Raw genomic sequence first — 115,343 nt, 5'->3', positions numbered from 1 at the left:
CGTTGTTCCCGACGGGTTGATCGTGACCGCGGCATCCGCGGTGGGCAACTCGGCCCCCACGCTGCCGTTACCGGGCATCGAGACGAGATAGTAGCCCCTGGCCGGAATACTGCCGCTGAGGGTGCCGACGCCGCTGGCGGGGGCGACGCTCGTGGCGGCACGGTACTGGAGCGACCAGCCGCTGAGAGACACAGCGGTGTCGGTGGGGTTGTAGAGTTCCACAAATTTCTGTGCGTAGGCTGCACCGGCGCTGCCTGCCTTGAGGTAGAGCTCGTTGATGATCACCCCCGTTCCCGCGGTTGTGGCCATCGCTGGCGTTGCGGCGAGTGGGCCAGTAATAAGGCTCACGGCGAGCGCCGTTGCGAAGGCTTTTCGGGATGTTATCCACTGGGGGCGGGACATAGATCTCCTCGTGTCTGAGACAGGGTGCAACGCCAACGCTAGGGAGCGTGTCTGTCTCATCGGCTAACCCAACATTGCGCTGCGGTAAACAGACTATGAGTTCAGTCGTCGTCGCGTCGAATTGTGGGTGTCTCCTTTCCGTAACCTTCTCGTAGCGCCGATATCCACCGGGGCTTTCCGCCGGAACAGAGCTGACATTCCGGTTTTCAGTTGGGGTCGGCCGCACTCGCTGAATGTGGCAGCCCCACCGAGAACCGCTACAGGGGTGGTCGTGTGGGGGAGTCTTTTTCGCCACGGGGGTGCCATCCCACACGTAGAATAATGGTCTGCCCATCCGTGAGAGACAGGAAAACTATGCCCACACAGTCGGACCAGGCCTCTCCCACCCCGCACTCCGCGGATACGCACGATCTCATCCGCGTGCAGGGTGCCCGCGAGAACAATCTGAAGAATGTCAGCATCGAGATTCCTAAGCGCCGGTTGACGGTTTTCACGGGTGTCTCCGGCTCGGGCAAGAGTTCGCTTGTTTTTGGCACGATTGCCGCGGAGTCGCAGCGGATGATTAACGAGACCTATAGCTCCTTTGTGCAGGGTTTTATGCCCAACCTGGCCCGCCCGGATGTTGACCTGATGGAGGGTCTGACCACGGCCATCATCGTGGACCAGGAGCGGATGGGGGCCAACTCCCGCTCCACGGTGGGCACCGCTACCGATGTCAACGCGATGCTACGGATCGTGTTCAGCCGGTTGGGTGAGCCGCACATCGGATCACCGCAGGCATTCTCCTTCAACGTCGCGTCGGTCAGCGGGGCCGGCGCGGTCACGCTGGAGCGCGGTGGAAAGACGGTCAAGGAGCGCCGCAGCTTCACGATCACGGGCGGTATGTGTCCGCGATGTGAGGGGATGGGCACCGTGAACGACATCGACCTGACCCAGCTGTACGACGACTCTAAATCCCTGGCGGAGGGGGCGCTCACCATCCCGGGCTATACCGCCGACGGGTGGGGGGTGCGCATCTTTACCGGCTCTGGTTTTCTTGACGCGGATAAGCCGATCCGCGACTACAGCGAGAAGGAGCTTCACGACTTCCTCTACCGCGAGCCGATCAAGGTGAAGGTGGGGGACATCAACATGACCTATGAGGGGCTGGTACCCAAGGTTCAGAAGTCTTTCCTGGCCAAAGACCGCGAGGCGATGCAGCCCCACATCCGCGCTTTTGTGGACCGGGCCGTCACGTTCACCACCTGCCCCGAGTGTGGCGGTACCCGGCTCAACGAGGGTGCTCGGTCCTCACGCATTGGCGGTATTAACATCGCGGAGGCCTGTGCCATGCAGATCAGTGATCTGGCTGCCTGGGTCCGCGGTCTGGATGAGCCGTCCGTGGCCCCGCTGCTGGCTGCGCTCCGAGACACCCTTGACTCGTTTGTGGAGATCGGCCTGGGCTACCTATCGCTGGACCGTCCGGCGGGCACTCTCTCCGGTGGTGAGGCCCAGCGCACCAAGATGATCCGTCACCTGGGCTCCTCGCTGACCGATGTTACCTACGTCTTTGATGAGCCGACGATCGGCCTTCACCCGCACGATATCGAGCGAATGAATACGCTGCTGCTACAGCTGCGTGACAAGGGTAATACGGTGTTGGTGGTGGAGCACAAGCCGGAGATGATCGCGATTGCCGACCATGTTGTTGACCTCGGCCCCCGGGCGGGGACGGCGGGCGGTGCCATCTGCTTTGAGGGTACGGTGGCGGGGCTCCGATCCAGCGATACCCTCACGGGCCGCCACCTCGATGATCGGGCCACGCTCAAAGAAAGCGTGCGTGCCGCTACCGGGGCCCTGGAGATTCGGGGAGCGACGGCCAATAATCTGCGCGAGGTGGATGTGGACATCCCGCTCGGGGTGCTTGTTGTGGTGACCGGTGTTGCGGGCTCCGGCAAAAGCTCCCTCGTGCACGGGTCTATTCCCGCCGGTGAGGGGGTTGTGTCGATTGATCAGGGCGCGATTCGCGGTTCTCGGCGGAGCAACCCCGCAACGTACACCGGGCTGCTCGAACCGATTCGTAAGGCGTTTGCCAAGGCAAACGGTGTCAAGCCGGCTCTGTTCAGCGCTAACTCTGAGGGGGCCTGCCCCAATTGCAACGGTGCGGGTGTGATCTACACCGATCTGGGGGTGATGGCCAGCGTGGCCTCCCCCTGTGAGGTGTGTGAGGGGAAGCGGTTCCAGGCCTCCGTGCTGGAGTACCACTTTGGCGGGCGCGATATCAGTGAGGTGCTTGCCATGTCGGTGGCCGAGGCGGAGGCGTTTTTCGGCGAGGGGGAGGCCCGGATGCCAACGGCACACGCCATCCTGGCCCGCCTCGTTGACGTGGGGTTGGGCTATATCAGCCTCGGTCAGCCGCTCACCACGCTGTCTGGCGGTGAACGTCAGCGGCTCAAGCTTGCGAACCAGATGGCGGAGAAGAGCGCAATCTACGTGCTTGACGAGCCCACTACCGGTTTGCACCTGGCCGATGTGGAGAATTTGCTCGGTCTGCTGGATCGTCTTGTAGATTCCGGTAAATCAGTTATTGTCGTGGAGCACCACCAGGCGGTCATGGCGCATGCGGATTGGATTATTGACATTGGTCCGGGAGCTGGGCATGAGGGTGGTCGGGTGGTCTTCGAGGGTACTCCCGCCGACCTGGTGGCCGCACGTTCCACCCTCACGGGTGAGCACCTCGCCACCTACGTGGGGGCGTAACGGGGTGGGCCAGGTGAGCGGGCGGCGGCGAAGCCCCGAGGTGCAAGGATAGACGGGTGAGCAACAGCACCCCACTCCAGTCCCTCATCACGAGCCTCCGAGCCGACGGTGCCGATCCCGATGCCACCTTTGAGGCGTTTACAGAATGGGCGCAGTCCACCGGTATCTCTCTCTACCCGGCGCAGGAGGAGGCGCTGATGGAGATCGTGTCGGGTTCTAACGTCATCCTCTCCACGCCCACGGGCACGGGTAAATCGCTTGTTGCGATGGGTGCGCATTTCGCCGCACTCGTCACGGGGGAACGCAGCTACTACACAGCCCCCATCAAGGCGCTCGTGAGCGAGAAATTTTTTGCGCTCGTCGCCGCGTTTGGGGCGGATAACGTGGGCATGGTTACGGGCGATTCGTCCGTGAACTCGGAGGCTCCCATTATCTGCTGCACCGCCGAGATTCTCGCCAATGAGGCACTCCGCTACGGTGACGAGGCCAACGTGGGTCAGGTGGTGATGGATGAGTTTCACTACTACGCCGATCCGGATCGCGGCTGGGCCTGGCAGGTACCGCTGCTCATGATGCCGCACACGCAGTTCATCCTGATGTCGGCCACACTCGGCGATGTGACCGAATTATCCGCCGATCTTACCCGACGCACCAAGCGGCCCACGGCCGAGGTCACGGGCTCAACCCGTCCGGTTCCGCTCGCCTACGACTACGCCACCACCCCCGTGCAGGAGACCATTGAGGAGCTCATGCATGCGGATCGTGCGCCCATCTACGTGGTGCACTTCGCCCAAGCGGCCGCGGCCGAGCGGGCCCAGTCACTCACGAGCCTCAAACTCATCAGCCGTGAGCAGCGCGACGAGATCGCCGAGGCAATTGGCGAGTTTAAGTTCACGACCGGCTTCGGGAAGACGCTCTCTCGCCTCGTGCGTTCCGGGATTGGCGTACACCACGCGGGGATGCTGCCCCGGTACCGCCGCCTGGTGGAGCAGCTGGCCCAGCGCGGTTTGATGCGTGTGATCTGCGGTACGGACACGCTTGGCGTTGGGATCAACGTGCCCATCCGCACGGTGCTGCTGAGCGGTCTTACGAAGTACGACGGTGTGAAAATGCGCCAGCTGAACGCCCGTGAGTTCCACCAGATCGCTGGCCGCGCGGGTCGGGCAGGGTACGACACTGCCGGCGATGTGGTGCTCCAGGCTCCCGAGCACGAGATTGACAACCTCAAAATGATCCAGAAGGCCGGGGATGACCCGAAAAAGAAGCGGAAGATCATCCGTAAGAAGGCCCCGCAGGGTTTTGTCTCGTGGGGGGAAGCGAGCTTTGAACGGATTATTCACGCGCAACCCGAAACGCTCATGAGCACTATGACGATCACTCACTCGATGATCCTCAACGTGATTGGTCACGGTCGCGAGGCGTTTGAGCGGGTGCGCGCTCTCGTCTTTGATAACCACGAGTCGCCCACCCGGCAGTTTGAGCTGGCCCGCCGTGCGATCGCGATTTACCGCACCCTGCGCGCCGCCGGAATTGTGGAGCAGTATCGGGACGCTGACGGCGCGATGCAGTTTCGTCTCACGGTTGATCTCCAGGCCAATTTTGCCCTCAACCAGCCGCTCTCCCCGTTTGCCATTGCGGCGCTCGAACTTCTCGACGAGGAGGAGGCTACCTATCCGCTCGATGTGATCTCGGTGATTGAGTCCACGCTCGAGGACCCGCGTCCTATCATTGGCGCGCAGCAGTTCATCGCGCGCGGTGAGGCGGTCAACGCTATGAAGGCGGAGGGCATCGAATACGACGAGCGGATGGAGCTGCTCGACGCGGTCACGCACCCCCAGCCCCTCTCGGAATTGCTGGCGGCAGCCTTTGAACTGTACGCGGCCGAACGCCCCTGGGCGCGCGACTTTGAGCTGCGTCCCAAGGCGGTCGTGCGTGATATGTACGAGCGGGCTATGACCTTCACCGAGTACGTGTCGTTCTACAAGATTGCCCGCTCCGAGGGGTTGGTCTTGCGCTACCTGTCGGATGCCTACCGCGCGATCAGCCAGACCGTCCCGGACGAGAAGAAAAACGACGAGCTGCGGGACATCATTGAGTGGCTCGGTGAACTTGTGCGGCAGGTGGATTCGAGTCTGCTGGACGAGTGGGAGGAGCTTGCGCATCCCGACCCGGAGAAACACGCGGCCGACTCGGTGGCTCTGCCCCCGCCGCCGCGCAATATCCTCAGCAACCGCCGCGCGTTTCTGGTGCTTGTGCGTAACGAAATGTTCCGCCGGGTGCAGCACGCCGCTTATGACCGCTTCGCGGAACTGGGCGAGTTAGACGCCGCCAGCGGTTTTGACGCCGACGCCTGGGCGGACGCGCTTGACGAGTACTACGAGGAGTACGACACGCTGGGCAGCGGCCCCGATGCGCGCGGGCCGCAGATGCTCGTGATTGATGAGAGTGCGGCCGAGTCTGAGCGTGTCTGGCGGGTGCGTCAGATCTTTGACGACCCCGCAGGTGACCACGACTGGGGTATCCGGGCCGAGGTGGACCTGGCCGAGTCGGTCGAGGCCGGTGAGGCGGTTGTGCGGGTGACCGGCGTGGGGATGTTCTAACCAGCACGAGTTGGGTGTGCGTGTTACGTCCGGCTGCGTGTCGAGTCCGGGGCGGTGTCGGCGGCTGCGGGATGTGTGGCCCGCGCGTCCTCGACCGTCATGCCTGACACGAACGCGGCTAACCCCCTCCGCGAGGGCATTGCCCAGACGGACACGATTGTGACCACAACAAACACCCCCACGAGGAGGGTGCTGCCCGGAAACTCAAACGAGGTGAGAATCAGGTAGCCCCCGATCCCGAACCCCCAGCGCAGCGGCCGGGCGATAATCGCAGGAAGTGGTCCGGTGCGCCCCCGCAGCATCACGGCGTGTTCGCCGATTGTCGCTCCGGTGGCGAGAATAACCACGAGCTGTAACGCCGCGGGTACCGCCCCCAGCAGGAGAGTGTCAACGCGGGGGTCGAGTTGGCCGATGGGAATATCCACCACGTAGAGTTCCCAGGCCCGCCATACGATGTTGACCGCGAATCCCACCAGGGTGACCACGAGCAGATCGCAGACCATGCCGAGCAGGCGGCGTCCGGCGGTCACCGGGCGCGGATCCTCCACTCGCAGGCGCACACCGCCCCGGCGGCGCACAACCAGCATGGCCACAAGCGAGCCCAGCAGCGCACCCATCGTGTTGGTGATGAGGTCGTCCACATCGAATAGGCGGTAGGCACAGGGGAAAATCCCCCATACGCCCGTGGCCTGGGTGATCTCGATAAACAGTGAGGCAAGAAAACCGCCGACCGTGGCCACAACGACCCCGCGGTGGAACATACTGCGCAGCATAAATCCGAGGGGTATAAACAGTGCAACATTGAAGCCCAATTGCAGGATAGCGGGGTTGCGTATCAGATCGCCCAGACTGCCGTGTGGGTACGTCGCAATATCGTCGAGAGAGGCAAACGGTACGGTTTGGATGCTGGAGCAGTGATAGCCGTTCGTGCTGGGCAGGGGGAGCAGCGTGTAGGTCCAGAGAGCCAGCACGTAGATAACGAGCGCAAACCATCCGGTAAGCCACCAGAATCCGAGGACGCCGCGGCGTCGATAGCTGATCGCGATGAACGGGACGAGGAGAACGACGGCGAGCATTGATCCGAAGAGGATGGCGAGCACGCCCGGTATGATGGGGTCTGTCACCGCCCCTACACTACCCGCCTCGGTTGGGGTGCTTCCACCCGGTACTCGGGGCAGACGGGCACTCCGTTCGATGAGAGGGCGGCATGATCAGGGCACTAGCGCAGAATCCAACTGACGGAATCAATCTCTCCTACGAGGTTGACGGGCCGACGACGGCCCCCACGGTGCTTCTCCTTCACGGATCGTGCCTGAGCGCGGCGAGCTGGCGCGGCCTTGGCTATGTGCGGGCCCTGCGTGAGGTATATCGGGTCGTCGCCCTCGACCTGCGGGGGCACGGCCGGAGCGATAAACCGCACACTCCCGAGGGGTACGGTACTGACCGGTTTCTCGGTGATATTCAGGCCCTACGGGAGGCCATCGGTGGTGGCACTCTCAACATTGTGGGCTACTCGGTCGGCGCGCGCTTGGGTCTGGAACTCGCGGCCCAACAGCCCGAGTCGGTGGGCAGCCTCACCCTGCTGGGCGGCACGAGCGCCCCCCTGCGAGGTCAGGTGGGTACAGTCTTTTTCCCCGGGTATCGAGAGGCCCTGCTGGGCGGGGGGATGCCCGCGTTCATTGAGGGGTGGGAGGCGCGTCGCGGTGTGCCACTCGACGCCTCGACCCGGGCCGTTTTTCTCCGCAACGACCCGCTCGCCCTCGCCGCGTACTTCGCACGCAGTGAGGACGAGGTGGGCGTTCCAGATGCCGTGCTCACCCGCATCCACACGCCCACCCTGTGGCTGGCAGGCTCCGAGGATCACCCGCGCCTGGAACAGTCACGCCGTGCCGCCCGTGTGATGGGCGCGGAGTGCATCACGCTGCCGGGGCGAACGCACTCCTCAACCCTGTTCCCCGCTGAGCCTGTCCTTGACAGTATCCGCCCCTTTCTGGCACGGGCAATCGTTGCCGAGCCCGCGCTGCCCTATCGCGCCGCCACCCCGCGGACAAGCCCCTCGTCAACTGATACCCACAGCGCCTAGACTGCCCCCATGGGCGGAGCGGTAGAGCACGAGGCGCACAATCGACTGATTCTGGTTACGGGGGCCACCGGGTATATCGGCGGTCGCTTGGTACCCCTCCTGCTGGCCGCCGGGTACCGGGTCCGCGTCTTCGTGCGCGATCCGGTTAAACTCACCGATGTTCCCTGGGCCGAACGTGTTGAGGTCGCAACAGGCGACCTCCTCGATCGGGACTCTGTCCGCGCAGCATGCACCGATGCACACGTCGTCTATTACCTCGTGCACTCGATGGGGGCTGTCGGTCGTGCCGACAGCTTTGAGGTCACCGAGACCCGTGCTGCTCGCACCCTTGCGGCCGCTGCCCACGACCGAGGTGTGCGGCGTGTCGTTTACCTCGGTGGACTCCACCCGGAGGATGCTCGCCTCTCCAGACACCTTCGTTCCCGCGCCGCTGTGGGCGATACCCTCCGTGACGCCCCCGTTCCCGCGGTGGTGCTCCAGGCTGGTGTGGTCATCGGCTCGGGCTCCGCATCCTTCGAGATGATCCGCCACCTCACCGACGTGCTGCCCTGGATGCCCGCCCCGCGCTGGGTGAACAACCACATCCAGCCCATCGCGATCCGTGACGTGCTTTACTACCTGGTGGCCGCTGCGGCGCTACCGGGGAATCTCAACCGCACTCTCGACATTGGCGGTCTGGATGTGCTCACCTACGGTGAAATGATGAACGGCTACGCTGCCGAAGCCGGGCTCCCGCGCCGACATATCCTCGCGCTACCGGTGCTCACCCCGCGACTCGCCGCCCACTGGGTAAACCTGGTCACCCCCATTCCGCGGCGGCTCGCCATGCCCCTCGTAGAATCGCTCCAAAACGACTGTGTGATGGCCAATCACGCCATTGATGCCGTCATCCCGCCACCCGAGGAGGGGCTCACCCCCTATCGCCGTGCCGTGCGACTCGCTCTCGGTAAAATGCGTACCGGCCAGGTGGACACTAGTTGGCGCAACAGTGAAGTCTTGGGTGCCCCCAGTGATCCGCTACCGAGCGACCCAGACTGGGCCGGGTACACGGTCTACACCGATGTCAAGCAGCGCGATACCAGCGCAACCCCCGCGGATCTTTGGCGCACGATCGAAGGTATCGGCGGTGACCGTGGCTGGTACTCCTTCCCCCTTGCCTGGGCGCTGCGTGGCTGGGCTGACAAGCTGGTCGGCGGGGTGGGGCTGCGCCGCGGTCGCCGTGACCCTGATCGGCTCCAGACGGGGGACGCCCTGGACTTTTGGCGTGTCGAATACCTCGACCGGGGGCGCACCCTCCGCCTCCGCGCCGAGATGCGTGTCCCCGGTCGAGCCTGGTTAGAGATGACCGTGCAGCCGACCCCGACTGGCTCCCACTATCACCAGCGGGCCGTCTTTTTCCCACGGGGGCTGTGGGGACGTCTCTACTGGTACAGCATCCTGCCCTTCCACGGTGTGATCTTTAGCGGCATGGCCAACCGCATCACGGCCACGGCACGCGCCGAGACAATGCCTGAGTCCGCTTCTCGGTAACACCGGCCGGAGAACATCTGCGCACTTGCACATATATCGAATATATGTTCGAATAACTGCATGAGATGGGTAGAACAGAACGTCACCGCTGAAGAGACAGACGCGCTTCCCGGCCTGGCACGCCTCAATAACCTGGTCCGTTCGGTGCGTACCCCAGAGTTTGCGGGTATGGTTTTCCACGAGATCCTGGCCAAGAGCGCGCTCAACCGCGTCCCCGGCCAGTCGCGAATGCCCTTTGGGTGGACAATCAACCCCTTTCGGGGCTGCTCGCACGCCTGCGTATACTGCTTCGCCCGGCCCACCCACACCTACCTCGCCCTGGACTCCGGCCACGACTTCGATTCACAGGTGATCGTCAAAGTCAATGTGGCAGAGGTGCTCCAGCGAGAGGTTCACAAACCCACGTGGGGTCGCCATCCCGTTGCCCTCGGCACAAACACCGACCCGTATCAGAGAGCCGAGGGGCGCTACGCCCTCATGCCGGGAATCCTGGATGCGCTTGCCGGTTCGGGCACACCCCTCTCGGTCCTCACGAAGGGCACCCTTCTGCGCCGGGACCTGCCCCTGCTCGCCGACGCCGCTGAACAGGTTCCGGTAGATATCGCTATGTCGATCGCGATCTTCGACGATGGGCTTCAGCAGTCGATTGAGCCGGGTACCCCCACGACGTCCGCGCGGCTTGCTACCGTGTCCGCCGCGCGCGCGGCCGGACTCGACTGCGCTGTCTTTATGATACCGATCCTGCCCTATCTGACGGATAGTGTCGCACACCTTGATGAGGCGTTGGGCCGTATTCGTGCGGCCGGAGCCACCAGCGTGATGTATGCCGGCTTGCACCTGCGGCCCGGTGTGAAGGAGTGGTTTCTGCTCTGGCTGGAGCGGGAGCATCCCGAACTGGTGGAGCGCTATACCCGACTCTATCCGGGTACCGCTGCCTACGCGCCGAAGGAGTACCGAAACTGGCTCGCTGCCCGTATCGCGCCGCTCATCCGTAAGCACGGCCTGGAGCGCGGTGAGGAAGACCCGGCAACGGGTGGGGTCCGTTCTCGCGCCCTACGGCCGCGCGAGCTGGCTGCCGCGATCCCCAGCTTCGCTCCGACCCCGCAGCCCATGCTGTTCTAGATCGCGGGAAGATTTCATTGGTGCCCGGAGGCGTACCAGCCGCGTTTAGGCAGGCCATACCCCAGAACTTCCGCGGCGGTGGCTCGATACCAGGTGGGTGTCGATCATCCCAATTGCCTCCATCAGCGCATACATCGTGGTTGGCCCCACAAACGAGAAGCCCCGAGAACGTAGTGCCTTGGAGAGTGCTACGGACTCCTCTGACCGCGTGGGAATTTCGCTCCAGCTGGTGGGTGCAGGGGTGGTCTTGGGCTGGAATGACCACACCAGATCTACGAGGCCCTCCGCCTCTCGTAGCCGGAGCGTAGCGTTCGCGTTCGCGATCGTGGCGCGAATCTTGAGCCGGTTGCGGATAATGCCGGGGTTGCGCATCAACTCCTCGACCTGTTCCTCCGTGAACGCGGCAACCGTCTCGGGGTGAAAGTCGGAGAATACCTCCCGAAAGACGGGCCGTTTGCGCAGGATAGTGGCCCACGAGAGTCCCGCCTGGAAGCCCTCCAGGCAGATGCGCTCAAGCATTCCCTGCTCGTCTCGCACCGGCATCCCCCACTCGGTGTCGTAGTAGTCCCGGAGCATCGGGTCGGATGCGGCCCAGGCAGGTCGGGCGAGTCCGTCATCGCCCACAATTGTGTCCGTCATTGGTGGTCTTTCGTTGGGTGTTCGTGTGGCGGTTGTGGAGGGGGCAATCTAGAAGAGGCGCTCTGATGACGCTTCTTCGGGCTCCTCCAGGTTGAGCAGGAAGCGCTTGCGTTCTAACCCACCCGCGTAGCCCGTGAGGCTGCCGTTACTGCCCACCACGCGGTGGCACGGTACCACGATGCTCAGCGGGTTGCTTCCGACGGCACCACCAACCAGGCGCGCCATGGTGGGGGAGCCCAGCTCGCGTGCGATCTGACCGTAGGTCACGGTCTCCCCAAACGGGATACCGGCGAGAATAGCCCAGACGCTGCGTTGAAACTCGCTGCCGATGGGTGCCGTCGTGAGGTCAAACGTGGTGCGCAACCCGGCAAAATACTCGGCCAGTTGCCGCACCGGTTCGGCGAAGCCTCCGTCCGAGGCTAATGGCACGAGTTCACCAAACGTTGAGGTGTCCGGGTTGGTCCAGTGGTCGGGGAAGTAGATCCCCACGAGCGCATCGCCGTCCACAACGAGGGTGAGGTTTCCGATGGGTGAGGCGTATAGCGCGTGTCGAGTGGTCATCTGCTTTTCTTTCTTGTGCGCGGGAACAAGCCGGTCACTCTGTAGACGTGCGGTCGAGCCCTGGCGTGAGGTGCGCATTCTGGTCGGGGTCACGATGTTCTCCTTACGGTGTCGGCGTCACCGCGCTGTGCGTGCCGGTTACGGCACACTCCGGTGAAATGATGACGGCGCGGTGAGCGGTCGCGATGGCTTCGGTCACGGGTTCACCCGTGAAAAGCGCCAGGGCGAGTGCCGCGCTGAAGGTGTCACCAGCCCCAACGGGAGAGACGCGTTCGCCCTCGGTGAGCGGCCGTGTGGGGACGTGGGTGAGTCCGTCGGGGCCCACGAGGGTGGCTCCACGTTTGTTCTGTGTGACCACCAGGTTGGTGCGAGGGGCGTGCCGCTGCCAGGATTGTGCCCGGCGCACGGCATCTGGGTAGTCCTCGTCCGAGAGCACCACGAGGTCGAAGAGCGAGAGCAGTCGCTCGGCGCGACCCAGGGCACTCTGGTGTACGAGGCCGTCGGCATCACAGCGCCGCATATACCCCTGGGGTAACAGGACAGTGAGACAGCCGGGGGAGGTCGCCTGGATGACGGAGGCGACGTACTCGTGGGGCATGAGCGGAGTGAGTGGCGTGACAAAAAGAATATTGGCCGCTGCGATTGCGGCACGGGCCGCGGAGCTGAGCGCTCCCGGCACGTTTTCGGTCGCACCGTGGCAGTACTGCACACGACGGTCAGCTGCAACGATGTTCTCGTAGCGCAGCGAAGCGCCATCGCGCGGCGGATCCACCAGCGTGAGGCCGTCGGCGCAGTGGAGGAAGTCACGAGCGTAGGGGGCCACAATTGCGGAGTCGATGCCATCGTGACGGTGCAGGTAGTGTGAAATGTAGGCGGCGGAGGACCCCCAAGTGAGGGTGTGCTGTCCGTCGATCACATTCTCGTCAATGCAGACGTCGCCAACGATTGCGATGCGCGGAGGGGGGGTAGAAGAGCTCATGGGTAGCCCCCAGCCTAATCGGCGGATCATTATCGGGCGAGTTTCTCAGCTGAATCTCATTCTCCTCTCCGCGGTTGCGGCGAGACCGGCGGCGTTTTGGTCACGGTAGTTGTGTGGGTTCTCACCCAGTACCGCTCGAAAATCCCGGGTAAAGTGCGCCTGGTCGGCGTATCCGAGTGAGGCAGCCAGTTCGGAAAGGGCGGGTGGACGCACGTCCCGTAGCCGGTGTGCCGCCTCCCGCAACCGAAACCCCTGGATCACCCACTTGGGTGTCACTCCGATGTGCTCCCGCAGCAGCCTCTGGAGTGTGCGTGGCGAGACGTGGGCGGCTGCGGCCAGTGCCTCGACCCGCAACAGCGTGGGGTCATCTCGTACACGGTCAATGATCTGGTTCACCTGTGTCCGCTCGCGTGCCGCCTCAGCCGACCACAGGGCCGCCCGTCCGCGTAGCCAACTCTCGATCACGGCAACGCAGGCATCGTTGTTTTCGCTCCGCGCACGAATCGTCTCTGCCAGGGCGAGGCTGGCCGGGTCAGTGAGTGGAAACTGGGTATTGAGGATGCTGTGGGCGGAACTGCCGAGAAGTGCGCGTGCCGCCCCCGGCCGCAGCAGTGCGCCGATGGCCCAGCCCGTTCCGCTGAGCGCGTGGAGGCGGAGGTGGTTGACGGCACCGTGCAGACCGCAGGAATCAGCATCCACGACCAGGTTGGTTGCCGGAAATTGCAGTACACGCTGCGTAACTTCTGCTCCTCGTGGGAGTGACCACCGTGGAATCCAGAAGTGGGTGACCACCTCGGCAAGATCGGCGGCGGGCAGTACACGGTTGATCGTGACCATGGGGGCACCCTCGGACGGGTTGATCAGGCCCTTGCTACTGGGCCGCTCAGATTCGTGTCGCATTCGTTCAAGAATAGGGCCGGGAATCGGCACTAGCGTGATGCGTATGGACCCTATTATTTATGTGATCTATATCGCGGCCACTCCCGAGCGGGTCTGGCGCGCATTTGTTGACGACGTCGATGTCCGTGCCGTCTGGTGGGGGTGCGTGCTGCGCACCACGCTGCAACCCGGTACCGGGTATGAGTATGTGGGGCCGGGCGCGGATGGTGACGAGACCGTGCACGTTTGGGGAGACATCCTGGAGGCTACCCCGGGGGAGCGCCTTGTGATGACCGAGCACCCCGGGCCCAGCTACAACCCCGAGGGCGCGGAGCGCAGCAGCCGGATGGTTTTCACGATGGACGCGGTGACGAGCCACCTCACCAAGCTCACCGTGCTGAACGATCAGTGGAGTGAGGCCCATCCCGGCTACGAGGAAACCAAGGACACCTGGCCCCTCCTCATGAGCAGCATCAAGTCGTACGTCGAGACGGGGTCGGCGCTGTCTTTCGAGGAGTAGTGCCCGGCCGGGAGTATTTCGTCGGTGACATCCGGGGGTGCCCTGGCTAGGATGAAGTCGAGGTCGCGTTTTACGGCCTCAATTACGGGGGGGGATCCGGTCATGAACATTACCGACGCAGCATCTATCTCTACGATCTGGCAGCAAAACAGTTGGGTTGCCATCATCTTCTACATTGTCACGGCGATTGCACTGTGGCGCGTGTTTGAGAAGGCGGGAGAGCCCGGGTGGGCGGCCATCATCCCGCTCGTGAACGTCTACTTTCTGCTCAAGGTTGCTGGTCGCCAGTGGTGGTGGCTGCTCCTGTTGCTGATTCCAGTTGTCAATCTCATTCTGCTGATTGTGGTTGCGTTTGATATTGGACGCAACTTTGGTAAAGGCGGTGCCTACTCGTTTTTCCTGCTCTGGATGTTCCCCATCATCGGGTACCTCATCCTCGGCTTCGGTTCGGCCCGTTATCGTGGCCCCCAGGCCTCACGTTATTAGCGAGCACGAGGTCGGAACGACTTCTGTCTGCCCGCTGTCGTGACGCAACGCGGTGTCCTGGCTAGTGTTCGTGTTCGGACATCTCGATGGTGCGCGGCGCGGTGTCCACCTCGTCGGGTTTCACAATCGTGAACTGTCCCATCATTCCCAGGTCTTCATGCCAGAGCATGTGGCAGTGGTACATATAGGGCAGGTTCGGGTCGGTGTAGCTGCTCATCTTCATGATGATGACCGCGGTTGATCGGGCCGGAAGGAAGACCGTGTCTTTCCACCCGTCCAGGTAGCCTTCGGGCTGTTTTCCGTCCATCTCAATCACCTGAAAGCGGGCGTTGTGCACGTGGAAGTTGTGCGCTTGGGCGTGTGAGTTTTTCACCGTCCACACCTCGCATGCACCGGCGGCTACCACGGTGTCGATGCGACTCATATCCATGGTCTTACCGTTGATTTGGCGCCCGTTCAGTTCGAAACCTCGGGTCTCATCGGCCGCCTCCCGATCAAGTCGTGTGTAGGCGGCGAGTGCGGCAGGCACCGCCAAGCTGGGTACCACGGTGGCGGCTCCACGCAACTCCAAGATATCGAGGGTGTCGGCCCCGCCTGCCCCGTTTCCCTGCGCGATTGTCATACGTAGGTCCTGCGGGTAGGAGCGTAGTACCGCCTTTTCACCGGCTGCCACGGCCACCACGATCTCGGCGCGTTCGCCCGGAGAGAGCGGAATGCGCGTGCCGGTGAGCGGTTTCGCGAGTAGCCCATTATCGGTTGCTACCTGCTGAAACTCGCGGTCATCGGCAAAGCCAAAGTTGTAGATCCGGGCGCTCGACCCGTTGAGGATACGCAGCCGCACCGTGCTCGTCGTCACGGGGAGATACGGTGTGACGGTGCCGTTTACCAGGATAGTGTTGCCGACTAATCCGGTTACGGCGCGGTTCTTATCGATGGTGAAGGTGCCGTCCTTCTCAATCGTGCGATCCTGTACAACCAGGGGGATGTCATCCACGCCGTACTCGTGTGGTAATTGCTCACCCGCCGGGTTGTCATCGTCGATGAGGAAGAATCCAGCGAGTCCGCGTGTGACATGCGCTTCGGTCTGGCCGTGCGGATGTGGGTGGTACCAGAGTGTGGCGGCATCCTGTGTGATTGTCCAGGTGGGCGACCAGGTTGCACCCGTATCAATAAGCTGGTGTGGGCCACCGTCCATGGCGGCGGGGAGCTGCATGCCGTGCCAGTGCAGGGCGGTGGGTTCCGGGAGGGAGTTGGTGAAGGTAATGGCGACTTTCTCACCCGCGCTGGCGCGGAGGGTTGGTCCGAGAAAGTTGCCGTTGTACCCCCAGGTGGGGGTCGTTTTACCGGGGAGAAAGGTACTCGAACCGGTCTGGGCGGTGAGTGTGAACGCGCGCGTGTTGCCGGATACCGTGGCCTCTGCGAGCGGTGGGATCTGTAGAGGGTTCCTCCACGAGAGCTTACCGGCCGTCGTGAGGGGATCCCGCGTGGAAAAAGCGGTGCATCCGGTGCTGCTCAGCACCGCGGTGGAGGCGGCGGCAATCAAGAGTGTGCGGCGTGAAAGGTGGAGGGACATCCGTGAAACTCCCGTGGTGCAGGGCGGTGGTGCTTCACCACAACCGTGCACCTCGTCTGCCACGGTGTCGCGCGATTGTGCGGCGTTGTGGTGATGCCCGGTGGTGGCGACAGCCGTTGTCTCTGCGAGCCTATCGCGCTGGGAAAGGCGTTCGAAATCCGTTGTAGAGTGCGCACAAAGTGACGCAGTGGTTCTCAGGCGAGGTGCGGTGTCGTTCGAGCAGACGAGGAAGGCCCCCGGCACGGGATGCCGGGGGCCTTCTAGGCTTCGCTACTGTGAGGTTAGAAAACCTTACAGGGGGCGAATGTTCTCAGCCTGGGGTCCCTTGGGGCCACGGGCAGTCTCGAACTCAACCTTCTGGTTCTCTTCGAGCGAACGGTAACCGCTGGAAGCGATTGCCGAGTAGTGAGCGAAGACGTCGGGGGTTCCGTCGTCGGGGGCGATAAAGCCGAAGCCCTTTTCAGAGTCGAACCATTTCACGGTGCCAGTAGGCATGTGTTTTCTCTTTTCTTTATGTGATCGGCCCCGGTCTTCGGGGTCGTTCGCCGCGATATTCCGATGTTCTTAGGAGGATCGAGACCTACGTGAGGCTGTTGACCAACACCAACCGAAAGACGGTGGTAACGCGACATCACTGACCTTCGGCTCCCCGTGCCCCGCCAGGTGGCGGACGGAAGAGTGAATGCTCAGCGAGATAGTGGGGCTCTGGGGTTGATAGGCAGAAACAATTACCACTGGGGAGTGAATGCTTATACCCATCATGACTCAGAGTGATCGGTTCACGTCAGCCGTGCTTAAAAAGCGGGCGGCGTGATACGGGTGACAATAGAGATTATTTTCTGGAAACATCCCCTGTGCTGAGGGGGGAGTCCCGTTTTTGGTGGAGCCTGCTAGCGGCGTGTTATCCATGACCATGCACATTCAGTCGGGGCCGCGAGGCAAACGATCTAACTGTCCCTTAGCGTAGCACGCCGGGGGCAGAATGGAATGGATAAATTCATAATTTGCTCCATTTTTATTGAATGTGTCGATAGGTGCAGCGAACACCGGCGGCAGAGAGCGCTCCAAACCCGGTATATGCATACGTGGTCGGCACCAGGCGTCCCGTCGCCTCGGGGGGAAGGATTACGGTTGTCAGCGGCTTCCCCGTGAGAGAAACCTGGTAGTGGTCGATCAGGTCCACAAGGGGACCGTTGCGGAACTGCATCCGGTAGCGTCCGCCCGGGGCCAGGGGAACCGCTTCGCCCGGTGCCCCGGTGGTCGGTAGCGTCTCCTCTGCGGTGACCCACCCCGCATACCAAAAGTCTGCGGTGAAGCGCCGGTTCTTATCGGGTGTAAACGTTTGATTCCAGACGTACTCGGCTTTCTCCGGACGGGCATCGTAGGAGCTGAAGAATCGGCGGCGCATCTGCTCGGGTGCAATCGTTTTTTCGGTCTGGTCACGAGGGCCGCCCCACCACCGCAGTGTCAGGCTTTCAATGCGGGAGGGAACCCAATCGGGCCGTGAAGAGGCCGACTGGGCGTGTGGTGGGGTGGCAGCGGCGGGGCCATGGTCACTAATTGAGAAGGAGAGCGGTAACGGTCCAAAAACTGTGAGTGCGCCCGTGGTGTCATCATCAATGGCCACACACCGTCCGGGGATGCTATTACCGAAGTTCTCCCGCCAGATTTGCCGAAGGATGCCGCTCGCAGCGACACTTGCGGTTTCGCCAGCGGGGGTCGCGAACGAGATGCGGTGACCGTAGTGCTCGCGTCCCACTCGATCAAGTGCGCGTGAGGTGGGTGGTGCGATCACTGGCGGCGGTAACGGTTGACCATCGGGCAGTCGAAGGGGTCGCGTGCGGATAGCCCCACCCGGTTAAGGTATTGGATGACAGCGCCGTACGAACGGAGCAGCGTCGTCTCGGTATAAGGAATGTTACGGGTTGCACAGTGCTCGATGACGATTTCACGGGCAGCAGCCAGGTGCGGTCGTGGCATGCTCGGGAATAGGTGGTGTTCGATCTGGTAGTTGAGCCCACCCATAAAGGTGCTCATGCCGAAACCACTGACGTTTCGCGAAGTGAGAACCTGTCGGCTGAGAAAGTCGATTTTAACCCCCTCGGCGATGAGGGGCATTCCTTTGTGGTTGGGGGCAAATGAGGCACCCATATACAGGCCAAAAACGGCAAGCTGGACACCGATGAAGGCGAAGCCCATGCCGAGCGGAAGGAACCAGAAAATGACGGCAGCATAGGCAACCAGTCGGACTGCGATGATCGTGATCTCGCCGATGCGTCCCGTAATCTTCGGATTGGTGATGAGTTCGCGTAGCGAGACAATGTGCAAGTTGAGGCCCTCCAGAAGAAGAAGAGGGAAGAAAAGGTAGCCCTGGCGGCGGGTGAGGGCGGCCATGAACCCGGTACGGGTGGCGGCGTCCTCCTCAATGAAGGAGATCGTGTCAATCTCGATATCGGGGTCTTTGCCGATGGTGTTGGGGTTGGCGTGGTGCTTGGTGTGTTTGGTCATCCACCAGCTGTAACTGATGCCGACCATGCCTGCGGCAAGCCAGAGGCCTACGCGGTCGTTAACCGGGCCGGAGGCAAACACCTGGCGGTGTGAGATTTCATGGGTAACAAACGCAAACTGGGTCATAATGACCCCAATAGCCCCGGCAATGAGTAGCTGGAACCAGGAGTCTCCCAGCAGGATAGATCCCGCGATGGCGGCGGCCAGCGCAACGGTGAGTACGATGAGAACGCCCACGTAAAATCCCACGGTGCGCTTGAGGAGACCGGCGTCGCGTACGGTCTTCATGAGAGCGCTATAGCTGCTCGTAGCGCTGACGCCGTCCGTGCTACGAGGTCGAGTGAGTCTGATGGTTCCCGCAATGGATGGTTGAGTCATTGGTGCCCTGCTGAGTATCGGATCGACTTCCCAGCCGCGGCATGAGCAGATGCTCTGTGGAACAGATGCCCTCATTCTACGTGGTGCACCTGGAGGAGGACGGTATATATCAGAGAAGAGCCACAGCTTTGTTAAAGATCAAGTTTTTTAACAAAATGTAAATTTTTGCGGAACTCAACCCGTTAAGAGTGCTGTGAGTTGTTGTGGCCGTCTCTAATGTGGAAGACATGAGCCCATTAGAAACAGAATTTCATCGCAAGTGCAATGAAGCCCACGAGTACCTGATTCTGGTAAAAAACGCATTCCGCAACGCGGAGGCCACCATCTCCCAGTACCAGCGCGCCATCGGCGGCTTCGAGCAGGTTCGTACTGCTTACCACGCTCACACCGGCCGGGATTTCCAGCCGATCAGCACCTAATTCGCTGCACGGATACCGACCCCGTCAGTCGCTCTCCATTCTCAACCGGTCGTGGTGTCCGAGAGATGAATGGAGGGTAACTGACGGGGTCGGTTTTGTTAAAACGACTTGCTACCGGATGATTGGCAAAGTCGCCGTAATGAGCGTTCCGTCTGCGCGTCGCCTATCCTCAATATCCTGTTGGCTGGGCGCACCCGAACGGCGTGGTCCGTGTCCATCGAGCGGAATCATACGGGGCTCGCCGCTGACGATGGTGTGGGTCTCGCCGCGCACGGTGACGGTTACTGAACTGCCCTCCTCAACAGTGAAGGCAAGCGAATCTTGCCGCAGGGTGACGCGTACACGGGTGTCGTGAATAGTGAGTCGGTATGTTAGCTCCTCCCATTCCTGGGGGAGGCGGGGGTCAAAGGACACCACCCCCCTGTTGTCTCGCATCCCACCAAAGCCGGAGACGATTGCATTCCATACGCCGCCAGTTGAGGCGACGTGTACCCCGTCGGCCGTGTTCTGGTGGAGATCGGCGAGGTCAACAAAGAGGGCGTTATCGAAGTAGCTCAGGGCCAGTTCGTGGTATCCCACCTCCGCAGCAATGATTGACTGCACCACGGCTGACAGAGTTGAATCGCCCGTTGTAATCGGGTCGTAGTACTCGAAGTCCGCGAGTTTTTGCTCGGGGGTAAATTCCTCACCGTGCAGAAAGAGTGCCAGCACCACATCCGCTTGCTTGAGTACCTGGAAGCGGTAGATGACGAGCGGGTGAAAGTGCAACAGGAGTGGACGCTTCTCGTCGGGAGTGTTCTCCAGATCCCACATTTCGCGTTCAAGAAAGTGGGCATCCTGAGGGTGCATCCCGAGATGCTCATCAAGCGGGATAAACATAGCCGCAGCCGCCCGGCCCCACTCGGTGACCTCGTCCATGCTGAGGCCGAGTCGCGCGACCATCCGCTCGTGCTCATCCGGTCGGGCTGCCGCCAGGCGACCCACCGTGCTGACGGCATATTCCAGGTTGAACCTGGCCATCACATTGGTGAAGAGGTTGTCGTTGACGACGGTGGTGTATTCGTCCGGGCCGGTTACACCGTGGATATGGAAACTGTGATCGCCGCTGCGTCGCCAGAACCCCAGGTCTGCCCACATTCTCGCGGTTTCGACCACAATATCAACGGCTTCGCGGGCCAGGAAGTCCTCATCTCCCGTCGCGGCCACATACTTGGCCACGGCATAGGTAATGTCGGCGTCAATATGGTATTGGGCGGTGCCTGCCGCGTAGTAGGCCGAGGCTTCTTCGCCGTTAATCGTGCGCCACGGGAAGAGCGCGCCGCGCTCGTTGAGGTCGATTGCTCGCAGCCGGGCGGCCGGCAACATGTTGTATCGGAAGCGCAGCGCGTTGCGGGCAAATCGCGGCGTGGTGTAGGTGAGAAAGGGCAGGACATAGATCTCGGTATCCCAAAAGTAGTGACCGCTATAGCCGCTACCGGTGAGCCCCTTCGCCGGGATGCCGGAGCCCTCCGCCCGGGCTGAGGCCTGGGCCAGATGGAAGAGGTTCCAGCGCACCGCCTGTTGCACGGCGGGGTGGCCGGGTACCTCAACATCCGAGCGTGTCCAGTAGTCGTTGAGCCATTCACGCTGCTCGGCGAACTGATGGCTGATGCCCTCTGCCTCGACCCGGTCGAGGGTGCGGCGGCAACGATCAACAAGCTCCTTAGCGGGTACCCCGCTGGAGGAATGGTAGCTCACGACCTTGGTCACCGTGATGCTCTGGCCTTCCTTCGCCTGGACACGGTATACGTGTTTAGCCGTGTCCCCGTCAATCATGCTTTTCTCTTCGTACTCATTCCCAGTGTCGATGTAGTGGTCGGCAGCGCAGGCCACCGTCATCCCTGAGTTGCTCAGCTTGTAGCTGAGTACGGAGCGTTTTCCTTCTTGCCAGAATGTCTGGGGCTGAAGCACTCGTGTCGCAAATTCGTCCGCCTGGCGCGGATCGGCACCCGCGTTTGTGCCCCGAGAGTTTGGCCCATATTCGTCGTGGCCGTCCTGACGGTTGAGGATCTGGCAGGAGATGGCCACGGGGGCTTCTCCCTCCAGCATTGTCACCTCAAACGTGAGTAGGGCCAGGTGTCGCTCGGCAAAAGACACCATGCGGCTTGAGCGCACGAGCACCTTCTTGCCGGATGGCGTCTGCCAGATCAGGCTGCGAGTGAGGACTCCATCAGCAAAGTCGAGTGTGCGGTCGTAGTGCAGCATATCGGCGTCGCGTAGGTTGAGCGGTTCATCATCCACGTAGAGTCGGATGACCTTGGCATCCGGCGCGTTAATGATTGTCTGGCCCACCTGGGCAAAGCCGTAAGCCTGTTCGGCGTGCTGAATTGTCCAGGTCTCGTGGAGACCGTTGATGAAGGTGCCGTGGCTGTGGCTGTCACGGCCCTCCTCGTAGTTGCCGCGCATCCCGAGGTAGCCGTTGCCCACGGCGAAGATTGTTTCGGTGCGACCGAAATCGCCGTCATCAAAGATCTTCTCGGAGAGTTTCCACTCGTCAACGGGGTAGCGTCCGCGGTCGAGGAAGTCGTCGGGGGAGAGACTGGAGTTCTGAGGTCCGCTCACGGTGCTTCTCCTTCAATCGGGAGGTCCTGGGTGGGGATTCCGGGGTCAATCTCGGCCGCGAGGTCATCCAGGTCGCTTACCACGCGGTCGGCACCAGCCGCGGTGAGCGCCTCGGCTCCCACGCCGCGGTTGACTCCCACGACGAGGCCAAAGTGGCCGGCGTGGCCTGCTGCGACGCCAGATACAGCATCCTCAACGACCACAGCGCGTGCGGGTTCGACGAGTAGAATCTCGGCTGCCCGGAGGAACATATCTGGTGCGGGCTTACCCGCGATGCTTTCGATATCGGCGAGAGCACCGTCCACAACAGTGACAAAGCGGTCACGAAGGCCTGCTGCGGCGAGTACGATCTCGGCATTCTTCGAACTGGAGACGACCGCGAGTGGTATTTTACGCTCGGCAAGAAGATTGAGAAGGCGTACCGAACCTGGAAAAGCGGTGACGCCATCCCGCATCAGGATACTGGAAAAAACGTCGTTCTTGCGGTTGCCGAGACCGCAGACGGTATGGGCTGCAGAGGGGTCATCCGGTGACCCCCAGGGGAGCTCGATTCCGCGGGAGAGAAGGAGACTGTTCACCCCCTCGTAGCGCGGTTTGCCATCGAGGTAGACAAAGTAGTCCTCGTCGATGTAGCCCGGGGTCACATCCTGGTCGGCAAAATAGGCCTGGAAAAGAGCTCGCCAAGCCGACATATGTACGTCGGCGGTGGGTGTGAGGACGCCGTCGAGATCAAACAGGACGGCATCATATGCGGTGAGATCGGACATTCATTAACGATAAGGCTAGAAAGCTGAGAGTAGGAGCTAACGGGCCCTTTCCCTCCGAGAATTTCGTGCGAACCTTATCCCAGGGGGCCGTCGTGGACGACGAAACCGAAACGGGGGCATCGGTGACCTGTGGTGGCCACGCCCCTGTATCGTGACAACAGATGTGTTGTGACCCATTCCACACACCAACGAGAAAGCAGACGCCGATGACCACCCCAGAACCCCTTCGTATCGAATCGGCCGCGGCCCTAGCCACGCTAATCGACCACACGTTACTCAAGCCGGAGGCGACCCCAGCGGACGTTAACGTTCTGATTGCCGAGGCCCTGGAGTTGGGTGTGTTCTCGGTGTGTGTGTCACCGTCGCTGCTTCCCGTCGAGATTCCCGCTGGGAGCGGGCTGAGAGTGGCGACCGTCTGCGGGTTCCCCTCTGGTACCCACGCCGCGTCGATTAAGGCGGGTGAGGCTGCCCTGTCAGTTCAGAATGGTGCCGACGAGGTAGACATGGTGATTGACCTTGGCGAGGTGAAGGCTGGCCGCTTCGACCGTGTGGAGCAAGGTATCCGTGCCGTACGTGATGCCGTTCCCGCCCCCGCCTTAGTGAAGGTTATTATCGAGTCGGCGGCCCTCACAGATGCCGAGATTGTTGCCGCGTGTCACGCCGCAGAGTCCGCGGGTGCCGACTTCGTGAAGACCTCTACGGGTTTTCACCCGGCCGGCGGTGCCACCGTCCATGCCGTACAGCTCATGGCGGATACGGTTGGGGGGCGGCTGGGGGTTAAAGCCTCCGGGGGCATCCGATCACTGGCTCAGGCTCTCGAGATGGTTTCGGCCGGTGCCACCCGTCTCGGGTTGTCAAGCTCTGCGAGCATCCTGACCGAATGGGACACCCCTTCGGTCAGGACGGAGAGCGGTCCCATCGGATACTAGGGCGCGTTGCTAAACCCTGATTTGCCGTGGTCGGCACGAAAAACCTTAACCTGATTCAGAATTTGTTTGCGCGAGTGTTAGTTCTCGAGACATGGCGGTGTGGTGAACGATTATGGGCTGGTCTTCGACGTCGAGGCGACGTGCGACGCGAACAACAGAATTCATCGCGGTGCGATGGAGGTTATTGAGATCGGCGCTGTTCTCGTCAAGGCTAACTTTGCGCCGGTCGCAGAGTATGGGGGTTGCTTGGTGGGGATCGTGGGGAACGTACGACTTCAACCAGCTGGCCCAGGACGTGCGCCTGCACCGTTGCGTGAACCCATTGCCCATGCCGCACCGCAATCTGAAAGAAGTATTCGCTGAGACCCAAGGTGTGCGGAAGCGGCCCGGACTGGGCGAGGCCGTCAGGGTGACGGGACTCACGTTCTCCGGGTTTCAGCATCGCGGAATTGACGCCGCGAGGAACATTGCGCGAATCCTGCCGTGGACCCTTGAGGCTATCTCCCGCTGCCCCAACCAACCCCGGTTGGCGCTAGAAGGGTAGCTTTTGTCGGCCAGGGCACACTCCGGTCGCAGCCGAAACCGCCGGGCCGTGGCCGCAGCCCGCGGGAACAGCCGCCCACATCTGATCTGAGATCACATCACGCAACACTACTGAAGCCTCGCCCGCGAAACATCAGATCGGGTTGAGCAACACGCCCTAGGACGAGTACACGCTGATGTGACCAGAGCATTCCCTAATGCTCGCTCGGGCGGTAGTGTTTTTCCCTATGAATGACATTGCGATCACTCTTGTTGTTCTGGCCCTGTCGGTGGTGTTTTTTATCTGGAACAGGCTGCCTGTGGGTATCGTGGCCTTGGGCGTGTGCCTGGCTCTTTTTACCACCGGAGTGCTGAACCTTCAGCAGACTTTCGCCGGCTTCTCCGATCCTACGATTGTCCTCATTGCCTCCCTCTTTGTCGTCAGTGAGGGCCTTGATGCCAGCGGAGTGACCACCTGGGCTGGCCAGCAAATGATCCGCCGCGCCGGAAAATCACGCGGTCGTCTCTTGGTCTTTGTGATGTCCACCGTAGCTTTTCTCACGGCCCTCATTAGCGTTAATGGTGCGGTCGCGGCCCTGTTGCCCATGGTGGTCGTCATCTCGGTGCGGCTGGGCCGCTCTCCCTCACAACTCTTAATGCCGCTCGCCTTTGGTGCCCATGCCGGTTCTCTCCTGACCCTGACCGGTTCGCCGGTAAACGTCTTAATCTCGGAGGCGGCAGAGGGTGCCTCCGGTGGCCGACCGCTGGGCTTCTTCGAATTCGCCCTCGTGGGGCTACCCCTCCTGGTTGGCAGCATCATTATCGTGGTGTTGTGTGGTGAGCGGTTGCTGCCCCAGCGGTCGGCACGTTTGCTGCCGCGTGATCTGAGCGGGCACTCTCGGGCGCTCCTGGCTCAGTACCTGGATGACGATGACCTGTGGCGGCTGCGCATCCGTTCCACCTCTCCTCTGGCGGGGCAGGACGCCGTGGGACTTAACCTGTCCGACTACCCTGGCGTTTCTGTGGTCGCGGTGAAGACCCGATCAGGGCGACCTGTCCGCACTGCACAGTTAAGGGTTGACGATTACCTTGTCGTGCGTGGCGGTCCAGCCCAGTTGGAGGCGTTCGCGCGTTCGCAGCAGTTGGAACGGATCGCCGGGGCCAACGGTCTCATCACCCAAAACTACGGTGTGGCCGAGGTGATGGTGTCCCCGCGCTCGGCGTTTGTGGGTGAGACGGTTTTTCCTGGCATGGTTACCGATAGCGGGGAACTCGTAATCCTGGCTGTACAGCGGGCAGGAGAAGATCTGAGTTCGTCCGAGATCACGCTTGCCACGGGCGACACCCTGCTACTTCAGGGGAGCTGGGCGGCTCTGGCCGACAACGCCGATGATCCGAACGTTCTACTGGTTGATGAGCCCGACACCATTCGTCGTCAAACAGTGCCCCTGGGACGGTCGGCGCGGTGGTCCCTGATCATTACGGCTGCGATGATTATCCTGCTCACAACGGGTTTGTTTCCGCCCGCGGTGGTGACCCTGGTCGCAGCTATGGCCATGGTGCTGTGCCGCGTGGTCACGGTGGAGCAAGCGCATCGGTCGATCTCCTGGACCACGCTCATTCTTGTTGGTGGAATGATTCCCCTGTCGATCGCGATCAGTTCCACCGGTGCCGCAGCACTCATCGCGCACAGAGTGGTTGGTCTCATCGGCGGATACGGCCCGCATCTGATCGTGCTCGGAATTTTTGTGCTCACCGCGGTGCTGGGCCAGTTGATCAGTAACACGGCCACGGCGCTTGTGTTGATTCCCATCACCATCTCTGTGGCTTCGGAACTCTCGCTCTCGCCGATGCCGCTTCTCATGGCCGTGTGTATCGCGGCCTCGGCCTCCTTTCTCACTCCCGTGGCTACACCCGCCAACATGATGGTGATGCAGCCGGCAGGTTACCGTTTTGGTGACTACTGGAAGATGGGACTGCCGCTCCTCCTGCTATACGGTGTGGTGGCGGTGTTGCTTGTTCCCGTTATCTGGCCGTTCTAGCTAACGGGCAATGCGGATGCTGGGTTGTCGGCGATCCAGCGGCGGAGGGCGGCTCGTGAGCGCCACACACCGACGGTGCCGATGCTCCAGATGGGGTAGTAGACCAGCATCGCCGTGCGGAAGGCCTCGCGTGTGTAATCCGAGGGGGTACCGGCACCGTGAAGATCGAGGGCGACTCCGAAGAAAAAGAGCGCCGCGATTGCTGCGATGAAGCCCGCCGTGTTGATGAGCCCGGTTGCGCTGCCCAGGCGGTGTGCGGGCGTGAACTGCTGGGCAAAATCGAAACCGATGAGTGAACCGGGACCACCAACAGCGAATGTCACCATGAGTACCCCCACTAGTGCGAGTGGCGCGGACCCCGGCCAGAACAGGAGGCAGGTCCAGACGCTTGCCTGAGCGGCGACAATGCCGAGTACAATCCACGAGCGGCGCAGCGGATGCCGGACCACTAGTCGTGCCGTTGCGACACTGCAGCCCAGGCTGATCACTACGAGGAATATGTAAAGCGCCGAGGCCGTGTCACGGCTGAAGCCCTCTCCCGCGATCAGAAACGGGAATCCCCAGAGCATTGTGAAGCTCGACCCCGCAAACGGGGTGACAAAATGCGACCAGAACCCGAGCCGTGTGGCAGGGTGTCGCCAGCTCTCCGGGAGGCCTCCCAGTGCAGAGCGAAGCGAGATGGACCCGGTTGGTCCTTCGACCTCTACCGGCGCATTGCGAATAACCACGAGTCCGAGAAGGGTTCCGAACGCTGTGATCGCGGCGATGCCGAGATACGCGGTTGTCCAGCCGAAGCGGTCGAGTACGATCACGAGGGGAACAACGCTTGCAATCTGCCCCAGTTGTCCGAGCATCCCCGTTACCTGAGTGAGCATGGGGATGTGCCGGTTGGGAAACCACGCGGGAATCAGCCGGAGCACGCTGATGAAGGTCATCGCGTCGCCGGCACCCACGAGCGCCCTTGCCCCGATGGCCGCTCCCGTATCGTCCGTGAGCGCAAGGAGAATCTGTCCCACAGTCATGATACTGGCACCCGTCACGATGAGGCTGCGTGCGCCAAACCGGTCAATCAGAACGCCAACGGGCACCTGCATTCCTGCGTATACCACGAGCTGTAAAACCGCGAATCCCGACAGCGTCGCCGAGTCGATATGGAAGCGCTCGGCGGCGTTAATTCCCGTTGCAGATAGGGACGTCCGAGAGAATATCGCCACAATATAACACAGGACTGCGGCCCCCCAGATATACCAGGCACGGCGAATCGGGTTACCGCTCACCGGTCGAAGCGTCCGCGTCATGACGGGGACCGGATCGCCCGTGTTGTGTCTGCCTGACTCACCGGGGGGTGAGGGCGGAGCGAAGCGTATCGAGACCGAGTCCACCCAGGGCAAGGGCCTCGCTGTGGAACTCGCGGAGGGTACCGTGAGTGAGGTAATCGTCTCGCAACTGTTCCCAGATACGCTGGCCGATTGAGTAGGACGGTGCCTGGCCCGGCCAACCGAAGTAGCGATTGACCTCAAACCGCAACGATCCCTCGCTCTGTGTTGAGTTCTGACGCATGAAACGGATCGCATAGTCATAATCCCAGCGACCCGTACCGTCGGGTCGCTGCTTGCCCAGATGCACACCGATGTCGAGCACCACGCGGGCCGCCCGCATCCGCTGGCCGTCGAGCATCCCGAGTCGGTCGCCGGGGTCGTCAAGGTAACCCAGCTGCCCCATTAACCGCTCGGCATACAGAGCCCAACCTTCCCCGTGGCCGCTGGTCCAATTAGCGAGCCGTCGCCACTCGTTGAGGGCGGGGGAGACAACGGTCTGGGCGAGCTGAAGATGGTGGCCGGGAACGCCCTCGTGGTACACCGTTGTCAGTTCGCGCCAGGTTGTGAACTTTGTCACTCCGGGTGGAACTGACCACCACATCTGACCGGGGCGGCTGAGGTCGGCGCTCGGCGCGGTGTAGTAGATACCGCCCGTTTGGGTTGGCGCGATCATGCACTCTAGCCGACGAATGGTATCCGGAATATCGAAGTGCGCCGCCCCCAACTCGGCGACTGCCCTGTCTGATGTCGATTGCATCCACTCCCGCAGCGCCTCGGTGCCGCAGATGATGCGCGCGGGGTCGGCATCGAGAATACTGATGGCCTCGTGCACGGAGACACCAGGACGTATTTCTGTAGCGGTGTGTTTCTGCTCATCCACGATGCGTGCCAACTCAGCAAGGCCCCACTCGTAGGTTTCGTCAAGGTCAATTGTTGCACCAAGAAACCGACGAGAGGCGATGCTGTAGCGGTCTCGACCAACGGCATCTTCCACGCGACTGGCTGGTGCGACGATATCACTGAGGAAGGTGGCGAGTGCCGAGTAGGCATCCGCAGCCCGCTGGGCGGCGGTCTCAAGGTCGTGCCGTAGGGATGGCGGGACCTCGCTGCCGTCGCCCGGGTGCGCCCGAGCCGTAAGGCTCCCAAAAAATCCGCCGGGCTGTGACCACTCGCTGGCCTGCTCGCTGGCGTATTTCACCTGCCGTTGAGCCGCTGTTGCACCCCGAGCTAGCCCCCGGGTGAGGGTTTCTCGGTAGCCGTCGAGTGCCAGAGGTACACGGTTGAGACGACGGCTAATGGCGGCCCAATCCTCGATTGTCCCGGTGGGCATGAGGTCGAAGACATCACGGATGTCCTGCACCGGCGAGGCAATGTTATTTACATCGCTGAGGTGCAGCCCCGCGTCATAGGAATCCTGGATGTCATCAAATGTGCGGAGGAGCTCTCGGCGCGTTACCTCGTCTTCCTGATCGCTTACCGTCGCTTGCCGCACGAGTGCGCGGGCCGAGGCGGCATCGGATGCTGCCTGCTCACTACCACTCGGAGAATAGTTGGCATACTCGTCAGTTGCGCCGGACAGGCCAAGCTGCACGCGTAGCGCAGGATTATGGGCGACCTGGGTGGTCAGCCAACTTTCCGCCAGACGATCAAGGTGAGTGGGCAGGCGGGCTGCGGGGGTATGGGGGGTGTTCTGCGAGGGATCCGGCTCTAGCATCTCTCGACCATATCGCGTCGGCAAGCGCGCGGTAAATGGTCTGACTGTCCGGCCGTGGTGTTATAGCGGGCGAATTCGACCCGCCTGGATTCCTCCCCGCTCACCCGTAACGGCGTCATCCTTCACCGTGTGTGTTGGTCGAGCGAGCGGAAACAGTCCATCCTCTTCTCAGCTCCTTTGATCGTCTTGTTGTGGCTGTCGAGAGTTTTTCTCCCGGTCAACGGTCGTCTTTCATGCCAGTGGAGAGAACATCGCGCGTCTATGTCGGGAATGTTAACCGTGTATGACATTGTTATCTACTGTCCGGTGGAGGATCACATTGGCTCAGCAGGGGGGACAAAACTCCTGTAGCGTAGTCCCCAGCGGGGAGGGTAAATCGTCATACCCGCCGCATGGCAATCGCAATGAGATGGCAGGAATAGTTCAGTGACCCACGAGACACCCGGCAGCACAAATACGCAGTCTACGGCGGCCTTCGGCCAGGAGCTTAGTAACTTGCTTGGCGCCATGGGCAACGAGCTCAGCACGGAAGAGCAGGAGGCGATTGCCGCCCTTCCTTCCGGGTCTGCTCTGCTCATTGTTCGCCGTGGCCCCGATGCGGGCGCACGGTTTCTTCTTGATACCGACTCCACGATTGCGGGCCGTCACCCCGAGGTCTCTATTTTTCTTGATGATGTTACGGTCTCGCGTCGTCACGCCGAATTTACTCGGGCGGGCACGGCTTTCCACGTTTCCGATATGAACTCCCTGAACGGTACGTTTTGCAACGGGGTTCGCATTGATGGACCTACCGACCTGACTGACGGTGCCGAAGTCCAGGTGGGCAAGTTCAAACTGACGTTTTACGCTTCGCGCCGCGACCTGGTTCGAGACGAGGCGCACTAAGTGTCTCCCGATGCTGCTCGCGCATCGGAGGGGAATGAGCGGGCTCTCCTGGGCATTGGCCAAGTGCTGACCAAGCTGAGGCCGGACTTCCCCGATCTCACACCGTCCAAGCTTCGTTTTCTCGAGGAACAGGGTCTCGTTTTTCCCTCGCGTACTAAAGCGGGGTACCGTAAGTTTTCTGTGGCGGATGTGGACAGATTACGTTTAATTTTGACCATGCAGCGCGATCACTACCTGCCTCTCAAAGTGATCTGCTCCTACCTGATTGATTGTGACGCCGGCCGGGATGTTGTCTTTCCGGGTGGAAACGCCTCGCTTTCGCCGTCCATTCTGCCTCTGCGGCGGGTGCTCACTCGAGAAGTTCTTCTTCGCGAGGCTCAGGCGCCGCCGCTGCTTCTGAACGACGCTATCTCCGCGGGCCTCCTCCCCGCGGTGGAAGCCTACCCCGAGGATTCGCTAGCCGTGCTAACCGCCCTTGTATCGCTTCAGCGCCTGGGTATTGAGCCACGTCATTTGCGTCAGGTGCGCGTGGCCGCCGAGCGGGAAGCCGACCTGATCTCCTCTGCGCTTGCCCCGATCAGGCGGAGTGGTGACGGGGTGAGCAGGGCGCGTGCTGACGAAATGGCGACGGAGATTGTGGGGCACGTCGAGCTTGTGCGCGCTAGCCTCATGCGCACGATTCTGGGCCGTTAACGACGGCGGGTGCGGTAAACAATATCTAGATAATGTATTTGAGGGTGATTTTCTCATAGTTCCTGACGACACGCCGAAACTATTAAGCGGATGTCGTTGCCTCTGCCGCTCCTCGAAGATACCGTTGTAAACAGGCCGCTCACTCAGCGCGCTGCCAAGGCTAGGAGAGGACACGGAATGAGCGACATCACCCCCGGAGGGGCGTCTCGTTACGACAGCGGTTTTCTTTTTACCGACGGTATGCCTGAGCCGGAGGAGGGTGGTGGATATCGTGGTGCAGTGGCTGCCCGTGCTGCCGGGATCACCTATCGTCAGTTGGACTATTGGGCCCGCACTGAGTTGGTTCAGCCGACTGTTCGCACGGCATCGGGCTCGGGCACTCAGCGTCTGTACGGTTTCCGGGATATTCTCGTTTTGAAGCTGGTTAAGCGTCTGCTTGATACGGGTATCTCTCTTCAGCAGATCCGCACGGCGGTCGAGCAACTCCACGAAGCAGGAGTCCATGACCTTGCTCAGACGACGCTGATGAGTGATGGAGCCAGCGTATATCTTTGTACCTCAAACGATGAGGTCATCGATCTCGTGAGCCGAGGCCAGGGAGTGTTTGGCATTGCAGTTGGTAAGGTTTTGCGCGAGGTGGAAAATAGCCTTGTGGATTTAAATGAACATAAGGAAGATCCGCTTGACGAACTTGCTGTTCGTCGGGCCTCCCGTCGGATTTCCTAACATGTACTGAGCTCGTCGTCGTCCACACACCGTGGGCGAGGGCGATTTTTATGGAACCCGCCTATCGTCAACGAGGGCCGTCGCTGCCGTTGAGAGGATCCTTGGTGTCCGGGAGATAGCCCGCGACGAGACTAGCTGTCAGAACCCTCGTCGCTGGGCTTCTGGGGGGTGCTCGCTTTGCGGTTGCGTTCTGCTGAGCTAGCCGTTGAGCGAGTGTTAGTGCCGTTGCTGCTGTCTAAGTCGGCGGAACGCAGAACACGGTCCAGGATCTGATCGAAGTACCCGGCCATTTCCTGTGCGTTTTCACCGGGCCAAACGTGAACAGGTTTTGCTGCCCCCTGGGCCTGTTGAAGCGAGGTGCGTTCGGGTAGCTGAGGGTTGAGCACGAGGGGGCCAAACATCTCTCGCATCTCACGGATGCGGAACTGATGTTCCATCGACTGAGGCCTCGCACGGTTGACGACGATACCGAGGGGCTGTAGCCGTGGACTCAGGCCTCGGCGAATTTCCTCGATCGCACGCAGGGCGCGGTCGGCGGCGGCCACGGAGAAGAGTCCGGGCTCGGTCACGACAAGAACACGGTCGCTGGCCGCCCATGCAGTGCGAGTGAGAGCGTTGAGCGACGGGGCGCAGTCTACGAGTACAAGGTCGTACTCGGATTCGATATTGGCAAGGGCCTCTTCAAGTTTCCAAATGTCACGGATGCTCGGGTGCGGGCCGTCAAAGTTAATGGCTGCCGGGCTGCCAATGAGTACGTCAACGGTGCCGCCGTGTTGCTTGGTCCATCCGCTGGGAGCAATGGCCTCGCGTACGGTTTTCTCCCGGGGGTTTTCCAGTACATCGGCGATATTGAGCTTGTCAGTGGGGTCGATGTCCATGCCGGTTGATACGTCGGACTGCGGGTCGAGGTCAACAACGAGTGTGCGCAAACCCCGGGAAAATGCTGCGGACGCGAGGCCCAGCGTTACCGTTGTTTTGCCCACTCCACCTTTAAGGGAACTAATACTCAATACGTGCACAAGAACCAAGCGTACCTTTACAAGCTGGCCAAGTGCTAATAGCGTGCCGATCGGGGTATGCCTAAATGGGCATGATTCGCAGCCGGATAGGCATTAGATTTGCATGAAGCGGCTCAATACGATGAGGCCATGACTTCATCCCCCGCTGAACTGCAGAACTTTGTTGCAGGTTCCTTCGTTGAGGGAACCGCCACGTTCGAGAACACGAACCCTGTTGACGGTTCCCTGGTTTCCCTCATTCATGAAGCTGACAGGGGCATCGTTGACGCCGCCGTTGTTGGCGCGCGCGCCGCTCTCAACGGTCCGTGGGGCTCCTCCACCGTTGCTGAGCGGGCCGCACTGTTGAGGCGCATCGCCGATGGTATAGAGTCCCGTTTCGATGAGTTTGTCACCGCAGAGGTTGCCGATACGGGTAAGCCTTTGGCCTTGGCGGAGCAGATGGATGTCACGCGTGCTCTGGTCAACTTCCGCACATTTGCCGACATCATCTCAACGGCGGGAACCGAGTCTTTTCTGACTGACACCGCCGGGGGCGGCACAGCGCTCAACTATGCGGTGCGCAAACCGCTCGGTGTCGTGGCAATCATTGTGCCCTGGAACCTCCCCCTCCTGCTTCTGACCTGGAAGGTGGCTCCCGCTCTCGCCTGTGGCAATGCGGTTGTGGTTAAGCCCTCCGAGGATACGCCTAGCACGGCGACTCTCTTGGCTGAGGTTATTCGTGACGCGGGCGCGGCATCTGGTGTATACAATGTGGTTCACGGTTTCGGTGGTAACTCCGCGGGACAGTTTCTTACGGAACATCCCGGTATTAACGGTGTGACCTTTACGGGCGCATCCGCCACGGGATCGACCATCATGAGGACGGTTGCACCCCGGTTATTGCCTGTCTCGTTTGAACTGGGCGGTAAGAACGCTGCACTTGTCTTCGACGATTGTGACGTGGAGCGAGCGGTCGAGGGTCTCACCCGGTCGGTGTTCACAAACACGGGCCAGGTGTGTCTCTGTACTGAGCGCGTCTACATTCAGCGGGGCGTCTACAAGGAGGTTGTGGCCGGTCTGGTAGAGAAAGCCAAGGGTCTTCGCCTCGGTCGCCCGGGTGCCGAGGGTACCACTACGGGCCCGTTGATTTCGGACAAGCACCGTGTCAAGGTTCAGGGAGCCTTCGCAACGGCTCTCACCGAAGGTGCCGAGGTGCTTGTCGGGGGTGGTGTACCGGATTTGGGGGCCGATCTTGCGGGTGGGTCCTGGATAGAGCCCACGCTGTGGGCTGGACTGGACAACAGCGCGAGCGTGATGCGTGATGAGATCTTTGGCCCGGTCGCTGGCTTAGTGCCGTTTGACACGGAGGAGGAGGGCATTCATCTTGCGAACGATACGGATTACGGCTTGGCCGCATCGGTGTGGTCGAGCAATATTGATCGTGCCCACCGGGTCGCCCGCCGTATGGAGGTGGGTATTTCCTGGGTCAATACCTGGTACCTTCGGGACCTTCGTTCGCCCTTTGGCGGATCTGGTCTGTCGGGCATTGGTCGCGAGGGCGGCCAGCACTCTCTCAACTTCTACACCGAGCTGACCAATGTGTGTGTAGCCTCATGAACGAGGTATCACGAGCGGCCGACCGCCTGATGACTGCCGAGCGGATGGGGACGCCCTGCCTACCCGTGCGTGACCTGATCGGGGTGGGTAATACGCAGGCAGCTTATGAGGTGCAGCAGATCATCACCAACCACCGTATCGACGCGGGCGCTCAGGTTGTCGGACATAAGATTGGCCTCACTTCACGGGTGGTACAGACCCAGTTGGGCGTGAACGAGCCTGACTACGGGGCGCTTTTTGCCGACATGGTCTATTCGGATTGTGAGCCGATTCCGCTTGACCGGTTTATTCAGCCCAAGATTGAGGCTGAAGTGGCGTTTATCTTGGGGAGAGATCTGGAGTCGCCCACTCTCTCCATTACCGATGTGATCGCTGCGACAGACTATGTGCTACCGGCATTCGAGATTGTTGATTCACGGATCCAGAACTGGGACATTACGATTGTGGATACTGTAGCGGACAACGCCTCAAGTGGCGCTCTGGTGCTTGGCACCGTTCCTCGACCTCTCAGCGGTCTCGAGCTACCCGCGATGGGCATGGTGGTGGAGCATAGCGGCCAGCCCGTATCGACCGGCATCGGGTCTGCTTGCCTGGGGTCACCCATCATCGCGGTCGCGTGGCTGGCCCGCACTCTCGCCCGTCGCGGCACTCCGCTGTGTGCTGGCGAGGTTATCTTGTCCGGTGCTTTGGGGGCGATGGTCCCGGTAACGAGCCCCGGCGCGTATCGGGCCCGACTTGACGGTTTGGGCGACGTTACCGCAATCTTCACCGAAGGAGTATCAGCGTGAAAACTGGAGTCGCAATCATCGGGTCGGGCAATATCGGCACCGATCTGATGATAAAGATTAAGAGAATATCTGACCAGCTTGAGGTGCTTGCCCTGGTTGGCATTGAGGAGGCCTCCGAGGGCCTTGCCCGCGCCCGCCGTCTCGGGGTGGCGACGACGCATGAGGGCGTCGCGGGTCTGCTCGCCCTGCCCGAGTTCGAGCGTGTACAGGTGGTGTTTGACGCTACCAGCGCCGGTGCGCATCGGCACAACTATGCCGCGCTTCGTGCACAGAACAAGATTATGGTTGATTTGACGCCCGCCGCGATTGGACCTTACGTGGTCCCCGCCGTCAACCTTGACGCTGTTGGAGACGTCGATAACATCAATATGGTCACATGCGGTGGCCAGGCCACCGTGCCGATCGTGGCCGCAATATCCCGTGTGGCAACCGTGGCCTACGCTGAGATTGTCGCTTCAATCTCCTCGAAATCTGCTGGCCCCGGCACGCGCGCCAACATTGACGAGTTTACCGAGACAACCGCAGCAGCGTTGGAGCAGGTGGGGGGAGCCGAGAGGGCAAAAGCCATCATCGTACTCAATCCGGCCGAGCCGCCCATGGTGATGCGCGATACCGTTTTCTGCCTGGCTACCGGTGCTGGTGGGGGCCCCGTCAATCGTGATGCTGTCCGCGAGGAGGTCACCCGTATGGTGGCCGATGTACACACGTATGTGCCCGGATACATTCTTAAGCAGACTGTGCAGTTTGAAGAGATCGTTGAAGACTATGTACCGGCTCTTGGTCGCGCGTTTGCCGGAACAAAAATTTCCGTCTTTCTGGAAGTGTCCGGTGCTGGCCACTACCTGCCCGAGTACGCAGGCAATCTCGACATTATGACGTCGGCCGCCATCCGGGCAGCGGAGCGTCTGGTATCTCGCACGCTGGGAGTGAACGCATGACTGTGATCAAGCAACCGCAACTTTACGTTCAGGACGTCACCCTTCGTGACGGTATGCACGCCGTTGCCCATAAGTACACGGTGGACCAGGTGATGTCTATCGCCGCCGCGCTTGATGTCGCAGGCGTGGATGCCATTGAAGTCTCGCACGGTGATGGGCTCTCTGGGTCGAGCGTCAACTACGGCCACGGGCTGCACACCGATGAGGCCTGGATCGAGGCCGCGGCATCCGTGATCACTCGTGCCCGGCTGACCACGCTTGTCCTGCCCGGAATTGGTCGTATCTCTGACCTCGAACGCGCACAGGCGCTGGGCGTGCAGAGCGTACGGGTTGCGACCCATTGCACCGAGGCGGATGTTGCGGCGCAGCACATCGGATGGGCTCGAGACCATGGTATGGACGTTTCCGGCTTCCTGATGATGAGTCATATGGCCGAGCCCGAGCAGCTTGCTCAGCAGGCCCTGAAGATGGAGTCTTATGGGGCGAACTGCGTTTACGTGACCGACTCCGGTGGGCGTCTCACCATGGCGGGCATCGCTGAGCGGGTTCAGGCCTATCGCCGCGTGCTCAAGCCTGAGACCGAGATTGGTATTCACGCTCACGAGAATCTCTCGCTCAGCGTTGCCAACAGTGTCGTCGCGGTCGAGAACGGCGTCCGTCGCGTGGACGCTTCCCTCGCTGGTATGGGTGCAGGCGCGGGCAACTGCCCGATCGAGGCCTTTATCGCGGTCGCTAACCTGCTGGGCTGGGACCATACGTGCGACCTCTTCCGGCTGCAAGATGCTGCTGATGATCTTGTGCGCCCACTTCAGATTCGTCCTGTGCGGGTTGACCGGGAGACCCTGACGATCGGCTATGCCGGTGTGTACTCCAGCTTCCTGCTGCATGCAGAGCGTGCAGCTGCCCCCCACGGGCTCGACGTGCGCGAGGTACTGATTGAGGCCGGTCGTCGCGGCATGGTGGGCGGACAGGAAGACATGTTGGTTGACATTGCTCTCGATCTCGCCTCCGCGAAGGGGGCCGTCGCGTGACCGACCTTGACCGCATTGCTCATCTGCTTGACACCGCTGCGCGTACCGCCGAATCGGTGCCGCAGGTCAGCCTGGAGACACCCTTCACTCTCGACGAGGCCTACGATATCCAGCACCGTGTGGTTCAGTTGCGGGTTGATCGCCAGGATGTCGTCACGGGGGTGAAGCTTGGTTTTACCAACCCGGCCAAGGCTGCCCAGATGGGACTGTCGGACGTTATTGTGGGTCAGATCACAAGCGATATGGCCGTGGCAGACGGCGGCATCCTTGACCGAGAGCGCTTTATTCATGTGCGGGCCGAGCCCGAGCTTGCTTTTCGCCTGGGTGTCAACGTTAATCCCGCCGACCCCCGGTCGAGCGTCTACGATGCGGTGGATGCGGTTGCCCCCGCAATTGAGTTCATTGATTCTCGATATCGCAACTTTAAATTCACGCTTGAGGATGTTGTCGCCGACAACACCTCTGCGTCGGCTTACACAGTGGGCCAGTGGGTTCCGTTCGGTCCGCGTGCCCCCCATCTCGACATCTCGAATTGTGGGGTGACCCTGGAGTTAGACGGGCATGTCGTCGAGTCTGGCTCAACCGCGGCTATCCTGGGGAATCCGCTGCGAGCCCTCGATGCCACCAAACGGATGGCCGCAGCTTACGGGTTCGCTCTGCCCGCTGGCACGATCATTTTGGCCGGGGCGGCGACCATCGCCACCGCCGTTGGTGAGCACACGACCGTGACCGCTCGTGTGTCCAAGTTAGGCACCGTGAGTGCGCGTTTTTCAGGAGGAGAATAATTATGGCTGAGGCAGTTGTTGTTGACGGTAAAGCCATACCCCGCGGCAGATTTCCCCACATCAAGGTTGTGGGCGACCTCGTCTTTGTTTCGGGGACGAGCAGCCGTAACCCGGATAACACCATTGAGGGCGCATCTGTGGACAACTTTGGCGTGACTACCCTGGACATTAGAGCCCAGACTGCGGCCGTCATTACAAATATGCGTGAGCTTCTGGCCGTGGTCGGTGCTGAGCTCTCCGACCTCGTGCAGGTCACAACCTACCTCGTCAATATGAACGACTTTGGTGGCTACAACGAGACGTATGCCGAATTCTTTGACGAGTCCGGCCCCACCCGAACCACGGTCGCTGTACATCAGCTGCCGCACCCCCACCTGCTCATCGAGATGCAGGGCATCGCGCACCTTAAACGACCGTAGTGGTAAGGGCCCACCGGAACCGGGAACCCACCGTGCGTGAGGTCTCAACGATGAGAAAACAAGAGAGAAAGGACAGTCAACATGACGACAATCCCCCCAGTAATTAATTTCCCGAAGTGGCTTGACGAGAACCAACATCTGCTGCAGCCCCCGGTCAATAACAAGCAGATCTTCGAGATGTCGGAGGACTTCATTGTGATGATCGTTGGTGGACCCAACGTGCGTTACGACTTCCACTACGAACCCTACGAAGAATGGTTTTACCAGGTCAAGGGCAATATGCACGTCAATATCCAGACGGAGGAGGGCCTTAAGCGCATCGACATCCGCGAGGGTGAGATGTGGCTGCTTCCCGGTAACACGTCGCACTCGCCCCAGCGTCCCGAGGAGGGGTCAATCGGTATCGTTGTTGAGCGGGTACGTAAGCCCGGCACGCTGGAGAAGTTCCAGTGGTTCTGCACCAACTGTAACCACAAGGTTTACGAGGCCGAGGTTCAACTGAACAGCATTGAGGACGACATGCCTCCGCTGTTTGCCGCCTTCCACGAAGATCTTGAGGCTCGCACCTGCTCCGAGTGCGGTACCGTTCACCCCGGAAAGGGCTAACTCGTTGGGCACCGTAGACATTCACTCGCATTACGTTCCGTCCAGCTGGCCCGATCTGGGTGATGGGTTACCGCGACTTCGGGTTGATTCCGAGCGTGAAGCCATGATTATGATCGGCACAAAAGAGTTTCGTCGCGTTGAAGATAACGCCTGGAACCCTCATGTGCGGTTAGCAGACATGGATGCGGATGGTGTCTCGGTGCAGGTGGTTTCGCCGACCCCCGTTTTCTTTGCATACGAGGAAACCGGCGATGTTGCCCTTCACGTGGCGCGGATCTTCAACGACATCGCGTTGGAGATCTGCGCCGAGGGGGAGGGCCGCCTCCTTCCCTTCTGCCAGGTTCCCCTTCAGGATGCGGATAAGGCGTGTGCCGAACTTGATCGTGCGATGGCCAACGGTCATAGGGGTGTAGAAATAGGCAATCACATCGGTGACCGCGATCTGGACGATGAAGGAATCGTGACGTTTCTCCAGCACTGTGCTGATCGAAATGTGCCCGTCTTTGTCCATCCGTGGGGAATGAAGAAGACTCCTCGAAATGATCGGTGGATGGCCCAGTGGCTGTCCGGGATGCCGGAGGAGACACACTTATCCATTCTGGCGCTGATCCTCGGCGGTGTTTTTGATCGCGTGCCCGATACTCTTCGGCTCTGTTTCGCCCACGGCGGTGGTTCTTTCCCGTACTGGATGGGACGTTTTGAGAACGCCTGGCACAACCGTGCCGACCTTATTGCCACGTCGGAGCATCCGCCGAGCTACTACCTGAACCGGTTTAGCGTTGACTCGGTGGTCTTCCGCCCGGAAGCCCTCCGGTTACTTGTTGACACCCTCGGTGCCGACCGAGTGATGGTAGGCAGCGATTATCCGTATCCCTTGGGTGAGCGCCCCGTTGGCGCTGTCGTTGACAAGTCTGATTTCCTGTCGGATAGGGAGAGGGAACAGATTCTTTTCCGCAACGCGTCAACTTTTCTGGGTATCCAACCCCCCATTTAGCTGTACAAATCGGCTACCGTAGTGTCGCCGGCTCAAAGGAGAGCACTCATGACTGTCTCTGCAGTACCTGAACAAACGACGACGGGGGTGTCGAGGTTTAAATTCCTCTTTGTCCCCATTATCTGCTTCCTGACGATTGTTTTTGATGGCTACGATTTAGTAGTTTTTGGGTCCACTACCCAAAGCATCCTGGCCGATAAGGCGTGGAATTTTACCCCCGAGATGATTGGCTACACGGGTAGTTTAGCCTTGGCCGGAATGTTCATCGGCACCATGTCGATTGGTGCATTCACCGAAGTTCTGGGTCGTCGACGGATTCTGATTGTGTCGGTTTCTTGGTTCTCGGTGGGAATGTTACTGACCGCGCTCGCCCCCAACGCTGAGGTCTTTATGGCGTTGCGGTTTTTTGTCGGATTGGGGCTCGGCGCTGTGGTGCCGACATGTATTGCGATGACTGTCGAGTTCTCACCTAAAAAATATCGGCAGATTGTCAACGCGATCATGTTCAGTGGATACCCGGTTGGTGGTGTGGTGGCTTCGCTTCTCGCGATTAACCTGCTTCCGGCTCTGGACTTCCGCTGGTTGTATGCGTTTGGAGGGTTGCCCGTTATCTTGACTCTGCCCCTCATTATTTTCAAGCTACCTGAGTCGGTCTCCTATCTAGCGCAGCGTCGATCTGAGAAGGAGGCGCGTGCCGTCGCCGCTAAGTATGGGCTGGTTTATGACGATATTGTGCTGCCGTCTCTCGTGACCGTGACAACCGAAACGATTAGCGTTAATCGGGCCAGGGGGCTGACAAATTTCAGGCAGCTTTTCTCCGCGCGTTGGTTGCGGTCCACGCTACTTTTTACCTTGACGTTCTTCTGCGGCTTGCTGCTGGTTTATGGCATGAACACGTGGCTACCTCAGATTATGGCGGGGGCCGGATACAACCTAGGTGCATCGTTGACCTTCCTTCTTGTGTTCAACGTCGGTGCCGTGATTGGTGGGATTGGGGCCTCGTTTCTCGCGTCACGCTGGGGCGACAAGCGAACCGTTATGTTCTCGTTTGGTGTGGCCTTTGTGGCGATCCTGGTGCTGAGCATCATGCTGCCGCAACTCGTCTTGTACACTGCTGTCTTCTTGGCTGGCTGGGGAACGGTGGGTACTCAGACGCTCGTGACGGGTTACTGCGCCACGCACTATCCGCAGCATCTGAGCCCCTCGATGCTGGGCTGGGGGCTGGGGGTGGGTAGACTTGGCGCGATTAGCGGCCCGCTGGTCGGCGGTTATATTGCTTCGCACGCACTCGGATACCAGGTCAACTTTTATGTGTTTGCTGCTGTCGCGGCGATTGGCCTCGTTGTTGTCCTTGCTATTCCACGGAATCCTCTAAAACTTGGAAAGGTGACCACTACGTCATGATCGGTCAGGACGCCCTTCTCGACGGTCGCCTCAAACTGCGCCATATTAAAATGGTGCTCGCGATCGCCGAGAGCGGCAGTCTGGCGCGAGCCGCGGAGAGTCTGTACATCACCCAGCCGGTGGTGACGAGGGCTCTTCACGAGTTGGAAGATATTCTCGGGGTGACCCTGTTTGTGCGGGGCGCACACGGGGTCACGCCCACCGTGTACGGCGATACTTTTCTGGAGGATGCTGCTGTCATCGTTGCGCGGCTACGTGACACCGAGCGTAACCTCGCCCTGCTCGCCCAGGGGCACCTGGGCAGTATCGTTATTGGTAACCACCTCAGCGGCTCCAATTTTCTTCTTCCTCAAGCTATCTCAAGCTTTAAAAGCGAACACCCGCATGTGAACGTTATTGTTCGTGAGAATACCCCTGATGAGCTGGTCGCCGGCTTGAAAGATGGTTCCGTTGATCTCGTCGTGGGTCGCCTGAGCGGTGCCTTCCTGCAGCCCGATTTTGTGATGAAGGAACTGCACCGTGAACCGATCCGGTTGGTTGCCCGTAAGGGGCATCCGCTCGCCGAGAAGCGTGATCTGACGTTGGCCGAACTGGCCCGCTATCCTTGGATTTTCCCTCTTGAACAGACAGCCTTGCGTAAGGAGCTTGAGCAGTTTTTTGTGGGGGAGCAGGTTCCGCTACCGCGCAATATCGTTCAGTGTACCTCTCTGATCACCATGCGTAATCTGATGATTGCGGGTGAGACCATTGCGGCCCTCCCACAGCTTATTGCGAGTGAGGATGAGCAGCTTAGCCTTCTTCCGCTCCGGCTCACGGGAGTGGAGCAGAGCGTTGGGCTCATCTACAACGCGGCGCGAAAGATTGTGCCAACGGGGGAACAATTTCTGGAACACCTCCGTGTGCACGGAACCCGGGCTACCCAGATGATGGAGCCGTAGGGTGAGGAACGGGAGGGGGCACCGCGGGCAGTTCAGCTCCCAGATGTTCCGCTGATCGTGGTGGCGTCACCCAGGCGGCTGCGAGTGGAAACAGCACAACTGCGGCGAAGCTCCCGGCAAAGCCCGCAGTCGTTATGAGTGCCGCGATGGCAGTCGGCGTGGCCGTTGCCACCAGGTTCTGCACCGTATTCTGCGCGCCGAGGGCCCGCCCGGACCATGCACTGCCTGCGGCCTCGGCCACTGCTGTGAACGATAGCCCGTTGTTGCCTACCGTGATTACTGAGGCGACCAGGAGTGCGGGGATAGCAAGCGGGGAATCCGCATAGGCTGTCCAGGCAAACAGGGCCATTACGGCCGCTCCTGTGTAGGACAGCGTCCGCAGCGGGCCGAAGCGGCTGTGGACCCGATCAGACCATATCCCGACAAGCACTCGTCCGCCGGCACCCACGAGCTGCGTTACCGACAACATGCCGCCTGCGGCAACCGGGTCGATGCCCCGCGCCTCGATCAGGTAGAGGAAGGCAAAGGCGGATACCGTGAACTGGGGCACGATTAGCAGGGCGCTGGCAGCGTGGATGCGCCAGACGAGCGCGTGTCGATAGGGGGAATGGCCTGCAGAATGATCTGTGTATGCAGGCTGCGGGGGGTTTGCTATCAGCAGGTATACCAGGATACCCACCGCAGTGCACAGTCCGGCCGATAGGAGCAGGGCTTCTTGCAGACTGTGCTGCTCAGCAACGAGGGGAAGCGCAAACGCCGCAATCGCGACGCCCAGCGGTTGGGCAGTTTGTCGGATTCCCATCGCCAGCCCGCGCTCATGTGCGCTAAACCAACCCATGATGACACGCCCGGAGGCCGCATTGACCGATGCCGATGCTGCACCCGCGCAGAACAGTAGTCCGCCGAGCGCTAGGGCCGATGAGGTGAGGAGCGTAGCCCCGATGAGAAGACCACCAACGGTGAGGCCAATTGCCATGGTGAATCGTTCGCCGCGTTTATCGGCTACCCATCCCCAGGCAATGAGTGTCGCCATAAGCCCCAGATTGGGGCAGGCAGCCAGGAAAGCGGCCTGCACGAGGGATCCCCCCACGAGGTCTCGCAGCTGGGGGAGGAGGAATGGCATCCCGAACTGGAAAATGCTACTGGATGTCTGGGCAAGCAGCCCAACCGCCAGGTAGAGCCAGCGACGTGATGGGCCGGCTGCGGGGGAACTCACGGGTGTATTCCTTCACGGGGTTTGTCGCCACGGCCGGCGAGGACATATAACGATCTCATTGCCGCGGACCGCCGTTAACCACTGTACGATTCAGGGACGCCGTTTCGACCCGTTTAAGTGCAGCGCTACTATGCTTTTCTCATGCAACCCTATGCTTATTTGGCGGAGGAGTGGGGTGAGGAAAACCGCGCGGAAATCGTGGTGGTGGCGATAAAAGGCCGCCCCGTGGTAATGCTCAGCAGCTTTTTGGGTGTTTGGGCTGTCTAGGTGGCGGCCGCTGCACCCGGCCGCGACCTATCGTGGCCTAGTCTTAGAACAGGCGTTAGACGCTCACAATCGGGTGAGCCGTACAGCGAAAGGCTTCAATGTTTACAAAAATTCTTGTGGCAAACCGCGGTGAAATTGCTATTCGCGCGTTTCGGGCTGCGTATGAGCTGGGTGCCAAAACCGTGGCGGTTTTTCCTTACGAGGACCGCAATTCACTGCACCGGCTGAAGGCCGATGAGGCCTACCAGATTGGCGAGGTGGGCCATCCCGTGCGTGCCTACCTTAACGTAGATGAGATTATCCGAGTTGCTGTGGAGTCGGGGGCCGATGCGATCTATCCCGGCTACGGCTTCCTCTCGGAGAACCCGGATCTTGCTGCGGCGGCGAAGGCTCATGGCATCACCTTTATCGGCCCACCCACCATGGCGCTTGAGATGGCGGGTAATAAGGTCACCGCAAAGGAACACGCGATCGCCGCGGGTGTTCCGGTTCTGAGGTCGACGCCGCCCACACGGGACCTTGATGAGTTAGTCTCCGGTGCCGACGGTATCGGGTTCCCCGTTTTTGCTAAGGCGGTCGCGGGCGGCGGCGGTCGCGGGATGCGTCGCGTTGACCGGCCTGAAGATCTCCGTCCGGCTCTTGAAGCGGCCATGCGCGAAGCTGAAAGCGCTTTTGGCGACTCCACCATGTTTATCGAGCAGGCCGTGCTGCGTCCACGTCACATTGAGGTTCAGATTCTCGCTGATAAACAGGGCGGAACCGTGCACCTATTTGAGCGTGATTGCTCCGTGCAGCGCCGTCATCAAAAGGTTGTTGAGATCGCTCCGGCTCCCAATATCTCGGAGGAACTCCGCCAGGCCCTGTATCGCGATGCAGTGGCCTTCGCTCGTTCAATCAACTACGAAAACGCGGGCACGGTTGAATTCTTGGTTGACACCGCCGGTGAGCGTGCCGGGGAGCACGTCTTCATCGAGATGAACCCGCGGATTCAGGTGGAACATACCGTCACCGAGGAAGTGACCGATGTAGACCTGGTGCAGGCCCAGATGCGTATTGCCGCGGGGGCTACCCTGGCTGAGTTGGGACTTGAGCAGCGGGATATCCACCTGCGTGGTGCGGCACTCCAGTGTCGTATCACTACGGAGGATCCCTCGCAGGGCTTCCGCCCCGATATGGGGAAGATCACCACATACCGTTCGCCGGGCGGTGGCGGTGTGCGCCTCGACGGGGGAACCATCAATCCTGGAGCCCAGATCAGCCCACACTTCGATTCCATGCTGGCCAAGCTCACCTGCCGTGGCCGCGACTTCGGTGCAGCGGTCACCCGTGCACAGCGAGCTCTCGCCGAGTTTCGGATCCGTGGGGTGGCCACCAACATCCCATTCCTTCAGGCGGTACTTGATGATCCGCAATTCCAGGCTGGTGATGTGAGCACCGCGTTCATTGAGGAGCGGCCCGAACTGCTTGTTCTACACCGCTCGAAGGACCGCGGTACCAAGGCACTCACGTGGCTGGCCGATGTGACGGTCAACCAGCCACACGGGGCACGGCCCACAAACATCATTCCGTCGGATAAGCTACCCGCACGTGGTCTGGCTGGAGATATCCGTCCCGGCTCGCGTGATCGCCTCCGAGAGGTGGGTCCTGCCGCCTTTGCTGCCGAGTTGCGCGCGCAGACTCGGCTTGCGGTCACCGAAACTACGTTCCGGGATGCTCACCAGTCCTTGCTTGCTACTCGCGTGCGGACCAAAGACCTGTTGGCTGTTGCCCCACATGTGGCCCGGCTCACTCCGGAGCTTCTGTCGGTTGAGGCCTGGGGTGGTGCGACGTACGATGTTGCACTGCGTTTCCTCGGCGAAGACCCGTGGGTACGTCTCGCGGACCTGCGTGAGGCTCTGCCTAACGTCGCGATTCAGATGCTCCTGCGGGGGCGCAATACGGTGGGATATACCCCCTACCCCACGGAGGTGACTGACGCCTTCGTATCGGAGGCGGCGGCAACGGGCGTCGATATCTTTCGGATCTTCGACGCGCTCAATGACGTGAGCCAGATGCGGCCGGCCATTGACGCGGTGCTCAACACAGGAACTTCACTCGCTGAGGTTGCGGTTTGCTATACCGGGAATCTACTCAACCCTGCCGAGGACCTGTACACACTCGACTACTATCTCCGCTTGGCCGAGCAGATCGTGGACAGTGGTGCCCACATTCTGGCAATCAAAGATATGGCGGGTCTTCTGCGTCCTGCCGCGGCCGAGAAATTGGTGACGGCCTTTCGTGAGCGCTTTGACGTCCCCGTGCATCTGCACACTCACGATACTGCTGGCGGCCAGTTGGCTACTCTGCTTGCGGCAAGCAACGCGGGTGTTGACGCGGTTGACGTGGCGAGTGCACCAATGGCCGGTACGACCAGCCAACCCTCATTCTCATCACTGGTGGCGGCCCTCGCCGACACTGATCGAGACACGGGCATCAACCTGCAGAATGTCCTCGACCTTGAACCATACTGGGATGCTGTGCGTCAGGTGTACCGTCCCTTCGAATCGGGTCTGCCCGGCCCCACGGGTCGTGTCTATCTACACGAGATTCCCGGCGGGCAACTCTCCAACCTGCGTCAGCAGGCGATCGCGTTGGGCCTCGCCGACGACTTTGAGCTCATCGAGGACATGTACGCTGCGGCGGATCGTATCCTCGGACGCGTTCCCAAGGTCACACCATCCTCCAAGGTCGTCGGAGACCTTGCCCTGCACCTTGCAGCGGTCAAAGCCGATCCGACTGATTTTGAGGAGAACCCTCAGAACTATGATGTGCCCGACTCGGTTGTGGGCTTTATGGCGGGCGAATTGGGCGACCTGCCTGGTGGCTGGCCTGAACCCTTCCGTAGCAAGGTTCTGCGGGGGCGCACCGTCAACATTGGGGTGACGCCGGTGTCGGATGCCGACCTGGAGGTGCTTGCGGGGGAGAGTGCCGGTCGTCGGACCACTCTTAATCGCCTGCTTTTTCCCGTACCCACGGCACAGTTTGAGGCGACCCAGGAGGAGTACGGTGATCTGTCTGTTCTGGACACGAGCGACTATCTCTATGGATTGGTCCAGGGCGCCGAGCACGCCGTCGATATCGCGAGAGGTGTACGCCTTTACGTGGGTCTTGAGGCAATCGGCGACGCCGACGATAAAGGTATGCGCACCGTTATGACAACCATGAACGGCCAGTTGCGCCCGGTTTTCATCCGCGATCGTGGGGTGTCAGTGGATACCGTTGCGGCAGAGAAGGCTGATAAAACCCAGCCTGGCCATGTGGCAGCACCCTTCTCTGGTGCGGTGACGTTGAAGGTGGCCGTGGGCGATGTGCTCGAAGCGGGTCAGCCGATTGCCACGATTGAGGCTATGAAAATGGAGGCCGCCATTACCACACCGGTTGCGGGTACGGTGGAGCGTGTCATTTTTGCGGGTACTCGCCAGGTCGAAGCTGGCGACCTGCTGGCCGCGGTGGCCGTCACGCTGTAGCCCTCATGGCAGACTAAAACACATGGCAGAACGAGCAATACGCATTTTTGGTGATCCCGTCCTGAAATCGGAGTGTCGATACATTGACGTTCGGGATGCTGGCATCACCGGCCTGGTCACGGATTTGATTGATACGGTCAAGCTTCCGGGGAGGGCTGGTGTTGCCGCGAATCAAATTGGTGTAGACCTGCGCGCCTTCAGCTATAACGTTGAGGGCGAAGTCGGCTACATCCTGAATCCCGTCGTCACGGAACTGTCAGGTGAACCCGCGAAGATCGGCGAGGGGTGCCTTTCTGTGCCAGAGCTCTGGTTCCCCGTGGAGCGTTATCCGTTTGCCCGGGTTGAGGGCGTCAACTTGGCGGGCGAGAGGGTTGTCCTCGAGGGCGAGGGCCTCTTGGCCCAGGCGTTGCAGCATGAGTGCGACCACCTTGAGGGGATGCTGTATCTCGACCGGCTTGACCGGGAGAATCGTGGGATGGCCTATCGCCGTATCCGCGAGTCTGAGTGGTTTTAAGACAATGCGGTGGTTTTAAGACAATGCGGTTTTGACGCGCACCCAGCACGGGGCAGGAAAGGGCCCAGTGCTGGGTGCGCGTGCTCAATGTTCGACAGCGATGTGTCCGGTCGTCGGCTCGTGTCCGCTATACAGACCCTCGATCTCTGCTGCAAAGTTTGCGAGAATCACGTTCCGCTTGATACTCATCTTGGGTGTGAGATGACCACTGGCCTCCGTAAACTCCAGGGGGAGGATCGTGAATTTGCGAATTGACTCTGCGCGGGACACTCTGCTGTTGGCTTCGTCAATTGCTACTTGAATTTCAGCCAAAATTCGGGGGTTCCGGCAAGCCGCATCGAGGGTCATAGCGGGGTTCTCGCCCTGGTTGGCGAGCCAGGTTGGCATCATCTCGGTATCAAGTGTGATGAGCGCGGCGATGTACGGTTTTCGATCACCAACAACGACAGCCTGCCCGATGAGCGGGTGCGCCCGGAGGGGGTCCTCCAGGTAGGCCGGGGCCACATTTTTTCCACCGGCGGTCACGATGATCTCTTTTTTGCGACCCGTGATGCTGAGGTAACCCTCCGAGTCGAGACTGCCCATGTCGCCGGTTTTAAAGTAGCCGTCTTCGGTGAAAGACTCGGCCGTGGCTGCCTCGTTCTTCCAATAGCGGTCGAACACGTTCACGCCCTTGACCAGAACCTCCCCGTCGGCCGCGATGCGTACGCTTACACCGGGAAGGGGCGGACCCACCGTACCTATCTTGAAGTTTTGTGGCAGGTTGACGGTCGCGGGGGCTGTTGTTTCGGTGAGACCGTAGCCCTCCATAATCGTGAGGTCGAGGCTGCGGTAGAAGTGGCCCAGGCGGTCCCCTAGGGGGGCAGAGCCGGATACCGCGTAGCGGGTGTTGCCGCCGAGTGCCGCCCGGATTTTTGAATAAACGAGACGGTTGAACAGGGCGAAGCGTAACCGGAGGCCCAGGCTCACCGTGCCGGCGTCGAGTGCGTGGGAGTGCTCCACTGCTGTGCGGGCGGCCGCGCGGAAAATTTTCCCTTTACCGCCAGCCTCGGCCTTCTGCTCCGAAGAGTTGTACACCTTTTCAAAAACTCGGGGAACAGCGAGAAGGAACGTGGGTTTAAATGAACCCAGCGCTGGCAGCAGCTGGCTTGTATCCGCCTGATGCCCCACCCGTACTCCGGCGTGCACACTGAGCACCGAGATAAACCGAGCAAAGATATGCGCTGTGGTAATAAAGAGCAGGGTTGAGGCTCCCTCCTGGAGCATGACTTGGAGTGCTCCGGCCGCGTTACGTGAGGTCTCCACAAAGTTAGAGTGGGTGAGCACGCAGCCCTTAGGCTTGCCAGTCGAGCCCGATGTATAGATCAGGGTCGCGATATCCGACCCCACCGCTAGGGTGCGGCGGCGTTCGATTTCTTCGTCAGCTACGGTAGTCCCCGCCTCGACGAGTTTACTCAGGTCATTGAGATCCATGCGCAATAGCGTGGTGACGAGTGGTAGGTCGGCGCGCACCTCGTCGAATCGGGCGGAGTGCTCGGCCGTTTCGAGGATGATGGCCGCAGCCCCGGAGTCCTCCATGATCCAGCGGATCTGTGCGGGTGAGGAGGTTTCGTAAATCGGAACCATGACGGCACCGGCAAACCAGAGCGCGAAGTCAACGAGACTCCACTCGTACTTTGTTGTGCAGATAAAGCCGACTTTATCGCCGGGCTGAATACCGGCCGATACCAACCCCTTAGCAAGGTCAACCACCTGAGAGTGAAACTCTCGTGCAGTAACATCGCTCCATTCGTCGCCAACGGGAAGAGCAAAAATCACCCGCTCGGGGGTGTGGGTAACGCGGTTGACGAGTAGGTCGGTGGCGTTGTCATCGGGTCTGAGATTCATTACAAGAGGGGTATCTGCCTGGTTCACGGCAACTCCTTTGGTACCGAACGGTAGCCTGCCACATGCCTGAGTTACGTGCAGCACGCCTTAATATTTAGTGGTGCCCACTCTAGTTGACATTCTTCGGGGTGCATATATGTCGGTGGGAGTGGCGGAACGTTGTAGGCTGGACGCTGTTCGAGGCTGAGGAAGAATCACTGTGTTTTATTGGATCATGAAGCATCTGATCGTTGGGCCGCTCCTGAAGACGATCTTTCGCCCCTGGGTCACCGGGGCCGAAAACATTCCTAAGGAGGGCGGCGTGATTCTGGCGAGCAATCATCTCTCTGTCATCGACTCTGTTTTTCTTCCGATCATGATCGATCGCCACGTCTTTTTCTTAGCGAAGAGTGATTACTTCACGGGTCGGGGGATTAAGGGATGGCTCACGAAAAGCTTCATGCTAGCATCCGGCCAGATGCCCATTGACCGCTCTGGAGGTAAAGCCTCGGAGGCCTCTCTGAACACTGGTCTTGATCTGCTCTCTCGCGGTTTGGTGCTCGGTATTTACCCTGAGGGAACCCGCAGCCCTACGGGAAAAATGTACCGGGGCCGCACGGGGGTTGCCCGTATGATTCTCGAATCCGGTGTCCCGGTCCTTCCGGTCGCAATGGTGGACACCGAGAAGGCCATGCCTATTGGTCGTCGCCTGCCAAAAATCCGCCGGATCGGAACGGTTATTGGTGAGCCACTTGATTTCAGCCGCTTCCAGGGAATGGACGGCGACCGCTTTATTCTACGTTCGATCACCGACGAGCTCATGTATGAGTTGCAGAAGTTGAGCCGTCAAGATTATGTAGATGTTTATGCATCGACTGTCCGTGCCGCAACACCAATCAAAGCCCAGTAGGATGTTCAATCAACAATCCTCAACGACGCGTTGCCAGTGGTGCGCGTCGTTATCGTCTGAGAGAGAAGAATAGTGCCAGATCTTTCTAGTTCCCCTGATCGTACCCCTGAGGACGTACTGGCGGGTCTCGACTATTGGCGCACTCTCGTGGCGAAACAGCAACCGCAGTGGCTGAATCGGGATGGTCTGCATACCGCCTCCAGCGAGATCGCCGCGCTGCCCCCCCTTGTTTTTGCCGGTGAGGTGGATCAGCTACGGGAACGACTGGCCACCGCTGCACGAGGCGAGGCTTTTCTCCTTCAGGGCGGCGATTGCGCGGAGACGTTTGCGGGTGCGACTGCCGATCAGATCCGCAACCGGGTGAAGACCCTTCTCCAGATGGCGGTTGTGCTCACCTACGGGGCCTCCATGCCCGTGATTAAGGTGGGAAGGATGGCAGGCCAGTTCGCCAAGCCCCGTTCAAACGACACCGAGACGAGAGGTGAGGTGACGCTGCCCGCCTACCGCGGTGATATCGTCAACGGTTACGAATTTACGCCCGAATCACGTGAGGCCAATCCGGCCCGGCTGGTTCAGGGTTACCACACCGCGGCCTCGACGCTTAATCTCATTCGGGCGTTCACCCAGGGTGGTTTTGCTGATCTTCGGCAGGTACACGATTGGAACAAGGGCTTCACTTCCAACCCGGCAAATGCCCGCTACGACAAGTTGGCCAAGGAAATTGACCGCGCCGTGCGCTTCATGGTTGCCTGTGGTGCAGACTTTGCCGAGATGCGGCGTACGGAATTCTATGTCAGCCACGAGGCTCTCTTGTTTGACTACGAGCGCCCGATGACCCGCATTGACTCGCGCACAGGCGCGGCCTATAACACCTCATCGCACTTTCTGTGGATTGGTGAGCGTACCCGCGATCTTGATGGTGCCCACGTCGATTTCCTTTCCCGGGTGCGCAACCCTATCGGGGTCAAGCTGGGTCCGAGCACGGCACCCGATGACGCCTTGCGCCTGATTGACAAGCTCGACCCCCACCGCGAGCCGGGCCGTCTGACCTTCATCACCCGCATGGGTGCAGGCACGATTCGGGATGCGCTGCCGCCCCTCCTGGCCGCGGTGCGTGATAGCGGAGCCACTCCACTGTGGGTAACCGATCCAATGCACGGTAATGGCATCACCACCCCCACCGGCTACAAGACGCGTCGATTTGACGATGTCATGGACGAGCTCAAAGGGTTTTTCGAGGCGCACCGTTCCGTTGGCACGTACCCGGGCGGTATCCACGTTGAGCTCACGGGGGACGATGTCACTGAGTGCTTGGGGGGCTCTGAGAATATTGACGAGGCGACTCTCGCTACTCGCTACGAGTCGCTGTGCGACCCGCGACTCAACCATATGCAATCGCTTGAGCTTGCCTTCCAGGTGGCCGAAGAACTCACCAAGTAACCGCCCGATGTCGAGAGGGGGCGACCGTACTACGGTCCCCCCTCTCGACGTTATTCCTGCTGATACCGCTCCCTACGACCCGGCGAAGGTGAGCGTGATGGTCGTTCCTTTTTCCACCATATCTCCGGCCTGGGGGGTTGTTTCTGAGACGGTCGCAACGCCCCAGAATAGCTCAGGAACCGAGGTTTCGGCCTTAAAGCCCGCCGCAGCTATCGTGGACATTGCATCCTTGATGGACTTGCCAGTGACATCAGGAACCTCGAAGAGTTCTGGTCCTCGTGAGACCTCAAGGCCCAGTGCATCCCCCGTGTGCACCACATCTCCCACACGTGTGAGCGCAATAACGATGCCCTGTGCAACCGTGCTGCTGTATGTCTCAATGTTCTGGGTCGGGTCATAAACGAGCCCGGCATCGGCTAGTGCGGCGGCGGCACGGTCCAGGGTAAGACCGGCGACGGCGGGAATCTGGCCGGCTGATACAACAAGGTTGATTGTCTCTTGCTCGTTGAGTTGGGCACCGAGTGTGTTGCCATCGGCATCGACCGCGGCCAGTACGGTGCCACGAGGGGAATCCGGGGTAAATTTCTCCTCAGTAACCGAGCCAAAAACAAACTCTGCCTCCGTGATTGCCGTGATCGCAGCGTCTTTATCGAGCCCGACCAGTTCGGGAACGGGAAGTAGTCTTGGCCCGGTGGACTCGCAGATAATCACATCGCTATCGTGAGCGACGCGGGTGCCGGCGGCAGGTTTCATCTCTGTGACGCTGCCCACCGGAACGGTCAGACTGGGGCATTTATTGGTGGTGACGCTGAGATCGAGTGCGGCCAGTTCGCTCTGGGCGGTGCTCACCTCCTTGTTGACAACATTGGGAATCGCAATCAGGGACCCTGGACCCGCACCAAACCACCAGCCGGTCACTCCGAGCGCAAGGGCGGTGGCAAGTACAATGCCGAGAGTGAGAGCGCCCTGACGCCGACGCCGGGCTGTCGTTACACGAATACTGTCGATGCTGCTGGGCGGCTGCGGAGCGGGAGCAACCTGTGCGAGAGGCGCAGGCTCAACGGGTGGAGTGGGGTGAATCACCGTGGTGGTCGAGGTGGGGAAATCGAGGGGAGGCATCACAGTGGTAAAGGCGCTGCTGGGATTAATGCTCGCGCCCGAGCGCACATGACGTAACTCATCAAGGAGCATCTTGGCATCTGTCGGACGATGTGCGGGATCTCGCTGGGTGGCCCAACGGACGAGCCGGTCTAATTCGGGCGTTGATGTTGTGGTTACCGCACTGGGCAATGGAACGTCTTCGTTGGCGTGCTGGTACGCAATCTGCATAGGCTGCTCACCGACAAAGGGCTGCACCCCCGTAAGCATCTCGTACATGACGATGCCGAAGGCATAGATATCGCTGCGCTCGTCTGCTAATCCCTTGGTCACAAGCTCGGGGGAGAGGTAGGCGATGGTGCCAAGAAGGGCTTGCCCTGTTGTCGTGTTGGCGCTAGCGGCTCGTGCCAGGCCAAAATCGCTCAGTTTGATCCGCCCGTCATCCGCGAGCAGAATGTTCTCCGGTTTCAGATCCCGGTGCACAATCTTTTCGTTGTGAGCGGCCGCGAGCCCACTCAATACGGCTTCGCTGATTTCGAGCGTTTGATCGGCGGTGAGTGATCCCTGAGATTTCAAGAGGTCTCGGAGGGTGATGCCCGGGAGGTACTCCATCACTAGGTAGGCTAGCTCAGCATCCTCGCCCTGGTCGTAGACGTTGACAACGTTGGGGTGGGAGAGTCGGGCCGCGGAGCGAGCTTCTTGATCAAACCGCCGTTTGAAGGCGTTGTCCTCGGCCAGGTGGTCATGCATCACTTTGACGGCTACACGCCGTTCGAGCCGCTTATCGGTGGCCACATAAACAGTTGCCATGCCGCCCCGGGCGATACGCGAGCGCACGACATAACGGTCGTCGAGTATTCGACCGATCAAGGGGTCAGTGCTGGCTGTGCTCACCCCGAAAGTCTATGTAGGTTTGCTGTGCAAACGTCGCCGCGTGGCCGGTGTGCCGGTGCAATCAGCGGAAAATATTCATCCTCGCCTTGGTGCAGAGCTCCAACCGTGGCAGTCTGGTGTGTGTGACAGAAACGACACACCAAATTGACTATTTCACCATCCCCGATCTCGTAGAGCTTTTTGAGGTTGGACCGGGCCGAATTCGCCGTTTGATTGAGCAGCGGGAATTGGCGGCCGTTCGTATCGACGGAGTCCTCAAGGTGCCCGCCGTCTTTGTGCAGGGTAATGAGCCGCTTTCCGTCTTGCATGGCACCCTCTTGGTGCTGGAAGATGCTGGCTTCACCAGCGATGAAGCCGTCAACTGGCTCCTCACCGATAACGAGGTGCTGGGTACGTCGCCAATTGAAGCGCTGCGCACCGGTCGCAAGACGGAGGTGCGGCGCGTAGCTATGTCTCTGGCGTTCTAAGATCGCCCGAGAGCGACGTGTTCTCGCGAGAGAACAAGAGAGGGGTTGTGGGTGTGTAATCATCACCGCAACCTCTTCTTTCCTGACTGTGGATCTAAAAAACCCGCTGAGTCACCCGGTGAGCTAGCGCTGCCAGTTGCCGGACGGATTCCGCTCCGAGCGGTGCCGCGTGCAGCGCGCGTTGTGCACGTTCGACATTGTCCTCAATCATCTTTTCGACCGACTCATAGGCACCACTCTCCCGAATCGCGTTTTGGAGTTGGACGATCTGCGACTCGTCGAGTGTCGCGTTACCGAGTAGGTCGTCCATGGCACGCTGCTGTGCGGGGGGCATGGTGCGTCTGGCGAGGGCGATAAGAACGGTTTGCTTTCCCTCGCGCAGGTCGTCGCCGGACGGCTTTCCCGTGACGGCGCTGTCACCAAACACGCCGAGGAGATCATCGCGGAGTTGAAAAGCGACGCCGAGAGGAAGCCCGAAGGCGCTGAGGGCTGTCTCGGCGGCTGCGCTTGCGCCACCCAGTGCCGCCCCGATCAGGAGCGGGGCCTCCACGCTGTACTTTGCCGATTTGTAGACGAGTACCCGAGTAGAGCGTTCGAGTTGTTCCTCGTGTGCGGCCTCGCCCCAGACGTGCTCCTCTAGTAGGTCGAGGTACTGGCCGACACCCACGTCTGTACGCATCTGATTGAAATGGGCCCGAGCTCGTCGAGCCGCAGCGGGGTCTGATAGCTCATGGATGCCGTCGCTAAAAAGTTCGTCGCTCCAGAACTGCAGGAGGTCTCCCAGCAGGATGGCGCTGGCCCGGCCAAACTCCGCCGGGTCGCCCCGCCACCCACCATCGCGATGTAGCCGCTCGAATCGGAGGTGTGCCGCCGGTGTGCCGCGGCGGGTATCCGAGTTGTCGATTACATCATCGTGAACGAGTGCGGCGGCGTGGAAGAGTTCGAGTGCGCTGGCAACTTGCAGAATCGCGGAGTAGTTGGGCGAGTTTGCCGGGTCAACGGCTTCCGGCTCGCTCGGGTATGCAACCGCCGAGGGGAGAGAATTGGTACCTGATATCTCGGTGATTCCCTGCCAGCTCCAATAGGTGAAGAGGGCACGAAACCGTTTGCCTCCCCTGAGAAATTCCCTCGAATGTGTAATGAGTGGGGTTGCGTCGGCACTAATGTCGGCAAGAATAGTATGGCGCTTGTCAATAAAATCGTCCAAGCAAGACTGGATATGGTCGATAAAGTGAGGGCTATGAGGCACGCGTCTAGCCTAGCTCGGCTCTCGGGCTTAGACTGGTCCCAAACGATGTACAAATTATGTGAGGTGTGATGATGGCACTGTCTGAGAGGGAGCAGCGGCTCCTGGAAGAGATGGAGCGCAACCTCTACAACAGCGAGTCTGATGTGGTGAGTACTGCGGGCGCTAGTCGGGTGCGACCCAGCTATCGGTCCCTCGTCTTGGGAATCCTGCTCACCGTCGTTGGTATTATCATCCTTCTCGTCGGAGTCATGACGTCGCTCACGTGGCTGGGCGTTATCGGCTTTGCGGCCATGCTGGGCGGTGTTATTTACGCAATCTCGCCGCATAAGGGGAGCCCTCGCTCCCTCCGTGAAGAAGCCCCTGGCGCATCATCTCATGCGAGTGCGCGGGCAGCTACCCCAAAGCAATCCTTTGCTGATCGGATGTCTGATCGGTGGGAGAAGCGACAAGACGGTGGCCTGTAGAACTTATTGGTTGTAGCTATGTGGCTAGACAAATGGGTATCCCGGTGGCTATTCCTCCCATAAATTTACGTTCGCTTATCGTGCGATGCGGGTCGGTCCTGAGGGGTCCGGCCCGTTTTCTGTGTTTGGGAGTTCTCGGTAATGTGGGGGATAGCTGGAACACGATTTACAAGAATTTCGGCGATGAACCCCCTGATCACGCGATCGGGCTCTCTCGCGGCGGGCTGACGACCAAGACACGCTCGGTCGCCGACGGCACGGGGCGAGCCCTCGTGTTCATCTTCACCAGCGGTCAGGTGACGGACGCGACCATGCTGCCTGCTATGCTCAAGGAGATTCGCATCCCTGGCGTGACCTGGCACCCGCGCTAGCGCCCGGACCGCCTCCTCGTCGACAAGGGCTACCCCTCTCGGACGAGTCGTGCATGGCTGCGCGCCCACCCCGGACACCCCACGATCCCCGAATGCGATGACCAGATCGCCCACCACCGCAAACGACCCGGACGCCCCATCGACTTCGGCGGAAACCAAAGCCGCCGCTACTGCGCCCGCAACGTCGTCGAACGCTGTTTCAACAAGATCAAGCAATGGCGCAGCCTCGCAATGCGCTCAGACAAGGCCGCCCGCGACCGCCACTCCGGCCCGTGCCTCGCCGCTACCCTCGACTGGTTGGCACCGGTGCTGGCGGCACGCCCTAACTGCGGCCCTGTCGCTCGGGGAGCTCGTCGCACAGAGAGATAGTCGGGACGATCAAAGGTCGTGACAGGGTACCTGCCGGTCCCAGCGGCTGATGCTCACCCGTGCGCTCAAGAATCTCCGTGAGCCCTTGCGCCTCCCCGAAGCCAGCCTCGTAGGCAAGGATGTGCCCCCACCGGCCATCGGCCTCGATGCGGGAGCACACTCCCACCTCTGGCCTCCTCGACCAGGTCAGATGCAGGATCGAGAACCGATCTGGTGTTTCAGCGTGGCGGCACACGACATCGTCGTTGCTCAGCCTGTGCGCGATCACCTCTAGCCTCGCACCAAAGAATGGGTGATTCGGATGCAACTCGACCTCAAGCTCCTGCTGCAGAACCGTGTGGTCGTAGTCGCAGTCAAGCGTGCCCCTCACGAGCCTCACATGACACAACGCCCAATCTCAGGTCCCGGTAGAGCAACACGCCCTAGTCGCCGGGCGCTCAGTGCTTCCTCCACTTTCCTCCCTGGTCCCCACCCTAACTGCTGGGCCTCGGATTTAAGCCCTGGAAATTCAGGGATTTTCTGACGTCACTGTTGTTTCTTACGTTCTTTTTTTGGGCGCTTTTTCTTTCTGGTGGGATATAGCCTTGCTGCCCTCCACTTCGGTTTCCCTTGATAAATCAACGATTGAGGATGACTCAGAGAACATCTTCAGGTAAAAAGTCCAGTTGAGTGGTGGAAAGTGGAGTAAAGTGGGGGAAGATGGACCGGTAGTCAGACTGGCGCAAGGGGGAGGGTCTCATGTTTCTTGGCACGTTCTCTCCCAAGCTTGATGAAAAGGGCAGGGTTGTTCTGCCGGCAAAATTTCGGGAGGAATTATCTGGCGGTGTGGTAATTACTCGTGGGCAGGAACATTGCCTGTACGTATTTAGCGCTCGAGAGTTTGAGCTTATGCATGAGAAGATCCGCGAAGCCCCAATCACGAGCAAACAGGGTCGCGACTACCTTCGCGTGTTCCTTTCTGGAGCGCACGCGGAAACTCCCGATAAGCAGCACAGGGTTACGCTTCCCGGTGCTCTACGGGCCTATGCGGGCCTTGATCGGGAGCTGGTGGTGATCGGAGCCGGTAGTCGTGCCGAGATCTGGGATGCCACATCCTGGCAGTCCTACCTGGACGAACAAGAAAGCGAATTCGCCAACATTGAGGAGGAGGTGATTCCCGGCCTGTTTTAAGCACGCGGGTTTTTGCGTGCTGTCCTCTCGTTCGACCCCCAGCCATCCACCAGCCCCTGACTCCACTTCCCCGGTGTCAGGTCGTGATGGACGGGGATCCGACCAGAGGAACGGAAGCCGATAGAGATTATGACGCACAACGACATTCACGTTCCCGTCCTCCTCGAGCGTTGTATTGAATTGCTGGGACCGGCCATCTCCCATCCGGGTGCGGTCATGGTTGATGCCACACTCGGCATGGCCGGACACTCGGTGGAGCTACTTAAACGATTCCCTGCCCTGTCACTTGTGGGGCTTGATCGTGACACTGACGCGTTGCGCATTGCCGGTGAGCGGCTCGCCCCCTTTGGAGACCGAGTGCGCCTCGTGCACACGGTCTACGACGGTATCGCCGAGGCGATAGCTAGCAGCGGATTTCCGTCCGCTCACGGCATCCTCTTCGATCTGGGGGTGTCTTCCCTTCAGCTTGATGAAGCCGAGCGCGGCTTTGCCTATGCACAAGATGCCCCGTTGGACATGCGAATGGACCAGAACCAAGGCGTGCGGGCTGAGGAAATATTGGCCACGTACAACGAAGGTAACCTGCGCCGCATCTTTGAACGTTATGGGGAAGAAAAGCTGGCCGGGCGTTACGCCAGGGCCATTATCTCGGCTCGCAAGGATGCTCCGATTACCCGCTCAGGCCAGCTGGTGCAGATTTTATCGGAGGCCACCCCCGCGGCTCTCCGGCAACAACGTCACCCCGCTAAAAAAGTTTTCCAGGCTCTGCGGATTGAGGTAAATCAGGAGCTTTCGGTTCTCGAGCGGGCACTTCCGGCAGCGATTGGCTCGCTGACAGTGGGTGGACGGCTTGTTGTGATGTCCTACCACTCCCTTGAGGATCGGCTGGTCAAACACGATTTTGCGACCCGTGCGAAGTCAACCGCACCCGCGGGTCTCCCCGTCGAGCTTCCCGAACATAAGCCGGAGCTCGTGCTCCTCACCCGGGGGGCAGAGCAAGCCTCTGACGACGAACGACTAACTAATCCTCGGTCAGCATCCGTGCGACTTCGAGCAGTAGAGAAAGTGAGGAGCATCTCATGAGCAACAACACCGTTCCTCTCGGCAATGCCGACCTGTGGCCCTTCGATCCTGCTACGGGAACAACGTCACCGATCACCCCGTCACCTCGACTGTCCATCGCTCTCCGGCCCCGCACCAAGGTTCGTACTAGCATGTTTTATGCACTTATGGCTCTGGGAATGCTGGGCGTTATCCTTGCTGCACAGTTGCTGCTCAGTATTGCCCAGGCAGATGGTGCCTACCAGATTTCTTCGCTGGAGTTGCAAGAACGCGATCTTGCCCGTGAGGCCCGTGCGGTCACCCAGGACGTTGATAAGCTTTCCTCGCCCCAGCACCTTTCCGAGAACGCCAATACTCTGGGCATGGTGGTCAACGACCGGCCCGCCTACTTGCGATTGAGCGATGGAGCGATTTTGGGCACGGTTGATGCCGAAGCTTCCGCTCCCGAGCCAAACCGTGTTCCCAACTCGCTTATCGATGGTATGCCTCTTGCCGGCACTGATGCCTCGGTGGAGACTCCTCAAGCTGAGTCTTCCCCGACAGAAAAGGCGGTGCCGGAGCGGGCTACGACGTCCCAGGACACGCGCCCTGTACCGTGGGAGGGTGCGTTGCCCTCGCCGGTAACGCGCTAGACCGTGCGGGAGCATAATTTATGGAGTGGCGTCAACCGTGAGACCAAGTCGCGTGAGTCGGTTACGATCGACGCTGACAATGGTGGCTATTCTGTCCGCCGTCTGTATGTTTGTGTTTCGGCTGGTTGATATCCAGATTGTTCAAGCCCCTGAGCTAAACGCTACCTCCCTCGATAAACGCTCAGTTCCACTCGTAACCTACGGTATTCGTGGAGATATTGTTGATGAGGATGGAACGGTGATGGCGACGACGGACGTTCGCTACGACGTCCAGATGTCACCCAAAAACGTGCGCACTATTAATCGTCTGGAGCCTGGCGGTGTTCAGACAGTGAAAGTGACCCCCGCTCAGCAGTTTGCTGAGATTGGTTCGATCACCGGACAGAAGGCGGATGAGATTGAAAAGATCGTGTCTGATGCTCTCGCCGAGAACCCCAAGTCCGACTTTGCCTACGTTAAACGTTCGGTTGATCTCAAGACGTTGAAAGCTCTCAAAGAGTTGGGAATACCCTGGCTTACATTCAGCCAGAACGCTAGTCGGATTTATCCCAACGGTGCCGTTGGTGGCAATCTTGTGGGATTTGTGGGCACAGATAATGCACCACTCGCAGGGGTCGAGCTTTCGCAAAATGCGTGTCTGGCTGAGACTAACGGTAAAGAGACCTATGAGCGCGGGGCCGATGGCGTGGCCATCCCCGGGAGCACCGTTAAAGTGGAAGAGCGGGTGGACGGGGGAACCCTTCAATTGACGATTAATAAAGATTTGCAGTGGCAAACCCAGCAGATTGTGCAGCGTCAGAAAGAGGCTACTGGGGCTCAGTGGGCGGTAGCAACAGTTGCAGATACTGCGACTGGTCAATTGCGTGCAGTGGGTGAGTCAAACACGGTTGACCCCAACAACATCAAGGCATCTGCCGCCGAAGACCTCACCTCTAAAGCATTTCTCTACGGGTATGAGCCCGGTTCCACATACAAAGCGATTACAGCTGCTGCCCTTATCGACACGGGTACGGCAACTCCCCTTACGCAGGTGCTGGTCCCCGGTAGCTATGTGGCCCCCAACGGTGCCAAATTTCGTGATTCGTGGTCGCACGGTGACACCAGGTATACGCTCACCGGGATTCTTGTTGACTCATCGAACGTGGGTATTTCGCTGCTGGGGCACGGTCTTTCCGACGAGACGCGATACGATTATCTGCAAAAGTTTGGCATTGGGACGCCAACCAATGCCGGTTTGGCATCTGAAAGTTCCGGTATCCTCCATCCTTACCAGGAGTGGGACCCGCAGACAAGCTACACAACGATGTTTGGTCAGGGTGTATCGTCCACCATTGTGCAGACGACCGGGGCTTATCTTACCTTTGCCAACGGAGGCAAGCGGATGCCACTGTCGATCATCGACAATTGTACGTATCCGGACGGTACGGTGACTCCCTATGATGCGGGTGATCCGGTGCAGGTTATCTCACCCGAGTCTGCCAAGACCATGACGAGCATGCTCGAAATGCTGCCCCAGGACTCATGGCTGACGGATGTTATTGCTATCCCTGGGTATCGCATCGCCGGTAAGACGGGAACCGCCCAACAGCCGGATGGGCAGGGGGGCTATATGAGCACCTATATATACTCCTTTGCCGGATATTTTCCCGCGGATAACCCCAAGTATGTTGTCGTTTTCTCGATTGCCCATCCGGCGACTGCCGACGGTGCTCGGCAGGCCGTAATCGGATTCCGGGATGTTGCCCAAGCGACGATTAAGGCATACGCAGTACCGCCCTCAACAACCCCAGCGGAAACTTTGCCGAAGCACTATTAACACGCCCACCCGTGGTATCTGGGAAGATGGTCAGGCAACACGTGCGTGCGGTCCTGTTCATCATCAGAGGCCGCGGAACCCACTCACCTGCGCTCATCCCCGCGCAGAAAGGTATGTATCAGAAATGATCGCTTTGACACTGGCCGAATTGACCACGGCGATGGGGGGTCGGCTCGTTCTCGCTTCGTCGCCCGCATCCGCCGAGAACGTTGTGAGCGGATCAGCTCAGATTGACTCTCGACTTATCGAACCCGGCGATCTTTTTTTTGCAAAACGTGGCGAGGCGATGGACGGTCATCAATTTGCGGCTGAGGCGGCGAACCGCGGGGCATCCGTTTTGGTGGTTGAGTACGAGGTTAAGGCGAATGCGCCACAGATTGTGGTGTCCGATACCGTGACGGCCCTTGGCATGCTTGCCGCCGAGGTGGTCTCACGCGTCACATCGTTGGGGGGGCTGACAGTTGTGGGTATTACCGGTTCCAACGGTAAGACGACCACCAAGAATCTTCTACGGGAGATATTGCCATCCCTGGGTGAGACCGTGTCCCCCGAGAACTCATTTAATAATGAGGTTGGTGCCCCACTTACCATGTTGAAGATCACCGCAGAGACTTCCTTTTTGATCTCCGAAATGGGGGCGAGCGCCGAGGGCGATATTGCACGCCTGATCACCATGGCTCGTCCCCGTATCGGGGTTGTCCTTACTGTTGGCCTGGCCCATGCCGGTGGATTCGGTGGAATCGAGTCCACCTTTCGAGCAAAGTCGGAGATGGTCACGGGGCTTCCTGAGAGCGGGGTGGCCGTCCTCAACCGAGATGATCCACGGGTGGCCGACATGGCACCCCTCACGCGAGCCAGAGTTGTCTGGTTTGGCCTGTCCCCTGATGCCCACGTGCGGGCAACGGATGTTATTGCCGGTGCAGCAGGAACAACCTTTACTCTTCATACGGCCGCCGGAGAATCAGCGCCGGTCGTTTTTCGGGTGCTGGGCGAGCATCACGTGATGAATGCGCTGGCGGCGGCGGCTGTTGCGAAGGAATGTGGGGTACCTCTGGCTGATATCGTCCGCGGTCTTGAAGCCGTGACTCGGGCCGAGCGCTGGCGGATGGAGGTGATGGGCGGCCGCGACGGGATCACCGTCATTAACGATGCCTACAATGCGAGTCCAGACTCAATGATGGCCGCGTTGAAAACTCTCGCTCTGATTTCGGAGCCGGGTCAGCGCACAGTTGCCGTTCTGGGGGAGATGAGCGAATTGGGCAAGTTTTCCGGAGAAGAGCACGATCGAATAGGCTTGCAGGCGGTTCGGTTAAATATCTCTCGGATTGTGGTTGTGGGCGATGCGGCGCGTCGTATGCACATCACCGCGATTAATGAGGGGTCATGGGATGGAGAAAGCGTGTTCTTGAGCAGCCAAGATGAGGCATTTGAGTACCTTGTCAAAGAGCTGGAGCCGGGAGACACGGTTCTTGTAAAGTCATCCAATTCTGCCGGCCTACGCTTCTTGGGTGATCGTCTGGGGGCGCACTTCGCATGATTGCTCTCCTCCTGGCCGCCGCCCTCTCGATGCTCTACTCTCTTCTTCTGACTCCTATTTTCATCAAGGGATTCAATAAACTTCGGTGGGGCCAGTTCATCCGTGAGGATGGGCCCAAGTCTCATTACTCCAAGCGGGGAACACCCACAATGGGTGGAATTATTTTCCTCTCTGGTGCCGTGCTCAGCTATTTTGTTGCCAAACTCATCATGCAGGAGGCGGTGACCTCATCCGCTCTCTTAGTGATCCTGATGATGGTGGGCCTTGGCCTGGTCGGGTTTATCGATGATTTCCTCAAGACTCGTAAGCAGCAGAGCCTGGGTTTGGGCGGCTGGGCAAAGATCACCGGCCAGGTGGTTGTCGCTCTCCTCTTCACCGTGCTATCGCTACAATTTGCCAACGCACGGGGCTTGACGCCAGCCTCAACCCACATCTCACTTTTTCGCGACCTCCCCATCGACTTCATGGCCCTCGGCGTTATCGGCGGTTTGATTCTCTTTGGTATATGGATTGTGCTGCTCGTAACTGCTGCTTCCAACGCGGTGAACGTCACCGATGGTCTTGACGGTCTCGCCACGGGGGCCTCAATCCTCGCGATCGGTGCCTACATTTTTATTGGCTTTTGGCAGTTCAACCAATCCTGCGCTGACCCGGCCAATGTGGCCAATTGCTATGTTGTGCGCGATCCTCTCGACCTCGCGGTTATCGCCGCAGCGCTTGTGGGCGGACTGGTGGGATTCTTGTGGTGGAATACCAGCCCGGCGCACATTTACATGGGAGACACGGGCTCGCTGGGCATCGGTGGGGCACTTGTGGCTTTAGCAATCCTGACTCGCACCGAGCTCCTTTTGGTGCTGATCGGCGGCCTGTTTGTGATCGAGACCGGCTCGGTGATTGTCCAGCGGCTATATTTCAAGATCACCAAGGGTAAGCGCATCTTTTTGATGAGTCCGATCCATCATCACTTCGAACTCAAGGGGTGGGCCGAGGTTACTGTTGTTGTTCGGTTCTGGCTGGTGGCCGCGTTCTTCGTGATCCTCGGAATCAGCCTGTTTTATGCCGAGTGGCTGGCAGGTTAAGGCATGGGTGAGACAGAGCGTATCGAAGCTCTCTCGAGTTGGCACGATGATTGGTCCGGCCTTCGTGTGGCCGTTCTGGGTCTCGGGGTCACGGGGTTTGCTGTTGCGGACACGCTGGTCGAGTTGGGGTGCACGGTGCGTGTCATCGCAGCGGGGAGGGACAGGGACCGCGAACGACTTCTTGAGGTCATTGGCTGCCAGTTCTTTCACGACACGCGCGATGCGGTCCAGCTTACTGACCTGGCTACTTTTGCCCCGGATCTTGTCATTGTCTCTCCGGGCTATCGGCCCGATCACCCGCTGACGACCTGGGCCGAGGCGTCTGATATCCCAGTGTGGGGCGATATTCAGTTAGCGTGGCGGTTGCGGGACAAGGTTGGTGCTCCGGCCGATTGGATTACCATCACCGGGACGAACGGTAAGACCACGACGACCCAGCTCACCGCGCACATGTTGCTCGCGGGTGGTCTCCGGGTTGCTCCTGTTGGCAATATCGGTGTTCCGGTACTTGACGCTCTGCGCGACCCACAGGGGTTCGACGTGCTTGTGGTGGAGTTATCCAGCTTCCAACTCGCGCGCGTCGGCCATATTGAGCCCTATTCGAGTGTCTGCCTGAATATTGCCGCTGATCATCTGGATTGGCATGGTTCTCTCGGCCAATACATCGCCGATAAAGCACGTGTTTACGAGAATACTGTCCACGCGTGTGTGTACAATCGGGCCGACCCGGTGACGGAAAATATGGTCCGTGACGCAGATGTTCAGGAGGGCGCCCGCGCGATTAGCTTTGGCCTGGATAGTCCCCAACCGAGTGATCTGGGTATTGTTGATGGCCTCCTGTGTGACCGGGCCTTTCTTCATGAGCGACAGACGAGTGCTTTGGAGATCACAACGATCCAGCATCTCGCAACTCTCGGGCTTGCCGCGCCGCATATCATCCAGAACATTCTCGCGGCCAGCGCGCTTGCTCGCTCCCGGGGCGTTGAGCCGGCTCAGATCGCGGCGGCTCTCGATGCTTTTCGTCTTGATTCTCATCGTGTGGAGCGAATCGCTACGGTGAACGATGTCCTGTGGGTAGATGACTCGAAAGCAACAAACCCGCATGCAGCCTCGGCCTCGCTTCGTTCCTTTGAGAGCGTCGTATGGGTGGTCGGGGGGCTTCTTAAAGGCGTTGACGTTGACGATTTGGTGCGCAACCACGTGTCTCGTCTCCGTGCTGTAGTGGTGATCGGTCAGGATCGCAGCGAACTGATTGCGGCGTTCAGACGACACGCACCGGATGTGCCGCTTTTTGATGTTGAACCGGGTGAAACTGTTGACATTATGGCGGCTGTTGTGGGTCACGCAGCGTCTGTTGCCCAGCCGGGAGATACAGTTCTTCTGGCTCCAGCTGCGGCATCAATGGATCAATTCAGCAGCTACGCAGATCGGGGAGCGCGATTTGCTTCGGCGGTACGACAGCTAGTGGGAGGTGAGGCGGATGACGATTCCGCCTCCCTCTAGGCCGAGCCCGGCACGTGCAGAAGACGCTGAGTCGTCTGCCAGGGGGTTTCGCGCCCGAATCTCTCTGGGGCGTAACCTCACGGCTGAGTCCAGCACATATTTTCTGGTGCTGGGTACGACGCTCTTTTTGGTGGCAATCGGGCTCGTCATGGTGTTGTCCTCCTCGTCGATCACGTCGTTTGTGGGAGAGCAGGGATTCTTCGCGGGGTTTTGGCGTCAGGCCACATTCGCTGCCATCGGGGTGCCTCTTATGCTGGTGTTCAGCCGGTTCCCGGTGAGCTTTTGGAAGAAGTGGGCTTGGCAAGCGCTTGCGCTGGGGGCTCTTCTCCAGCTGCTTGTGTTTACGCCATTGGGGATCGAGACCTACGGAAACCGCAACTGGATTTCGATTGGTGGTGTAACCGGCCAACCTTCGGAGTTTCTCAAGCTCGCTCTCGTGGTGTGGATTGGCTACATCTTGTGGAAGAAGCGCGCACTCCTTGATCGCTCGATGCACGCCCTCATACCGGTACTCCCCGTAGCCGGTATATCTATCGGTCTTGTCCTGTTGGGCGAGGACCTGGGGACGGTGATCGTTATGAGTGTGGTCGTGATGGCCGCACTGTATTTCGCCGAGTTGCGTCTCCGTACGCTGCTGATTCCTCTTGTTCTGGGGGTTGCACTGGTTGCTGTGATGGCGATCACGAGTCCCAACCGAATGGGCCGCATCGCCGATTTCTTTGAGAAGAGTGGGAGCGATTACAGCGGACTGTCCTGGCAACCACTTCATGGCCTGTGGGCACTGGCTAATGGTGGAGTTTTTGGCGTTGGCCTGGGCAACTCAAAAGCCAAATGGTCCTGGTTGCCCGCAGCCGATAACGACTACATCTTCGCCATTATCGGCGAAGAGCTGGGTTTGATTGGGGCAATCGTTGTTATCCTGCTGTACGTGCTTCTCGCTGTGGGCCTCCTACGCGTGATGAGAAATGCACGCGATCTTTTCGGCGTCGTGACGACGGGTGCTGTCCTTGTGTGGATCGTGGGCCAAGCCTTCGTGAACATCGGTGTTGTGATCGGCATTCTGCCCGTTCTGGGTGTACCACTTCCGCTACTGTCGTCGGGTGGAACCGCTCTTATATCCTGTCTGATGGCGATTGGAGTGGTTCTGTCGATCGCACGAGACTCCACTAACAATCCCCCCGAGGACACTCCGACGGCGCGACCAAATCAGAGGACACGATGACAACATATTTGCTTGCCGGCGGTGGAACGGCCGGGCATGTCAACCCCCTTCTCGCTGTGGCTGACTACCTTCGTTCTGTGGAACCGGACTCCACGATTGTGGTTCTGGGAACGGCAGAGGGGCTGGAAGCCCGGTTAGTTCCCGCACGTGGGTATGAGCTTCTGACGATCCCTCGCCTGCCGTTTCCTCGTCGTCCCAACCGGGAAGCACTTGCCTTTTTCCCACGGTTTGCCCGCGCTGTGAGTCGGGTCACCGAGATTATCCGCGAGTACTCGGTTGACGTCGTTGTGGGTTTCGGGGGATACGCCTCGGCTCCCGCCTATCGCGCGGCAAAACGCTGTGACATTCCCCTCGTCATTCACGAGGCTAACGCTAAGCCAGGGTTGGCAAACGTGCTGGGTGCCAGACAGACCTCTTTTGTTGGGGTTGCTTTTGAGCACACTGAACTCCCACACGCCCGGTTTGTTGGTATGCCATTGCGTGTAGAGATTGAGCGGCTCGATCGAGTCGCTATTCAGCCGGAGGCTCGCGCGCACTTTGGGCTTGATGTTCGGCTGCCCACTCTTCTTGTCACCGGCGGATCGCAGGGTGCGCGGAGTATTAACGAGGCGGTTTCGGCTGCGGCCTCTGACATTCTTGCCGCGGGCTATCAGATTCTTCATGTGTGGGGGCAGCGTACTGAAATTCAGGATCCGGGGCGGGAACACTACGTTATTGTCCCATATTGTGATCGAATGGACTTGGCTCTGGCTGTCGCGGATGCGGCGATTTCCCGTTCTGGCTCGGCAACCGCGAGCGAGTTGAGTGGGCTTGGTATTCCGGCTCTCTACGTCCCATACCCGCATGGTAACGGGGAGCAGCGCTTCAACGTTCAGGGCGTCGTTGCTGCCGGTGGTGCCCTTCTCGTTGATGACAGCGAGTTGTCTGCTGCCTGGGTGCGCGAGAGGTTTCTCCCCCTGTTGTTGGACGGTACTGCTCTCGACACAATGTCCCGAGCGGCAGCCCAGACGGTTGTACTGGATGGCGCACGTCGTACGGTCGAGCTTATTCACGAGGCGCTGGCTTCTCGCCTGCGATGAGTTGAGTAGCGGAACAGCAACCGGCGCGGTTGCATGATCTTGTCAGCACGGAGGGCTACTCTGGAGCCTGCAGATAACGCCACTGGAAGGGCACAGAATGATCTATCCTGATCTCGAACTTGAGCTACCCGAGACGGTGGGCACGGTCCACTTTATCGGGATTGGGGGCTCAGGCATGAGCGGAATCGCCCGGCTCTTTCATGATGCGGGCCATCGCGTGACCGGTTCGGATGCCACGGAGAATTCCAATGTGGTCCAGTTGCGTGACCTGGGAGTCACTATCACGATTGGTCACGACGCGGCCAATCTCGGCGATGCTGATACGGTCGTCATCACGGGCGCACTCTGGCCAGACAACCCCGAATATGTGCTCGCTCAGAGTAGGGGATTGCCTATCCTGCACCGTTCGCAGGCTCTCTCCTGGCTGATTGGTTCGCAACGTCTTGTAGCGGTTGCCGGCGCGCACGGAAAGACCACCTCCACAGGTATGATTGTCAGCGGGTTACTGGCTCTTAACCAGAGCCCCAGCTTTGTCAACGGTGGTGTCATCGAGTCGATTGGTGTGAGTTCGGCACGTGGTGCAGATCCAATTTTTGTGGTTGAAGCCGACGAGTCTGACGGTTCATTCCTGCTCTACAATACCGATATTGCACTTGTGACTAATGTTGATCCAGAGCATTTGGACTACTACGGGTCACGGGAAAATTTCATGCGGGCCTTTGTCGATTTTTCCCGGGGGGCCGCAGAACTCGTGGTTATTTCTTCGGATGATCCCGGTGCACGTGAGGTAACGGCCCAGCTGGACGGCCGCTCCGTACTCACTTTTGGTGAGGCAGAGGATGCGGATGTCCGGGTCCACTCGATCATCACCGATGGTCCGGTGTCCTTTGGCCTGTCCTACCGCGGTGAAGAATTCTCCGCTCAGCTCTCCGTCCCCGGACGCCACAACGCTATCAACGCGGCCGGTGCGTGTGCCGTGCTGTTTGCGCTGGGCTACGCCCCGGACGAGGTGGTTCCTGCCGTGGCCACTTTTGGTGGCACTAAGCGGCGTTTTGAGTTGCATTCGACCATTGGCGGTGTGAGCGTCTACGACGATTATGCTCACCATCCGACTGAGGTTGCGGCGGTATTGTCGGCTGCTCGTACGGTGGTGGGGGAGGGTCGTGTGGTGGCCGTGCATCAACCACACCTATACAGCCGCACGCGACTCTTTGCACAGGAGTTTGCTACAGCACTTGAAACGTTTGCCGATCACACGGTCGTTTTGGCTGTGTGTGGCGCGCGCGAGAGCCCGGAGCCCGGTGTGACTGGTGAATTAGTATCCCAACGGTTTGTCAATCCGTCCAAGGTTGCGTACGTGGATGAGTGGCAGGTAGCCGCTGATTACATTGCCTCATTTACTCAGCCCGGTGACTATGTCATCACGTTGGGCTGTGGTGATGTTTACCGGATCATTCCCCAAGTTGAGGCCGCTTTGGAGGATCGCTGGTCGTGACACGGGTAGATTTGTGAAGCGCCCTGGGGGATTTGATCCGGCCCGGCCGGATCCGGCTGCTGGGCGGCTGAAGGATGTGCGGTTACCTCGACCGGTTCGTCCCGGTGCTCCGGCACGCCGAAACCCAGCCGAACCCTCCCACGAGACCCCGGGGGAGCGTAGCGTCGTCCGTCCGGTGATCCCTCTGAAACGGGCAACACCGACTTCGGTCGATTCGTCGGTAACCCGTGAGCTGACCCCGTTTCGCGAGGATGTCCGCTCACCCCGCACAGATATCTCGACCTCGGCGGTTGTCCCGATCTCTTCCGAGGTATCCGCTGGCGAATCGGAAGATTCTCCGCCAGCCGTGGTGGGCGAACCTTCTCATAGGACGTTGATCGCGCCCCAGGTCAGGGCGGAGCCTGGAAACGCGTGTGGAAGCACGCTCCGTCGTGCCATCTGGCGTCGGCGTCGTGCAGAGCGGGCTGAGATGAAACGGTTTACCGCGCTGGCACGTCGGCGTAGACGAACGGTATTCGCTTCGCTATCGGCGGTGGGAGCGCTGGTGATTTTTGTGGGGGTCGGTGCGTTTACGCCGCTGATGGGGCTGCAGCAGATCCAGGTGTTGGGGGCCGAGCGACTTGATACCGCTGCCGTCGTGAAGGCTCTGTTTTCACAAGAGAATGTGCCACTAACGCTGTTAGATGAGGGCCAGATTCAAGAAGCTCTTTCTGACTTTCCCGTGATTCAAAGCTATTCCCTGGAAACCCTGCCGCCACACACCCTGGTGATTCGTGTGGCCGAGCGTCAACCGGTGATGTCGCGTGTGGTGAGTGGTGGGTTTAGCCTCGTTGATCCTGCGGGTGTCGTGATTGAGACTCAAGCTGAACGACCCGCGGGATATCCGGTTGCCAGTTCCCTGCCCGCCGACCCTCGCGCGCCCGCTTTCATTGCGGTCGCCGCCGCACTTCAGGCTGTCCCCGCCGACCTCCTTCCGCGGATTGACTCGGTGACGGCGACCACCGCTGACAACATATCTTTTGTCCTAGTAGACTCCGGCATCAATGTGATCTGGGGGAGTGCGCAGGACTCCTCTCTGAAAGGCGTTATCCTGGACAGGATGATTGCCGCGCTGGCCGCTCAGGAGGTCACGGTGATTGATGTGTCGTCAACGGAAGCACCGGTCTTTTCGTGATCACGTGGCGTGTGGGTTGAGGAAGTGTGGTGGATTTTGCCTCAACATTTCGACACGCGGAACGTCATACACGGTGAGGGCAGATTCGCCCGTAGCGTGAACCACAGGAATTGTATACTGAGAATAACTTTAATCTTCTAGTAGAGGTTTAAGGTTTCAGCGGAGGCCGAACGTGTCAAATAATCAGAACTACCTCGCAGTGATCAAGGTCGTTGGCGTGGGTGGCGGTGGGGTTAACGCCGTCAATCGAATGATTGAGTTGGGGCTCCGCGGCGTAGAATTTATCGCCGTCAATACGGATGCTCAAGCTCTCCTCCTCAGTGATGCCGACGTCAAACTTGACATTGGGCGCGTGTTGACCCGCGGGCTGGGTGCCGGAGCTGATCCTGAGGTTGGCCGTCGTGCCGCCGAAGACCATGCGGAAGAGGTTGAAGAGGCTCTCGCCGGTGCCGATATGGTTTTTGTGACGGCGGGCGAGGGTGGTGGAACCGGCACGGGTGCGGCCCCGATTGTTGCCCGGATTGCCCGGTCAATCGGTGCCCTCACAATCGGCGTTGTTACCCGTCCATTTAGCTTCGAGGGCAAGCGTCGCGCGGCCCAGGCGGACGCCGGCATCCACACGCTTCGTGAAGAAGTTGACACTCTTATCGTGGTTCCTAATGACCGCTTGCTTGAAATCAGTGACCCGGGGATCAGCATGGTTGAGGCTTTCGCTTCCGCGGACCAGGTTCTCCTGGCCGGTGTGCAAGGCATCACCGACCTGATTACCACCCCGGGTCTAATTAACCTCGACTTTGCAGACGTGAAGTCGGTTATGCAGGGGGCAGGTTCCGCGCTTATGGGGATCGGCTCCGCTCGCGGTGCTGACCGGGCGATCAAAGCGGCGGAGCTAGCCGTAGCATCGCCCCTTCTGGAGGCCAGTATTGAGGGTGCACACGGTGTTCTCCTCAGCATCCAGGGTGGTTCTAACCTGGGACTCAACGAAATCTATGAGGCGTCCTCACTGGTGCAGGATGCGGTCCACCCTGAGGCCAACATTATTTTCGGCACGGTCATTGACGACACTCTGGGTGACGAGGTGCGTGTCACCGTTATTGCGGCCGGGTTTGATGCTGTTGAACCCGCCCACGCGGCCCCGGAAACGGTCAAGCGTCGTACTTACATTACGCCAGCTGAGACGCAGCCGATTGAAGATTCCGCTGAGGGGGCCACCGAATTTGGTGAGGCTATCGTGTCGCCCCCCGTTGAAGCCGTGCTGCCTGATCCATCCTTTGCGGATGACGATGATATTGACATCCCCGACTTTTTAAAGTAAATCGGTGAGTGAGCTACCTGCACTGTTGAGCGAGCGGCTTGATGCCGTTCGTGTGGGGGTTGCTTCGGCTGCTGCCGCTGCCGGTCGGCGCCCCGAGGACATCACCACGGTCGTTGTGACTAAGTTTCACCCGGTGAGCCTCATTCGTGATCTATACGGATTGGGCGTTCGCGACTTTGGTGAGAACCGGCACCAGGAAGCCCAGCAGAAGGCCGCTGACCTGAGTGATTTGGACCTGAGATGGCATTTTGTGGGCCAGATCCAGGGTAAGAAAATTCGCCAGGTCGCAGAGTATGCGGATGTTCTGCATAGCTTTGATCGGGTTCGTCTTGTCGAGGCGTTACCCCGCACGGGACGTACCCTGTCGTGCTTTCTGCAGATCAATATGACGGATGATCGAAATCGTGGGGGAGTGTCTCCGGATGAGTTACTCCCTGTTGCCGAACGGGTGCTAGGGCACCCCCTCCTTCGGCTGAGGGGCGTCATGGCTGTTGCCCCTCTCGGCGAGGAGCCAGCTAGGGCTTTCGCCAGGTTGAGACGATATTCTGAAGACTTGCGTCAGATTGCCCCCGACTCGACGGAAATCTCGGCGGGCATGACTCAGGATTATGTTCAAGCTGTTGCCGAGGGCGCGACACACCTGCGGATTGGCACGGCAATAACGGGAAACAGGCCAGACACGGTCTAATCTCAGTGTAGGCAAACTGTTGGAGGTAACTAATGAGCAATCCACTGAAGAAGACCATGGTCTATCTGGGGCTTGCGGATGAAGAGCTGGAATATGAGGAGGTTGAACCGGATGCAAAGCAAACTCCGGTTGCACCTACCGCTGCTGCTCCCACGCGTGCTCCGGTGACTCCGCTTCGTCGAGCCACCACCCGTGGCCCAGCTGCAACTCCTCTCAACGAGATCTTGACTGTTCATCCCAAGCAGTACCGGGATGCACAGGTCATTGCAGAGAACTTCCGTGACGGTGTACCTGTCATCATCAACCTCTCGCAGATGGACGATGCCGAGGCGAAGCGTCTCATCGACTTCGCGAGTGGACTCTCGCAGGGGCTGTACGGAAAGATCGAACGGGTCACAAACAAGGTTTTCTTGCTCTCACCTTCACATATTGCGCTGAGCGGCGACCAGGCGGACTCTGGTGAGGCTGAGGCGTCGTTCTTTGTGAACTCCTAGGGCAGAGTCCATCGCGTAATGCTTGAAGGAATCCTTGTTGCTAGCTTTGTTGCCCGGCTGATTGTCCAGCTCTATATTCTTGTCCTCTGGGCCCGGTTTATCCTGGACTGGGTGCGTGCTCTCAACCCTGCCTGGCGACCGCGGGGGTTCGTTGTCGTTCTGATTGAGCTGGTATTCACCATCACTGACCCTCCCATCCGCTTCATCCGTAAGCTGATCCCACCGCTTCGAATTGGCAGCCTGTCACTGGACTTTGGCTGGATGATTACCCTCATAGCTTGCTGGGTCATCCTGGCAATACTCCCCTAATATTTGACCGAATTCGCTCGACATGGTGTCACGCTACACATTATCTTCAGTGGTTTGCTAGCGTTGATGTGACGCCGCGAGTGTGGCGAAGACTAACGAAAGAGACCAGCGATGGCTTTGACACCTGAAGATGTCGTAAACAAGAGGTTTACGATCACGAAGTTCCGTGATGGATACGACCTTGATCAGGTTGATGACTTCCTTGATGAGGTTGGAATCGAATTGCGTCGTCTTGAAGCTGAGGCAAACGCGTTGCGACAGGAGAACGAAGAGCTTCGTGATCGTGTACAGAGCATGGAAGCGAACGAGTTTGCTCAGCCGCGCTCCGCTTTCTCGGGTGCCGACGACATCGAAGAGACCGTTGTTACTCACGCGGAGCCCGTCGTGAGCGCTCCAACCCCTGCGGCACCCGCTCTTGCCGGTGCCGGGTTGGCAACCGAGGCGTCAAAGAGCAGCGGGATGCTTCAACTAGCCCTTGAGCTGCATGACAAACACGTCCGGGACGGCGAGGAGAAGCGTGATGCGCTTATTCGTGAGGGCGAGAGCACTGCTCGCGAACTCGTTTCCGACGCTCAGAAGCAGCGGGCTGACGAACTTGCACGCCTGAACGGTGAGCGTGCCGAGCTTCAGGGAAAGATTAAAGAACTTCGTGAATTTGAGGGCGAGTATCGTTCCACGCTCCGCAGCTACATTCAGGGCCAGCTTCGCGGGCTCGACGGCTCGCCGGAGCCGGAGGGTGCCCCGGCCGGTCTCGATTGAGCGGGATAGAGGAGCCTTCTGCTGAGTTGAGCGAACCTGGTTCTGCGGGGCGGCGGCGCACGGCGATTCTGCTGCTTGTCGCGCTTGCAGTCTTTGTCTATGGAGTTGACCAGTTCAGCAAGTTTTGGGTGGTCAATAACCTGGATTATGGTGTTCAAGTTCCGGTGATTGGTGACGCACTCCAGTTCTACTTCGTCCGAAATGCGGGGGCCGCCTTTTCTTTCGCGAGTGGGAGTACCTGGATTTTCTCGATCCTGGCATCCGCTGTCACCATATTTGTCCTGTGGTACTCATCACGTATTCGTTCGCTCGGATGGGCAGTTTTTTTGGGTTTGTTGCTGGGGGGAACCTTGGGCAACCTGAGTGACCGCTTTTTTCGTGAACCCGGATTTGGCGTTGGCCATGTGATCGACTTCATTTCAATGCCTTGGCTGCTCCCTGCGATTTATAATCTGGCCGATGTGGCGATTGTGAGCAGCATGATCGTCTTCGTGATCCTCACTTTTCGGGGGATCCGGATTGATGGTCGTCGAGAGGTTTCGATTGCGGGGGATCGGAAAGTTGGGAATATGCGCTCCGAAACTGACCTCGACACGGGAACTGCTCGTGGAGAGTAGAAGCCTGTACGTTCCCGACGGACTCGACGGTGTTCGTGTTGACGCGGGCTTAGCCAAGTTGCTCGGGTTTTCCCGCAGTTTTGCGGCCGATGTTTTGATAGCCGGCGGGGTTCGAGTTGACGGGTCCCGTGTGGGCAAGTCTGATCGTCTGCATGCTGGCTCGATGCTTGATGTTCAGTGGGCTCCTAAGGAGGGGCCTCAGGTGATACCGGTTGAAGTTGAGGACTTCCGGATCATTCACGATGATGCAGATATCGTTGTTATCGACAAACCAGTGGGAATTGCCGCTCACCCGGCGGTGGGCTGGGCTGGCCCGACCGTGCTGGGTGCACTGGCTGCTGCTGGTTACACCATCGCTACCTCGGGTGCCCAGGAACGTGCCGGTATTGTGCACCGTCTCGATGTGGGTACGAGCGGCGTGATGGTGGTCGCCAAAAGCGAAAATGCCTATAGCCTAATGAAACGTGCCTTTCGTGATCGAACGGTGGATAAGGTCTATCACGCTATTGTGCAGGGACACCCCGACCCTTCGTCTGGAACCATTGACGCACCGATTGGGCGCCACCCGAGCTCCGAGTGGAAATTTGCGGTGACTCAGGGTGGTAAGTCCTCCATCACGCACTACGCGACGCTGGAGGCCTTTCCCTATGCTTCGCTGCTGGAGGTGCACCTGGAGACGGGTCGCACACACCAGATTCGCGTACATATGGCTGCCCAGCGTCACCCCTGCGTGGGTGACAGCATGTACGGCGCTGATCCCACCTTGACGACCAAGCTGGGGCTGGAACGCCAGTGGTTGCATGCCAAGGAACTCTCTTTTATGCATCCAGGAACGACCGAGTGGGTCACCTACGAGAGTGAATACCCGGCTGATTTGCAGCACGCTTTAGCGGTTCTTCGCGGACACTAGCCACCTGTCTCGAGTAAGATTAAGGCTCACCTGCAACCCCTGGGAGACATCGTGTCGAAGACAGATTCTTTTGTGCATTTGCATGTGCATAGTGAGTACTCGATGCTGGATGGAGCGGCGCGAGTCAAGCCCCTCATCGAGGAAGCCGTTCGGCAGGGAATGCCCGCTATCGCTGTTACTGACCACGGAAACACGTTTGGTGCTTTTGACTTTTGGAACACTGCGACAAATGCCGGCATCAAACCCATCATTGGCACTGAGGCCTACGTCACGCCGGGAACCCACCGTAGTGATCGTACGCGTGTGCGTTGGGGGAGCGGTAGCGGTGATGATGTTTCCGGTGCTGGTTCCTACACCCACATGACCCTCCTCTCAGCGTCGCAGACGGGAATGCACAACTTGTTTCGCCTCTCCAGCCGGGCGTCAATTGAGGGCTACTACTTTAAGCCACGTATGGATCGTGAGATTTTGAGTGAACATGCCAAGGGTCTGATCGCCACGACCGGTTGTCCAAGCGGCGAGGTGCAGACGAGGCTGCGGCTGGGACAGTACACCGAGGCGCGCCAGGCGGCTGCGGATTTTCGGGACATCTTTGGTGCCGAAAACTACTACTGCGAGATCATGGACCACGGCATTGATATTGAGCGTCGGGTGATGGCTGATCTGATCAAGCTCTCCCAGGACCTGGGTCTGCCGCTGGTAGCAACCAACGACCTTCATTACACCCACGCGGCTGATGCCGAGTCACACGCTGCCCTATTGTGTGTGCAGTCTGGTTCGCGCCTTGACGATCCGAACCGTTTCAAATTCGATGCCAATGAGTTCTACCTTAAGACCCCGGCTGAGATGCGTCAGCTATTCCGCGACTATCCTGAGGCCTGTGATAACACCCTCCTGATCGCGGAGCGGTGCGAAACTGCTTTTGATACGTCGGCCAACTATATGCCGCGCTATCCCTGTCCTGCCGGGGAGAACGAGGAGAGTTGGTTCATCAAGGAAGTCGAGACGGGGCTGCACGAGCGATATCCTGCAGGCATCCCCGACGCGGTGCGTAAACAGGCCGACTACGAGGTCGGTGTGATCGTGCAGATGGGGTTTCCCGGCTACTTCCTGGTGGTGGCTGACTTCATTAATTGGTCTAAGAAGAACGGAATCCGTGTGGGCCCGGGCCGCGGTTCCGGAGCGGGGTCGATGGCTGCGTATGCGATGAAGATCACGGATTTGGATCCGCTCCAGCACGGACTGATCTTCGAGAGATTCCTCAACCCTGATCGCGTCTCTATGCCCGACTTTGACGTTGACTTTGACGAGCGTCGTCGCGGCGAGGTCATCAAATATGTGACCGATAAATACGGTGATGAGCGCGTCGCTCAGATCGTCACGTACGGCACAATCAAAGCTAAGCAAGCTCTCAAAGATTCTTCCCGGGTACTCGGGTTTCCGTATGGTATGGGTGAGAAGTTGACCAAGGCGATGCCACCGGCTGTGATGGGGAAGGACATCCCGCTGAGCGGAATCGTGGATCCCGAGCACCCGCGTTACAAGGAGGCCTCAGACTTTCGTGCCATCTTGGAGGTGGACCCAGAAGCTCAGAAGGTGTTCGATACCGCCCGCGGTATTGAGAACCTGAAGCGTCAGTGGGGCGTGCACGCGGCCGGTGTGATCATGTCGAGCGACCCTCTGATCGACATCATCCCGATTATGAAACGCGAGCAGGATGGTCAGATCGTCACACAGTTTGACTACCCGGCGTGCGAGTCGCTCGGGCTGATCAAGATGGACTTTTTAGGGTTGCGGAACCTGACGATCTTGGACGATGCCCTGGATAACATCCGTGCTAATCGCAACATGGAGCTGATTCTCGAAGGCCTCGACCTGACCGATCAATCGGCCTACGATTTGATTGCCCGGGGGGATACGCTCGGTGTTTTCCAGCTTGATGGTGGCCCCATGCGTGGCCTGCTGCGGTTAATGAAGCCCGATAATTTCGAGGATATTTCAGCTGTGCTGGCCCTGTACCGACCCGGTCCGATGGGGGCCAACTCGCACACCAACTACGCGCTGCGTAAGAATGGTCAGCAGGATATCGTTCCCATCCATCCGGAGCTCGAAGAGCCGCTGCGGGAGGTGTTGGGTGGCACTTATGGGCTGATCGTGTATCAGGAGCAGGTGATGTCGATCGCCCAGAAACTTGCCGGATTTACGCTTGCCCAGGCAGATCTGCTTCGTCGCGCGATGGGTAAAAAGAAGAAATCCGAGCTAGATAAGCAGTTTGAGGGTTTTTCGAAGGGGATGAACGATAACGGCTACTCGAACGCCGCGGTCAAGACCCTGTGGGATATCCTGCTGCCATTCTCTGATTACGCCTTTAATAAGGCGCACTCGGCCGCATACGGTGTGCTCAGCTACTGGACGGCCTATCTCAAAGCCAATTACCCTGCTGAGTTTATGGCCGCGCTGCTGACAAGCGTTGGCGATTCGAAAGACAAACTGGGGATGTACCTGAACGAGTGCCGACGTATGGGTATTCAAGTGCTGGCCCCGGATGTTAACGAGTCGTTTGTGCATTTCTCAGCAGTGGATAAGGACATCCGCTTTGGCTTGGGTGCCATCCGAAACGTGGGTGCAAACGTGGTGGAGCTGATCCGTGCGGCCCGCGAGGAGAAGGGGAATTTCAGCTCGTTCCACGACTTCCTCAACAAGGTGCCGCTTACCGTGCTGAATAAACGGACGGTTGATTCGCTGATCAAGGCGGGCGCGTTCGACTCGGTGTCTCCGGTTCGCCGCGCACTGGTAGAGATTCACGAGGATGCAGTTGACGCTGCCGCTCTTCTCAAACGCAACGAGGCCCACGGCCAGGTTGATCTGTTTGGTGACCTGTTTTCTGAAGAGGAAGACTACTACGTTCCCGAGCGGCCCGAGTGGGCGAAGAAAGATAAGCTCGCGTTTGAGCGAGACATGCTGGGGCTTTACGTCTCTGACCACCCGCTCGCGGGGTTGGAACTGGCTTTAGCCAAGCACGCCACCACCACGATCAGCGAGATCCACAACCCTGATGCCAACTTTGATGGCGAAACTGTCACGGTTGCTGGGCTCATCACGAGTGTGCAGCACCGCGTAGCCAAGTCTGGCAACCAGTACGGCATGATTACGGTCGAAGATTTTACGGGTGAGTTGCAGGTGCTACTCATGGGTAAGTCATACCTGGAGTTTGGGCCAATTCTCGAGAGTGACTCGATCGCGTCGGTGCGGGGTAAGATCAACGCACGCGACGACGGGATGTCGATGCACGCCTACGGAGTGAGCCTGCCGGAGGTGGCTGTGGCTGAGGTTGGCGCGCCCATCGAGATCTCGGTGCAGGATCGCCGTGCCACGGAAAAGGTGATCCGTGACCTGCGGGAGGTGCTAGGTCGGCATCCCGGTCAGAACGAGGTGCGGTTGCACCTCCTCACCAACGACGTTATTCGTGTCTTTGAGGTGCCCTATAGCGTGACGGTGAGTGCAGACTTCTTCGGTGATGTAAAGGGACTCCTCGGTCCGAGCTCTCTGTCTTAGAGTGGTCTCCGGTTACCGCTTCTTGCTAGGTGTTGTGCAGCAGTGTGGTGAGAGTGGTCTCCGCCCGCATCATCTCCTGCGATGTGATGGATGGCTCGAAGCCGTCACCCCGTGGCCGCGATAGTTCGATAATGCCGCGCACTGATGCGGGTCGCGGTGTGAGCGCAATGACTCGATCCGAGAGTCGCACTGCTTCACGAATGTCATGGGTAATAAGTAGTATCGTCCACCCCATATCGCGCCACATACCGTGTAACCAGTCCTGCATATCGGTGCGGGTGAGCGAGTCGAGCGCCCCAAAGGGTTCGTCAAGAAGGAGAGTGTTGGTGCCCTGAAGCACCGTACGGAGCAGGGCCACCCGCTGGCGCATCCCACCGGAGAGATGCTCGGGGTGGGCATCCTCGAACCCGGTCAAGCCAAAAGCGGGAAAGAGATCGCGCGCCCGAGCCCGGGCCTCGGCCCGCCCTGTTCCGGCGATCTGCAACCCCAGAATCGCGTTATCGAGAACGGTGCGCCAGGGGAAGAGTACATCGTCCTGTGGCATGTAGGCGCAGTGAGCCGCCCTGTGCCGGAAACGCTTAGCCGAACCGGTGAGGGGGAGTGTGACCCCATCAATAACAACTTCGCCGCTGTCGGCCCTGTCGAGGCCTGCGAGGATATTGAACAGCGTGCTTTTACCGCAGCCACTCGGGCCGATCAGCGAGACAAACTCACCGCGGTTGACGGTTATCGAGATGTCAGTGAGCACGGGTCGGACGTCGCGATTCGTGGCGAAGGATTTGCTCACATTCGAGATCTTGAGGGGGAGACCGGGGGCGCTGCGGAGGGGAGTGTTGGCGCTCATCCGCGAGTATCCTTTCCGGTGACAACGGTCCAGGGGGCAACGATACGCTGCACCAGGTAGGTGAAGAGGAAGAGGGCGACGCTCATGAGGGCGGTGAGTGCCACCGCGGCCAGCACGAGGTCGGTGCGGAACGAATTCTTCTGTGCGCTCATGTAGAGACCCAACCCGGCGCGGGCCCCAACATACTCCGCAAAGATTGCCCCTACAACGGCGTAGGTGACACCAATACGAAGCGACGTGAAGAAGCGCGGCATGGCCTGCGGCACCCGCAGGCGGTAGAAGATCTGCCAGCGGGAGGCACCCATGCTCGTGAGGAGGGCTGTTGCGGTGGGACTCGTGGTGAGGAATCCCTCGATCAGACCCAGAGTGATGGGGAAAAACGTGACAAGTATGATAACAAGAACTTTGGGTAACGTGCCGAAACCAAACCAGATGATCATGAGCGGCGCGATCGCGACGATGGGAATGGTCTGCGAGGCGACGAGAAAGGGGGTGACCGAGAGACGGAACCAGGGAATGAAATCGACGGCCGTCGCAATGAGCCAGCTGACGATCAACGTGAGGCTGCATCCGATCAGCGTGACCTGAAGTGTGGCCGAGGCGTGCCGCCAGAGGTCGCTGCTGTGCGCGATTCCCTGGGCGAATACGCGTGACGGCGCGGGTAAAATCTGCGGACGAACGCCGCTTATACGCACGTACAACTCCCACCCGACCAGCAGCAGAACGCCCAGAAGGATGGCGGGTAGTAGGCGGCGGACGGTGCGCACGGCTCGGCTGATATCCACTAGTCGGCGAGATACTTATTGGTGAAGTAGGTATCCCAATCAGGCCTCTCGGCAAGTGGGTTACCGTCCGCATCGCTCAGAAGTTTGTTGTCGAAGAGAAAGTTGGCATAGCCAGCCCAGCGCTCGGACTCGAGGGTGCCCACCGTGCCCTGTGCATCCATCATGAGCGTGCTGGAGAGAAGACGCTGGCTTTCGTGTACGATTTTCTCGTCGGTTAGCAGGTCAGGGTTGGCCTCGAGGAGGATATCGGCGGCTTCATCCGGGTGCTCGGCCGCATACTGGTACCCCTTCTGGAGGGCCTGAACGAAGGCGGCACTTTCCGCGGGGTGCGCATCCGCCCAGTCGCGACTCGCGTTGATAACCACCGAGTAGGCGCTGGGAACACCGTAATCGGTGAACCTGAAATAGGTCATGGGCGTGCCTCGGCGTTCCGCCTCAACACCTTCCCACGTGAAGAAGGGGATCACGAAGTCGGCGTCTCCCGAGTAGAGAGCCTCATACGACTGAGTGCCGAGGACAACACTATCGAACTCACCCGTTCCACCATCGTTCTTAATGACCTGGGTGAGGAGCGGAATTTCTGCGGGCTCGCCAAAGCCCGCATAGGTGGTGCCGTCAAGATCAGCGGGGCGTGTGATGGAGGTGTTGTTGGCAGCGATGCCGATGGCGCTGGCCCAGTTCTGAAGCACCGCCATAACGGTGACCACCCTGGCCCCGGAGGCCTGTGCCAGGGTAGAGGCGTCGTGAAAACTCACGCCAAAGTCGGCATGACCGGCATCCAGGAGGGTATCGGGGAGTACATTGTTGTAGTCGATCGTCTCAACGGTGAGGCCGGCGTCGGCAAAGTAGCCCTTCTCTTGGGCGACGTAGAAGCCGGTGTGATTGGTGTTGGGGGTCCAGTCGAGCGCAAAGCGCACGGTGCTACCGTCCCCATCATTCTCCTCGGCCGGGGCTGCGCAGGCAGAGAGAAGCAGGGTCGCCAGGCCGATAAGTGCTACCGTGCGGATCGTTCGTGACATGGTGGAATCTTTCGGAAAGTTAATGGCTGGGAACGGCGGTTGCCGGCCAGGGTACGCGGTTGAGCGCCGAGTCCCAGAACAGTAACTCGTACGTGCACGCGGTGCGGAAGGCCAGAATCATGGCGTCGTCGTGGTGTGGCGTTGACCCTCCGTGTGCCGCGTCAACAACCGTGCACGCGGTGCGCACAGACGATTGGAATTCGTCGTCGTTGTACGAGGCAACCCAGCGGGCAAACGGATGCTCGGGATCCCGGGCGAGGACATCTGTGGCGTCACGGGCAAGGCGAGATGAGACATCCGCGTACAACCAGAAACAGGGCAGGACGGCGGCAGTGGCGACAGGATACGGTGCGGTTGCCGCCGTCGCAATGAGGTAGGACACGTAGCCGAGGCAGGTGGGGGAGTGACTCGGTTGTCGATCCCCGCGATCACTCTCACCGGAGAGCAACTCGCCGTGTAGTTCTGACTCGACCACGACCGCAGTGCGGGAAGACCCCGCCCAAAATGCCGCGGCGTCGGGAGTGGGGGCACGGGAGGCGAGGATGGCCAGAGCCTGCGCATATCCGGTGAGATAGAGCGAGTCCTGTTCCAGGTAGAAAGAAAAATCGGCGCGGTCGAGAGTTCCATCGCCCAGGCGAGTCAAGAATTCAAGCCCGGTGATAGTGTCTCGGATATCGCGGGAGTTCTCCCACAGCCGGTCGGTAAATCGCTCGCTCACGAGGCAACTTTCTCCGGCTTCGGATCGTTGCCAAGCACTCTTCGGAGGGTGGAGGAGCGATGGTTCTTAAATGTGCAGCCTGGCATGGCTCGGACATCCCTTCGTCAGCATTACCTGCATCAGGTTCTCGGGTTTTATCTCAGCCGGGCATCGAGCGCGGCACCCCGTGTCTTACAGTGTGCTAACACCGTAGCACACGGCCAGGTGGCATCGGCGGTCGCTTCCGGGCCCGAATGTCTAGGGCCGTGTGGCATAAGATAGTGATCGCGCGGGAGCCTGTTCAGTCGGGCTGAGAGGGCCGTTCGCCAAAGCGAGCAAGGGAGGCCGACCGCTGAACCTGATCTGGGTCATGCCAGCGCGAGGGAGCGGATGTGTGAGTATGCGGGATGGCGATCCGGTTGATCTAATCATTGTCGGTGGGGGAATAGTGGGTTCCTTAGCTGCCTGGCGGGCGGTGCGCGCCGGGCTCACGGTCAGATGGTTCGATCCCCAGCCGGGGAATGGTGCCTCACGCGCAGCGGCTGGTATGCTCGCCCCCACTTTTGAGGCGGCATTTGGCGAGCGCGATCTGATGAGACTCAACGTGGGCTCCGCAGCGCTCTGGCCGAAACTCGTGTCCGATCTGGCGTCCGAGACCGGATGTGACCTCCAGTTGCGACAGGCCGGGACGCTCACGGTGGCTTTCGATTCGGGCGATCTTACCGAGGCGCGGCGTGTCCATGACCTACACGAGGAGTGGGGGTTGTCCTCCGCCGTGCTGACCACGAGTGGGGTGCGTCAGCGTCTCAGTATCGTGGGGTCGCGGGTCGCTGGCGGCCTGTGGGCAGCGCATGATCACAGTGTTAACCCGCGGCGGGTGATCTCCTCGCTCGTGACAGCGGTCGCCGCGCGCGGTGTGGCCGCGGATCGGCGACACGTCGTCTCGCTTCTCACCGAGTACAGCGGTTCGACAACGACCGTTTCTGGCGTCCTCCTGTCGGACGGGAGCACCGTGCAGGCTGAGCGGGTTCTTGTAGCGGCTGGCTGGGAGAGTGGGGAACTGCTTGGGCGTATCCCGGGGTTGGTCGTACCCACCCGCCCGGTAAAGGGAGAGGTGGTGCGGCTAGACGCATCAGGGCTTCCATGGCTCGATATCGGCTACACTGTGCGCGGACTGGTGCAGGGCCGTCCCATCTATCTGGTGCCCCGCCCCGGTGGCGAGATCGTGATTGGTGCCACAACCGTTGAACTGCCAGATGATCGTGAGATGACGGCTGGCGGCCTTTTTGCTCTGCTCCGAGATGCTCGAGCCATCGTGCCCGGTATCGACGAGGCCCCCGTGCGTGAGCTCATGGCGCGGGCGCGACCGGGTACACCCGATAACCTACCGCTGATTGGGCGGGTGGGGGACGGTTCATTGCTGGTGGCGACGGGTCACTATCGACACGGTATCCTGTTGGCAGCGTTGACCGATCACTATGTGAATCTTCTGCTGCGTGGCGATGAGTTGCCGGCAGAGGCCCGCGTCTGCGACCCCAACCGATTCAGCCTCGCCGCCCGCGTGCCGATACCCGATTGTGGAGACCAACCGGCTATCGAGTTGCCCACCCACCCAAGGAGCATATGATGACCCCGTCACCTGATCTGTTTTCCGTGAATGGCCTGGACCGCCCGTGGCGAGAGGGGCAGGCTCTGGACGATATTATCCTGACGTTCGTGAATCCCGAGGTGGCTGCTCGACCCGACGTTGTGCCCGGTGGCATTGCGGCGGCCATCAATGACGTGGTTGTGCCGCGGAGTCGCTGGTCCGTGACCCACCCAGTGGTAGGGGATCGCGTTGAGATTCTAACCGCCGTGCAGGGAGGCTAGCCGTGGAACCTTACCGTGTCGAACCGCTTATGATCGCGGGTGAGGCCCTGAGTTCTCGCCTGATTATGGGGACGGGCGGAGCGCCGAGCCTGAGTGCGTTGGAACGGGCGCTTGTCGCTTCGGGTACGCAGCTGACGACCGTGGCTCTGCGCAGGGTTCAGGCCGAGGGCGATGGTTCCGTCTGGGGCCTGTTGCGGCGTAACGGTATTCGTGCGCTCCCCAACACCGCCGGGTGTTTTACGGCGGCGGAGGCGGTGCTCACCGCCCATCTTGCGCGCGAGGCGTGCGAGACCAACTGGGTCAAGCTTGAGGTGGTCGCGGATGATGTCACGCTGCTCCCCGACCCTATCGAGTTGCTGGCTGCGGCAGAATCGCTTGTCTCCGATGGCTTTGTGGTTTTACCGTATACCAACGACGATCCGATCTTGGCGCGCAAGCTTGCTGATGTGGGTTGCGCGGCGGTGATGCCTCTTGGCGCTCCGATCGGGTCGGGGCTAGGAATCCTCAACCCGCACAATATCGAGGCGATTGCCGCACACTCGCGGGTTCCAGTGATCCTGGATGCCGGGATAGGTACTGCCTCGGATGCGGCCCTGGCTATGGAACTGGGGTGTGCGGGTGTGTTGCTTGCTACGGCGGTGACTCGCGCGGCGGACCCGGTGGGGATGGCGGTCGCGATGCGGCTGGCCGTTGAGGCAGGCTATGCGGCGGCGCACGCGGGTCGGATTCCCCGGAGGACGGAAGCACTCGCCTCGTCTCCCCTGGATGGCAGGGCGAACCTCGACCTTGCCCTCTAGATCGGGTGAAGCGGGAATGCAGCAGAGAGAAACGAGGCATCGGCCATGAGCGGGCAGAAGTATCAGCGTGGTCGACAGCGGTGGGTCGTTCCTGTCGTGGCGGTTGGAATTGTCTTGAACCTAGGGTTGACGGGTGTGATTCTGGCGGCTGTGGCCGCTCTGGTGCCGGAGCGTGTGGGGCACTCTTCCGGGGCTTCCGACGGTGAGACTGGTGACGTGCAAACTGATAACGATGCCCCCGGGGCTATTGGCCTTGACCTGCTGGGGAATTTTGACACCCCCACCGCACCGATCTGGTCCTTTCCTTCTCTGGAAGGATACGATTTCGACATTATTGATGAGCAGGGTATAAACCGACAGACAAATAGGTCTTCGGGATGCATCGCCACCACCTCGCAGACGGAGCAGGAGCCACTCGGGGCGGACCCCACGTCGGATCGGGCCGAGACTGAAGCCTCCCTGGACACCCTGGTGGCGACGCTCGGTGAGGGGAAGGCGGGTGTGACCACCGCCGATCCGAGCACCGTGGAAAATGTTGCCGTTGGAACCATAGGGGGACAGCAGAAAATAGAGTTCTTGGCAACCCGATTCACCTTTACGGGTGAGGACACGACCTACACCTACCAGGTGGCTGTCCGGGCGCTTCCGCAGGAAAAGTCGTTGATGTGGCTGTCGGTCCTGTGCCCTACGAGCGTGGTGATTGACGAACCGGGCACCTTCACACGTATCGTAAACAGAACTGCCGTGGTCTTCGCGTAGGACGTCGATCTATGCGAACCCCCTAGTAACGGGGCACCGAGTCGTCTACCGTGCGCGACCACGACTCGATTCCACCCGTGAGGTGGTGCACCTGTGTGAACCCGGCGCGTTCAAGGTCCGCGAGGAGGTGCGCCGAGCGCACACCGTGATGGCAGTAGAGGACAACGGGTGCATCATGGGGGAGTAGCTGGGTGGCATTCCCCGCCGAGAAATCGGTCAGAGGGATATGCCGTGATCCCGGGATGACCGCGATATCTCGTTCGGCGGGCTCGCGGATATCGATCAGCTGCCAGGCGTCTACTGAGGATTCGCGGTGCTGCAACGCGTGTGCAAGCTCCCTCGCCGTCCAGGCGTGCGTGCGGGGGAGCGTACCGGCGGTGGCTGGCTCGGGGGCACAGTCGGGTTCATGCGCGGTCTCGGGCGGTAGCGAGCAGGTGACCTCATCCTCCTCCAACTGGGTGACGGGTACCCGCTCCGGATCTCGCTCGAGTGCGAATTCTCGCCACTTTCCACTCAGTGCGTCGTAGTGCAGTACCCGGCCGAGAAGGGTTGTTCCCACACCGGTGATGAGTTTGACCGCCTCGGTTGCCATGGCCGATCCGATTGTGGCGCACAGCACCCCGAGTACCCCACCCTCCGCGCAGCTTGGCGTGGTTCCTGGTGCCGGCGGTTCAGGGAAGAGATCGCGATAGGTCACTCCGAGCCGCCCGTCGTTGGGTACGTTCCAGAAGGTGGTGACCTGCCCGGTAAAGCGCAAGATTGATCCCCACACGCACGGGATATTGAGAATCTCGGCAGCATCACTCGCGAGATACCGGGTGGTAAAGTTATCCGAGCCATCGAGGACCAGATCATAGCCACCCAGAATATCGAGCGCGTTCTGGGCGTTCAGACGAATCGGGTGCAGATTGACGGTGGCTTCGGGGTTGTGTGTGAGGACAGCCTCCCGGGCAGAGTCAGCCTTGGACCGGCCCACATCCCTGACCGAGTGAATCACCTGACGCTGCAGGTTGGAGGCCTCCACCGTGTCGTCGTCGATAATGCCGATTGTGCCGACGCCAGCCGCGGCCAGGTAGAGCAGGATAGGGCTTCCAAGCCCCCCGGCCCCCACGACCGCGACCCGCGCCGAGAGGAGCCGACGCTGAGCCTCACGGCCAAATCCGGGCAGAATGATGTGCCGCGAGAAGCGGCTGAGCTGCTCGGGGGTGAGATCGTTGAGGGCCGTCACGAGTGGAGACAGCTGGCGGGGCGGGGGCGTCATCGTGTTGCCGCCGACCAGAGAGTGTGGAAGTGATTGATGGGGCCGTTCCCGCTGCCCACCTCCAGATCATCGGCGTGGGTAATGCTGTCCCGGAGCCAGGCAGTGCACTCACGGAGGGAGAGTGCCCAGTCGTTGTTCCGCGCCTGTGCCGTGGCGAGTGCTGAGGAGAGGGAGCATCCGGTCCCGTGCGTGTTTCGGGTAGTGAGTCGAGGCCCGCTGACCTCGATCAATGTGTCACCACCAGGGAACCCGCGCTCGTCAACCAGCGCGTCCGGGCAGTGGTCGCCGACAAGATGGCCCCCCTTTGCGAGCACCGTCACCCCGTAGTGGGCGGATACTCGGCGTGCCTGGTTAAGGGCGTTGGCCCAGGACTCGGCTCGCTCTTCACCTGCCAGAACCGCAAGTTCCGGCAGGTTGGGGGTGACGAGTGTGCTCTCGGGGAGGAGCGTACGCAGAGCATCCTCTGCGCCGGGAGCCAGAAGACGGTCCCCGCTCGTGGCGACCATAACGGGGTCGAGAACCACTATTGGGGGACGGGCGGCAGCCAGCCAGTCGCCAACCACGGCGGTGACCTCAACGGTGCCGAGCATCCCGATTTTGACGGCGTCAATGTGGATATCGTCGCTCACCGCGTCGAGTTGCTCACGCAGGAAGGAAACGGGCGGGGTATGAATAGACCTAATACCGTGGGTATTCTGTGCGACGAGGGAGGTGATCGCCGCCATCCCGTACCCACCGAGTGCGGCGATGGACTTGAGATCGGCCTGGATACCGGCACCACCCGAGGGGTCGGTCCCGGCGATGCTGAGCACACGGGGAGGTCTCGCGGGGTGCTGGTTAGGGGTGCCGGTGGGGGCGGAAAACGTAGAAGCTATCATGCTGACATTCCCTTCGCTAGTGTGAGCTAGAGCAGGTTCTACGGGTGTGTTCTCAGCCCCGGTGGGGCACCCCGTGTCACTGTGGCACCAGCTTAGCGCTCCGCGGCGCGGCGGATGACAGGTGACACAATGGCGGTAGTGCTTATCAGAGGAGGCGGGATGTCCATCACCCAGCGCAGCAACGTCGGTCGTCAGCGGGCGGAACGAATAGGTGCATCTCGGCTGTACCTCTGCACCGATGCCCGTGTTGTCCGGGGTGATCTACTCGATTTTGTGGCTGCGGCTGTCCGGGGCGGCGTGGACATCGTGCAGGTTCGTGATAAAACGCTCAACGCCGCTGAGGAACGGAGGGTGCTCGACGCCGTGCGGGAGGTCTGCGTGCGGGAGGGGGCGCTCCTCGCCGTGAATGATCGGGCCGATCTGGCTTTCCTTGTGGGGGCAGACGTGTTCCACAGTGGGCAGGGTGACCTGAGCGTTGCAGACTCTCGGCGGCTTCTGGGTCCCGACGTGATCCTGGGGCGCTCGACCCATAGTCGTGACCAGGCTATGGCCGCTGATGCTGACCCTAATGTGGATTACTTTTGCGTGGGCCCGGTGTGGGCAACGCCCACCAAACCCAGCCGTGCAGCTGTGGGGGTTGGCCTGGTGGAGTGGGTTGCGAAGCAACGCCCGGGCACCCCCTGGTTTGCGATTGGCGATATCAACCCCCGAACCGTTCCTGAGGTGGCCGCGGTCGGTGCGACGCGGGTCGTGGCTGTGCGGGCCGTGACGGAGTCGTCCGATCCCCGCGCTGCGGCGGCCACGCTGCGGGCAGCCCTCACCAATTCGCTGACCGTCGAGGTCCAGGGGTGAGTGTCGTGGGGGGATCGCATAGTAGGTCAGTGGATTCGTCCGCAACCACGGGATGGCGTACGGACGTCTTGGGGGCTGGATTCGAGGCCCGCACCCTTCCTCTCACTCGCGATGATGAGGGGGAGGTTGTGGCCACCCTTGTGCGTGCCCGCTCCGCTCCGCTCTCGGCTCGGCGGAGAGGCGTGGCTAAAAATGTTGATGTGCTCTACGTTCACGGATGGTCCGACTACTTTTTTCAGACCGAGCTGGCTGAGTTCTGGCGGCAGCGTGGTGCCAGATTCTACGCGATTGACCTGCGCAAATACGGTCGCAGCCTTCGCCCGGGGCAGACACCCGGGTATATTGAGGATCTCGCCACGTACGATGAAGACCTGGAAGCTGCCCTCGTGCAGATGGGTCACGGGTACGGTCAGAAAAGTTCGCGCAGGCTTGTGCTCATGGGCCACTCAACCGGTGGGCTCACCCTGTCCCTGTGGGCTGCGCGCCATGCCGGGCGGGCTGCAGCGCTCGTCCTCAACAGCCCCTGGCTGGAATTGCAAACGCGGGAGTGGGGGCGACTAGCGTTCACCCCGATGAACAGCACTATCAAGCGTCTGGGCCGCAAAACTCCGTACCCACAGATTGACCGTGGATTCTACGCTCGCTCGCTGCACCGAAGCTTGGGCGGCGAGTGGGACTACGATCTGCGGTGGCGACCAGAGCTGAGTTTTTCGGTGTACCCGGGGTGGCTGGATGCCGTGATTCGTGGGCACCAGACGGTCGCACACACGCTCGGACTCACGATTCCCGTGCTTGTGCTGCTCTCGGACACCAGCTCACTGCGCGCTACCTGGGACGAGTCAATGCGTCACTCCGATAGTGTGCTTGATGTGGATGGGATTGCCCGCCGTGCTGCCGATGTGGGAGAGTGCATGACCCTTGTGCGGGTGAGCGGTGCTCTGCACGATATCATCCTGTCGGCGCGGCCGGTGCGAGAGAAAGCTTATGTGCAGATGGACCGGTGGCTGGGCGGTTATCTGCGTGATCCGGTCCGGGTGACGCACCCTTTTGAATGGTTGCCGTAGCCATCGACTCAACCTCCGGGCGGGGTATCGTGGGGGAATGCGTTTGCTTCAGTCTCAGATTGTGTCCGCACTTGGTGTCGAGCCTACGATTGACCCTGCTCAGCAGATCTCTGCCCGTGTTGCGTTCCTGGTGGAGTATCTGGCCGCGGTGCCCGGTGCTGCCGGGTTTGTGCTGGGCATCAGCGGCGGCCAAGACTCCACGCTTGCCGGTCGGCTGTGCCAGCTCGCGGTTGAGCGGGTGCGGGATGCGGGTGGGCGGGCCGATTTTTATGCCGTGCGACTACCCCACGGCATCCAACACGACGAGCACGATGCGCAGAGAGCTCTGGAGTTTATTCGGCCGGACCATGCTGTCACTTTCAATATCAGGGACGCCGTCGCTGGTTGCGACGCAGAGTTCGCTCGGGCGCTCGGTGAGCCGGTGAGTGACTTTAACCGCGGGAACGTCAAAGCTCGTGTTCGCATGATTGCACAATACGCAATTGCCGGGCAGCGTGCGGCACTCGTCGTGGGAACTGACCACGCGGCCGAGGCGGTGACGGGTTTTTACACCAAGTTTGGTGATGGTGGGGCTGATGTCTTGCCTCTCAGTGGTTTGACAAAAGGGCAGGGGAGACAGCTTCTTGAACATCTACAAGCGCCGACCGAGCTGTACCTCAAAGAGCCAACCGCTGACTTACTCGATGATGCTCCCGGCCAAACCGATGAGGATAACCTGGGTCTTCGTTATGCCGATATTGATGCCTACCTGGAGGGGAACGAGGTTGATCAGACGGTAGCCGAGGCCATCGAGGCACGATACCGAGCTACCGAGCATAAGCGCCGGATGCCCGTCACCCCGATTGACCAGTGGTGGCGCCTGGCTCGTTAGGGTGTGCGTTGTGCGGCACCATACCGTTCATGTAGTGTGCGGTAAAACGATTCGACGGTATCTGTCAGCCGTGAAAAATCGCCCAAATCAACGCACTCGGCCGTGCCAGGTCTGTGTAGGGTTGCCCGAAAGCAGGTGCCCGTCTTGTCGAGTATCGGGTGGATATATCCAGCCAGCTGACCCGAGAGTGTTGTGACTCGGTAGCTGCCCGTGCGCAGCGGACGGAGTGACACCCCGGGGAAGAGCGAGAGTATCTCGTCCAAGACGGCCGGGGGTGGCGTGTGGATAGTGGTCATTCTGTGTCCTCTCGGGTGAAGATAGCTATGGGGAGAGACTACGGGTGACCACCGACAGCGAGGGAAACGGTTGCTAGCGTCGAGAAACCTGCGGCGGGAGTTCTGGGTCGCGCAGCGCCCCGAGTGAGAGTTCCTGTGTGGCGAGACTGAGGTCTAGTGCGTGGTCCTGCCGCGCGGTCTGAGCGACTCCAATACCTAACATCACCACGATAACCCCGAGGATCTGCACGACATCGAGTGTTTCATTGAGCCATAGCCAGGCCACGATGAAGGCGAAGATGACCTCAGAGGTACCGACAATTCCTGCAGCCGTGGCCGGGAGATGTTTGAGAGCCAGAAAAGACAGATAGAACGGTGCGAAAGACCCCATCGTGAGGGTCCAGAGGAGGGGGAGCCAGAGCGGTGGGTTCAGCTGCGCCAGGTTATCGCTGAGTGAAACGGGGGCCCCCAGCGCCGTCAGATCCAGCTGCCACCACCCGCTGAAGAAGGCCCAGAAAATGGTTGCCGCGAGCATCGACCAGAAAGACACGACGAGTGGGCTTGTGGCTCCGACTGCGCGCTCACCCACGAGGAAGTAAGCCGTATAGCAGAGGGCCGCGCCGAAAGCGAACGCGACACCGCTCGAAGATAGCTGGCTTGCCCAGATGTGGGAGACGACGGCGAGTCCCGCGAGAACGAGGCCCAGGGCGAGCCAGAGTCGTGGCCGCACGGCTTCTCTGAAGGCAAAGAATGCGATGAGTGCCACCATGAGTACGCTCGTATACTCGATGAGTAGAGTGATCCCGACGGGCAGCATGGTGATAGCCGTTGCGTAAAAAAACTGGAGCCCCGAGACTCCCAGAAGGCCAAGCGCTAGCATGCCGACGGCGTGGCGCGGGGTGAGCCGGAACCCTGATCGGTGAGTAAATAGAAGGGCGAGCCCGGCAATCACGCAGGTGGTCAGCACTCGCAAGAATGTGAGTTGCGCCGCCGTGATACCCGCCGCCAGCACCACCTTGGCCACGCTGCCATTGAGGCCGAAGAGAAAAGCTGAGAGCAGAGCGTAGGCGTATCCGCGGTTCACGCGTGCGCGTGCGGGGTATAGCTGATGTGATGCACAGCACTTATCTTAGGGCCGACCGGGGGTAGCATGATGCGATGACTTCTCTTGTGGTTGCTGGCGGATGTTTTTGGTGTTTGGATGCGGTCTATCGCACACTGCGCGGTGTGACAGATGTGGTGTCCGGTTATACGGGCGGCGAGACCGAATCGCCCACCTACGAGCAGGTGTGTACCGGACATACCGGGCATGCCGAGGCCGTGCGCGTGGAGTACGATCCGGAGGTCATCCCGACCGAGATCATTCTCAACGTTTTCTTTACCCTGCATGACCCCACCCAGCTTAACCGGCAGGGTCACGACGTGGGTACGCAATACCGTTCGGCAATGTACTACCGTTCCGAGGATCAGCGCGAGCTTATGTCGGCCGCTCGGGATCGTGCTCGGGCGTGGTGGCCCGGCACGATCGTCACGGAGCTCAGCCCTCTCGGCATGTTCTTCCCGGCTGAGGAGTATCACCAGGACTTTTTCACGAAGAACCCGGGCCAGGGATACTGCATGGCCGTTGCGGTGCCCAAGGTACAGAAAATTCGTGCGACGTTTACGGAGTACATCCGCTAGCTTCGCGGAAGCTCTTCCCCACAGGTCGGCGTAGCGGTCTTCTTCTCCACAGATGACAGCGTCTCTCTGCCCGGTCCGGTTGGTTCTCGGCACACTGGCTGTGCGGGCATCGGAGATCGTCTCCCGGGCGGGAGCGCTCCGGTGTCCGTGCCACCTTTTGGTGGCCCGATACGCTCCGCCCGGGAGATCAGAGGAGAACACCATGACCGACATGATGACCGTATCCGGCGTTGTCGCCACCGAACCACGGCATCTCACTACCCATGAGGGTCTCGCGATTACCTCGTTTCGCTTGGCCTCCGCCCAGCGGCGCTACAACCGTCAGAGTGGTACGTGGATTGATGGTGAAACTAATTGGTACACTGTGACATCGTTTCGACAGACGGCAATAAACGTTGCTGGTTCTGTACACAAGGGTGATCGGGTGATTCTACGGGGTAAGCTTCGGGTTCGGCCATGGCAGAGCAGCGAGAAGTCAGGTATCAGCGTCGAGATTGAGGCCGAATCCATCGGACACGATCTTTTGTGGGGAACAACAGCCTTCCACCGTACTCTGCTCACCTCCACTTCTGATCGGGCGGATGCCGAGGCGCGGGAATCCGCTGCCTCCGGGCCGTCCGAGGGGTCACCTGCTGGAATGCGCTCGGGGTGGGCTCTTCCCGGAAGTACAGGCAATGCGTTGGCGAGCGAGGAGGATGGAGTCCACGCTGAAGAGGTGGCTGTGCCCTTCTAGTATTCTTCTACCAGTTTGGGAGACTCTTTCGTCGGTACACTCATAGGGTGAAAAAACGACGCATCTATTCGGGTATTGCCGTGTTGGTAATTGTGGGAGTGGTGAGCGGATGCTCACTGATTGATATGGTCACCGGTCGGCCCGCCCCGGCCGCCAGATCCACAACCGCGCCGACGAGCGCTGCGCCCGAAGAAGTGCCAGAGTTTGTACCGGACGGAACAGCAGAGCAGAATCTGCCGTTCTTCAGCTACACCAACCAGGCAACAGCATCCGGTGGTGCAGATATCAACGGTGAGAACGTGGTCAACGCTCTGGTGGCGGCCGGGTTTGATAAATCGGCTATGCAGGTGTCTTTTGACAAGACGCAGACCAACCTGGTGGCCGACAATATCTTTGTCTCCGTACTGGTGGGCCAGGAGTGTCTTCTGGGCCAGTTTGTGACGGGAGATCGTTCTGTCACCGGGCTTAAGGTTGCTGCTGTGGGGCCAGACAAGAGTGTCTGCATCATCGGCGAGACCCGGCCCATAGACTGGTAGGCAATATGGCTGAATATATTTACCAAATGGTGCGTGCTCGTAAAGCGCACGGCGACAAAGTAATCCTTGACGACGTTTCGATGTCGTTCATCCCCGGGGCCAAGATTGGCGTCGTGGGTCCCAACGGTGCCGGTAAGTCTACGATCCTCAAGATTATGGCTGGCCTGGATACTCCCAGCAACGGTGAAGCACATCTCACGCCCGGCTATACGGTTGGCATTCTGTTGCAGGAGCCCGAGCTTGATGAGGACGCCACCGTGCTCTCCAATGTGGAGGCTGGTGTGGCCGATACCAAAGCAAAGATCGACCGATTCAACGAGATCTCCGCTGAGATGGCCAACCCAGATGCCGACTATGATGTCCTGCTTCCCGAGATGGGTACCTTGCAGGAAGAGATTGATGCGCGCGATGCGTGGGACCTCGACTCGCAGCTGGAGCAGGCGATGGAGGCGCTCCGCTGCCCGCCGGCCGACGCTATTGTTCGAAACCTCTCTGGCGGGGAGAAGCGTCGTGTCGCTCTCTGTAAGCTTCTGCTGCAGAAGCCCGATCTGCTACTTCTCGACGAGCCCACGAACCACTTGGATGCCGAAAGCGTGCTCTGGCTGGAGCAGCACCTGGCGAAGTACCCCGGTGCCGTTCTCGCCGTCACACACGATCGATACTTTCTCGACCATGTCGCCGAGTGGATTGCCGAGGTTGATCGCGGCCGTCTGTACCCTTATGAGGGTAATTACTCCACCTACCTGGAGAAGAAGCAGGAACGTCTACAGGTCCAGGGTAAAAAGGACGCAAAGCTCTCCAAGCGTCTGGCCGAGGAACTGGAGTGGGTGCGGTCAAACGCCAAGGGCCGTCAGGCCAAATCGAAGGCCCGACTTGCTCGCTACGAAGAGATGGCCGAAGAGGCTGAGCGGACTAAGAAGCTCGACTTTGAGGAGATTCAGATTCCTGCGGGCCCCCGCCTGGGACAGATCGTTCTTGAGGCCAAGAATATTCGGAAAGGTTTCGGCGAGCGTGTGCTTGTTGACGGCCTGTCCTTCACCCTGCCCCGTAACGGCATTGTCGGTGTGATCGGTCCGAACGGGGTAGGAAAGACCACACTGTTCAAGTCGATCGTGGGGCTTGAAGAGTTGGATAGTGGCGAGTTGAAAGTGGGAGAGACAGTCAAGATCTCCTATGTGGACCAATCTCGTGGCGGAATTGATCCCAAGAAGACACTCTGGGAGGTAGTTTCGGATGGACTGGACTATATCCAGGTGGGGAACACCGAGATTCCATCTCGGGCGTACGTATCCACATTCGGTTTTAAGGGGCCGGACCAGCAGAAACCCGCCGGGGTGCTCTCCGGTGGGGAGCGCAACCGTCTGAATCTGGCGCTCACTCTCAAGCAGGGGGGCAACCTGTTGTTGCTCGATGAGCCGACGAACGATCTTGATGTCGAGACTCTGTCAAGCTTGGAGAACGCCTTGTTGGAGTTCCCCGGTTGTGCGGTGGTCATTACACACGACCGATGGTTCCTTGACCGTATCGCTACCCATATCCTGGCCTTTGAGGGGACCGAGGAGAACCCGTCCTACTGGCACTGGTTCGAAGGAAACTTTGAGGCCTACGAGGAGAACAAAATTGTTCGCCTCGGACCGGATGCGGCTAAGCCATCCCGCGCCAGCTATCGTAAGCTCACGAGAGACTAAACCGATGCGTTCGCATGTCTCTTTGGAATTGCGGTGGGCCGATCTGGACGCCTACGGCCACGTTAACAACGCTGTTATGTTTCGCCTTCTGGAGGAGGCGCGTATCCGGCTTTTTTGGCGGCCCCCGGGCGGCTCTCCAGGGTCGGCTACTCAGGTGTTCGACGGTTCCCCGGAGTCGGATACTCTTATGATCATCGCGCAGCAGCAGATCGAGTACCGCTCAATGCTGCCGTATCTGGAGCATCCGATTGATATCCAGATGTGGATTGGCTCTTTTGGTGGCTCCAGCTTTGACCTGTACTACGAGGTCTTTGGCAGTAGCGGTAGTGAAGCCGAAACTCTCTACGCGCGGGCGATGAGTACTATCGTGCTGGTCACAACGAGTTCAGGATCACCCCGTCGGTTTCGTCCCGAGGAGCGTGCGGCCCTGGAACCGTTGCTCGGTGCGCCGGTCATGATCGGACGTCCGGTGCGCGCGTAGCCGAGACAGCGAAGAGGGCGGTTGTGGAGATGATTCTCCGCAGCCGCCCTCAACTTTCGCGGTAGGCGTTCTATTCGTCCGATTCCTTCTCGTGCGGCTCACGCCGGGGTACCCGGACCATTCCTTCCTGCGCCACAGTAGCCACGTGGGTACCGTCGCGATTGTAGACGCGACCCTGGGAGAGTCCGCGACCGCCCTGAGCCGTCGGGGACTCCGTCACAAAGAGCAACCACTCGTCCACACGGAATCGGCGGTGAAACCACATGGCGTGGTCGAGGCTTGCGGTACGTAGCCCGGGGGTCATCCAGGGTATACCGTGTCGGCGGTAAATCGGTTCCAGAATGGAGTAGTCGCTTGCGAAGGCGAGGGCAGCCTTATGGACGAGTGGACTGTCCGGCATGGGCCCGACTGTCTTCACCCACTCGGCCTGGCGTGCCACGCGTTCGCCGTCAACTGAGACGAAGATGGGGGACTCGGTATGCCGGATATCGAAGGGTCGTTCTAGAATCCAATCGGCGCTGCCCGAGCCGGCCAGGTCGGCGTAGCGGTCGCGCAGGCTGGGGATGCTCTCCGGTTCTGGGTAGTGGCTCATATCGAGGGGGGTCTGGTGGTTGAGCCCCTCATCAGGCTGCTGGAAGGAGGCGATCATGGAGAGCACCGGGTGGCCGTTCTGGTAGGCCTGTGTGCGCCGGGTGGAAAATGAACGCCCATCGTAGATGCGGTCTACCGAGTAGGTCATGGTCTGCTGGACATCTCCAGGGCGGAGGAAGTAGCCGTGCATCGAGTGGATGGGTCTGTCCTCCTGTACTGTCAGCGACGCGGCGACGATCGACTGAGCCAACACCTGCCCGCCAAACGCGCGGCCGTGAGGTGTCCACATGGGCACGCCCACAAAGATGTCTTCACTGGTTCGTGCCCCCGTCTGGTCGAGGGTGAGGGTATCAATGAGGTGCTTGAGCGGATCTATCACGATGTTTCCTTTGTCCACGGGTCCGCCGTTGCTGGGCGAACCTCTCTATTATGCCCGCGGGTTCCCGTCACCGTGACATGTCGTTAGCTGTGAAACGGCGCGGGCCGCGGCACGTCCGGCTGTTTTGCCGGTGAAGAGGCAACCTTGCAAGAAAGTTCTTTCGAATGCTGGTAGCCGTGCACCCCGCCACCGCCAAAACCCGCGGCCTCGCCAACGGTGTAAACCCCCGGGATCACTTTCTCTTCAGCAGAGCGCGCGTGCGGCCAGATCGGTCTGGCCGCCGCCCAGGCTCTTGCGGGTGAGCACGTGCAGTTTGGCCGCGATCAGCGGCTGGATCTTACAAACGGTGCGGCCATGCCACGCGCAGGATCTTGTCGCCACTATAGCGCTGGGCCCCTCGGATAGCGGTCACCTGCAAATCCTTTGTGAACGGGTTCGTGATCTCCCGATCCCTGGCCTCGACTTCCCGGATGGTGTTCGCTTTGTCAGTGCAACCTCGCTGGTCTTCTGCATTCTGTCGATCAGTTGGCCGAGTGAGGGGGTCGCGATGAAATCGGCCCCTTTTTCTTGAACGCCTCGACGCGCTGGGTGCTCCCGACCTCAGCTCTGGATACCTTCCACATAGTGCCACATCCGATCGCTGATGCCCAGGTGCCCGTCTGACCGCTGGCTTGGTCGCATGATGCAGCGCTCAGCGAGAGGAGGCAGGCCTTCCCGCCCTCACGACCGAGTCGTCCTCCGTGAGTAGTTCGGTGACTCGGAGACGGTGGCGCAGACGGAGAGTGGGCCTACTTCGGCACATCCCTGCCGGAATCGCTGCGCAAACGGCGCGACTGTTTCGGGGCCGCTTCCCCCGTCGATGTCGCGCACGCCTACGCGTGTTGCTTCGGTGAGTCGATAAAGAAGAGGCCTCTAACTGATCACCAGACCTGGTCACCCGATTGCTCTCCGACTCCTGGTCGAGCAGGAGGATGCTCTTTCCATCGTTCAATAGCTCGTTTGTGGCGACGAGCCCTGAACGTACTGCCCCCACAATAATGACGTCGGTATCCTGTGGCATAGTGACTCTTTTGTCCCGTTCCTTGGTAGTTTAGGGAGGATATGGCCAACTCTTTCACTCTTGACGATACTTTTGCGTTTTCCGATTTTCGTGTCTTCCTCGAACGGGCTGTGCGCTTCGCCGACGCGACCGTTCGGTTGGTGGCCAATCACGGTGTCTTGGCGGCCTACGTGGGGGTTCTTGCTCCGGCGGGGCTGCTCGACCGCACACCGACTGTATTGGGTTTGCGCACCTGGGGCATCCGAGCGGGGGAGGTGAGTGACTCGGTCGTGTCGGTCCGCGCCGTACTTGATCGCCTTGCTCGCACGAGCGGCCCCTGGGGCGAGGGGCAGGGGGATGACGGGGGCGACGGCGGTATCCGCGTTCCGCTTCCCGTGGTTCCTGCAACGGCGAGTTGGGCCGGTGTGACACCTCCCCGTGGTGGGTGGGAACACGTCGGCTCGATCTCGGAGGTCGATTTGCGAGTTGCGGCTGAGGCGGGAATTGCCGAGGTAGCCACCGCAATTCCCGGGGGGATGGGGGAAATCCTGGTGCGTAAGGCCCGTTCCGAAGTCTGGGGCCGACCGCTGCCACAGCATCCTGCGCTCCCTGCCGGTGCGGCTTTTGCGGCTGAGTCGTTGGGGTTTATTCCGCCTGCCTTGCCGGGTAGCCTGGTGGGCGCTGTCGGAGGGCACGCGGAGGTTTTTACGTCTGGTGCGTGGCAGCGTGTATCACTGAGCCGCGGTCACGTTGTTGTTCGGGGTACCGCGTTGCGGGTCTAGGTAGTGGGAGAGGGCGGGACCGTCACATCTGTCGTGGTGGGGACCGTATCCATTACCGACTCCGGATCATCACGGATTGGCTTCGGTCGTGGCGGGGTCTGGGCAGAATTTTCCTCGGTAAACCAGGCCTTGACAATAGCCCAGGAGACGGCCGTGAGGGGAACCGAGAGGATGGCCCCTATGATCCCGCCCAGGACTGTGCCGGCAGCGAGTGCGAGCAGGATAACGAGGGGGTGCAGCTTGAGCGCATTGCCCATCACCACCGGCTGAAGGAAGTTACCTTCCAGCTGGTTCACGAGAACGACAACGGCCACGACAACAACGGCACCCCAGACCCCATTGGTGACGAGGGCAATAAGCGCGGCAAGGATGCCCGCCACTGTTGCCCCGACCATGGGTACAAAGCTTCCGATGAAAACGATGAGCGTGAGTGGCAGTGCGAGAGGAACCTGCATGATGACGAGCGCCGCACCGATACCAATCGCGTCAACGAGCGCCACGGTGGCCGTGCCGCGCACGTAGCCGCCGAGTACCGTCACGCTGCGCTCACCAATGCGGTCGGTGCGTGCCCGAAGTGCGGGTGCAATCCGGGCCGTGAGGAATCGCCAGATCATCGGGCCGTCCTTCATGAAGAAGAAGAGGATCACGATGGTCAGGACCGTCGATGTCGCGATTTCACCGGCCACGGCTACGCCCGAAAGAGCTCCCGTAGCAAAGTTCCCGCTCATCACAAAGTCGATGAGGGTATTTTGCAATTGCTCGATCTTGGTCACGTCAATGGGCAGGTCAAGTGTGCTTACCCAGGCGAGGGTCTTGTCGAAGCCGTCAACAGCTTTTGCCGTCAGGTTGGCCCAGTCCTGCTGAACCTGGGCGACGATGAGCGTGATAATGCCGCCGATCACGAGCACGCTTGCCAGCAGCGCGAGGGAAGACGCGAGGGCGGCAGGCATTCCCTTCTTTTTCATCCAGGTGACCAGAGGGCTGAAAGCGCTGGCGATTATGAGTGCCAAGACAATCGGAATCGCCACGATCTTGAGCTGGATGATCGCGTAGATCACGCCGATACTCAGGATGAGTATCACGATGATTTGGAGGGATCGGGTAGCGACGGTGCCGAAGCCATCCGACCACATGCGCGAGGTTTTTGATGCTGTTGCTCTGCCCATTAGCGGGTTCCCCTTAGCTGCTGGTGTGATCAGGGTCAACGGTGTTGACCATGGCGTGGGCTGCACGTTCAAAGTAGTCCCACAGGGTGCCCTCTTGCAGTGGCGAAAGATTAAGGGTGTCCAGTGCGCGCCGCATGTGGGATAACCAGCGATCGCGAGCGTCAAAATCGACGGCAAACGGTAGGTGCCGCATCCGCAGGCGGGGGTGACCGCGCGTGTCGCTGTAGGTCGTGGGGCCACCCCAGTACTGCTCTAAGAAGAGGAGTAGGCGCTCCTCGGCCGGGGCCAGGTCCTCCTCCGGGTACATGGGTTTAAGTACAGGATCCTCCGCTATACCACGATAAAATTCCTGCACCAGCCGGGCAAACGTTTCGCGCCCGCCGACCTGCTCATAGAAGGTATCGTGTGTTGCCTCACCGCTTGGGCTGGTGCGCAGGGTGAGGCGGGGCGTGGGGCCGTCGGCGGCGGGGGTGGTCATTTTCGTCCGTCTTTTCGTCGTGGTGGAGAGGAGGGTTTGTGACGCGGATTTGCGGGGCCATCAACGCCGCTGAAAGGTGATGCAGCGGGGACTGTTGCGGAGAGGGTGATGCCGTTGGCGTCCAGGTCGGACTTAATTTTCTCACGCAGTACACGCGCAATCTCCCACTGTGAGCCCGAGCGGGTTTTCACCACGAGCCGCACCAGAACCGTCTCGCCCGTGAGGTACTCGACACCCCAGACGAGTGGTTGTTCGAGCACTCGGGCTGCGATGCGTGGTTCCTGAACCACCCGATCTGCCGTATCTTGGATCAGCTGTTTAGCCAGGTCAATGTCGGCATCAGCCGAGATCGCGAGGTCGAGGATGGCGCGTGACCAGTCGTGCGAGCGGTTGCCGACGCGTACGATTTCACCGTTGCGGATGAACCACAGCGTACCGGTCACATCACGCACCTGGGTGATCCGGATGCCGACGGCTTCCACTCGGCCCGTGACATCCCCGATATCCACGACATCCCCCACTCCTAATTGGTCTTCAAATACCATAAACAGCCCGTTGAGGATATCCTTCACAATGTTCTGCGCCCCAAATGCCAACCCGGCCGCCACGATACCGGCCGAGGCCAGCAACGCAGTGAGTTGAAAGTGCATCTGGTCGAGTACCAGGATGAGCGACACCACGGCGACCGTGATGGTGATGATGTTGTTCGAGACGCTGCCGAGTGTTCGGGTGCGCTGTACGATGCGGGCCGCCACGAGCGGCGAGCTGATGAGGGCCTGGGTGTCATCCGTATTTTGGCTCTTCTTCGCCCCGGTGACGATCTGCGAGACGAGCTTGCGCACGGCGGTCAGGAGTATCGCCCTGATCACCACCGCAAACACGATAATCATGATGATTTGGATGGGCGCGCGATAGGTCTCGTAGAAAGAGACGAGGTTGGTCCAGATGTCGTCGGCCGTCATATTGGCTACTTTCTGTCGGCATCCTGCGCGGTTAGCGCACGCTGAACACCGGCCAGGTTTTCGATTACCAGGCGGCGCAGCGCCGGGATATCGGGGTGAGTATCAAGCCAAGCAAGCGTCGCATCGACCAGCCGCTGTGAGGCTAACTGGTTCGGGAAGAAGTCCACAACAATGGTGCTGCTGATCGAGTAGCTGCGGCTTTCCCAGATCCGAGTAAGGCACTCAAAATACGGCTCGATGAATGCTTCTAGAACCGTCGGGTCATTCACCTGTGAGAAGCCCAGGCCTGTGGCGCGCACGATGGTGTTGGACGCTCCTGTCGAGGTGATGACCGAATCCCACGCCGCACGTTTATCGGCAGGGGTTGGTAACGCCGCACGGGCGTGGGCAGCGGACTGAGCGCCGCTTGCGGTGTTGTCATCCTGAAGCGCGGCGTCGATTTCGGCCGCCGATACGCGGCCGCCTGCGGCGAGCGCAATCAGGAGCTCCCAGCCGAGGTCTGTGTCGATGTCGAGGCCGACGAGGTCAATACTCTCGTCGAGCAGCGCGGCTACGATTGAGAGTTGTTTCTCGGTGTGCGCCACCTGGGTGAATGCCTTGACGAACTGGAACTGGGCGTCCGAACCGGCCTGCGCGTTCTGCGCGAGTTGCCAGAGGGCATCTCCTACGCGGGCCCGCGTCTCCATGCGAGTAGCCGGATCTACGTAGTGGCTTGTGGCGAGGAGTAGCTGATTGAGAACGGTGCGGAGTGTGGTCGAGGCTGTTTCGGTGCCGATGTGGGTAATGGCGAGGTCGATAAAGTCGCGGGGGCGCGTCTCTGCATCTCGGGTGGCGTCCCAGAGGGAGCTCCATGCGAGGGCGCGGGCGAGCGGGTCACCCACGCGGACGAGGGAGGCGCGAGCCGTGGCGGCGGAATGCTCGTCAAGGCGCACCTTGGCGTAGGCCAAATCGTCGTCGTTCACGATCACGAGCGGGGGACGGGGGTGTCCCACGAGCTCGGGGACCTCGGTGATCGCTCCGTTGATATCCAGTTCCACGCGGTGCTGTCGCACGAGAGCGCCGTCGTGCTCGCCGTAAAAAGCGATTGCGAGGCGGTGCGGCCGGAGGGTGGGATAGTCCTGGTGGGCGCTCTGGTGCACGGCGAAGCGGGTGATGATTCCGGCGGCATCCGTTTCGATCACGGGCCGCAGAGTATTCACACCGGCCGTTTCGAGCCAGAGGCGAGACCAGGATCCGAGGTCGCGGCCGCTCGTTGCCTCAAGCTCACTCAGTAGGTCGGTCAGTTCGGTGTTGCCGTAGGCGTGCTTGACGAAGTAGTTGTGGACTCCGGTGAGGAAATCGTCTTGACCTACCCACGCCACCAACTGCTTCAACACGGAGGCCCCCTTGGCATAGGTGATGCCGTCAAAGTTCACCTGAACATCTTCAAGGTCGTTGATGGTGGCGACGATGGGGTGGGTCGAGGGAAGCTGATCCTGCCGGTAGGCCCAGGACTTTTCAAGGGAGGCAAACGTGGTCCAGGCCTCAGTCCACTCGGTTGCCTCGGCGGTGGCCAGGGTGGAAGCGTACTCGGCAAACGATTCGTTGAGCCATAGGTCATTCCACCAGCGCATGGTAACGAGGTCGCCAAACCACATGTGTGCGAGTTCGTGCAGGATTGTGACCACGCGACGTTCGCGGACGGCATCCGTTACCTTGGAACGGAATACATACGTCTCGGTGAACGTGACGGCCCCCGCGTTCTCCATCGCCCCCGCGTTAAACTCGGGGACGAAGAGTTGGTCATACTTCTCGAAGGGGTACGGGTATCCGAACTTTTCCTCAAAGAACGCAAACCCCCGACGTGTAATGTCAAAGATGCTGTCGGAGTCAAGATAATCGGCGAGGGATGCACGGCAAAATAGCCCCAGGGGAATGGTCCGCCCATCGCGGCTCGTGAGTTCGCTGCGCACCTCCACATAGGGGCCGGCAATCAGAGCGGTGATGTAGCTTGACAGCACGGGTGTGGGAGCAAAAGCCCACGTTGCGACTCCATCCCCGGTCGGCGATGGTTCGGGTGTGGGGGAGTTGCTCACGACCTTCCAGGTCTCGGGAGCGGTGATGGTGAATTGGAAGGTCGCCTTCAGATCCGGTTGTTCGAAAACGGCAAACATGCGGCGAGAGTCGGGCACCTCAAACTGTGAGTAGAGATACACTTCACCGTCAACGGGGTCAACAAAGCGGTGTAGCCCCTCGCCCGTGTTGGTGTATTCAGCGTCGGCAACGATATGTAGCTCGTTGCTGGCGGCCAGGTTATTGAGTTGGATACGCACACCATCATTCACGGTCCCCGGGTCGAGCTCGCGGCCGTTGAGCGTTACGGAGTGTACGGCGCGGGTGATCGCGTCGATAAAGGTGCTCGCCCCCTCTATGGCGGTAAACCTCACGGTTGTGGCGCTGCGGAACGTTTTCGCACCCTGGGTGAGGTCGAGGGTGACCTCATAGCTGCTTACGGATACCAGGGCTGCGCGCTCCTGGGCTTCATTGCGGGTGAGGTTTTCTCCTGGCACGGTACGTCCTTTGCACTGACTAAAATCGGCGGGTGGGTAACCCGCGCTTAAGCCTACGGGGTTAGCTCTCCGTGGCGCGCGGACACGACCGATTCACCGAGTACACAGAGGATTCTTCGTTACGGTATCAGTCGTGCTACCGGTCTCTAGATGTGTGCCGGGGTACGGTGGGTGCGGGGGTGGCACACCGTACCGCTACGCCTGTCTGATGAGAGGATTTGATATGGAATATCGTTCACTGGGCCGTTCCGGCCTGCGCGTGTCTGCGATTGGTCTGGGGTGCAATAACTTCGGACGTCCGGGCTCGGCAACGGAGGGGCAGGAGGGGAGTAGCGCCGTTCTGCATGCCGCGATTGATGCGGGCATCACCTTCTTCGATACGGCTGATATGTATGGCTATGAGTACGGTCGCAGCGAGGAGTTCATGGGTGTTGCACTGCGGGGTCGTCGCGATGACATCGTGCTCGCCACCAAGTTTGGCCACCGGGACTACCCTTCACCTATTCAGTCCTGGGACGCCAAGGGGTCGCGACGCTACATTCGCCGAGCCGTCGAGGGTTCTCTGCGGCGGCTTCAGACCGACTGGATTGATCTCTACCAGTTGCACACACCCGACCCGCTGACCCCGATTGAGGAGACACTTGCTGCGCTTGATGAGCTGATAACCGAGGGCAAGATCCGCTACATTGGCCACTCAAACTTTGCCGGCTGGCAGATTGCGGATGCTGAGTATACGGCGCGGCTACATCATCACCCCCGTTTCATCTCGGCTCAGAATGAGTACAGCCTCCTGGTACGTGAGGTCGACCGAGAGATTCTGCCTGCTGCTCGCGCCTACGGGGTAGGTTTCCTTCCCTTCTTTCCCCTCTATAACGGTCTCTTTACGGGTAAGTTTTCCCGGGAGGGAGGTCCGCAGGACAGTCGCATCATGCGACAGCGTCCGCATCTGGTCGAGAACGCGCCGTGGGACGTTATCGAGTCCTATCAGTCGCACTGTGACGACTGGGGGGTCTCGATGCTTGCGGCAACATTCGGGTGGCTGCTGGTCCAGGATGGGCTCAGTAGTGTGATTGCCGGGGCCACGACTCCCGCGCAGATCGAGCAGAATGCTGCCGAGGGCGTCGCTTGGCGACCCACCGAGGGCCAGCTTGCCATCATTGATGCGCTTTTTCCCGCCCCCGTACCCGCAGCAACGTAAGCTGGATCGATGACAACTACCGTTGAATTTTGGTTTGACCCGTCCTGTCCCTGGGCCTGGATGACAAGTCGGTGGGTTGATAACGTCGCCGAACAGCGCGACCTCGACATCACCTGGAGGGTAATGAGTCTGGCCATCTTGAACGAAGATAAGGACGTCTCTGACGAGTACCGTGCGTTCTTCCCCCGTGCGCTCCGCCTCACCCGTTTTGTGGTGGGCGCGGCGGAAACCTATGGACAAGAGTATGTGAAACCGCTTTACGATGCGCTTGGCTCGCGCATTCATCCCGGACAGCGAAGCGATTGGGCGGGGATTATTGCCGAGTCTGTTGCCGAGGTGGGGCTGCCAGCCGAGGCGGCTGAGCTTGCCGACACGGATCGGTTTGATGCCCAGCTGCGTGCGAGCCATCGGGAGGGTATCGACCGAGTGGGCGAGGATGTGGGTACCCCGGTCATCGCGGTCAATGGCGTTGCGTTTTTTGGTCCGGTCATCTCACCTGCCCCCGTGGGTGATCAAGCGGTTGCGCTGTGGGACGGCGTGGTGGCTGCTGCCGCCTATGATGGATTTTTTGAACTTAAGCGTTCGCGCACGGTGGGTCCCATTTTTGCCTAGCCCGATGGTCGCGGCGCGGCGCGGTGACTTACCGTGCCGCGCTCGACACGCACTAGGCTGGACCCACGTTGTGCCGTCGTTTACTCAATGCCAGAGGTGTTCTTAAGTCATGCGCATTCATATCGCCACCGACCACGCAGGTCTTGAATTCAGTCAGCAGTTGCAGCGGCACCTGGCTACCGCAGGGCACGAGGTGATTGACCACGGGCCAGTCGAGTACGACGCGCTTGACGACTATCCCTCCTTCTGCATTAACGCCGCTCTTGGTGTGGTGCGTGATGAGCGCGCAGGAATTGAGAGTCGGGGTGTTGTCTTCGGCGGGTCCGGTAATGGCGAGCAGATGGCTGCCAATAAGGTTGCTGGTGCTCGCGCCGCGCTGGTGTGGAATCTCAGCACCGCCCGGCTGGCACGTGAGCACAACAACGCTAACGTCGTTTCTATTGGTGCCCGTCAGCACACCATTGACGAGGCTATCTCGTTCATTGACGCGTTTCTCGTCGAGCCTTTTCCCGGCGATGAGCGCCATGTGCGCCGCATCGCCCAGCTTGCCGAGTATGAGACCACCGGCACGGTGCTCGGTAAGCAGATCGACTGAGCGGTTTAGGTCATGCCAGAGGGACACTCCGTACATCGAATCGCCCGCCAATTCGACCGCAATTTTGTTGGTCACCTGGTCTGCGTGAGTTCTCCGCAGGGTCGATTCACCGAGGGCGCTTCCGTCCTTAACGGGTTGCGTCTCGTGACGGCTATGGCCATCGGCAAGCAGATGTTCCTCCGATTTGAGAATGATCACTGGCTGCGCGTCCACTTGGGTATCTATGGGGCGTGGGACTTCGCCGGTGATATTAGCGTTGACGCCACGATCGCGAGCGCCGATGGGCGCATGGGTCAGACCAACCAGCGGGGTACCTCGGGGGGTGCCCTCGCGGGAGGTTCCGCGCAGCGCCTTGTCCCCGGCACAGATGCGGCGGATGGCGATGCGGAAGACTCGGTTGCGAGTATTGGTGCGCCCCGTCGTGCGCGTCACGGTCTTTCGGCGGTGCGGATGGCCGAGCACGATACCTTCTCCCGCTCGCTCGCCGCATTCCCGCCCGATCCGATTGGTGCCGTGCGGGTCCGTCTTCTCACTGAGACAGCCGTTGCGGATCTGCGCGGGCCTACTGTTTGCGAGCTGGCGACACCCGAGGGCATCCAAGCGGTTATTGACCGGCTGGGCCCCGATCCGCAGAATGATACCTCTGAGCGGGCCGAGCAGACCTTTGTGGACCGCGCCAGTCGCACGGCGCGCCCCATCGGTGTTGTCCTCATGGACCAGTCGGTCATTAGCGGTATCGGTAATGTCTACCGTGCTGAGATGCTATTTCGAGCAGGTATTAACCCGCACACGCCTGCCAAGAAGATCACGCGTGAGCAGTTCCACGCCTTCTGGGTCGATTGGGTGTACCTGCTGGAGGTTGGTGTTCGCTTGGGTCAGATGATGACCATGGATAACCTTGCACCGACCGACTACACCGCCGCGATGGCGAGCCGCGATGATCGCCATTGGGTGTACAAGCGTGAGGGGTTGCCGTGTCGTCGCTGCGGTACCAATATCGTTGTGGAGGAGATGGCTGCTCGGAAACTCTATTGGTGCCCGCAGTGTCAACGCTGAGCGTACTGTTCGCGTGATGGGTCCTGAGCCTCTTCGTCTCGCGGGCGCCAGGATTCCCGGCGATCCTGAAACGCTCTGGGATGTCGTTCTCTGTGACGGGGTTGTTGCGTCTGTGCATCCCGCCGACACTGCCTCGGGTGCCATTCGTTCGCTCCCGGCTGATGGCCGATATCTTCTCCCCGGTCTCTGGGATTCTCATGTGCACCTGGGCCAGTGGGCCCAGGTGTCCCGCCGACTTGACCTATCGTCTGCGCTGTCGGCTGCTGAGGTCCTGCACCGCACGCGCCGGGCCCTTCAGTCTCGTGAGTCGCAGGATGAGTCTCCGCTTCTCGGTTACGGCTTCCGTGATGCCTTCTGGCCCGATGTATCAACCCTGGCCGCTCTCGACGACGTCACCGGTGCCGTGCCCACTGTTCTAGTTGCGGCAGATTTGCACTGCTGTTGGATCAACTCGGCGGCTGCCCGGCGGTGGGCGACCCCCTCACCGCGTGACGGTATGCTGCGTGAAGGTGACTGTTTCCGAGTGCAGCAGGAATCCAGTCGCGTCGAGCCGCAGGTTCTTGATTCCTGGTCTCTGGCCGCTCTCGACCGTGCGGTTCGTCGTGGGGTTGTGGGCGTTGTGGATTATGAGATGGCCTGGAACGTCGGCGATTGGCAGCGTCGTCAGGCAACCGGTCTCCTGTCCCAGCGGGTCGAATGCGGCATCTATCCGACCGACCTTGACCGCGCTATCGCCCTCGGGCTTTGCAGCGCGGAGCGTGTCGATCCCGAGCGCGCACTCGTCACGGTTGGCTCACTTAAGATCATCTCCGACGGCTCGCTGAACACCCGAACGGCATACTGCCATGATGCCTATACCGACCGGGCAGATGCTGTTTACCCGAACGGCGTTGTGACGGTCGAGCCTGGCCGGATGCTGGAGCTTGTGGCCAGAGCTCACGCCGGGGGGCTCACCAGCGCAATTCATGCGATTGGCGACCGGGCGAATACGATCGCCCTCGATATTTTTCAGACCACGGGTGCTGCCGGTTCTATCGAACATGCTCAGCTTCTCCGTCGTGTCGATGTCGTTCGGATGGCCGCCCTCGGCATCCTCGCGAGCGTCCAGCCCGAACACGCCATGGATGATCGTGATATCGCCGAGCGCCTGTGGGCCGGTCAAACTGATCGCGCATTCCCTTTTCGTGCCCTTCGGGACGCCGGAGTCCGGCTTGCGTTGGGGTCGGACGCGCCCGTGTCCCCCCTCGATCCGTGGCAGGCTATCGCCGCGGCGGTACTCCGTTCCCGGGGTGGGCGGGAGCCTTGGCACCCCGAGCAGTCTCTCACCGTGACCGAGGCCATTGACGCCTCAACGCGGGGGAGCGGGCACTCCGTACGTGTGGGCCAACCTGCCGATGTCATTCTGGTCGATCACGACCCGCTGGGCGGAGACTCGGCCTCTCTGCGGACGATGCCTGTGGCGGCAACCGTCTGTGCGGGCAGGATTCTTTTCGAAACGGTTGTGTAGCGTGCGGCGGCCCGTTGTTCCCGCACGGCCTCCGCACCGAGCAGGCCGCGCGGGCCGAGCGCGGGGGAGCAGCCGCGCATGATGGGGGTTGAGGGTATGGAGCCCTGGATGCTCATCCTGATCCTTCTCGTCGGCCTGTGTGCCGGGTGGGTGGATGCGGTGGTGGGCGGCGGCGGCCTCATCCAACTTCCCGTGCTTCTTCTCGTTCCCGGTCTCAGCCCGCTTCAGGCGCTGGCGACCAATAAGCTGGGCTCGGTCTGTGGCACGGCGGTGAGCGCTGCGACCTACTATCGGCGCGTGCGGCCTGACCTGAAGACGGCGCTGCCTGCCGCCGTGTGTGCGTGTGTCGGCTCTTATGGGGGTGCGGCCGTCGCGAGTTCGATTCCGCCGGAACTGTTTCGGCCGCTCATCGTGCTGGCCCTCGTGGGTGTGTTCGTGTTCACCCTGCGTCGGCCCTCGATGGGTGAGTACGAGCGCACGCGCGAGGGGCATCGTCGCCACTATGTCATCGCGGCTCTCGTTGGCACCGTGTTGGGGACCTATGACGGGGTCTTTGGCCCGGGCACCGGTTCTTTTTTGGTGATTGCATTCGTGGGGCTGCTGGGTTACACCTTCCTGCAGGGGAGCGCTATCGCTAAGATCATCAACTTTTTTACCAACCTGGGAGCTCTCGCCTTTTTCGTTCCGCACGGTGCTGTTGTGTGGCAGCTGGGTCTGGCGCTGGGCCTCACCAACTGTCTTGGTGGTTACCTGGGGGCGCGGATGGCCGTCATTCGGGGCAGTAAATTTGTGCGTGTGTTCTTTCTTGTTGTGGTGAGTGTGCTGGTCGTGACGCTTGGTTACACGGTAATTTCAGATTTAACTTGACGAATCAACTACATGTCTTGCTATGCTGTTACTACAAGCTTCAAGTAAATATTTTCGTAGGGAGAATCACATGACCGACACCATCGTCATCCCCGGCTACAAGGCTGGTACCTGGACCATTGACCCCACCCACAGCGAGGTGAGCTTCAGCGTTCGCCACCTGGCCATCAGCAAGGTTAAGGGCAAGTTCGAGAAGTTTGACGCTACCTTTGTGACGGGTGAGAACCCCCTCGACTCGAAGGTCACCGCAACCGCCGAGGTCGCCTCCGTTAATACCAACGAAAGCAATCGCGATAACCACCTGCGCACGGGCGATTTCTTTGACGCAGAGCAGTTCCCCACCATGAGCTTTGTCTCCACTGGCGTTCGCCAGGTGGGCGAGGACTACACAGTAGATGGCGACCTCACGATCAAGGGAACCACCAAGCAGGTCAGCTTCACCCTAGAACTTGGCGGCTTTGGCACCGACCCCTACGGTAACTACAAGGCGGGCGCAACGGCCACCGCCGTTGTCAAACGCGAGGACTTCGGGCTCACCTGGAACGCCCCCCTCGAAACCGGCGGATTCCTGCTGGGCGCTGATGTGACCATCACCATCGACATTCAGGCAGTACTTCAGGCTTAGGATTCAATCGCTTTCCGTGTGGCGTCTCTCCAGTGGAGGGACGCCACACGTTTATGTGTCTACCACCGGTCGGGACGGCCGACCGTGAAGCTAGCTGTGAGCTGTGTCGGAGTCCTTGCTCATCTCGACGATACCCTCCCGGATACGACGCAGATCCTCCATGAGAGACCCGATCAAAATCCAGTGCGTGGGGTTGGGGCGGATAATCGCAAAGGGAGAGGTGAGCGCGGGCAGCTCTGAGGTCACGGGGGTATCGAGCGTCTGCAACTCCTCTCTCACCTGGGAGATCCGACGGAGGTCATGGGCGGCGCGACGGCACTCCTCTGCCAGGCCATGTAGGGTGGGGTCGTCGAGTAGGGATTCGGTGTAGTTGTCGTGCAGGGCGCGGGTCATTCCGGAGAGCTGGGTCACGATCGGGCTTAGTCGGCGCATCAGCGCGATATCCTCGGTGAGTTGGTCGCGGTGACGCCCGCCACGGGGATTGAGCGATAAGCTCTCGTGCGCAGCGCCCATGAGGTCTCGTGCATTATCGCGAGTGACCATGAGGGTCCTGACCTCGGTGAGCATGGCGTCAAGCCAGTCTCGTGATTGCACGGTGCTCAATGCCTCTGCGAGCCGATCCAAGCAGAGAGAAGCGTTATATCCCAGCGAGCGCACCCCGATGTGTGCCGGGTTCGTCTTGAGCGGGGCCACAATCGACGCGTTGATCATGATACCGATTGCGGCACCGATAAGTGTCTCCACGATTCGGCCTAGAGCGTACGCAGGGTCCTGCCCACCGAGTGCAAGGACGAGCATCGAGGTGATGACAATCTGATTGGTGGATGGGCTCGTCATCCGGAGGGTCCAGCCCAGCACAACTGAGAGTACGATGGCGAGAATGAAGAGCCATCCGGGCGAGCCGAAGATGAGCAACGCGGCGTAGGAGACGGCAACCCCGGCGACCACCCCTACAACACGCTCTACTCCCTTCGCTAGTGACTGACTCACGTTGGGCTGCACGCACAGCAGCGCCGCGATGGCCCCAAATATAGGGGCTTGCTCCGGAAAGATCGCAACGCACACAAACCACGAGGCGACGGCCGCGATAATCGTTTTGGCGGCTTGAAGCCACGGTTCCCGCCGCGCGGCCCGGATGCTCACAGTTGCCATGTTCTCCAGCCTAAAGGGTTACACGTCGGTGACGGGTTCGCCGGTGCGGCTCGGGGACCAGCTAGGTGTCTAGCTCGTTGATTTGGCGGGCCAGGGTGGCCCCGTCTGGCCCGTACACCCAGGGCACGCCACTCACGCTCGTGTGTAGCTCAGCCGTACTTCGTCCACCGGCAAGGACGGCTTCGCCTGTGCTCAGCTGACGGATCGCTACGGCGGCGACGTTCTGGGGATGCTGGAGCGAGAACTCGTGGTAAAGTTCCTCATCGTGCTGCCCATCGTCGCCGATGAGTAGCCATCGCACGTCGGGAAATTCGACGGCTAGGCGGCGCAGCTCGCGCGCCTTGTGCTCTCGTCCGCTCCGAAACCATCGGTCAGGGGTCGGACCCCAGTCGGTGAGAAGCAGCGGCCCCATGGGGTAGAGATTGCGTGCAAGGAAACGCGTCAGCGTGGGGGCAACGTTCCACGCGCCTGTCGAGAGATAAATAATGGGCGAGCCGGGGTGCGCGGATACCTGACGGTCAATAAACACCGACATTCCAGGCGTCGGAACGCGCGCCTGCTCGTGGCGCACAAAGGAGTTCCACGCGGCCACAAACGGCTTGGGTAGGGCGGTGATCATTACCGTGTCATCAACGTCGGAGACCACCCCGAAGTGGGCCGAGGGGTCCACGACAAAGACAGGAGATTCGCTTGCCTCCGAGCCGTTTACTCGAAGACTGACGGTGTGCCATCCCGGTTGAAGGCCTTTCGTGGGGATGATCGCGTCGAGCACACCCCCGCGATCAGTCACGACTTCATCGTGCACAACTCCGTCAATTTCCACGGTAACCGTGATGAAGGGCACATGGACGCTCGTGAAGCTTCGCCAGCCCCGAACGCGCGCGGTTTGCTGTTCATCGGCCCGCGCCTCGGTTTTCATGGCGACCTCCGGCTTAAGATACAGAGCCCGGCCGAGCACTCGGATCCACTCGGGTCGGCCATAGCCGATATAAGGGATGATGCTCGGTAGACGACCCCGTTTGACGGCCCGCCGAGCCCGGCGTTCGTGCAGCCAATCATCGAGGCGCGCCACAGCAACCGGTCGCGCTGTCGCCGAGTCCTCGGGCTCGTTACTCGGGGTAGTCATCTGGAACAGTCTACGAGGTGGAGTCTGATTTGTGCGATTCTGCGCGTGACGGTTCAGCCGATTTCACTTTGGCCGCGAGGGGTGCCATCTCGCGAGTTTCGGCGGCGGCCGTCTTGTCATCAACCGGGTGCATCATGTGCCGATGCTCACGTACCTGGACGAGTCTCTTCGTTAGATAGACCACCAGGATAAATACGACAATTATTCCCACAAAAATGTATCCGGCACCGTGCAGAGTTGACGATAGCTGCTCGTAGCTTGCGGCTGCGGTGGCCCCCACCGAGACATAGGCGGTGGCCCACAGAATGCAGGCGGGTGCAGTCCAGGCGATAAAGCGGCGATAGGACATGGTGCTCATTCCGACGGTGAGGGGAACAACGGAGTGGAGAACGGGTAAGAAACGGGAAGCAAATACCGCAATTCCGCCGCGGCGTTCCAGGTAGAGTTCTGCCCGGGCCCAGGTTGACTCACCGATGCGGTGCCCGAGCCAGCTGTGGCGGATGCGTGGACCTAAGACTCGACCCAGTAGAAAACCGATGGATTCACCGCTGAGGGCACCCAGTACAAGGGCCACCAGCAATAGCCCAAACTCCCCGGGGGATTGGGTTCCGGTGCTCGCGATAATCGCGATTGTATCGCCCGGAACGATCAGGCCGATCAGTACCGAGGTTTCGAGCAGCATCGCGATTCCCGCAATGACGGACCTCAGCAGGGGCTCCATGTTCTGGATGTTGCCGAGGATAGTGTCGAGGAGTTCGTTCACGCCGGGGAGGCTCCTTAAAAAATATGAAAATATCTTGATGCCGTGCTATGCAACGCTAATGCAACTCAATTATCCTGTGAGATAACTGAAGACGCCTAAAATGGAGATTGCTGCGCAGCATCCGCCGGCAGAATCCCCAGGAGTAACCATCCTGCCCGATTCTTTATAGAGAGTTTACGCATCACACGAAAACTCGACTCTTTGGAGTAATCAATTGAACGTCGTTCTAGAATTAGACCCGCTCATACTGGCCAGATGGCAGTTTGGGCTGACCACGCTGTACCACTTCCTGTTTGTCCCGCTTACGCTGGGGATGGCCTTGCTGGTTGCCATCCTTCAGACGGCATGGGTGCGCACCGGCAAGATCAAGTACCTTCAGCTCACCAAGCTGTTTGGCAAGATCTTTTTAATCAACTTCGCAATGGGTGTTGTTACCGGCATCGTGCAGGAGTTCCAATTCGGCATGAACTGGTCCGACTACTCGCGGTTCGTGGGTGACATTTTTGGTGCGCCACTGGCTATCGAGGGATTGCTCGCCTTCTTCCTGGAGGCGACTTTCATTGGCCTCTGGATTTTCGGCTGGGACAAGCTGCCGAAGAAGGTCCACCTCCTCACGATTTGGCTGACCTCGATTGCCTCGATCATGTCGGCCTACTTCATCCTTGCGGCAAACGCCTTCATGCAGAATCCGGTCGGCTACAAGTTGAACCCTGAGCGGGGACGTGCCGAACTCACCGATATCGGTGCAGTTCTCACTAATCCCGTGGCCCTGGCTCAGTTCCCCCACACGATTTTTGCGTCCGTCATGTTTGCGGCGTGTGTTGTTGTGGCTGTTGCCGCCTGGCACCTGTCACGAAAGCAGCACGTTGACACCATGCGTACGGCGCTCCGCTTTGGCCTCTGGACCAACATCATCGGTTTTGTCGGTACCTTCTTCAGCGGCGACTCCCTGGGCCTTGTGATGACCCAGACGCAGCCCATGAAGATGGCAGCGGCCGAGGGCCTTTATCAGACGGCCACGGGGGCGGACGCGTCCTTCTCGCTGTTCAGTATCGGTACCCCCGATGGTGCACACGAGATCTTCTCGGTTCGCATCCCGTATCTGCTGTCGTTCCTGTCCACTCATACTTTCAACGGTACGGTTGAGGGCATCAATGACCTGCAAGCCGAGTACACGGCGCGCTACTGTGGCGAGGATTCGCTCCTCACCTGCCCCTCAGATGGCTCATTCACGCCCATTATTTGGGTAACCTACTGGGCCTTCCGCTGGATGATCGGTCTGGGTGTTCTTGCCGCACTCGTTTCCGTCGTGGGCCTCTGGCTTACGCGTAAGAACCGCAGCGTTCCGCAGTGGGCCTGGAAGGTTGCGGTCTGGAGCGCCCCGATTCCCTTGGTCGCTTCGCTTGTGGGCTGGATCTTCACCGAGATGGGCCGTCAGCCCTGGATCGTGTTTGGCCTGATGACGACGGAAAGTGGAGTTTCACCAGGGGTAACGGGCTTGGCAGTTCTGATATCCCTCGTGGTCTTCACTCTCGTCTACGGTGCCCTTGCGGTGGTTGAGTTCAAGCTCATCACCGCGGCTGCCAAGGCTGGCCCGCCCGCGATTGAGGAGCCTGAAGACGGCTC

General features: G+C 60.1%; 108 protein-coding genes, 1 pseudogene and 3 riboswitches (2 of these 112 only partly in view). Of the genes and pseudogenes, 72 read left to right on the top strand and 37 right to left on the bottom strand.

Annotated features, from left to right (window positions below):
* Nucleotides 1-402: the 5' end (the start) of an ExeM/NucH family extracellular endonuclease gene (locus FB466_RS12120; RefSeq protein ID WP_141918634.1), read on the bottom strand. The gene continues 4,488 nt to the left of window position 1, outside the view; 402 of the gene's 4,890 nt are visible here — the first part of the coding sequence; it begins with the start codon at nt 400-402; its stop codon lies beyond the left edge, outside the window.
* 354 nt (nt 403-756) lie between these two features.
* Between FB466_RS12120 and FB466_RS12115 the strand changes: the two genes are divergently transcribed.
* Together FB466_RS12115 and FB466_RS12110 are read left to right on the top strand one after the other, a co-directional pair.
* Complete coding sequence (locus tag FB466_RS12115) at nt 757-3,141, top strand: ATP-binding cassette domain-containing protein (RefSeq protein ID WP_141918633.1); 2,385 nt, start codon at nt 757-759, stop codon at nt 3,139-3,141.
* Nucleotides 3,142-3,197: 56 nt separating this feature from the next.
* Nucleotides 3,198-5,741: a DEAD/DEAH box helicase gene (locus tag FB466_RS12110; protein ID WP_141918632.1), complete on the top strand. Its 2,544-nt coding sequence runs from the start codon at nt 3,198-3,200 to the stop codon at nt 5,739-5,741.
* A gap of 23 nt (nt 5,742-5,764) precedes the next feature.
* Here FB466_RS12110 and FB466_RS12105 read toward each other — a convergent pair whose 3' ends face one another.
* Nucleotides 5,765-6,865, bottom strand: a complete 1,101-nt coding sequence (locus tag FB466_RS12105) for a VanZ family protein (RefSeq protein WP_141918631.1) — start codon at nt 6,863-6,865, stop codon at nt 5,765-5,767.
* A gap of 83 nt (nt 6,866-6,948) precedes the next feature.
* Here FB466_RS12105 and FB466_RS12100 point away from each other — a divergent pair, with 83 nt between their 5' ends.
* From FB466_RS12100 to FB466_RS12090, 3 genes are read left to right on the top strand one after another with little or no spacing between them, the layout of a single operon-like run.
* Nucleotides 6,949-7,824 carry an alpha/beta fold hydrolase gene (locus FB466_RS12100; protein ID WP_141918630.1) on the top strand — a complete coding sequence of 292 codons (876 nt, stop codon included), beginning with the start codon at nt 6,949-6,951 and terminating at the stop codon, nt 7,822-7,824.
* Nucleotides 7,825-7,833: 9 nt separating this feature from the next.
* The gene (locus FB466_RS12095) at nt 7,834-9,354 is read left to right on the top strand and encodes an SDR family oxidoreductase (RefSeq protein ID WP_141918629.1); all 1,521 of its coding nucleotides are present in this window, start codon (nt 7,834-7,836) and stop codon (nt 9,352-9,354) included.
* A gap of 60 nt (nt 9,355-9,414) precedes the next feature.
* Nucleotides 9,415-10,476, top strand: coding sequence for an Rv2578c family radical SAM protein (locus FB466_RS12090; RefSeq protein WP_141918628.1), 1,062 nt, complete (start codon nt 9,415-9,417; stop codon nt 10,474-10,476).
* A 45-nt stretch (nt 10,477-10,521) separates the two neighbouring features.
* Here the strand turns inward: FB466_RS12090 and FB466_RS12085 are convergent, their stop codons facing one another.
* The 4 genes from FB466_RS12085 to FB466_RS12070 are packed head-to-tail and all read right to left on the bottom strand — an operon-like array spanning nt 10,522 to nt 13,555.
* Nucleotides 10,522-11,115, bottom strand: a complete 594-nt coding sequence (locus FB466_RS12085; RefSeq protein ID WP_141918627.1) for a DNA-3-methyladenine glycosylase I — start codon at nt 11,113-11,115, stop codon at nt 10,522-10,524.
* A gap of 48 nt (nt 11,116-11,163) precedes the next feature.
* Entirely contained in the window at nt 11,164-11,769 is a 606-nt protein-coding gene (locus tag FB466_RS12080) for a methylated-DNA--[protein]-cysteine S-methyltransferase (RefSeq protein WP_342777460.1), read from the bottom strand.
* Between the two features lie 10 nt (nt 11,770-11,779).
* Nucleotides 11,780-12,655, bottom strand: a complete 876-nt coding sequence (locus FB466_RS12075) for a carbohydrate kinase family protein (protein WP_170206117.1) — start codon at nt 12,653-12,655, stop codon at nt 11,780-11,782.
* 45 nt (nt 12,656-12,700) lie between these two features.
* Nucleotides 12,701-13,555, bottom strand: coding sequence for a helix-turn-helix domain-containing protein (locus tag FB466_RS12070; protein WP_141918625.1), 855 nt, complete (start codon nt 13,553-13,555; stop codon nt 12,701-12,703).
* Nucleotides 13,556-13,598: 43 nt separating this feature from the next.
* Between FB466_RS12070 and FB466_RS13525 the strand changes: the two genes are divergently transcribed.
* Nucleotides 13,599-14,054: an SRPBCC domain-containing protein gene (locus tag FB466_RS13525; protein ID WP_170206116.1), complete on the top strand. Its 456-nt coding sequence runs from the start codon at nt 13,599-13,601 to the stop codon at nt 14,052-14,054.
* 102 nt (nt 14,055-14,156) lie between these two features.
* Complete coding sequence (locus FB466_RS12055; RefSeq protein WP_141918623.1) at nt 14,157-14,540, top strand: DUF5684 domain-containing protein; 384 nt, start codon at nt 14,157-14,159, stop codon at nt 14,538-14,540.
* Between the two features lie 61 nt (nt 14,541-14,601).
* On the opposite strand, the gene FB466_RS12050 is transcribed toward FB466_RS12055, so the two are convergent.
* From FB466_RS12050 to FB466_RS12035, 4 genes are all read right to left on the bottom strand, one after another.
* On the bottom strand, nt 14,602-16,113 hold the full coding sequence (locus FB466_RS12050; protein WP_141918622.1) for a multicopper oxidase family protein: 1,512 nt from the start codon (nt 16,111-16,113) through the stop codon (nt 14,602-14,604).
* A 291-nt stretch (nt 16,114-16,404) separates the two neighbouring features.
* Nucleotides 16,405-16,608: a cold-shock protein gene (locus tag FB466_RS12045; protein WP_141918621.1), complete on the bottom strand. Its 204-nt coding sequence runs from the start codon at nt 16,606-16,608 to the stop codon at nt 16,405-16,407.
* Nucleotides 16,609-17,128: 520 nt separating this feature from the next.
* The gene (locus FB466_RS12040; RefSeq protein ID WP_141918620.1) at nt 17,129-17,908 is read right to left on the bottom strand and encodes a hypothetical protein; all 780 of its coding nucleotides are present in this window, start codon (nt 17,906-17,908) and stop codon (nt 17,129-17,131) included.
* Nucleotides 17,905-18,999 (bottom strand): fatty acid desaturase family protein, encoded by a 1,095-nt coding sequence (locus FB466_RS12035; RefSeq protein ID WP_141918619.1) that lies wholly within the window; start codon nt 18,997-18,999, stop codon nt 17,905-17,907. The genes FB466_RS12040 and FB466_RS12035 overlap by 4 nt, the downstream gene beginning before the upstream one ends.
* 227 nt (nt 19,000-19,226) lie before the next feature.
* Here FB466_RS12035 and FB466_RS12030 point away from each other — a divergent pair, with 227 nt between their 5' ends.
* Entirely contained in the window at nt 19,227-19,418 is a 192-nt protein-coding gene (locus FB466_RS12030) for a hypothetical protein (RefSeq protein WP_141918618.1), read from the top strand.
* A 111-nt stretch (nt 19,419-19,529) separates the two neighbouring features.
* On the opposite strand, the gene FB466_RS12025 is transcribed toward FB466_RS12030, so the two are convergent.
* Nucleotides 19,530-22,019: a glycoside hydrolase family 65 protein gene (locus tag FB466_RS12025; RefSeq protein WP_141918617.1), complete on the bottom strand. Its 2,490-nt coding sequence runs from the start codon at nt 22,017-22,019 to the stop codon at nt 19,530-19,532.
* Nucleotides 22,016-22,786 (bottom strand): HAD family hydrolase, encoded by a 771-nt coding sequence (locus FB466_RS12020; RefSeq protein ID WP_141918616.1) that lies wholly within the window; start codon nt 22,784-22,786, stop codon nt 22,016-22,018. Before FB466_RS12020 ends, FB466_RS12025 begins: the two co-directional genes overlap by 4 nt.
* Before the next feature lie 206 nt (nt 22,787-22,992).
* On the opposite strand from FB466_RS12020, the gene deoC reads away from it, so the two are divergent.
* Nucleotides 22,993-23,715, top strand: coding sequence for a deoxyribose-phosphate aldolase (deoC, locus tag FB466_RS12015; RefSeq protein WP_141918615.1), 723 nt, complete (start codon nt 22,993-22,995; stop codon nt 23,713-23,715).
* Nucleotides 23,716-24,485: 770 nt separating this feature from the next.
* Nucleotides 24,486-26,279, top strand: coding sequence for an SLC13 family permease (locus tag FB466_RS12005; RefSeq protein WP_141918614.1), 1,794 nt, complete (start codon nt 24,486-24,488; stop codon nt 26,277-26,279).
* Here the strand turns inward: FB466_RS12005 and FB466_RS12000 are convergent.
* Both FB466_RS12000 and FB466_RS11995 read right to left on the bottom strand, forming a co-directional pair.
* Nucleotides 26,276-27,577: an MFS transporter gene (locus FB466_RS12000; RefSeq protein WP_141918613.1), complete on the bottom strand. Its 1,302-nt coding sequence runs from the start codon at nt 27,575-27,577 to the stop codon at nt 26,276-26,278. The two genes, FB466_RS12005 and FB466_RS12000, sit on opposite strands and share 4 nt — an antisense overlap.
* Before the next feature lie 37 nt (nt 27,578-27,614).
* On the bottom strand, nt 27,615-29,312 hold the full coding sequence (locus tag FB466_RS11995; protein WP_141918612.1) for a DUF885 domain-containing protein: 1,698 nt from the start codon (nt 29,310-29,312) through the stop codon (nt 27,615-27,617).
* Between the two features lie 426 nt (nt 29,313-29,738).
* Between FB466_RS11995 and FB466_RS11990 the strand changes: the two genes are divergently transcribed.
* The 3 genes from FB466_RS11990 to FB466_RS11980 all read left to right on the top strand — a co-directional run bounded on the left by FB466_RS11990 (nt 29,739) and on the right by FB466_RS11980 (nt 31,616).
* Nucleotides 29,739-30,197: an FHA domain-containing protein gene (locus tag FB466_RS11990; protein WP_246054651.1), complete on the top strand. Its 459-nt coding sequence runs from the start codon at nt 29,739-29,741 to the stop codon at nt 30,195-30,197.
* Nucleotides 30,198-30,890 (top strand): transcriptional regulator FtsR, encoded by a 693-nt coding sequence (ftsR, locus tag FB466_RS11985; RefSeq protein WP_141918611.1) that lies wholly within the window; start codon nt 30,198-30,200, stop codon nt 30,888-30,890.
* A 177-nt stretch (nt 30,891-31,067) separates the two neighbouring features.
* Entirely contained in the window at nt 31,068-31,616 is a 549-nt protein-coding gene (locus FB466_RS11980; protein WP_141918610.1) for a MerR family transcriptional regulator, read from the top strand.
* Nucleotides 31,617-31,747: 131 nt separating this feature from the next.
* On the opposite strand, the gene FB466_RS11975 is transcribed toward FB466_RS11980, so the two are convergent.
* The gene (locus FB466_RS11975; protein ID WP_141918745.1) at nt 31,748-32,635 is read right to left on the bottom strand and encodes a ParA family protein; all 888 of its coding nucleotides are present in this window, start codon (nt 32,633-32,635) and stop codon (nt 31,748-31,750) included.
* 129 nt (nt 32,636-32,764) lie between these two features.
* Here FB466_RS11975 and FB466_RS11970 point away from each other — a divergent pair, with 129 nt between their 5' ends.
* From FB466_RS11970 to FB466_RS11925, 10 genes are all read left to right on the top strand, one after another.
* On the top strand, nt 32,765-34,231 hold the full coding sequence (locus FB466_RS11970; RefSeq protein WP_141918609.1) for a 2-hydroxymuconic semialdehyde dehydrogenase: 1,467 nt from the start codon (nt 32,765-32,767) through the stop codon (nt 34,229-34,231).
* Nucleotides 34,228-35,019, top strand: coding sequence for a 2-keto-4-pentenoate hydratase (locus FB466_RS11965; protein ID WP_141918608.1), 792 nt, complete (start codon nt 34,228-34,230; stop codon nt 35,017-35,019). The genes FB466_RS11970 and FB466_RS11965 overlap by 4 nt, the downstream gene beginning before the upstream one ends.
* Nucleotides 35,016-35,957: an acetaldehyde dehydrogenase (acetylating) gene (locus tag FB466_RS11960; protein ID WP_141918607.1), complete on the top strand. Its 942-nt coding sequence runs from the start codon at nt 35,016-35,018 to the stop codon at nt 35,955-35,957. Before FB466_RS11965 ends, FB466_RS11960 begins: the two co-directional genes overlap by 4 nt.
* Nucleotides 35,954-36,988 carry a 4-hydroxy-2-oxovalerate aldolase gene (gene dmpG / locus FB466_RS11955; RefSeq protein WP_141918606.1) on the top strand — a complete coding sequence of 345 codons (1,035 nt, stop codon included), beginning with the start codon at nt 35,954-35,956 and terminating at the stop codon, nt 36,986-36,988. Before FB466_RS11960 ends, dmpG begins: the two co-directional genes overlap by 4 nt.
* Nucleotides 36,985-37,773: a 2-keto-4-pentenoate hydratase gene (locus FB466_RS11950; protein ID WP_141918605.1), complete on the top strand. Its 789-nt coding sequence runs from the start codon at nt 36,985-36,987 to the stop codon at nt 37,771-37,773. The genes dmpG and FB466_RS11950 overlap by 4 nt, the downstream gene beginning before the upstream one ends.
* Nucleotides 37,774-37,775: 2 nt before the next feature.
* On the top strand, nt 37,776-38,192 hold the full coding sequence (locus tag FB466_RS11945; RefSeq protein WP_141918604.1) for a RidA family protein: 417 nt from the start codon (nt 37,776-37,778) through the stop codon (nt 38,190-38,192).
* Nucleotides 38,193-38,273: 81 nt separating this feature from the next.
* Nucleotides 38,274-38,798 (top strand): 3-hydroxyanthranilate 3,4-dioxygenase, encoded by a 525-nt coding sequence (locus tag FB466_RS11940; protein ID WP_141918603.1) that lies wholly within the window; start codon nt 38,274-38,276, stop codon nt 38,796-38,798.
* On the top strand, nt 38,701-39,792 hold the full coding sequence (locus FB466_RS11935; protein WP_342777459.1) for an amidohydrolase family protein: 1,092 nt from the start codon (nt 38,701-38,703) through the stop codon (nt 39,790-39,792). The genes FB466_RS11940 and FB466_RS11935 overlap by 98 nt, the downstream gene beginning before the upstream one ends.
* Nucleotides 39,793-39,840: 48 nt before the next feature.
* Nucleotides 39,841-41,196 carry an MFS transporter gene (locus FB466_RS11930; RefSeq protein WP_141918601.1) on the top strand — a complete coding sequence of 452 codons (1,356 nt, stop codon included), beginning with the start codon at nt 39,841-39,843 and terminating at the stop codon, nt 41,194-41,196.
* Nucleotides 41,193-42,134: a LysR substrate-binding domain-containing protein gene (locus tag FB466_RS11925; protein WP_141918600.1), complete on the top strand. Its 942-nt coding sequence runs from the start codon at nt 41,193-41,195 to the stop codon at nt 42,132-42,134. The genes FB466_RS11930 and FB466_RS11925 overlap by 4 nt, the downstream gene beginning before the upstream one ends.
* On the opposite strand, the gene FB466_RS11920 is transcribed toward FB466_RS11925, so the two are convergent.
* On the bottom strand, nt 42,112-43,350 hold the full coding sequence (locus FB466_RS11920; RefSeq protein ID WP_211344819.1) for an MFS transporter: 1,239 nt from the start codon (nt 43,348-43,350) through the stop codon (nt 42,112-42,114). The genes FB466_RS11925 and FB466_RS11920 overlap by 23 nt on opposite strands.
* 141 nt (nt 43,351-43,491) lie before the next feature.
* Between FB466_RS11920 and FB466_RS13920 the strand changes: the two genes are divergently transcribed.
* From FB466_RS13920 to FB466_RS11910, 3 genes are all read left to right on the top strand, one after another.
* Entirely contained in the window at nt 43,492-43,617 is a 126-nt protein-coding gene (locus FB466_RS13920; RefSeq protein ID WP_281285177.1) for a hypothetical protein, read from the top strand.
* Nucleotides 43,618-43,715: 98 nt separating this feature from the next.
* Nucleotides 43,716-47,123, top strand: coding sequence for a pyruvate carboxylase (locus FB466_RS11915; RefSeq protein ID WP_141918599.1), 3,408 nt, complete (start codon nt 43,716-43,718; stop codon nt 47,121-47,123).
* A gap of 22 nt (nt 47,124-47,145) precedes the next feature.
* Nucleotides 47,146-47,637 (top strand): peptide deformylase, encoded by a 492-nt coding sequence (locus tag FB466_RS11910; protein ID WP_141918598.1) that lies wholly within the window; start codon nt 47,146-47,148, stop codon nt 47,635-47,637.
* An 84-nt stretch (nt 47,638-47,721) separates the two neighbouring features.
* Here the strand turns inward: FB466_RS11910 and FB466_RS11905 are convergent, their stop codons facing one another.
* Nucleotides 47,722-49,551 carry an AMP-dependent synthetase/ligase gene (locus tag FB466_RS11905; protein ID WP_425460912.1) on the bottom strand — a complete coding sequence of 610 codons (1,830 nt, stop codon included), beginning with the start codon at nt 49,549-49,551 and terminating at the stop codon, nt 47,722-47,724.
* A gap of 172 nt (nt 49,552-49,723) precedes the next feature.
* Here FB466_RS11905 and FB466_RS11900 point away from each other — a divergent pair, with 172 nt between their 5' ends.
* Both FB466_RS11900 and FB466_RS11895 read left to right on the top strand, forming a co-directional pair.
* The gene (locus FB466_RS11900; RefSeq protein WP_141918597.1) at nt 49,724-50,413 is read left to right on the top strand and encodes a lysophospholipid acyltransferase family protein; all 690 of its coding nucleotides are present in this window, start codon (nt 49,724-49,726) and stop codon (nt 50,411-50,413) included.
* A gap of 72 nt (nt 50,414-50,485) precedes the next feature.
* Nucleotides 50,486-51,853 carry a class II 3-deoxy-7-phosphoheptulonate synthase gene (locus FB466_RS11895; protein ID WP_141918596.1) on the top strand — a complete coding sequence of 456 codons (1,368 nt, stop codon included), beginning with the start codon at nt 50,486-50,488 and terminating at the stop codon, nt 51,851-51,853.
* Between the two features lie 72 nt (nt 51,854-51,925).
* Here the strand turns inward: FB466_RS11895 and pknB are convergent, their stop codons facing one another.
* Complete coding sequence (pknB, locus tag FB466_RS11890) at nt 51,926-53,845, bottom strand: Stk1 family PASTA domain-containing Ser/Thr kinase (protein ID WP_141918595.1); 1,920 nt, start codon at nt 53,843-53,845, stop codon at nt 51,926-51,928.
* A 122-nt stretch (nt 53,846-53,967) separates the two neighbouring features.
* On the opposite strand from pknB, the gene FB466_RS11885 reads away from it, so the two are divergent.
* On the top strand, nt 53,968-54,312 hold the full coding sequence (locus tag FB466_RS11885; protein WP_141918594.1) for an Rv2175c family DNA-binding protein: 345 nt from the start codon (nt 53,968-53,970) through the stop codon (nt 54,310-54,312).
* A gap of 94 nt (nt 54,313-54,406) precedes the next feature.
* On the opposite strand, the gene FB466_RS11880 is transcribed toward FB466_RS11885, so the two are convergent.
* Nucleotides 54,407-55,561 (bottom strand): polyprenyl synthetase family protein, encoded by a 1,155-nt coding sequence (locus FB466_RS11880; protein WP_141918593.1) that lies wholly within the window; start codon nt 55,559-55,561, stop codon nt 54,407-54,409.
* 68 nt (nt 55,562-55,629) lie between these two features.
* On the opposite strand from FB466_RS11880, the gene FB466_RS11875 reads away from it, so the two are divergent.
* The 3 genes and pseudogenes from FB466_RS11875 to FB466_RS14020 all read left to right on the top strand — a co-directional run.
* Nucleotides 55,630-56,025 carry a DUF3040 domain-containing protein gene (locus tag FB466_RS11875; RefSeq protein WP_246054650.1) on the top strand — a complete coding sequence of 132 codons (396 nt, stop codon included), beginning with the start codon at nt 55,630-55,632 and terminating at the stop codon, nt 56,023-56,025.
* Between the two features lie 143 nt (nt 56,026-56,168).
* Nucleotides 56,169-56,396, top strand: a complete 228-nt coding sequence (locus FB466_RS11870) for a hypothetical protein (RefSeq protein WP_141918592.1) — start codon at nt 56,169-56,171, stop codon at nt 56,394-56,396.
* 15 nt (nt 56,397-56,411) lie between these two features.
* Nucleotides 56,412-56,765: pseudogene (locus tag FB466_RS14020) on the top strand (transposase); the annotation flags it as partial.
* Here FB466_RS14020 and FB466_RS11860 read toward each other — a convergent pair.
* Nucleotides 56,719-57,135, bottom strand: coding sequence for a hypothetical protein (locus FB466_RS11860; protein WP_141918591.1), 417 nt, complete (start codon nt 57,133-57,135; stop codon nt 56,719-56,721). The pseudogene FB466_RS14020 and the gene FB466_RS11860 sit on opposite strands and share 47 nt — an antisense overlap.
* A gap of 368 nt (nt 57,136-57,503) precedes the next feature.
* Between FB466_RS11860 and mraZ the strand changes: the two genes are divergently transcribed.
* From mraZ to dnaE, 19 genes are all read left to right on the top strand, one after another.
* Entirely contained in the window at nt 57,504-57,935 is a 432-nt protein-coding gene (mraZ, locus tag FB466_RS11855) for a division/cell wall cluster transcriptional repressor MraZ (RefSeq protein WP_141918590.1), read from the top strand.
* Between the two features lie 129 nt (nt 57,936-58,064).
* Nucleotides 58,065-59,018, top strand: a complete 954-nt coding sequence (gene rsmH, locus FB466_RS11850) for a 16S rRNA (cytosine(1402)-N(4))-methyltransferase RsmH (RefSeq protein ID WP_141918589.1) — start codon at nt 58,065-58,067, stop codon at nt 59,016-59,018.
* Nucleotides 59,015-59,629, top strand: coding sequence for a cell division protein FtsL (gene ftsL, locus FB466_RS11845; RefSeq protein ID WP_141918588.1), 615 nt, complete (start codon nt 59,015-59,017; stop codon nt 59,627-59,629). The genes rsmH and ftsL overlap by 4 nt, the downstream gene beginning before the upstream one ends.
* A 52-nt stretch (nt 59,630-59,681) precedes the next feature.
* Nucleotides 59,682-61,445, top strand: coding sequence for a peptidoglycan D,D-transpeptidase FtsI family protein (locus tag FB466_RS11840; RefSeq protein ID WP_246054649.1), 1,764 nt, complete (start codon nt 59,682-59,684; stop codon nt 61,443-61,445).
* Between the two features lie 124 nt (nt 61,446-61,569).
* Entirely contained in the window at nt 61,570-62,982 is a 1,413-nt protein-coding gene (locus tag FB466_RS11835) for a UDP-N-acetylmuramoyl-tripeptide--D-alanyl-D-alanine ligase (protein WP_141918586.1), read from the top strand.
* On the top strand, nt 62,979-64,061 hold the full coding sequence (gene mraY / locus FB466_RS11830) for a phospho-N-acetylmuramoyl-pentapeptide-transferase (RefSeq protein WP_141918585.1): 1,083 nt from the start codon (nt 62,979-62,981) through the stop codon (nt 64,059-64,061). The genes FB466_RS11835 and mraY overlap by 4 nt, the downstream gene beginning before the upstream one ends.
* Nucleotides 64,062-64,064: 3 nt before the next feature.
* On the top strand, nt 64,065-65,564 hold the full coding sequence (murD, locus tag FB466_RS11825; protein WP_141918584.1) for a UDP-N-acetylmuramoyl-L-alanine--D-glutamate ligase: 1,500 nt from the start codon (nt 64,065-64,067) through the stop codon (nt 65,562-65,564).
* The gene (ftsW, locus tag FB466_RS11820) at nt 65,542-66,786 is read left to right on the top strand and encodes a putative lipid II flippase FtsW (protein WP_141918583.1); all 1,245 of its coding nucleotides are present in this window, start codon (nt 65,542-65,544) and stop codon (nt 66,784-66,786) included. Before murD ends, ftsW begins: the two co-directional genes overlap by 23 nt.
* Entirely contained in the window at nt 66,783-67,865 is a 1,083-nt protein-coding gene (locus FB466_RS11815) for a UDP-N-acetylglucosamine--N-acetylmuramyl-(pentapeptide) pyrophosphoryl-undecaprenol N-acetylglucosamine transferase (protein ID WP_141918582.1), read from the top strand. Before ftsW ends, FB466_RS11815 begins: the two co-directional genes overlap by 4 nt.
* Before the next feature lie 97 nt (nt 67,866-67,962).
* Complete coding sequence (gene murC / locus FB466_RS11810) at nt 67,963-69,360, top strand: UDP-N-acetylmuramate--L-alanine ligase (protein ID WP_141918581.1); 1,398 nt, start codon at nt 67,963-67,965, stop codon at nt 69,358-69,360.
* 469 nt (nt 69,361-69,829) lie between these two features.
* Nucleotides 69,830-70,534, top strand: a complete 705-nt coding sequence (locus FB466_RS13520; RefSeq protein WP_170206114.1) for a cell division protein FtsQ/DivIB — start codon at nt 69,830-69,832, stop codon at nt 70,532-70,534.
* A gap of 172 nt (nt 70,535-70,706) precedes the next feature.
* A complete protein-coding gene (gene ftsZ / locus FB466_RS11800) occupies nt 70,707-71,849 on the top strand; it encodes a cell division protein FtsZ (RefSeq protein ID WP_141918579.1) in 1,143 nt (380 codons plus the stop codon).
* Between the two features lie 4 nt (nt 71,850-71,853).
* Nucleotides 71,854-72,537, top strand: a complete 684-nt coding sequence (locus tag FB466_RS11795; protein ID WP_141918578.1) for a YggS family pyridoxal phosphate-dependent enzyme — start codon at nt 71,854-71,856, stop codon at nt 72,535-72,537.
* 32 nt (nt 72,538-72,569) lie between these two features.
* Entirely contained in the window at nt 72,570-73,031 is a 462-nt protein-coding gene (locus tag FB466_RS11790) for a cell division protein SepF (protein WP_141918577.1), read from the top strand.
* An 18-nt stretch (nt 73,032-73,049) separates the two neighbouring features.
* Complete coding sequence (locus FB466_RS11785; protein WP_141918576.1) at nt 73,050-73,340, top strand: YggT family protein; 291 nt, start codon at nt 73,050-73,052, stop codon at nt 73,338-73,340.
* Nucleotides 73,341-73,451: 111 nt separating this feature from the next.
* Entirely contained in the window at nt 73,452-74,099 is a 648-nt protein-coding gene (locus FB466_RS11780; protein ID WP_141918575.1) for a DivIVA domain-containing protein, read from the top strand.
* 26 nt (nt 74,100-74,125) lie between these two features.
* Entirely contained in the window at nt 74,126-74,716 is a 591-nt protein-coding gene (gene lspA, locus FB466_RS11775) for a signal peptidase II (RefSeq protein WP_141918574.1), read from the top strand.
* On the top strand, nt 74,706-75,626 hold the full coding sequence (locus FB466_RS11770; protein WP_141918573.1) for an RluA family pseudouridine synthase: 921 nt from the start codon (nt 74,706-74,708) through the stop codon (nt 75,624-75,626). The genes lspA and FB466_RS11770 overlap by 11 nt, the downstream gene beginning before the upstream one ends.
* 51 nt (nt 75,627-75,677) lie before the next feature.
* Nucleotides 75,678-79,181 (top strand): DNA polymerase III subunit alpha, encoded by a 3,504-nt coding sequence (dnaE, locus tag FB466_RS11765; protein WP_141918572.1) that lies wholly within the window; start codon nt 75,678-75,680, stop codon nt 79,179-79,181.
* Between the two features lie 25 nt (nt 79,182-79,206).
* Here the strand turns inward: dnaE and FB466_RS11760 are convergent, their stop codons facing one another.
* Genes FB466_RS11760 through FB466_RS11745 form a run of 4 tightly spaced genes read right to left on the bottom strand, consistent with a single transcriptional unit; the run spans nt 79,207 to nt 82,547 of the window.
* Nucleotides 79,207-80,025 (bottom strand): ABC transporter ATP-binding protein, encoded by an 819-nt coding sequence (locus tag FB466_RS11760; protein ID WP_141918571.1) that lies wholly within the window; start codon nt 80,023-80,025, stop codon nt 79,207-79,209.
* Nucleotides 80,022-80,810 (bottom strand): ABC transporter permease, encoded by a 789-nt coding sequence (locus tag FB466_RS11755; RefSeq protein ID WP_141918570.1) that lies wholly within the window; start codon nt 80,808-80,810, stop codon nt 80,022-80,024. The genes FB466_RS11760 and FB466_RS11755 overlap by 4 nt, the downstream gene beginning before the upstream one ends.
* Entirely contained in the window at nt 80,810-81,829 is a 1,020-nt protein-coding gene (locus FB466_RS11750) for an ABC transporter substrate-binding protein (RefSeq protein ID WP_141918569.1), read from the bottom strand. Before FB466_RS11750 ends, FB466_RS11755 begins: the two co-directional genes overlap by 1 nt.
* A gap of 19 nt (nt 81,830-81,848) precedes the next feature.
* A complete protein-coding gene (locus FB466_RS11745; RefSeq protein ID WP_141918568.1) occupies nt 81,849-82,547 on the bottom strand; it encodes a TenA family protein in 699 nt (232 codons plus the stop codon).
* 79 nt (nt 82,548-82,626) lie between these two features.
* A riboswitch (TPP riboswitch) is annotated at nt 82,627-82,724 on the bottom strand.
* Between the two features lie 81 nt (nt 82,725-82,805).
* A riboswitch (TPP riboswitch) is annotated at nt 82,806-82,929 on the top strand.
* On the opposite strand from FB466_RS11745, the gene thiO reads away from it, so the two are divergent.
* The 4 genes from thiO to FB466_RS11725 all read left to right on the top strand — a co-directional run bounded on the left by thiO (nt 82,927) and on the right by FB466_RS11725 (nt 85,951).
* Entirely contained in the window at nt 82,927-84,153 is a 1,227-nt protein-coding gene (thiO, locus tag FB466_RS11740; protein ID WP_246054664.1) for a glycine oxidase ThiO, read from the top strand. It overlaps the preceding riboswitch by 3 nt.
* The gene (thiS, locus tag FB466_RS11735) at nt 84,150-84,395 is read left to right on the top strand and encodes a sulfur carrier protein ThiS (RefSeq protein WP_211344818.1); all 246 of its coding nucleotides are present in this window, start codon (nt 84,150-84,152) and stop codon (nt 84,393-84,395) included. The genes thiO and thiS overlap by 4 nt, the downstream gene beginning before the upstream one ends.
* A 29-nt stretch (nt 84,396-84,424) precedes the next feature.
* Nucleotides 84,425-85,192, top strand: coding sequence for a thiazole synthase (locus FB466_RS11730; protein WP_141918735.1), 768 nt, complete (start codon nt 84,425-84,427; stop codon nt 85,190-85,192).
* 45 nt (nt 85,193-85,237) lie between these two features.
* Entirely contained in the window at nt 85,238-85,951 is a 714-nt protein-coding gene (locus FB466_RS11725) for a hypothetical protein (RefSeq protein ID WP_141918566.1), read from the top strand.
* 22 nt (nt 85,952-85,973) lie between these two features.
* Here FB466_RS11725 and FB466_RS11720 read toward each other — a convergent pair whose 3' ends face one another.
* Both FB466_RS11720 and thiD read right to left on the bottom strand, forming a co-directional pair.
* Nucleotides 85,974-87,212 carry a ThiF family adenylyltransferase gene (locus tag FB466_RS11720; RefSeq protein ID WP_141918565.1) on the bottom strand — a complete coding sequence of 413 codons (1,239 nt, stop codon included), beginning with the start codon at nt 87,210-87,212 and terminating at the stop codon, nt 85,974-85,976.
* On the bottom strand, nt 87,209-88,090 hold the full coding sequence (thiD, locus tag FB466_RS11715) for a bifunctional hydroxymethylpyrimidine kinase/phosphomethylpyrimidine kinase (protein WP_141918564.1): 882 nt from the start codon (nt 88,088-88,090) through the stop codon (nt 87,209-87,211). The genes FB466_RS11720 and thiD overlap by 4 nt, the downstream gene beginning before the upstream one ends.
* A riboswitch (TPP riboswitch) is annotated at nt 88,081-88,174 on the bottom strand. It overlaps the preceding gene by 10 nt.
* A gap of 75 nt (nt 88,175-88,249) precedes the next feature.
* Between thiD and thiE the strand changes: the two genes are divergently transcribed.
* From thiE to nadE, 3 genes are read left to right on the top strand one after another with little or no spacing between them, the layout of a single operon-like run.
* A complete protein-coding gene (gene thiE / locus FB466_RS11710; protein ID WP_141918563.1) occupies nt 88,250-88,942 on the top strand; it encodes a thiamine phosphate synthase in 693 nt (230 codons plus the stop codon).
* Between the two features lie 29 nt (nt 88,943-88,971).
* Nucleotides 88,972-90,006, top strand: a complete 1,035-nt coding sequence (locus FB466_RS11705) for an alpha/beta hydrolase (protein ID WP_141918562.1) — start codon at nt 88,972-88,974, stop codon at nt 90,004-90,006.
* Nucleotides 90,007-90,043: 37 nt separating this feature from the next.
* Nucleotides 90,044-90,877, top strand: a complete 834-nt coding sequence (gene nadE / locus FB466_RS11700) for an ammonia-dependent NAD(+) synthetase (RefSeq protein WP_141918561.1) — start codon at nt 90,044-90,046, stop codon at nt 90,875-90,877.
* On the opposite strand, the gene FB466_RS11695 is transcribed toward nadE, so the two are convergent.
* Nucleotides 90,874-91,173 (bottom strand): hypothetical protein, encoded by a 300-nt coding sequence (locus tag FB466_RS11695; RefSeq protein WP_141918560.1) that lies wholly within the window; start codon nt 91,171-91,173, stop codon nt 90,874-90,876. The two genes, nadE and FB466_RS11695, sit on opposite strands and share 4 nt — an antisense overlap.
* Before the next feature lie 73 nt (nt 91,174-91,246).
* Nucleotides 91,247-92,236 (bottom strand): EamA family transporter, encoded by a 990-nt coding sequence (locus FB466_RS11690; RefSeq protein WP_141918559.1) that lies wholly within the window; start codon nt 92,234-92,236, stop codon nt 91,247-91,249.
* Nucleotides 92,237-92,310: 74 nt separating this feature from the next.
* On the opposite strand from FB466_RS11690, the gene msrA reads away from it, so the two are divergent.
* From msrA to FB466_RS11665, 5 genes are all read left to right on the top strand, one after another.
* The gene (msrA, locus tag FB466_RS11685; protein WP_141918558.1) at nt 92,311-92,832 is read left to right on the top strand and encodes a peptide-methionine (S)-S-oxide reductase MsrA; all 522 of its coding nucleotides are present in this window, start codon (nt 92,311-92,313) and stop codon (nt 92,830-92,832) included.
* Between the two features lie 202 nt (nt 92,833-93,034).
* Nucleotides 93,035-93,565 carry a single-stranded DNA-binding protein gene (locus tag FB466_RS11680; protein ID WP_141918557.1) on the top strand — a complete coding sequence of 177 codons (531 nt, stop codon included), beginning with the start codon at nt 93,035-93,037 and terminating at the stop codon, nt 93,563-93,565.
* 47 nt (nt 93,566-93,612) lie between these two features.
* Complete coding sequence (locus FB466_RS11675) at nt 93,613-94,101, top strand: DUF6993 domain-containing protein (protein WP_141918556.1); 489 nt, start codon at nt 93,613-93,615, stop codon at nt 94,099-94,101.
* A gap of 5 nt (nt 94,102-94,106) precedes the next feature.
* Nucleotides 94,107-95,789, top strand: coding sequence for an energy-dependent translational throttle protein EttA (gene ettA, locus FB466_RS11670; protein ID WP_141918555.1), 1,683 nt, complete (start codon nt 94,107-94,109; stop codon nt 95,787-95,789).
* A gap of 4 nt (nt 95,790-95,793) precedes the next feature.
* A complete protein-coding gene (locus FB466_RS11665; protein WP_141918554.1) occupies nt 95,794-96,270 on the top strand; it encodes an acyl-CoA thioesterase in 477 nt (158 codons plus the stop codon).
* 70 nt (nt 96,271-96,340) lie between these two features.
* Here FB466_RS11665 and FB466_RS11660 read toward each other — a convergent pair whose 3' ends face one another.
* Both FB466_RS11660 and FB466_RS14015 read right to left on the bottom strand, forming a co-directional pair.
* Nucleotides 96,341-97,240, bottom strand: a complete 900-nt coding sequence (locus FB466_RS11660; RefSeq protein ID WP_246054648.1) for an acyl-CoA thioesterase — start codon at nt 97,238-97,240, stop codon at nt 96,341-96,343.
* A gap of 691 nt (nt 97,241-97,931) precedes the next feature.
* Complete coding sequence (locus FB466_RS14015; protein WP_425460911.1) at nt 97,932-98,300, bottom strand: FAD-dependent monooxygenase; 369 nt, start codon at nt 98,298-98,300, stop codon at nt 97,932-97,934.
* A 41-nt stretch (nt 98,301-98,341) separates the two neighbouring features.
* Between FB466_RS14015 and FB466_RS11645 the strand changes: the two genes are divergently transcribed.
* On the top strand, nt 98,342-99,061 hold the full coding sequence (locus tag FB466_RS11645) for a DUF8185 domain-containing protein (RefSeq protein ID WP_141918553.1): 720 nt from the start codon (nt 98,342-98,344) through the stop codon (nt 99,059-99,061).
* Here FB466_RS11645 and FB466_RS11640 read toward each other — a convergent pair.
* The 4 genes from FB466_RS11640 to pepN are packed head-to-tail and all read right to left on the bottom strand — an operon-like array spanning nt 99,058 to nt 104,216.
* Nucleotides 99,058-100,227, bottom strand: a complete 1,170-nt coding sequence (locus tag FB466_RS11640) for an AI-2E family transporter (protein ID WP_141918552.1) — start codon at nt 100,225-100,227, stop codon at nt 99,058-99,060. The two genes, FB466_RS11645 and FB466_RS11640, sit on opposite strands and share 4 nt — an antisense overlap.
* Before the next feature lie 13 nt (nt 100,228-100,240).
* Nucleotides 100,241-100,705, bottom strand: a complete 465-nt coding sequence (locus tag FB466_RS11635) for a globin (RefSeq protein WP_141918551.1) — start codon at nt 100,703-100,705, stop codon at nt 100,241-100,243.
* Nucleotides 100,702-101,667, bottom strand: coding sequence for a mechanosensitive ion channel family protein (locus FB466_RS11630; RefSeq protein WP_141918550.1), 966 nt, complete (start codon nt 101,665-101,667; stop codon nt 100,702-100,704). The genes FB466_RS11635 and FB466_RS11630 overlap by 4 nt, the downstream gene beginning before the upstream one ends.
* A 5-nt stretch (nt 101,668-101,672) precedes the next feature.
* Nucleotides 101,673-104,216 carry an aminopeptidase N gene (pepN, locus tag FB466_RS11625; protein WP_141918549.1) on the bottom strand — a complete coding sequence of 848 codons (2,544 nt, stop codon included), beginning with the start codon at nt 104,214-104,216 and terminating at the stop codon, nt 101,673-101,675.
* Nucleotides 104,217-104,439: 223 nt separating this feature from the next.
* Between pepN and FB466_RS11620 the strand changes: the two genes are divergently transcribed.
* The 7 genes from FB466_RS11620 (at nt 104,440) to FB466_RS11590 (ending at nt 110,676) form a co-directional block, all read left to right on the top strand.
* Nucleotides 104,440-105,414: an aldo/keto reductase gene (locus tag FB466_RS11620; RefSeq protein WP_141918548.1), complete on the top strand. Its 975-nt coding sequence runs from the start codon at nt 104,440-104,442 to the stop codon at nt 105,412-105,414.
* Nucleotides 105,415-105,423: 9 nt separating this feature from the next.
* Entirely contained in the window at nt 105,424-106,026 is a 603-nt protein-coding gene (locus FB466_RS11615) for a mycothiol-dependent nitroreductase Rv2466c family protein (protein WP_141918547.1), read from the top strand.
* A 109-nt stretch (nt 106,027-106,135) separates the two neighbouring features.
* A complete protein-coding gene (locus FB466_RS11610) occupies nt 106,136-106,621 on the top strand; it encodes a ribose-5-phosphate isomerase (RefSeq protein ID WP_141918546.1) in 486 nt (161 codons plus the stop codon).
* Between the two features lie 12 nt (nt 106,622-106,633).
* Nucleotides 106,634-107,677 (top strand): Fpg/Nei family DNA glycosylase, encoded by a 1,044-nt coding sequence (locus tag FB466_RS11605; RefSeq protein WP_141918545.1) that lies wholly within the window; start codon nt 106,634-106,636, stop codon nt 107,675-107,677.
* A 16-nt stretch (nt 107,678-107,693) separates the two neighbouring features.
* Nucleotides 107,694-109,184: an amidohydrolase gene (locus FB466_RS11600; protein ID WP_141918544.1), complete on the top strand. Its 1,491-nt coding sequence runs from the start codon at nt 107,694-107,696 to the stop codon at nt 109,182-109,184.
* A 78-nt stretch (nt 109,185-109,262) separates the two neighbouring features.
* On the top strand, nt 109,263-110,051 hold the full coding sequence (locus FB466_RS11595; RefSeq protein ID WP_141918543.1) for a sulfite exporter TauE/SafE family protein: 789 nt from the start codon (nt 109,263-109,265) through the stop codon (nt 110,049-110,051).
* Nucleotides 110,052-110,121: 70 nt separating this feature from the next.
* On the top strand, nt 110,122-110,676 hold the full coding sequence (locus tag FB466_RS11590; RefSeq protein ID WP_141918542.1) for a YceI family protein: 555 nt from the start codon (nt 110,122-110,124) through the stop codon (nt 110,674-110,676).
* A 90-nt stretch (nt 110,677-110,766) separates the two neighbouring features.
* Here FB466_RS11590 and FB466_RS11585 read toward each other — a convergent pair whose 3' ends face one another.
* The 3 genes from FB466_RS11585 to FB466_RS11575 form a co-directional block, all read right to left on the bottom strand.
* Nucleotides 110,767-111,828 carry an FUSC family protein gene (locus FB466_RS11585; protein WP_141918541.1) on the bottom strand — a complete coding sequence of 354 codons (1,062 nt, stop codon included), beginning with the start codon at nt 111,826-111,828 and terminating at the stop codon, nt 110,767-110,769.
* Between the two features lie 61 nt (nt 111,829-111,889).
* Nucleotides 111,890-112,954: an App1 family protein phosphatidate phosphatase gene (locus tag FB466_RS11580; protein ID WP_141918540.1), complete on the bottom strand. Its 1,065-nt coding sequence runs from the start codon at nt 112,952-112,954 to the stop codon at nt 111,890-111,892.
* 10 nt (nt 112,955-112,964) lie between these two features.
* Nucleotides 112,965-113,717 carry a DedA family protein gene (locus FB466_RS11575; RefSeq protein WP_141918539.1) on the bottom strand — a complete coding sequence of 251 codons (753 nt, stop codon included), beginning with the start codon at nt 113,715-113,717 and terminating at the stop codon, nt 112,965-112,967.
* 214 nt (nt 113,718-113,931) lie between these two features.
* Between FB466_RS11575 and FB466_RS11570 the strand changes: the two genes are divergently transcribed.
* Nucleotides 113,932-115,343, top strand: the 5' portion of a protein-coding gene (locus FB466_RS11570; RefSeq protein WP_141918538.1) for a cytochrome ubiquinol oxidase subunit I. 37 nt of this gene lie beyond the right edge of the window; only the first 1,412 of its 1,449 coding nucleotides appear in the window; its start codon is at nt 113,932-113,934; its stop codon lies off the right edge, out of view.

Source organism: Klugiella xanthotipulae (assembly GCF_006716695.1).
Lineage (GTDB): Bacteria > Actinomycetota > Actinomycetes > Actinomycetales > Microbacteriaceae > Klugiella > Klugiella xanthotipulae.
This window is presented reverse-complemented; position numbering and strand designations above follow the sequence as displayed.

What these genes read in the sequence shown, in the direction of transcription:
- FB466_RS12115 (WP_141918633.1), top strand. Translation starts at nt 757, where the DNA reads ATGCCCACACAGTCGGACCAGGCCTCTCCCACCCCGCACTCCGCGGAT.
- FB466_RS12100 (WP_141918630.1), top strand. Translation starts at nt 6,949, where the DNA reads ATGATCAGGGCACTAGCGCAGAATCCAACTGACGGAATCAATCTCTCC.
- FB466_RS12095 (WP_141918629.1), top strand. Translation starts at nt 7,834, where the DNA reads ATGGGCGGAGCGGTAGAGCACGAGGCGCACAATCGACTGATTCTGGTT.
- FB466_RS12090 (WP_141918628.1), top strand. Translation starts at nt 9,415, where the DNA reads ATGAGATGGGTAGAACAGAACGTCACCGCTGAAGAGACAGACGCGCTT.
- FB466_RS12085 (WP_141918627.1), bottom strand. Translation starts at nt 11,115, where the DNA reads ATGACGGACACAATTGTGGGCGATGACGGACTCGCCCGACCTGCCTGG.
- FB466_RS12075 (WP_170206117.1), bottom strand. Translation starts at nt 12,655, where the DNA reads ATGAGCTCTTCTACCCCCCCTCCGCGCATCGCAATCGTTGGCGACGTC.
- FB466_RS12070 (WP_141918625.1), bottom strand. Translation starts at nt 13,555, where the DNA reads ATGCGACACGAATCTGAGCGGCCCAGTAGCAAGGGCCTGATCAACCCG.
- FB466_RS13525 (WP_170206116.1), top strand. Translation starts at nt 13,599, where the DNA reads ATGGACCCTATTATTTATGTGATCTATATCGCGGCCACTCCCGAGCGG.
- FB466_RS12055 (WP_141918623.1), top strand. Translation starts at nt 14,157, where the DNA reads ATGAACATTACCGACGCAGCATCTATCTCTACGATCTGGCAGCAAAAC.
- FB466_RS12050 (WP_141918622.1), bottom strand. Translation starts at nt 16,113, where the DNA reads ATGTCCCTCCACCTTTCACGCCGCACACTCTTGATTGCCGCCGCCTCC.
- FB466_RS12045 (WP_141918621.1), bottom strand. Translation starts at nt 16,608, where the DNA reads ATGCCTACTGGCACCGTGAAATGGTTCGACTCTGAAAAGGGCTTCGGC.
- FB466_RS12035 (WP_141918619.1), bottom strand. Translation starts at nt 18,999, where the DNA reads ATGACTCAACCATCCATTGCGGGAACCATCAGACTCACTCGACCTCGT.
- FB466_RS12030 (WP_141918618.1), top strand. Translation starts at nt 19,227, where the DNA reads ATGAGCCCATTAGAAACAGAATTTCATCGCAAGTGCAATGAAGCCCAC.
- FB466_RS12020 (WP_141918616.1), bottom strand. Translation starts at nt 22,786, where the DNA reads ATGTCCGATCTCACCGCATATGATGCCGTCCTGTTTGATCTCGACGGC.
- deoC (WP_141918615.1), top strand. Translation starts at nt 22,993, where the DNA reads ATGACCACCCCAGAACCCCTTCGTATCGAATCGGCCGCGGCCCTAGCC.
- FB466_RS12005 (WP_141918614.1), top strand. Translation starts at nt 24,486, where the DNA reads ATGAATGACATTGCGATCACTCTTGTTGTTCTGGCCCTGTCGGTGGTG.
- FB466_RS12000 (WP_141918613.1), bottom strand. Translation starts at nt 27,577, where the DNA reads ATGACGCGGACGCTTCGACCGGTGAGCGGTAACCCGATTCGCCGTGCC.
- FB466_RS11995 (WP_141918612.1), bottom strand. Translation starts at nt 29,312, where the DNA reads ATGCTAGAGCCGGATCCCTCGCAGAACACCCCCCATACCCCCGCAGCC.
- FB466_RS11980 (WP_141918610.1), top strand. Translation starts at nt 31,068, where the DNA reads ATGAGCGACATCACCCCCGGAGGGGCGTCTCGTTACGACAGCGGTTTT.
- FB466_RS11970 (WP_141918609.1), top strand. Translation starts at nt 32,765, where the DNA reads ATGACTTCATCCCCCGCTGAACTGCAGAACTTTGTTGCAGGTTCCTTC.
- FB466_RS11965 (WP_141918608.1), top strand. Translation starts at nt 34,228, where the DNA reads ATGAACGAGGTATCACGAGCGGCCGACCGCCTGATGACTGCCGAGCGG.
- dmpG (WP_141918606.1), top strand. Translation starts at nt 35,954, where the DNA reads ATGACTGTGATCAAGCAACCGCAACTTTACGTTCAGGACGTCACCCTT.
- FB466_RS11945 (WP_141918604.1), top strand. Translation starts at nt 37,776, where the DNA reads ATGGCTGAGGCAGTTGTTGTTGACGGTAAAGCCATACCCCGCGGCAGA.
- FB466_RS11940 (WP_141918603.1), top strand. Translation starts at nt 38,274, where the DNA reads ATGACGACAATCCCCCCAGTAATTAATTTCCCGAAGTGGCTTGACGAG.
- FB466_RS11930 (WP_141918601.1), top strand. Translation starts at nt 39,841, where the DNA reads ATGACTGTCTCTGCAGTACCTGAACAAACGACGACGGGGGTGTCGAGG.
- FB466_RS11925 (WP_141918600.1), top strand. Translation starts at nt 41,193, where the DNA reads ATGATCGGTCAGGACGCCCTTCTCGACGGTCGCCTCAAACTGCGCCAT.
- FB466_RS13920 (WP_281285177.1), top strand. Translation starts at nt 43,492, where the DNA reads ATGCAACCCTATGCTTATTTGGCGGAGGAGTGGGGTGAGGAAAACCGC.
- FB466_RS11915 (WP_141918599.1), top strand. Translation starts at nt 43,716, where the DNA reads ATGTTTACAAAAATTCTTGTGGCAAACCGCGGTGAAATTGCTATTCGC.
- FB466_RS11910 (WP_141918598.1), top strand. Translation starts at nt 47,146, where the DNA reads ATGGCAGAACGAGCAATACGCATTTTTGGTGATCCCGTCCTGAAATCG.
- FB466_RS11875 (WP_246054650.1), top strand. Translation starts at nt 55,630, where the DNA reads ATGATGGCACTGTCTGAGAGGGAGCAGCGGCTCCTGGAAGAGATGGAG.
- mraZ (WP_141918590.1), top strand. Translation starts at nt 57,504, where the DNA reads ATGTTTCTTGGCACGTTCTCTCCCAAGCTTGATGAAAAGGGCAGGGTT.
- rsmH (WP_141918589.1), top strand. Translation starts at nt 58,065, where the DNA reads ATGACGCACAACGACATTCACGTTCCCGTCCTCCTCGAGCGTTGTATT.
- ftsL (WP_141918588.1), top strand. Translation starts at nt 59,015, where the DNA reads ATGAGCAACAACACCGTTCCTCTCGGCAATGCCGACCTGTGGCCCTTC.
- FB466_RS11835 (WP_141918586.1), top strand. Translation starts at nt 61,570, where the DNA reads ATGATCGCTTTGACACTGGCCGAATTGACCACGGCGATGGGGGGTCGG.
- mraY (WP_141918585.1), top strand. Translation starts at nt 62,979, where the DNA reads ATGATTGCTCTCCTCCTGGCCGCCGCCCTCTCGATGCTCTACTCTCTT.
- murD (WP_141918584.1), top strand. Translation starts at nt 64,065, where the DNA reads ATGGGTGAGACAGAGCGTATCGAAGCTCTCTCGAGTTGGCACGATGAT.
- ftsW (WP_141918583.1), top strand. Translation starts at nt 65,542, where the DNA reads ATGACGATTCCGCCTCCCTCTAGGCCGAGCCCGGCACGTGCAGAAGAC.
- FB466_RS11815 (WP_141918582.1), top strand. Translation starts at nt 66,783, where the DNA reads ATGACAACATATTTGCTTGCCGGCGGTGGAACGGCCGGGCATGTCAAC.
- murC (WP_141918581.1), top strand. Translation starts at nt 67,963, where the DNA reads ATGATCTATCCTGATCTCGAACTTGAGCTACCCGAGACGGTGGGCACG.
- FB466_RS13520 (WP_170206114.1), top strand. Translation starts at nt 69,830, where the DNA reads ATGAAACGGTTTACCGCGCTGGCACGTCGGCGTAGACGAACGGTATTC.
- FB466_RS11790 (WP_141918577.1), top strand. Translation starts at nt 72,570, where the DNA reads ATGAGCAATCCACTGAAGAAGACCATGGTCTATCTGGGGCTTGCGGAT.
- FB466_RS11785 (WP_141918576.1), top strand. Translation starts at nt 73,050, where the DNA reads ATGCTTGAAGGAATCCTTGTTGCTAGCTTTGTTGCCCGGCTGATTGTC.
- FB466_RS11780 (WP_141918575.1), top strand. Translation starts at nt 73,452, where the DNA reads ATGGCTTTGACACCTGAAGATGTCGTAAACAAGAGGTTTACGATCACG.
- FB466_RS11760 (WP_141918571.1), bottom strand. Translation starts at nt 80,025, where the DNA reads ATGAGCGCCAACACTCCCCTCCGCAGCGCCCCCGGTCTCCCCCTCAAG.
- FB466_RS11750 (WP_141918569.1), bottom strand. Translation starts at nt 81,829, where the DNA reads ATGTCACGAACGATCCGCACGGTAGCACTTATCGGCCTGGCGACCCTG.
- thiO (WP_246054664.1), top strand. Translation starts at nt 82,927, where the DNA reads ATGCGGGATGGCGATCCGGTTGATCTAATCATTGTCGGTGGGGGAATA.
- thiS (WP_211344818.1), top strand. Translation starts at nt 84,150, where the DNA reads ATGATGACCCCGTCACCTGATCTGTTTTCCGTGAATGGCCTGGACCGC.
- FB466_RS11730 (WP_141918735.1), top strand. Translation starts at nt 84,425, where the DNA reads ATGATCGCGGGTGAGGCCCTGAGTTCTCGCCTGATTATGGGGACGGGC.
- FB466_RS11725 (WP_141918566.1), top strand. Translation starts at nt 85,238, where the DNA reads ATGAGCGGGCAGAAGTATCAGCGTGGTCGACAGCGGTGGGTCGTTCCT.
- FB466_RS11720 (WP_141918565.1), bottom strand. Translation starts at nt 87,212, where the DNA reads ATGACGCCCCCGCCCCGCCAGCTGTCTCCACTCGTGACGGCCCTCAAC.
- thiD (WP_141918564.1), bottom strand. Translation starts at nt 88,090, where the DNA reads ATGATAGCTTCTACGTTTTCCGCCCCCACCGGCACCCCTAACCAGCAC.
- thiE (WP_141918563.1), top strand. Translation starts at nt 88,250, where the DNA reads ATGTCCATCACCCAGCGCAGCAACGTCGGTCGTCAGCGGGCGGAACGA.
- nadE (WP_141918561.1), top strand. Translation starts at nt 90,044, where the DNA reads ATGCGTTTGCTTCAGTCTCAGATTGTGTCCGCACTTGGTGTCGAGCCT.
- FB466_RS11695 (WP_141918560.1), bottom strand. Translation starts at nt 91,173, where the DNA reads ATGACCACTATCCACACGCCACCCCCGGCCGTCTTGGACGAGATACTC.
- msrA (WP_141918558.1), top strand. Translation starts at nt 92,311, where the DNA reads ATGACTTCTCTTGTGGTTGCTGGCGGATGTTTTTGGTGTTTGGATGCG.
- FB466_RS11680 (WP_141918557.1), top strand. Translation starts at nt 93,035, where the DNA reads ATGACCGACATGATGACCGTATCCGGCGTTGTCGCCACCGAACCACGG.
- ettA (WP_141918555.1), top strand. Translation starts at nt 94,107, where the DNA reads ATGGCTGAATATATTTACCAAATGGTGCGTGCTCGTAAAGCGCACGGC.
- FB466_RS11665 (WP_141918554.1), top strand. Translation starts at nt 95,794, where the DNA reads ATGCGTTCGCATGTCTCTTTGGAATTGCGGTGGGCCGATCTGGACGCC.
- FB466_RS14015 (WP_425460911.1), bottom strand. Translation starts at nt 98,300, where the DNA reads ATGCCACAGGATACCGACGTCATTATTGTGGGGGCAGTACGTTCAGGG.
- FB466_RS11645 (WP_141918553.1), top strand. Translation starts at nt 98,342, where the DNA reads ATGGCCAACTCTTTCACTCTTGACGATACTTTTGCGTTTTCCGATTTT.
- FB466_RS11640 (WP_141918552.1), bottom strand. Translation starts at nt 100,227, where the DNA reads ATGGGCAGAGCAACAGCATCAAAAACCTCGCGCATGTGGTCGGATGGC.
- FB466_RS11635 (WP_141918551.1), bottom strand. Translation starts at nt 100,705, where the DNA reads ATGACCACCCCCGCCGCCGACGGCCCCACGCCCCGCCTCACCCTGCGC.
- FB466_RS11630 (WP_141918550.1), bottom strand. Translation starts at nt 101,667, where the DNA reads ATGACGGCCGACGACATCTGGACCAACCTCGTCTCTTTCTACGAGACC.
- FB466_RS11620 (WP_141918548.1), top strand. Translation starts at nt 104,440, where the DNA reads ATGGAATATCGTTCACTGGGCCGTTCCGGCCTGCGCGTGTCTGCGATT.
- FB466_RS11615 (WP_141918547.1), top strand. Translation starts at nt 105,424, where the DNA reads ATGACAACTACCGTTGAATTTTGGTTTGACCCGTCCTGTCCCTGGGCC.
- FB466_RS11610 (WP_141918546.1), top strand. Translation starts at nt 106,136, where the DNA reads ATGCGCATTCATATCGCCACCGACCACGCAGGTCTTGAATTCAGTCAG.
- FB466_RS11605 (WP_141918545.1), top strand. Translation starts at nt 106,634, where the DNA reads ATGCCAGAGGGACACTCCGTACATCGAATCGCCCGCCAATTCGACCGC.
- FB466_RS11600 (WP_141918544.1), top strand. Translation starts at nt 107,694, where the DNA reads ATGGGTCCTGAGCCTCTTCGTCTCGCGGGCGCCAGGATTCCCGGCGAT.
- FB466_RS11595 (WP_141918543.1), top strand. Translation starts at nt 109,263, where the DNA reads ATGATGGGGGTTGAGGGTATGGAGCCCTGGATGCTCATCCTGATCCTT.
- FB466_RS11590 (WP_141918542.1), top strand. Translation starts at nt 110,122, where the DNA reads ATGACCGACACCATCGTCATCCCCGGCTACAAGGCTGGTACCTGGACC.
- FB466_RS11585 (WP_141918541.1), bottom strand. Translation starts at nt 111,828, where the DNA reads ATGGCAACTGTGAGCATCCGGGCCGCGCGGCGGGAACCGTGGCTTCAA.
- FB466_RS11580 (WP_141918540.1), bottom strand. Translation starts at nt 112,954, where the DNA reads ATGACTACCCCGAGTAACGAGCCCGAGGACTCGGCGACAGCGCGACCG.